This is a genomic window from Mesorhizobium sp. M0292 (assembly GCF_040321695.1).
In the GTDB taxonomy this organism is placed as follows: Bacteria; Pseudomonadota; Alphaproteobacteria; order Rhizobiales; family Rhizobiaceae; genus Mesorhizobium.
Genome location: NZ_JAMYSB010000027.1, coordinates 1 through 81,237, shown reverse-complemented (window position 1 = coordinate 81,237; position 81,237 = coordinate 1). Strand labels below are relative to the sequence as shown.

87 protein-coding genes and 3 pseudogenes are annotated in these 81,237 nt (G+C 62.3%); 35 read left to right on the top strand and 55 right to left on the bottom strand.

Annotated features, from left to right (window positions below; translation table 11 throughout):
• From NKI96_RS28260 to NKI96_RS28245, 4 genes are all read right to left on the bottom strand, one after another.
• Nucleotides 1–304, bottom strand: a 304-nt coding sequence (locus NKI96_RS28260) for a PAS-domain containing protein (RefSeq protein ID WP_502900311.1), incomplete at its 3' end; no start/stop codon positions are given.
• A 391-nt stretch (nucleotides 305–695) separates the two neighbouring features.
• A complete protein-coding gene (locus NKI96_RS28255) occupies nucleotides 696–2,231 on the bottom strand; it encodes a DHA2 family efflux MFS transporter permease subunit (protein ID WP_023694754.1) in 1,536 nt (511 codons plus the stop codon).
• 350 nt (nucleotides 2,232–2,581) lie between these two features.
• Nucleotides 2,582–3,775 (bottom strand): HlyD family secretion protein, encoded by a 1,194-nt coding sequence (locus NKI96_RS28250; protein WP_023694753.1) that lies wholly within the window; start codon nucleotides 3,773–3,775, stop codon nucleotides 2,582–2,584.
• Nucleotides 3,772–4,242 carry a MarR family winged helix-turn-helix transcriptional regulator gene (locus NKI96_RS28245; RefSeq protein ID WP_031203001.1) on the bottom strand — a complete coding sequence of 157 codons (471 nt, stop codon included), beginning with the start codon at nucleotides 4,240–4,242 and terminating at the stop codon, nucleotides 3,772–3,774. Before NKI96_RS28245 ends, NKI96_RS28250 begins: the two co-directional genes overlap by 4 nt.
• A 463-nt stretch (nucleotides 4,243–4,705) precedes the next feature.
• Between NKI96_RS28245 and NKI96_RS28240 the strand changes: the two genes are divergently transcribed.
• Nucleotides 4,706–5,536, top strand: a complete 831-nt coding sequence (locus NKI96_RS28240) for an AraC family transcriptional regulator (RefSeq protein WP_352807248.1) — start codon at nucleotides 4,706–4,708, stop codon at nucleotides 5,534–5,536.
• Between the two features lie 6 nt (nucleotides 5,537–5,542).
• On the opposite strand, the gene NKI96_RS28235 is transcribed toward NKI96_RS28240, so the two are convergent.
• Together NKI96_RS28235 and NKI96_RS28230 are read right to left on the bottom strand one after the other, a co-directional pair.
• Nucleotides 5,543–6,478, bottom strand: a complete 936-nt coding sequence (locus tag NKI96_RS28235) for a bifunctional helix-turn-helix transcriptional regulator/GNAT family N-acetyltransferase (RefSeq protein WP_352807246.1) — start codon at nucleotides 6,476–6,478, stop codon at nucleotides 5,543–5,545.
• 79 nt (nucleotides 6,479–6,557) lie between these two features.
• Entirely contained in the window at nucleotides 6,558–7,745 is a 1,188-nt protein-coding gene (locus NKI96_RS28230; protein ID WP_352807244.1) for an MFS transporter, read from the bottom strand.
• Between the two features lie 169 nt (nucleotides 7,746–7,914).
• Between NKI96_RS28230 and NKI96_RS28225 the strand changes: the two genes are divergently transcribed.
• The gene (locus tag NKI96_RS28225) at nucleotides 7,915–8,541 is read left to right on the top strand and encodes a TetR/AcrR family transcriptional regulator (protein WP_023682986.1); all 627 of its coding nucleotides are present in this window, start codon (nucleotides 7,915–7,917) and stop codon (nucleotides 8,539–8,541) included.
• Here the strand turns inward: NKI96_RS28225 and NKI96_RS28220 are convergent.
• On the bottom strand, nucleotides 8,538–9,407 hold the full coding sequence (locus NKI96_RS28220; protein WP_352535729.1) for a hypothetical protein: 870 nt from the start codon (nucleotides 9,405–9,407) through the stop codon (nucleotides 8,538–8,540). The genes NKI96_RS28225 and NKI96_RS28220 overlap by 4 nt on opposite strands.
• An 83-nt stretch (nucleotides 9,408–9,490) precedes the next feature.
• Here NKI96_RS28220 and NKI96_RS28215 point away from each other — a divergent pair, with 83 nt between their 5' ends.
• The 6 genes from NKI96_RS28215 (at nucleotide 9,491) to NKI96_RS28190 (ending at nucleotide 14,434) form a co-directional block, all read left to right on the top strand.
• Nucleotides 9,491–10,288 carry a class I SAM-dependent methyltransferase gene (locus NKI96_RS28215; RefSeq protein ID WP_023819996.1) on the top strand — a complete coding sequence of 266 codons (798 nt, stop codon included), beginning with the start codon at nucleotides 9,491–9,493 and terminating at the stop codon, nucleotides 10,286–10,288.
• A 184-nt stretch (nucleotides 10,289–10,472) separates the two neighbouring features.
• Nucleotides 10,473–10,769, top strand: a complete 297-nt coding sequence (gene groES, locus NKI96_RS28210; RefSeq protein WP_006203049.1) for a co-chaperone GroES — start codon at nucleotides 10,473–10,475, stop codon at nucleotides 10,767–10,769.
• Between the two features lie 63 nt (nucleotides 10,770–10,832).
• Nucleotides 10,833–12,488 (top strand): chaperonin GroEL, encoded by a 1,656-nt coding sequence (gene groL / locus NKI96_RS28205; protein WP_023709705.1) that lies wholly within the window; start codon nucleotides 10,833–10,835, stop codon nucleotides 12,486–12,488.
• Nucleotides 12,489–12,733: 245 nt separating this feature from the next.
• Nucleotides 12,734–13,750, top strand: a complete 1,017-nt coding sequence (locus NKI96_RS28200; RefSeq protein ID WP_352807241.1) for a hypothetical protein — start codon at nucleotides 12,734–12,736, stop codon at nucleotides 13,748–13,750.
• Entirely contained in the window at nucleotides 13,722–14,117 is a 396-nt protein-coding gene (locus tag NKI96_RS28195; protein WP_352807240.1) for a hypothetical protein, read from the top strand. Before NKI96_RS28200 ends, NKI96_RS28195 begins: the two co-directional genes overlap by 29 nt.
• Nucleotides 14,117–14,434 (top strand): hypothetical protein, encoded by a 318-nt coding sequence (locus NKI96_RS28190; RefSeq protein ID WP_352807238.1) that lies wholly within the window; start codon nucleotides 14,117–14,119, stop codon nucleotides 14,432–14,434. The genes NKI96_RS28195 and NKI96_RS28190 overlap by 1 nt, the downstream gene beginning before the upstream one ends.
• A gap of 30 nt (nucleotides 14,435–14,464) precedes the next feature.
• Here NKI96_RS28190 and NKI96_RS28185 read toward each other — a convergent pair whose 3' ends face one another.
• The 3 genes and pseudogenes from NKI96_RS28185 to NKI96_RS28175 all read right to left on the bottom strand — a co-directional run bounded on the left by NKI96_RS28185 (nucleotide 14,465) and on the right by NKI96_RS28175 (nucleotide 16,438).
• Nucleotides 14,465–15,550 carry a hypothetical protein gene (locus NKI96_RS28185; protein ID WP_352807236.1) on the bottom strand — a complete coding sequence of 362 codons (1,086 nt, stop codon included), beginning with the start codon at nucleotides 15,548–15,550 and terminating at the stop codon, nucleotides 14,465–14,467.
• 137 nt (nucleotides 15,551–15,687) lie between these two features.
• Nucleotides 15,688–15,801 (bottom strand): annotated as a pseudogene (locus NKI96_RS28180) (LysE family translocator); the annotation flags it as partial.
• 28 nt (nucleotides 15,802–15,829) lie between these two features.
• Nucleotides 15,830–16,438 (bottom strand): TetR/AcrR family transcriptional regulator, encoded by a 609-nt coding sequence (locus NKI96_RS28175; RefSeq protein ID WP_352807233.1) that lies wholly within the window; start codon nucleotides 16,436–16,438, stop codon nucleotides 15,830–15,832.
• A 150-nt stretch (nucleotides 16,439–16,588) separates the two neighbouring features.
• On the opposite strand from NKI96_RS28175, the gene NKI96_RS28170 reads away from it, so the two are divergent.
• The 3 genes from NKI96_RS28170 to NKI96_RS28160 are packed head-to-tail and all read left to right on the top strand — an operon-like array spanning nucleotide 16,589 to nucleotide 18,446.
• Nucleotides 16,589–17,551: a zinc-dependent alcohol dehydrogenase family protein gene (locus tag NKI96_RS28170; protein WP_352807231.1), complete on the top strand. Its 963-nt coding sequence runs from the start codon at nucleotides 16,589–16,591 to the stop codon at nucleotides 17,549–17,551.
• Between the two features lie 41 nt (nucleotides 17,552–17,592).
• Nucleotides 17,593–18,042: an OsmC family peroxiredoxin gene (locus NKI96_RS28165; RefSeq protein WP_023697708.1), complete on the top strand. Its 450-nt coding sequence runs from the start codon at nucleotides 17,593–17,595 to the stop codon at nucleotides 18,040–18,042.
• A gap of 17 nt (nucleotides 18,043–18,059) precedes the next feature.
• Nucleotides 18,060–18,446 (top strand): nuclear transport factor 2 family protein, encoded by a 387-nt coding sequence (locus tag NKI96_RS28160; protein ID WP_023697709.1) that lies wholly within the window; start codon nucleotides 18,060–18,062, stop codon nucleotides 18,444–18,446.
• A 71-nt stretch (nucleotides 18,447–18,517) separates the two neighbouring features.
• Here the strand turns inward: NKI96_RS28160 and NKI96_RS28155 are convergent, their stop codons facing one another.
• Together NKI96_RS28155 and NKI96_RS28150 are read right to left on the bottom strand one after the other, a co-directional pair.
• On the bottom strand, nucleotides 18,518–19,030 hold the full coding sequence (locus tag NKI96_RS28155) for an OsmC family protein (protein ID WP_352807228.1): 513 nt from the start codon (nucleotides 19,028–19,030) through the stop codon (nucleotides 18,518–18,520).
• Nucleotides 19,031–19,086: 56 nt separating this feature from the next.
• Nucleotides 19,087–19,512 (bottom strand): GFA family protein, encoded by a 426-nt coding sequence (locus tag NKI96_RS28150; protein WP_352807226.1) that lies wholly within the window; start codon nucleotides 19,510–19,512, stop codon nucleotides 19,087–19,089.
• Between the two features lie 181 nt (nucleotides 19,513–19,693).
• On the opposite strand from NKI96_RS28150, the gene NKI96_RS28145 reads away from it, so the two are divergent.
• Nucleotides 19,694–20,686, top strand: coding sequence for an AraC family transcriptional regulator (locus NKI96_RS28145; protein WP_352807224.1), 993 nt, complete (start codon nucleotides 19,694–19,696; stop codon nucleotides 20,684–20,686).
• 23 nt (nucleotides 20,687–20,709) lie between these two features.
• Here the strand turns inward: NKI96_RS28145 and NKI96_RS28140 are convergent, their stop codons facing one another.
• From NKI96_RS28140 to NKI96_RS28105, 8 genes are all read right to left on the bottom strand, one after another.
• Nucleotides 20,710–21,321, bottom strand: a complete 612-nt coding sequence (locus NKI96_RS28140) for a LysE family translocator (RefSeq protein WP_023689918.1) — start codon at nucleotides 21,319–21,321, stop codon at nucleotides 20,710–20,712.
• 69 nt (nucleotides 21,322–21,390) lie between these two features.
• Nucleotides 21,391–21,771 carry a YkgJ family cysteine cluster protein gene (locus tag NKI96_RS28135; RefSeq protein ID WP_023715196.1) on the bottom strand — a complete coding sequence of 127 codons (381 nt, stop codon included), beginning with the start codon at nucleotides 21,769–21,771 and terminating at the stop codon, nucleotides 21,391–21,393.
• Nucleotides 21,772–21,775: 4 nt separating this feature from the next.
• Entirely contained in the window at nucleotides 21,776–21,940 is a 165-nt protein-coding gene (locus tag NKI96_RS28130) for a hypothetical protein (protein WP_023671505.1), read from the bottom strand.
• Between the two features lies 1 nt (nucleotide 21,941).
• Entirely contained in the window at nucleotides 21,942–22,349 is a 408-nt protein-coding gene (locus tag NKI96_RS28125) for a hypothetical protein (protein WP_023671504.1), read from the bottom strand.
• Nucleotides 22,349–22,573 (bottom strand): hypothetical protein, encoded by a 225-nt coding sequence (locus NKI96_RS28120; RefSeq protein WP_023671503.1) that lies wholly within the window; start codon nucleotides 22,571–22,573, stop codon nucleotides 22,349–22,351. Before NKI96_RS28120 ends, NKI96_RS28125 begins: the two co-directional genes overlap by 1 nt.
• Before the next feature lie 276 nt (nucleotides 22,574–22,849).
• The gene (locus NKI96_RS28115) at nucleotides 22,850–23,059 is read right to left on the bottom strand and encodes a cold-shock protein (protein WP_023671502.1); all 210 of its coding nucleotides are present in this window, start codon (nucleotides 23,057–23,059) and stop codon (nucleotides 22,850–22,852) included.
• 465 nt (nucleotides 23,060–23,524) lie between these two features.
• The gene (locus NKI96_RS28110; RefSeq protein ID WP_352807221.1) at nucleotides 23,525–23,857 is read right to left on the bottom strand and encodes a YciI family protein; all 333 of its coding nucleotides are present in this window, start codon (nucleotides 23,855–23,857) and stop codon (nucleotides 23,525–23,527) included.
• A 30-nt stretch (nucleotides 23,858–23,887) separates the two neighbouring features.
• Entirely contained in the window at nucleotides 23,888–24,541 is a 654-nt protein-coding gene (locus NKI96_RS28105) for a glutathione S-transferase family protein (protein WP_023684314.1), read from the bottom strand.
• A 171-nt stretch (nucleotides 24,542–24,712) separates the two neighbouring features.
• Between NKI96_RS28105 and NKI96_RS28100 the strand changes: the two genes are divergently transcribed.
• Nucleotides 24,713–24,892 carry a CsbD family protein gene (locus NKI96_RS28100; protein WP_023671498.1) on the top strand — a complete coding sequence of 60 codons (180 nt, stop codon included), beginning with the start codon at nucleotides 24,713–24,715 and terminating at the stop codon, nucleotides 24,890–24,892.
• 50 nt (nucleotides 24,893–24,942) lie between these two features.
• Here the strand turns inward: NKI96_RS28100 and NKI96_RS28095 are convergent, their stop codons facing one another.
• Complete coding sequence (locus NKI96_RS28095; protein ID WP_023824495.1) at nucleotides 24,943–26,067, bottom strand: metallophosphoesterase; 1,125 nt, start codon at nucleotides 26,065–26,067, stop codon at nucleotides 24,943–24,945.
• A gap of 129 nt (nucleotides 26,068–26,196) precedes the next feature.
• Here NKI96_RS28095 and NKI96_RS28090 point away from each other — a divergent pair, with 129 nt between their 5' ends.
• A complete protein-coding gene (locus NKI96_RS28090; RefSeq protein ID WP_023671496.1) occupies nucleotides 26,197–26,790 on the top strand; it encodes a hypothetical protein in 594 nt (197 codons plus the stop codon).
• A gap of 18 nt (nucleotides 26,791–26,808) precedes the next feature.
• Here the strand turns inward: NKI96_RS28090 and NKI96_RS28085 are convergent, their stop codons facing one another.
• On the bottom strand, nucleotides 26,809–27,495 hold the full coding sequence (locus NKI96_RS28085) for a TetR/AcrR family transcriptional regulator (RefSeq protein WP_023824494.1): 687 nt from the start codon (nucleotides 27,493–27,495) through the stop codon (nucleotides 26,809–26,811).
• 85 nt (nucleotides 27,496–27,580) lie between these two features.
• Here NKI96_RS28085 and NKI96_RS28080 point away from each other — a divergent pair, with 85 nt between their 5' ends.
• From NKI96_RS28080 to NKI96_RS28055, 6 genes are all read left to right on the top strand, one after another.
• A complete protein-coding gene (locus NKI96_RS28080) occupies nucleotides 27,581–28,342 on the top strand; it encodes an NIPSNAP family protein (RefSeq protein WP_352790309.1) in 762 nt (253 codons plus the stop codon).
• Between the two features lie 128 nt (nucleotides 28,343–28,470).
• The gene (locus tag NKI96_RS28075; protein WP_031246519.1) at nucleotides 28,471–29,232 is read left to right on the top strand and encodes an SDR family oxidoreductase; all 762 of its coding nucleotides are present in this window, start codon (nucleotides 28,471–28,473) and stop codon (nucleotides 29,230–29,232) included.
• Nucleotides 29,233–29,236: 4 nt separating this feature from the next.
• Complete coding sequence (locus tag NKI96_RS28070; protein WP_245262757.1) at nucleotides 29,237–30,322, top strand: glycosyltransferase family 10 domain-containing protein; 1,086 nt, start codon at nucleotides 29,237–29,239, stop codon at nucleotides 30,320–30,322.
• A 587-nt stretch (nucleotides 30,323–30,909) separates the two neighbouring features.
• Nucleotides 30,910–32,307 (top strand): class II fumarate hydratase, encoded by a 1,398-nt coding sequence (gene fumC, locus NKI96_RS28065; RefSeq protein WP_352807216.1) that lies wholly within the window; start codon nucleotides 30,910–30,912, stop codon nucleotides 32,305–32,307.
• 256 nt (nucleotides 32,308–32,563) lie between these two features.
• Nucleotides 32,564–32,986, top strand: coding sequence for a DoxX family protein (locus NKI96_RS28060; protein WP_023671490.1), 423 nt, complete (start codon nucleotides 32,564–32,566; stop codon nucleotides 32,984–32,986).
• Nucleotides 32,987–33,124: 138 nt separating this feature from the next.
• Nucleotides 33,125–33,532, top strand: a complete 408-nt coding sequence (locus tag NKI96_RS28055; protein ID WP_352807213.1) for a DoxX family protein — start codon at nucleotides 33,125–33,127, stop codon at nucleotides 33,530–33,532.
• A 258-nt stretch (nucleotides 33,533–33,790) separates the two neighbouring features.
• On the opposite strand, the gene ppx is transcribed toward NKI96_RS28055, so the two are convergent.
• Entirely contained in the window at nucleotides 33,791–35,323 is a 1,533-nt protein-coding gene (ppx, locus tag NKI96_RS28050) for an exopolyphosphatase (protein ID WP_352807211.1), read from the bottom strand.
• Nucleotides 35,323–37,515, bottom strand: a complete 2,193-nt coding sequence (locus NKI96_RS28045; protein ID WP_023689905.1) for an RNA degradosome polyphosphate kinase — start codon at nucleotides 37,513–37,515, stop codon at nucleotides 35,323–35,325. The genes ppx and NKI96_RS28045 overlap by 1 nt, the downstream gene beginning before the upstream one ends.
• Nucleotides 37,516–37,748: 233 nt before the next feature.
• On the opposite strand from NKI96_RS28045, the gene NKI96_RS28040 reads away from it, so the two are divergent.
• Nucleotides 37,749–37,994 carry a zinc-finger domain-containing protein gene (locus NKI96_RS28040; RefSeq protein WP_023705697.1) on the top strand — a complete coding sequence of 82 codons (246 nt, stop codon included), beginning with the start codon at nucleotides 37,749–37,751 and terminating at the stop codon, nucleotides 37,992–37,994.
• 19 nt (nucleotides 37,995–38,013) lie between these two features.
• Nucleotides 38,014–39,252 (top strand): FAD-dependent monooxygenase, encoded by a 1,239-nt coding sequence (locus tag NKI96_RS28035; protein ID WP_352807208.1) that lies wholly within the window; start codon nucleotides 38,014–38,016, stop codon nucleotides 39,250–39,252.
• 221 nt (nucleotides 39,253–39,473) lie between these two features.
• Here the strand turns inward: NKI96_RS28035 and NKI96_RS28030 are convergent, their stop codons facing one another.
• The 5 genes from NKI96_RS28030 to NKI96_RS28010 form a co-directional block, all read right to left on the bottom strand.
• The gene (locus NKI96_RS28030) at nucleotides 39,474–40,139 is read right to left on the bottom strand and encodes a TIGR02117 family protein (RefSeq protein ID WP_023727880.1); all 666 of its coding nucleotides are present in this window, start codon (nucleotides 40,137–40,139) and stop codon (nucleotides 39,474–39,476) included.
• Between the two features lie 105 nt (nucleotides 40,140–40,244).
• Entirely contained in the window at nucleotides 40,245–41,048 is an 804-nt protein-coding gene (locus NKI96_RS28025) for an amino acid ABC transporter ATP-binding protein (RefSeq protein WP_023671483.1), read from the bottom strand.
• An 84-nt stretch (nucleotides 41,049–41,132) separates the two neighbouring features.
• Nucleotides 41,133–42,290 carry an amino acid ABC transporter permease gene (locus tag NKI96_RS28020; protein ID WP_023700666.1) on the bottom strand — a complete coding sequence of 386 codons (1,158 nt, stop codon included), beginning with the start codon at nucleotides 42,288–42,290 and terminating at the stop codon, nucleotides 41,133–41,135.
• Between the two features lie 4 nt (nucleotides 42,291–42,294).
• On the bottom strand, nucleotides 42,295–43,482 hold the full coding sequence (locus tag NKI96_RS28015; protein WP_023671481.1) for an amino acid ABC transporter permease: 1,188 nt from the start codon (nucleotides 43,480–43,482) through the stop codon (nucleotides 42,295–42,297).
• A 62-nt stretch (nucleotides 43,483–43,544) separates the two neighbouring features.
• Nucleotides 43,545–44,573: an amino acid ABC transporter substrate-binding protein gene (locus NKI96_RS28010; protein WP_023671480.1), complete on the bottom strand. Its 1,029-nt coding sequence runs from the start codon at nucleotides 44,571–44,573 to the stop codon at nucleotides 43,545–43,547.
• A gap of 458 nt (nucleotides 44,574–45,031) precedes the next feature.
• Between NKI96_RS28010 and NKI96_RS28005 the strand changes: the two genes are divergently transcribed.
• The 5 genes from NKI96_RS28005 (at nucleotide 45,032) to NKI96_RS27985 (ending at nucleotide 49,249) form a co-directional block, all read left to right on the top strand.
• Entirely contained in the window at nucleotides 45,032–46,201 is a 1,170-nt protein-coding gene (locus NKI96_RS28005) for a cystathionine beta-lyase (RefSeq protein ID WP_023694677.1), read from the top strand.
• Nucleotides 46,202–46,426: 225 nt separating this feature from the next.
• Nucleotides 46,427–47,515 carry an HPP family protein gene (locus tag NKI96_RS28000; RefSeq protein WP_023808295.1) on the top strand — a complete coding sequence of 363 codons (1,089 nt, stop codon included), beginning with the start codon at nucleotides 46,427–46,429 and terminating at the stop codon, nucleotides 47,513–47,515.
• A gap of 103 nt (nucleotides 47,516–47,618) precedes the next feature.
• Complete coding sequence (locus NKI96_RS27995; protein ID WP_023705692.1) at nucleotides 47,619–48,287, top strand: RNA polymerase sigma factor; 669 nt, start codon at nucleotides 47,619–47,621, stop codon at nucleotides 48,285–48,287.
• Nucleotides 48,288–48,402: 115 nt separating this feature from the next.
• On the top strand, nucleotides 48,403–48,927 hold the full coding sequence (locus NKI96_RS27990; protein WP_023821205.1) for a DUF4142 domain-containing protein: 525 nt from the start codon (nucleotides 48,403–48,405) through the stop codon (nucleotides 48,925–48,927).
• Nucleotides 48,928–48,937: 10 nt separating this feature from the next.
• Nucleotides 48,938–49,249: a cupredoxin domain-containing protein gene (locus NKI96_RS27985; RefSeq protein WP_023689894.1), complete on the top strand. Its 312-nt coding sequence runs from the start codon at nucleotides 48,938–48,940 to the stop codon at nucleotides 49,247–49,249.
• Between the two features lie 35 nt (nucleotides 49,250–49,284).
• Here the strand turns inward: NKI96_RS27985 and NKI96_RS27980 are convergent, their stop codons facing one another.
• Nucleotides 49,285–50,109 carry a crotonase/enoyl-CoA hydratase family protein gene (locus NKI96_RS27980; protein ID WP_023694673.1) on the bottom strand — a complete coding sequence of 275 codons (825 nt, stop codon included), beginning with the start codon at nucleotides 50,107–50,109 and terminating at the stop codon, nucleotides 49,285–49,287.
• Between the two features lie 81 nt (nucleotides 50,110–50,190).
• On the opposite strand from NKI96_RS27980, the gene NKI96_RS27975 reads away from it, so the two are divergent.
• Entirely contained in the window at nucleotides 50,191–50,781 is a 591-nt protein-coding gene (locus NKI96_RS27975) for a TetR/AcrR family transcriptional regulator (RefSeq protein ID WP_023694672.1), read from the top strand.
• Nucleotides 50,782–50,873: 92 nt separating this feature from the next.
• On the opposite strand, the gene NKI96_RS27970 is transcribed toward NKI96_RS27975, so the two are convergent.
• On the bottom strand, nucleotides 50,874–52,100 hold the full coding sequence (locus NKI96_RS27970) for an anion transporter (RefSeq protein WP_031209159.1): 1,227 nt from the start codon (nucleotides 52,098–52,100) through the stop codon (nucleotides 50,874–50,876).
• A gap of 766 nt (nucleotides 52,101–52,866) precedes the next feature.
• Entirely contained in the window at nucleotides 52,867–53,103 is a 237-nt protein-coding gene (locus tag NKI96_RS27965; RefSeq protein WP_023671471.1) for a hypothetical protein, read from the bottom strand.
• A 272-nt stretch (nucleotides 53,104–53,375) separates the two neighbouring features.
• Between NKI96_RS27965 and NKI96_RS27960 the strand changes: the two genes are divergently transcribed.
• On the top strand, nucleotides 53,376–53,702 hold the full coding sequence (locus NKI96_RS27960; protein WP_023712723.1) for a hypothetical protein: 327 nt from the start codon (nucleotides 53,376–53,378) through the stop codon (nucleotides 53,700–53,702).
• A 16-nt stretch (nucleotides 53,703–53,718) separates the two neighbouring features.
• Here the strand turns inward: NKI96_RS27960 and NKI96_RS27955 are convergent, their stop codons facing one another.
• Nucleotides 53,719–54,174, bottom strand: a complete 456-nt coding sequence (locus tag NKI96_RS27955; protein ID WP_245260556.1) for a sensor histidine kinase — start codon at nucleotides 54,172–54,174, stop codon at nucleotides 53,719–53,721.
• 698 nt (nucleotides 54,175–54,872) lie between these two features.
• Here NKI96_RS27955 and NKI96_RS27950 point away from each other — a divergent pair.
• The 4 genes from NKI96_RS27950 (at nucleotide 54,873) to NKI96_RS27935 (ending at nucleotide 56,746) form a co-directional block, all read left to right on the top strand.
• Nucleotides 54,873–55,040 (top strand): Thivi_2564 family membrane protein, encoded by a 168-nt coding sequence (locus NKI96_RS27950; protein WP_023694668.1) that lies wholly within the window; start codon nucleotides 54,873–54,875, stop codon nucleotides 55,038–55,040.
• Nucleotides 55,041–55,053: 13 nt separating this feature from the next.
• Nucleotides 55,054–55,347, top strand: a complete 294-nt coding sequence (locus tag NKI96_RS27945; RefSeq protein WP_023694667.1) for a hypothetical protein — start codon at nucleotides 55,054–55,056, stop codon at nucleotides 55,345–55,347.
• A 161-nt stretch (nucleotides 55,348–55,508) separates the two neighbouring features.
• Nucleotides 55,509–55,979: a GFA family protein gene (locus NKI96_RS27940; RefSeq protein WP_023715175.1), complete on the top strand. Its 471-nt coding sequence runs from the start codon at nucleotides 55,509–55,511 to the stop codon at nucleotides 55,977–55,979.
• A gap of 572 nt (nucleotides 55,980–56,551) precedes the next feature.
• Complete coding sequence (locus NKI96_RS27935) at nucleotides 56,552–56,746, top strand: hypothetical protein (RefSeq protein WP_023684343.1); 195 nt, start codon at nucleotides 56,552–56,554, stop codon at nucleotides 56,744–56,746.
• A 70-nt stretch (nucleotides 56,747–56,816) separates the two neighbouring features.
• Here NKI96_RS27935 and waaF read toward each other — a convergent pair whose 3' ends face one another.
• On the bottom strand, nucleotides 56,817–57,839 hold the full coding sequence (gene waaF, locus NKI96_RS27930; protein WP_023694666.1) for a lipopolysaccharide heptosyltransferase II: 1,023 nt from the start codon (nucleotides 57,837–57,839) through the stop codon (nucleotides 56,817–56,819).
• The gene (locus tag NKI96_RS27925; RefSeq protein ID WP_023808296.1) at nucleotides 57,836–58,777 is read right to left on the bottom strand and encodes a glycosyltransferase; all 942 of its coding nucleotides are present in this window, start codon (nucleotides 58,775–58,777) and stop codon (nucleotides 57,836–57,838) included. Before NKI96_RS27925 ends, waaF begins: the two co-directional genes overlap by 4 nt.
• A gap of 486 nt (nucleotides 58,778–59,263) precedes the next feature.
• On the opposite strand from NKI96_RS27925, the gene NKI96_RS27920 reads away from it, so the two are divergent.
• A complete protein-coding gene (locus tag NKI96_RS27920) occupies nucleotides 59,264–60,175 on the top strand; it encodes a glycosyltransferase family 25 protein (protein WP_023808297.1) in 912 nt (303 codons plus the stop codon).
• On the opposite strand, the gene msrA is transcribed toward NKI96_RS27920, so the two are convergent.
• The 14 genes and pseudogenes from msrA to NKI96_RS27850 form a co-directional block, all read right to left on the bottom strand.
• A complete protein-coding gene (msrA, locus tag NKI96_RS27915; protein WP_023694663.1) occupies nucleotides 60,129–60,647 on the bottom strand; it encodes a peptide-methionine (S)-S-oxide reductase MsrA in 519 nt (172 codons plus the stop codon). The genes NKI96_RS27920 and msrA overlap by 47 nt on opposite strands.
• A 68-nt stretch (nucleotides 60,648–60,715) precedes the next feature.
• Nucleotides 60,716–61,037, bottom strand: a pseudogene (locus NKI96_RS27910) (hypothetical protein).
• A 3-nt stretch (nucleotides 61,038–61,040) separates the two neighbouring features.
• Nucleotides 61,041–61,232, bottom strand: coding sequence for a hypothetical protein (locus tag NKI96_RS27905; protein ID WP_023671459.1), 192 nt, complete (start codon nucleotides 61,230–61,232; stop codon nucleotides 61,041–61,043).
• A gap of 84 nt (nucleotides 61,233–61,316) precedes the next feature.
• Complete coding sequence (locus tag NKI96_RS27900) at nucleotides 61,317–62,444, bottom strand: hypothetical protein (RefSeq protein WP_352807199.1); 1,128 nt, start codon at nucleotides 62,442–62,444, stop codon at nucleotides 61,317–61,319.
• A 510-nt stretch (nucleotides 62,445–62,954) separates the two neighbouring features.
• On the bottom strand, nucleotides 62,955–63,572 hold the full coding sequence (locus NKI96_RS27895; protein WP_352807196.1) for a T6SS immunity protein Tdi1 domain-containing protein: 618 nt from the start codon (nucleotides 63,570–63,572) through the stop codon (nucleotides 62,955–62,957).
• Complete coding sequence (locus tag NKI96_RS27890; RefSeq protein WP_352807193.1) at nucleotides 63,572–66,268, bottom strand: lytic transglycosylase domain-containing protein; 2,697 nt, start codon at nucleotides 66,266–66,268, stop codon at nucleotides 63,572–63,574. The genes NKI96_RS27895 and NKI96_RS27890 overlap by 1 nt, the downstream gene beginning before the upstream one ends.
• The gene (locus tag NKI96_RS27885; protein ID WP_352807190.1) at nucleotides 66,234–66,620 is read right to left on the bottom strand and encodes a hypothetical protein; all 387 of its coding nucleotides are present in this window, start codon (nucleotides 66,618–66,620) and stop codon (nucleotides 66,234–66,236) included. Before NKI96_RS27885 ends, NKI96_RS27890 begins: the two co-directional genes overlap by 35 nt.
• The gene (locus NKI96_RS27880) at nucleotides 66,621–67,151 is read right to left on the bottom strand and encodes a hypothetical protein (protein ID WP_023747773.1); all 531 of its coding nucleotides are present in this window, start codon (nucleotides 67,149–67,151) and stop codon (nucleotides 66,621–66,623) included.
• 2 nt (nucleotides 67,152–67,153) lie between these two features.
• Complete coding sequence (locus tag NKI96_RS27875; protein ID WP_023739173.1) at nucleotides 67,154–67,855, bottom strand: hypothetical protein; 702 nt, start codon at nucleotides 67,853–67,855, stop codon at nucleotides 67,154–67,156.
• Nucleotides 67,856–68,106: 251 nt separating this feature from the next.
• Nucleotides 68,107–70,587 carry a phage tail protein gene (locus NKI96_RS27870; RefSeq protein ID WP_352807187.1) on the bottom strand — a complete coding sequence of 827 codons (2,481 nt, stop codon included), beginning with the start codon at nucleotides 70,585–70,587 and terminating at the stop codon, nucleotides 68,107–68,109.
• A complete protein-coding gene (locus tag NKI96_RS27865; RefSeq protein WP_352807184.1) occupies nucleotides 70,584–71,186 on the bottom strand; it encodes a phage connector family protein in 603 nt (200 codons plus the stop codon). The genes NKI96_RS27870 and NKI96_RS27865 overlap by 4 nt, the downstream gene beginning before the upstream one ends.
• 265 nt (nucleotides 71,187–71,451) lie before the next feature.
• The gene (locus tag NKI96_RS27860; RefSeq protein ID WP_023751142.1) at nucleotides 71,452–72,441 is read right to left on the bottom strand and encodes a hypothetical protein; all 990 of its coding nucleotides are present in this window, start codon (nucleotides 72,439–72,441) and stop codon (nucleotides 71,452–71,454) included.
• 44 nt (nucleotides 72,442–72,485) lie between these two features.
• Nucleotides 72,486–73,397 (bottom strand): hypothetical protein, encoded by a 912-nt coding sequence (locus tag NKI96_RS27855; protein ID WP_027049704.1) that lies wholly within the window; start codon nucleotides 73,395–73,397, stop codon nucleotides 72,486–72,488.
• A gap of 247 nt (nucleotides 73,398–73,644) precedes the next feature.
• Nucleotides 73,645–74,217, bottom strand: a complete 573-nt coding sequence (locus NKI96_RS27850; RefSeq protein WP_023743949.1) for a hypothetical protein — start codon at nucleotides 74,215–74,217, stop codon at nucleotides 73,645–73,647.
• Between the two features lie 258 nt (nucleotides 74,218–74,475).
• Between NKI96_RS27850 and NKI96_RS27845 the strand changes: the two genes are divergently transcribed.
• Nucleotides 74,476–74,793, top strand: coding sequence for a YMGG-like glycine zipper-containing protein (locus NKI96_RS27845; protein WP_023695029.1), 318 nt, complete (start codon nucleotides 74,476–74,478; stop codon nucleotides 74,791–74,793).
• Between the two features lie 120 nt (nucleotides 74,794–74,913).
• Here the strand turns inward: NKI96_RS27845 and NKI96_RS27840 are convergent, their stop codons facing one another.
• The 6 genes and pseudogenes from NKI96_RS27840 to NKI96_RS32620 form a co-directional block, all read right to left on the bottom strand.
• A complete protein-coding gene (locus NKI96_RS27840; protein WP_032904592.1) occupies nucleotides 74,914–75,381 on the bottom strand; it encodes a hypothetical protein in 468 nt (155 codons plus the stop codon).
• A 366-nt stretch (nucleotides 75,382–75,747) separates the two neighbouring features.
• Nucleotides 75,748–76,182, bottom strand: a complete 435-nt coding sequence (locus tag NKI96_RS27835; protein ID WP_023695031.1) for a hypothetical protein — start codon at nucleotides 76,180–76,182, stop codon at nucleotides 75,748–75,750.
• A complete protein-coding gene (locus tag NKI96_RS27830) occupies nucleotides 76,182–78,653 on the bottom strand; it encodes a hypothetical protein (protein WP_023695032.1) in 2,472 nt (823 codons plus the stop codon). The genes NKI96_RS27835 and NKI96_RS27830 overlap by 1 nt, the downstream gene beginning before the upstream one ends.
• Nucleotides 78,654–78,899: 246 nt before the next feature.
• Nucleotides 78,900–79,220, bottom strand: coding sequence for a Bbp19 family protein (locus NKI96_RS27825; protein ID WP_027049706.1), 321 nt, complete (start codon nucleotides 79,218–79,220; stop codon nucleotides 78,900–78,902).
• Complete coding sequence (locus NKI96_RS27820; RefSeq protein WP_352580042.1) at nucleotides 79,217–81,010, bottom strand: portal protein; 1,794 nt, start codon at nucleotides 81,008–81,010, stop codon at nucleotides 79,217–79,219. The genes NKI96_RS27825 and NKI96_RS27820 overlap by 4 nt, the downstream gene beginning before the upstream one ends.
• A gap of 98 nt (nucleotides 81,011–81,108) precedes the next feature.
• Nucleotides 81,109–81,237: pseudogene (locus tag NKI96_RS32620) on the bottom strand (integrase); the annotation flags it as partial.

The window sequence follows — 81,237 nt, the reverse complement described above, 5'->3', positions numbered from 1 at the left end:
TTGTCGCCCCCCCTATTATTTGGTGGGGCCCCCCGCCGCCCTCCCGGCCCCCTTTTTGCGCTCGCGCGGGGTGGCTTTTTTGGGCGGCCCCCGCCGGCCGCGCCGCCGGGCGCCCCCCGCGGCGTTCGACGATTTCGCTCAGTGTCACGCCAGGCCGCAATTCCTCCGGCGCAATGCGGTAGATTTCCGCATAGCGCCGGTTGCTCAGGATCAGCCGTTCATCGGCATCGAAAAAGCAGATGCCTTGCGAAATATTCTCGATCGCAGTCTCGAAACGCAGGGTCTGCCCTTCGAGACCCGCAATGGTCGTGCGAAGTTCTCCCTCGAGCGTATCGTAGGAAACGTCAGCCAGTCTTGCCAATGCGGCTACGCCCACCGGCCCGCGCGCCCCGACGGATCTTCTGGATGACTTCGTGACCAAACAGACCTCCTCCGGTTTGGCACCTGAAACAAGAAAGGGCCTCTGTCGTGCCAGACGAAAGTCGACTGACAATGTTACAGATGTGCTAATTCAAGATGAACTGTAACGGAATTGGAGGCGTCAGCAACCAGATACCAAAGGTGCAAATGTTATTCCAAATCAACTTCCAACGGCTCATTATCGATATTTTTTTGCACACGCGGGTTTTGACGATCATCCGAGCAACAAATCATCAGGGGCAACCAGCTTGCTGCCAGCGCTACCGGCGCCCGCCTCAATCCATATGCGCGGCAGGAGCGGCCGCGCCGGCCGGAGCGGTCTTCGGCTTGCGCAGCAGGAAGACAAACGGAATGGCAACCAGCGTCATCACCATCAGCAGTTTGAAGTCGTTGACGTAGGAGATCATCATCGCCTGGATGTTGACCATGCGGTCCACCTGCGAAAGTGCCGTCGGATCGCCGCCTGCTGCCGCCGGCGAGGCCGCCCACAAATTGGGGTTGAACGGGTTGATGAAAGCCGACAGTTCGGTGTGATTGACCTGCGTGTTGCGCACCATGAGAACCGTCACCACCGACACGCCGATCGACGAACCGAGATTTCGAACCAGGCTGAACAGGGCCGTGGCGTCGGTGCGGAAGCGCACGTCGAGCGTGGCGAAGGCCACCGTGGACAGCGGCACGAACACCATGCCCATGCCCAGGCCCTGGATGACGCCGGAGCTGAGGATCAGCCAATTGTCCATCTGCGGCGTGAAGGAGGACATGGTGTAGAGCGACTGCGCGGTGAGCAGAAAGCCGATGACGACGAGGATGCGGGCGTCGATCCTGCTCATGAGCCGTCCAACGACAAGCATCGAAATCATCGTGCCGACACCGCGCGGCCCCAGGACGACGCCGATGGTCACGGTCGGATAGCCGAAGATGGTCGACAGCATCGGCGGCAGCAGCGACATCGAGGCCAGGATCAGCACGCCCATGACGAAGATGAAGGCCAGACCGGTGACGAAATTGCGGTCGAGGAAGATCTTGGGGTCGATGAAAGGACGTTCCGCCGTCAGTGTGTGGATGATGAACACCCAGAAGCCGGTGATCGAAAGAGCAAGCTCGATCCAGATTTCGACCGAGGAAAACCAGTCGACCTCGCCGCCGCGGTCGAGCAGCAGCTGCAGTGCGCCGACGCCGAGCGAAATCATGGCGAAACCGAAGAAATCGAAGCTGCGTATCCGCCGGGCAATGACCGGCAAATAGGCTGCCATGCCGAGGAAGGCGATGATGCCGACCGGCAAATTGATGAAGAACACCCAGCGCCAGTTGAAATTCTCGGTCAGCCAACCGCCCAGCGTCGGACCCAGGATCGGCCCCAGCATGATGCCGGCGCCCCAGATGGCCATCGCCTGGCCGTGGCGTTCCCTGGGGTTGATGTCGAGCAGGAAGGTCTGCGACAGCGGCACGATGGCTGCGCCGAACACGCCCTGCATCAGCCGGAAGAACACAATGCTCTCCAGGCTCCAGGCAATGCCGCACAGCATCGAGAACACGGTGAAGCCGACAACCGCCGCCAGGAACAGTTCCTTGCGGCCGAAGCGGTCGGCCAGCCAGCCGGTCACCGGCGTCATGATCGCGGCGGCAACGATGTAGGAGGTCAACACCCAGTTGATGTTGTCGGGCGACGCGCCGAGGTCGCCGGTCATGGTCGGCAGCGCGACATTGGCGATCGTGGTGTCGAGCGCCTGCATGACCGTCGCCAGCATCAGCGCCACAGTGATCAGGCCGCGATGCGGCACTTCCTTGAAAGGTTCTGGTGTGGTCATGATGCGGAACTTCCGACAGGTAACAAAAACGTGTACATTAGGTTTCCGGGCGGCGAGGCCTTCTCTGGTGAAGAGACCCTCATCGCGGTGGGACGCGATCTATCGATGTGGGGGGTTACATCGATCGAAGGTCTCGACACATCAGGCGCTTGCCGCCCGGAAATCCAAGGTCCGAAGGATGGGCGCCGAGATGGTCCAGGTTCTGGGCAGGCCGCGATGCGGCCCGGTCCAATCCACCCCTCGTTCAACCTGCCGTCGGACCGATCCTGGCATCTCAACTTCACCTCGCCTGCGGCGGGCGTTCTGCCGGGCCGTGATCCTGCTTTTCGAGATCACGGTCCATTCACAGTCTATTGTGCTTCGCCTGCGGTGGCGTGGCCAAAGATAGCGGGGAACCCGCGAGCAACGCCGGTATCCACCGTAACCGAGGCGCTCATACCGGTGCGCAGCGCCATTTTGGCGTCGGCATCGGTCAGCTCCAGGCGCACCGGAATGCGCTGCGTGACCTTGACCCAGTTACCGGTGGCGTTTTGAGCTGGCAGCAGCGAAAACTCCGCGCCGGTGCCGGCGCCGATCGCCTTGACGGTGGCTTCGAAAGTTCTGCCCGGATAGGTGTCGACGACGATCTCGGCCTTCTGGCCAGGCTTCATGTGGGTAAGCTGGGTTTCCTTGAAATTGGCATCGATCCAGGTGTCGCCGGTCTCGACCAACGCAAACAGCGGCGTGCCGGAACCGACATACTGGCCGACCTTGAACGAGGAGGCCTGGCTGATGACGCCGTCGGCCGGCGCCTTGACCGTGGTCTGCGCCAGATCGTAGGCGGCCTTGTCGCGCGCGGCGAGTGCGGCCATCACCGTCGGATGCTTGTCGGTCTCGATATCGGGATTGCCGGCGAGAGCCGCCTTGGCGCTGATGATGCCTTGCTCGGCAACGGCCAGTTGCTGCCTGGCCTTGTCGAGATCGTTCTTGGCCTCGTCCAGCGACGATTTGGCGTTGATGCCCTTCTGGGCAAGGTCGGCGGCGCGGTCGTACTGCGACTGCGCGTAGTCGACCTGGCTGGCATCGGACTTTTCCTGCGCCAGTGCCTGGCTGTAGGCGGCGCGCAGCTGTTCGATTCCGACGCGTGCGACTGCGACCGCCGCGTCGGCCTGCGCCAATGCGATCCGGTAGGGCTCGGGGTCGACGGCAAACAGCACATCGCCCTGCTTGACCTGCTGATTGTCCGAGATGCCGACCTGAACGATGCGGCCGGCCGTGTCCGAGGCGATCGACACCTTGGCCTGCTGCAAATTGGCGTTCTCGGTTTCCTGATAGCGGCCGCCGGTCACCCAGACATAACCGCCACCAATGGCCAGCGCGGCTGGCAGGGCGACCATCAGCAGCAAGCGGCCGATGCGGCGCTTCTTGACCGGAGCCGGACCGGGTTGAACCGGGGGAGCCATCGCGACAGGTGCTGCGGCCGGCTGTGCAGGCGCTTCGGCGGCAGGCTGTGCCGGCGTCTCGATCTTGGTTACATTCTCGTCTAGCTTGGCTGCCGCGTTCATGCTGCTGCCCCTTCCGTACTCTTCAAGGACGACGTCTCGCCGTCCGCCAGGTTTTGCACGATGGTGTCCAGCGCCCGGATCAGGACGCGGCGGTCGTCCGGCGAAACGCCGACCAGCGATTCCTCATAAACTTCGCCAGCAAGGCTTTTGACCTCGGCATAGGCCGCGTTCGCCTTGGCTGTCGGGAAGATCATGCGCACGCGCCGGTCAGTTGCGTCGGAGCGCCGCTCGATCCAGCCGCCCTCCTCCATCCGGTCGACGAGGCGTGAAACGCTGATCGGCTCGATTTCGAGGAGTTCGGCGAGGCGAGCCTGGGCGACGCCCGCCTCCTTGGCAACGCGAACCAGAAGCCGCCATTGTGCCGAGGAAAGGCCAAGTCCGCGGGCGCGCGCCTCGAAGCGCTTGCGCATAAGGCGCTGCACGTCGTGGATCAAAAAGCCCAATCTATCTATGCCGTCGGAAACCATGAGCGGTATATATTATAAGCGTGCTTACCATTCAAGGCGCCGCATTGCGCCAGAGCCGAAAAAGAGGGATGGCAGCCATGCAGATGCGGTCACGGCACAGGCAATGACGGTTGCGGATGACCTCCCGACCGAGACGTGAATTGCCGTCGAGAACGCCGTGAGAAGAAAGGTCGTCTTGCGCGTCCTCGCCACCGGCACACCTAGGCTTTCGGCGGCATTTCGCCGGCGGCGAAGGCATCGAGCCGGCGGTGGTTCCACAGGGCATAGGCAAGGATGGTGCCCGCACCCAGCGCGCCCGGATATTATCCCAGCGAGCCAGGCCGAGGCCGCCCAGCAGCGGCTTTCCACGATGGTGACCTGCCACAGTCGACCAGCGCCCTTCAATTTTACGACAGGCGCAATTTCGATCAAACTGGCCTCGCAAAAAGCCGGCAGCATGGTGTGGCCAAATGCGAGGAGACTCATGAACCCGACCGAGAAAGCGCTGTGGTTTGTCGAGAGCCATTTGCCGGAAGCGATCTCGCTTGAGGATGTCGCGCAAAGCAGCGGCGTCTCGCGCTTTCATGTGACGCGCGCCTTTGGCGCCGCCACCGGCCGTTCGGTGATGGGCTATATGCGCGCGCGCCGGCTGACCGAAGCGGCGCGCAAGCTGGCTTCCGGCGCGCCCGACATCCTCGCGGTCGCGCTCGATGCCGGCTACGCCTCGCACGAAGCCTTCACCCGCGCCTTCCGCGATCAGTTCGGCACGACGCCGGAACTGGTGCGCGCGCAGGGCAGCCTCTGCAATCTCGACCTGGTGGAGCCGATCCTGATGGACCAGTCCTTCCTCGCCTCACTGCCGCCGCCGCGCTTCGAGACCGGCCGTCCCTTCCTCATTGCCGGCCTCGGCGAGCGCTACAGCTGCGAAACCAGCGCGGCCATTCCGATGCAGTGGCAGCGCTTCGGTCCCTATATCGGCAACATTCCGGGCGAGACCGGCGACGTCGCCTATGGCGTCTGCGTCAACGGCGACGATGCCGGCAATTTCGACTATATCGCCGGCGTCGAAGTTTCGGATTTCTCGGACCTGCCGAAGGAGCTTTCGCGGGTGCGGGTGCCGGCGCAGAAATACGCCGTGTTCACCCATGCCGAGCACATCTCCACCATCCGCCGCACCGTCAACACGATCTGGAACAAATGGCTGCCGGCCTCGGGGCACGATATAGCCGACGGCCCCGAATTCGAGCGCTACGGCCCGGAGTTCGATCCGCGCAGCGGCAATGGCGGGCTGGAGATATGGGTCCCGGTGGCCTGAACGCCGCTACAGCTCCAGGTTCCAGTTCTGGCCGACCAGATCCTTGCCGAAGGCGTGATGGCGCTCTTCGTCCACCAGCCTGAAGCCGGCACTCTCGTAGATGTGGCGGGCGGCGGTCAAAATGTCGTTGGTCCATAGGGTCAGCGTCTTGTAGCCCTTAGCACGAGCAAAGCCGATGCACTCCTGAACCAGCCGCTTGCCGATGCCGAGGCCGCGCGCCGATGGTTCGACATAGAGCAGGCGCAGCTTCGCCACCGCGTCGGATTTGCGCACGACGAAGACCGAGCCGACCACCTCCCCTTGCCGTTCGGCAATCCAGCTGCGTTCCCATTCTGGATCGAAGGATTTTACGAAGGCGCCGAGGATTTCGGCGACCAGCGCCTCGTAGGTTTCGTCCCAGCCATAGTCCTGTGCGTAGATCTGTCCTTGGCGGCGCACCACCCAGCCGATGTCGCCGACCTGCAAGGGGCGCAGCATATACGGCACTTTGGTCTCCGGGCTGTCGCCCAGGAGTTGCTGCACCGTCTGCATGGCCTTGACCAGCCGGTCCTGTTCGGCAGCAGGAAGCCGCTCCAGCAAGGCCGCGACCTGGTCGTGCGAAGCCCGGTTCAGCGGCGCGAAGGCCTGCCGCCCCACCGGCGTCAGCGTGATCGACGACTGCCGCGCATCCGACGCCAGCGGCGCGCGCGCAATCAGCTGCAGGTGCTCGAACTTCTTCAGGAGCCGGCTGACATAACCGGCGTCGAGGCCGAGATCGCGGATGAGATCGCTGGCGGTCAGGCCATCGCGATGCGCCAGTTCGTAGAGCACCCGCGCCTCGGTCAGCGAGAAGGCGCTTTTCAGCAGGCCTTCGTCGAGCAGACCTATCTGGCGGGTGTAGAAGCGGTTGAAAGCCCGCACCGCGTCGATGCGTTCCTTGCCGGGTTGATGATGGATCGTCATGGGAAGCCTCCTGCCCATCAACGATCGGTCATTTATTTGACTTAGTCAAGTATCGAGGAGATGCTCCCCCGGTCGTGTCTCAGGCGATGGCGCGGCGGCGCCGTGCGATCAGGACGAACAGGCCGAGCAGCACGACGCTGGCCGCAGCACTGGCGGCGGCAAATTCCGGCACCGGCCGAAAATCCTTGCCGTCGATCAGCAGCGATGCCGCGACCGGGCCGATCGCCAGACCGAAAAGCTGGGCCGCCGGCACCAGAAGCACGGCCGTGCGCGTCTCGTCGGCGGTGATCGCCAGCCGGATCTGATAGGGCACGATGAACAGAAGGATGAAGCCCATGATCAAGGCCGCGACCCAGAAAACCGTCAGGCCGGGGCTGCCGGCGAGCACCACGGAACTGGCGACGGCGACCACGCCGATCGCCACGATGGCGAAGCGGTAGTCGATACGCGCCTCGAAGACGGTAGCCGTCATTGCGCCCAGCACCTGCAATGCCAGGCTGGCCGAGACGATCAGGCCGACGCTGCGGCCATCGATGCCGTATTGTGCGCCAAGCGGCTCGAGAAACGCCCAGACCGAGCCGAAGAACATAAAGTAGCAGAAGACGCACAGCAAAGCGGCAAGCGAAGGAACGGTCAGCACATTGCTGAACTGTTCCTCCTTGGGCAGGTCGGCATAGCTATGGGGGACGATGAAGGCGACCGCCACCGAAGCGATGCAGACGACGGCAAGGACGATGAAGCCGCCTGCTGATCCGGCGGCCGGGATGACGTAAAGCGCCAGCAGCAGGGCAAGGGCGCATTGCGCCAGGGTCTGAAGGGTGACGAAGAAGCCGCCGATGCGCTCGGCCCGGCGTGAACGGGCGATCAGTTCCGTGGCGACCGCCACCAGCCCACCCTCGGCGAGGCCTGCCACCGCGCGGGCGGCAATCAGCGAGGTCGAGGTCAGCGCATAGGCGGTCGCCCCGTTCGCCAGCGCCAGCAAGAGCAGAAGGACGGCACTTTTCAAGCGCATATTGTGGGCGGACAGCATCATGGCGATGGCCGCCGATCCGATGCCGATGGCGATCATCTCCGCCGTGGCGACCAGCGCGAGTTCGTCACCGCTGACATGCCCTTCGGTGTAGAGCGCGCCGAGAAGCACCGGCTGCAGCCCGAGAATGAGCAGCCCGACCGAGCCGATCCACAATGCCGAGGCGAGTTGCGCCCCAGTGGGGTTGCCGACCAGCCAGTCGCCGTTCCCGGCATCCGCGTTACCAGCAGAAGTCACGGTCGCCTCCCAACGTCCTTGCCTGACGGCAAAAAAACTGACAGTCTGTCAGCATTTAGAGCTGATACTCGATCATATTCGTTTGTCAATCAGTAGCGGGACTTGGCACCAATAAGGCTGGGGATGGTCTTGGCGATCGAATGGTCTGGGCGATCGAGAGGATGGCGGCATGAACGAAGCAGTGCAGATGACGACCGAACCGAGGCGCAGGCCCAAACAGGAGCGCAGCCGCGAGCGCATCGACGCCATCCTGTCGACGACCATGCGGCTGATCGGCGAGAAAGGCATCGACGCCGTCACCATGAAGGAAGTCGGCGCACAGGCCGGCGGGCCGATCGCCACCGTCTATCATTACTTCCCCAACAAGTCGGCGATCCTGGCGATGCTCTACGAGCGATTCTCCGAAGTGAGCCGCGCCCGGCTTGCCGCGATCGTTGCCGACGTCGGCGGGCTGAGCGACGTTATCGCTGCGGCCGACCGGCTGCTCGACGACTACTATGAGCGCGTCGCCGGCGACCCCGCCATTCAGGACCTGCAAAACGCCATCCAGGCTGACAAGGCGCTGAAGAATCTCGACATCGCCGAAACCCGGCGCCAGGCGACGATGTTCTGCGACCATGTCGGCCCCTTTCTCGCGCCAGAGCGACGCAATGAGTTCGGCCGTATGGTTTTCCTGATCTTCCAGCTGGCCGGCGGCGTCGTGCGCATGGCGCTGACCCAGAACCAGGAGGAAAGCCGCCACACCATCGAGGACTACCGGTCGATCATCCATACGCAGTTGGGACTGTTTCTCTAGCGCCCGATTCGACCCCGTCCGGTCTGGTGGATGAGGTTTTCGAAGCCGTCGGCCAGGTTGGCTGTGCCGGCGGCAACGATCTTCGATAGGTTTCTGGCGCGACCTGGGGTCTTGTTGGCATCGAGCAGCACGGCCCTGCCCTCATGCACGACAAAGTCGAATTTGCCGTAGTCGAAGCCCAGCTTCCGACGCAAGGCGCGCAGTTCGTCGGGAACCGCAACCGGCTCCCGGCGGACGGTGTCGTCGCCCTTGACCAGGCGCTGCGGCGAGACATAGCGGGTGCAGCGCTCCCGATCGCCGCAGAATATCCAGAACCGCGCCGCAAACCCGTCGGGCTCGATTTCGGGAATGAATTTTTCCACGATCAGGTCGGCACGCCTGAAAATCTCCGGCGCCACATCGGCCAGCGAGGCATGCACCTGATAACGATCGAAGGTCTGCGCGCCCGGGAAAGGCACTGCCTTGCCGGCGCGAACGGATTTTCGGTTGAGCTGCTCCTCGGGCGTCCCCCAATGATTGAGGTTGCTCTTGACGATGACCTGGCCGCTCCAGTTGGCACCCTCCTCGAGGATCGCACCGCTGATGCGGCGCTTGGAAATGTCGGTTGCACCAAGATTGAGACAAATCGGAAATCCGCGCGCGTAGTCGACATAGTCCGATGGCGTCACTGTCGCGTCGACATGCAGGACGGCAATATCGGCGTTATGACTTGCCGAAGGTCCACGCATGATCTGCACGGAGTGACCGCGCCGTTTCAGCTCCGCCAGGACGTCGAACAGCATGTAGGGGCTGTCCTGGCGCAGCAGGAGGCCCCACCGGCTCTGGAAGCGGTCAAATTCATGCGTTATGACGGCAATGCGGGCCATGGCCTTTCCATGCATGAGGTAACTCGCAAGGCAACCAACAGCCTGGAAGGAAATATGTCCAGCCTTTCCCCAAACCGTTCCGCATGACTGAGCATTGGGACGCAATTCGCCGTCATTGGCGGCTTCTCGGGTCGCCGCTGTGTCCGCCCCCGGAAGCTGTCGCCGCCTATGAGCGCGAACTTAGCCTGCAATCAGTCGATGTGGTGCTGCTCGGGGTCACGCCGGAGCTTGCCGGCCTCGGAAGGACCATGCTCGCGATCGACGAGTCCACTGCCATGATATCGGGCATCTGGCCGGGCGATACCGCCTCACGCAAGGCGGTGATCGGCAACTGGCTGGAGTTGCCGCTGGGCGACGAAAGCGCCGGGGCGGTGATCGGCGACGGCTGCCTGTCGGCGCTGGACTCCTCGGTTGCACGGCAGGCGCTGCTTGCCGAGATCGCGCGTGTGCTGAAGTCCGGTGGGCGGGCTGCATTGCGCGCCTATGCAAGCCCTCAGGTGCCGGACGATCTGCAGGAGGTCCGGGCGCTGACGCTGTCCGGTGGTGTCGCGACCTTCCACGAACTCAAATGGCGCATTGCCATGGCTTGTGCCGGCGGCGATCCCGACCGCGCCATTCCGGTGCGGGCGATCCTCGACGCCTTCGATGCGCTGTTTGCCGACCGGGAGGCCCTTGCCGCGACGACCGGATGGGAGATGCCGGTCATCGGCACCATCGATGTCTATGCGAATTCGCAGACTGTCTACAGTTTCGCCCCGGCGGCGACGCTGGTCGAAGAGGCGAGCCGGTTTTTTGACAGTGTCCGCCTCGCGCCGACAGGGGGTTATGGGCTGGCGGAACGATGCCCGCTTCTGGTGCTTAAATCGCCGCGGCGCCGGTAGGGTCTGCCGTCGGATCGCGGCACGGCTCCAATTGGCACAATTGTGCTCACCGGTCGCCTTGACTCTCGAAAGCCACGCGCTTATCTCAGCGCACGTTAGCACTCTCCCCAGGTGAGTGCTAACGCACATCCGGCACCGCCGGATCGAGGAACAGCTCTCACCGTTCTCATTCGAGGAAGAAAAAATGGCAAAGTCGAAGTTCCGCCCGCTTCATGACCGCGTGGTCGTACGCCGGGTCGAATCCGAATCCAAGACCGCCGGCGGGATCATCATCCCGGATACGGCAAAGGAAAAGCCGCAGGAAGGCGAGATCATCGCCGTCGGCTCCGGCGCTCGCGACGAAGCCGGCAAGCTGGTCCCGCTGGACGTCAAGGCCGGCGACCGCATCCTGTTCGGCAAGTGGTCGGGCACCGAAGTCAAGCTCAATGGCGAAGACCTTCTGATCATGAAGGAATCCGACATTATGGGCATCATCGGCTGATCATCGGCCTCACCGTCAACTAATTTCGGGCTTGATCGCAAGCCCCCTGCCAGGAGCTAAAAAATGGCTGCTAAAGACGTAAAATTCTCCCGCGACGCCCGCGAGCGCATGCTGCGCGGCGTCAACATCCTCGCCGACGCAGTGAAGGTCACGCTCGGCCCCAAGGGCCGCAACGTCGTCATCGACAAGTCGTTCGGAGCACCGCGCATCACCAAGGACGGCGTCACCGTCGCCAAGGAAATCGAGCTTGAAGACAAGTTCGAAAACATGGGCGCGCAGATGGTCCGCGAAGTTGCTTCGAAGACCAACGACATCGCCGGCGACGGCACCACGACCGCGACCGTTCTGGCGCAGTCGATCGTCCAGGAAGGCCACAAGGCCGTTGCCGCCGGCATGAACCCGATGGATCTGAAGCGCGGCATCGACCTGGCCGTGACCGAAGTCGTCGCGGCTCTCGGCAAGGCTGCCAAGAAGATCAAGACCTCCGAGGAAGTTGCCCAGGTCGGCACGATCTCGGCCAATGGCGACGAGTCGGTCGGCGCCATGATCGCCGAAGCGATGCAGAAGGTCGGCAATGAAGGCGTCATCACGGTTGAGGAAGCCAAGACCGCCGAGACCGAGTTGGAAGTCGTCGAAGGCATGCAGTTCGACCGCGGCTATCTCTCGCCCTACTTCGTCACCAACGCCGACAAGATGGTTGCCGAGCTCGAGGACGTCTACATCCTCCTGCACGAGAAGAAGCTGTCCAACCTCCAGGCCATGCTGCCGGTTCTCGAAGCCGTCGTGCAGACCTCCAAGCCGCTGCTCATCATCTCGGAAGACGTCGAAGGCGAGGCTCTGGCCACGCTGGTCGTCAACAAACTGCGTGGCGGCCTGAAGATCGCCGCCGTCAAGGCGCCGGGCTTCGGTGATCGCCGCAAGGCCATGCTGGAAGACATCGCCATCCTCACCGGTGGCCAGGTCATCTCGGAAGACCTCGGCATCAAGCTCGAGAATGTCGGCCTCAACATGCTCGGCCGCGCCAAGAAGGTGTCGATCTCCAAGGAGAACACCACCATCGTCGACGGCGCCGGCAAGAAGGCCGAGATCCAGGGCCGCGTTGCCCAGATCAAGCAGCAGATCGAAGAGACCACGTCGGACTACGACAAGGAGAAGCTGCAGGAACGTCTGGCGAAGCTCGCCGGCGGCGTTGCGGTGATCCGTGTCGGCGGCGCGACGGAAGTCGAAGTCAAGGAAAAGAAGGACCGCGTCGATGACGCCCTCAACGCGACCCGTGCGGCCGTGGAAGAAGGCATCGTTGCAGGCGGCGGCGTCGCTCTCCTGCGCGCTTCGGCCAACATCAAGGTCACCGGCGTCAATGCCGACCAGGCTGCCGGCATCAACATCGTTCGTCGTGCACTGCAGGCTCCGGCCCGTCAGATCGCTTCGAACGCAGGTGCTGAAGCTTCGATCGTCGCCGGCAAGATCCTCGACAACAAGGGCGCGACCTACGGCTACAACGCCCAGACCGGCGAGTATGGCGACATGATCGCCATGGGCATCGTCGACCCGGTCAAGGTCGTTCGCACCGCTCTCCAGGACGCGGCTTCGGTCGCCGGCCTGCTCGTCACCACCGAAGCCATGATCGCGGAGGCTCCCAAGAAGGAGTCTGCTGGCGGCGGCATGCCTGGCGGCATGGGCGGCGGCGGCATGGGCGGCATGGGCGGCATGGATTTCTAATCCAAGCTATCTGGCTTATGCATACGGAAAGGGCGCCGAGAGGCGCCCTTTTTATTTTGGACTGAGCCCGTCAGCCGCATCTGCATACTCGAACAACAGCGCTGCTGGTGAGGCGGCGCGGTTATCGCGCCTGTTGCTCGTGAAGGGACGACTATCTGCCAACGCTACTTCACCGGCTGGCAACGGTTTAACGGAACCATGATCGTCGTCGCCTAGAAGTTGCAGTGGACAATCGGACACCCGCGATGACGAATCTGCAAAAAACTATCGGGCAGTGCGTCGGTGGTATCATCTTGGTCGCCATGCTCGCCTCGGCAAGCACATATGCCGGCGCTGTCATTGCCGCATTCAGCATGGGTATTTTCGGCGGACTGGGCGTACTCATTGCGGCGATCGGGCTAATCGCAGGCGTCAGCGGCTGCCTGCTCTATAGCCGCAGTCGCGCCGATCGCAGTGGCTTCATGCTGGCCTCTTTCGTCTTCCTAGGGTTGTGGGCGGCAACGTCCATTGGAATGCGCCTTTGGCTGTCCGCAAGCACGGCGTCGCTTGCGCCGGCCGCCATCGATCCGGAGCTGTCGAAAATCCGAACCTTTGGCGTGCTCGGTCAATGGATACGTCCAACCTTCCTCGCCGAAGGCATCGTTGACCGGGTTGTCGTCGTCGACTTCGAGGATTCCCATCAGAAGACGATCAAGACCATTACCGAGGTGCGGCTTGCCAAGGGCAGTGACTGCACCGGCGCAGACCTGGCCGGTTCGGATGACCTTCGCAAGGTCGGCCGCATCGACGAATGCTACAAGAGCACCACTCTTGGCGAGATTCCCGACGGCCTCTATGTCGAGGCCTACCCGGAACGAAACTTCACCACGGCCCACTGCTGTCTCGAACTGTCGGCGGTGATGATGACCGCAGGCCAGAAGAAGACGGTGCTCACATGGCGGCAAGGCAGCGCAAGGGTGCCCTCCTATCTGCCGATGTTGGCGATGTACATGGGGACGTCCGTCGAGAAGCCGGCATCGATATGGGAGGACCGCAGCGGCCCTTCACGTTTGTCAGTTTTGGCGCACCCGACCTTAGGCCGGCAACGATGGCATCGGCAATCTATAGACTCGATCCGACCAAACCGCCGAGCCGTAGCACTGCATCCGGAACGTCAAGCTGTCCAAGGACGCGCTCGACCTTGCGGAAAAGTGGGAACGTTCGGATGTCCTCTCCGCACTCGGCATCGTCAGCATGCTGTATCAAGAGGGTTACGTCGATGACAACACCATCAGAGTCGCCACCCGCCGCGTCTACCTCAGCCAATATGAGATGCGGCCCGATCTGCCTTTCTCCAAACTTTTACCCAATCTTACTCCCGAACAAACCGCCGTCTTCAACGACGAACGTCTGCGCATCCTGACCACGGCACGGGTGTGCTCCTGGTGCGCAGGGGCATCCGTTCTACGGCAGAACGACATCAACAGCCAACGCGCGTCAGAGGCGTTCAAACAAAAGGTCGATCTGAAGTTGTGGCAGTACATCGGGCTGCTGCACTGGGCGGATATCTACCTCCATCGAGCCGAGACACCATCCTGCAACGGCGCAGATCGATGTTCGAATCGGTGCTCCGGTCCCCTGACGACGTGATGGACCTGAAGGTGCAGGCGTTTGTTTACGGCGTACATAGCGCCCTGCTCGACGATGAGATGCGCGCGCTCACGCCGCTGGTGGGCAAGTTTTCGGAAACGGCTTTTCTGCGCTTTACAAGGATTAGGCTTCAATCGCCGGCGTTGTGGGCCAAACTGGACAAGTTAAGCACAGAAAGGGGTGGCGGCTCCCTGTCGGCATTGTTCCCGCGCAACGAAAGCTGGACCGCATTCTGGAAAGCGATGCTCGTACGCGCCGACGGCCGATGTCAAGAAGCGCGACGAGGCAAGAAAGGCGATCGTCGAGCAGCTGGCTAGCCAGAACCTTCTCGACAGCGGGACCTAAATTTAGCGATTGGAATGCAGTTCATCCAGAAGCGTCATAGCCTTCGAATAGACGGCGCGCGACCTTGCCTCGCGGCCCTCGATCGGTGCCTGGAAACTGTAGCCAGCGAAAACGGTGCCATCGATCGAAAACGCCACGCGACATCGGTCCAACGAACAATCCATCAAATAGATCGCGTTGTCCGGCAGCCGCCAGCTTGGGTCGGTGCTGACCCAGTATTCAGCATTCGAAGGCATTTTATAGCGGACAAAACCGACTGCCGGCAGCCCAACGATCGGGTTGCCGCTGCCTGCCGATTTGGCAAGTCCTGCAGCAAGTTCTTCTCGCGGCGGCCCGTTGAGGAGAAAGGGATGCCTCAGCGAAAAATCCGACGATAGACCCACGACAAGCGTTTCGGGCCAGTCTGCCAATGCTTCGGGTGCATTGAATCTGTCGCACCACAGAGCGACCCAACCACCGGGTTTAGCCATGGTACAAAATGTTCGCTCGACGAGATTCGGCTTGCGGTGGTTCTTCAGATCGCCAAAGCGCAGGGAGAGTGAACTGGCGATCAGGGGAATCAAACCATTGTCAGTTGCGCTGCACACCAGGCGCGTGCCTTTGGCACTGCTCAAACCGTAGTCGGCTATATAGCCGTTGCTGATCTGCACCACGGGCGCAGGCGGGGTCGAGAGCAAACGGCCGCCGATCTTGATGTGGATGATCGATGTCAGACAGGCTTGCGATGCCGGCCGTGCGTCAAGTTTCGGTTTGACGACAAACAGCCATGAAAATCCGAGCGCCAAGACCAGAAACGCGACGAGCACAGGCGACTGTACGATGGCCCTCTTCGCGCCGAACGAACGCAATCCCAACCCTATGCCTCGCGCGATGACGCCCGCCGCCGCACCTATTGCCATTGCTGCCCACAGCACGGCAGCCAACAAGCCTCCCGGTCCGTCGAAAGAGCCATCGCCACGCAGGTAAGCGATGCCGGCAGCCAGGACGACAGCGCAGACGGCGAGACACACGCGGTTCGGCATTGCCACCGCGATGAAGAAGGGCACAAACAGAAACGGAAGCGGAATCAGGATCAAAGGCGTCAGCAAGACAAGCACTCCTCGGCGTTGGCCGATTGCCATTTGCTTGCCTATGAGCGCGGAACGATGGCGAGCCGGACCAGGCGCCGTGCAGATGCCGCGTAGATTTTCAGCACACGCATAGATCGGATCGGCCGTCCCTGCCCGTCGGCCATTGCCAGTTTGGCGCCGAGCATGACGAAGGCGCCGGCGAAGGTGCGGCGCATCCAGCTCAGCACCATCGGCCGCGACACGACATGGCTGCGGATCGAGGCGGCGAAGCTGGAGCGCCGATTTGCGGGACCGACCTCAGATAGCGGCGTCGGCGTGCCGCGCAACCTTGCCCGCAAGCACCGCCTGCTCGACCAATGCAGCCACCTCATCGGCCACCGCCAGCACCGGTGCACGGTCGCGGGTGGCCCGCGCAATCACCATCAGCCCTTCCAGCGAGGATTCGATCAGCAGCGCCAAAGCGTGCGCGCGGCGTTCGGGCACCCCTGCCCTGACGAAGGCCTGTCGCAGCAAGCCGATCCATTGCTCGAAAGCCGATCGGCAGAGTTCCGCCAGTTCCGGCACATCGGTGGGTGAATCCAGCACCACCGGCGCGATGGGGCAACCCAGCGAAAAATCATTGTCCTCCAGCATGCGCCCGACCGACTGGTAGATGTGATGGACGGCCACTGCAGGATCGCTTTCGGCTGCCAGTGCTTCGCCCAGCCTTTTCGTGACGTCGGCAACGCTGTTGCGCGTCACCTCGATGACCAGTTGGTCCTTGCCGCCCGGGAAATGAAAATAGAGCGAGCCGCGCGGCGCCCCGCTGGCGCCCAGAATGTCGTTGAGCGAGGTGCCGTGATAGCCGCGCTGCCTGAGCAACAGGCCTGTGGTCTCGAGTATGCGGGTGCGGGTGTCGTTGGCCATGTCAACCTCTGTCAGCAGTGACACATTATAGGCCTTGCCAAAAATATGACAATCGGTCTATATAATATGTAGATCAGTCTATATATTATTAAGGAGAGTGACCTGCGCAGCTACCGTCTTGAAGGGTTTGGTGGAACCGAATCCCTGGCGATGCGCGAGGAGGCGCGGACGGAACCGAAACCGCATGAGATCGTGGTGCGAGTCCGCGCCGCCTCGCTCAATCGGCGCGACACGATGATCCTTGGCGGCACCTATCCGTTGCCGCCGCGGCAAGGCATCGTGCCGCTGAGCGACGGCGCCGGTGACGTCGTCGCAATCGGCGATGCCGTTACCCGTTTTGCCGTCGGCGACCGCGTCACCGGCAGCTACTTCGCCCGCTGGATCGATGGCCGCATCAATGCCGGTCTGATCGACCAGCTCGGCTGTACGCTGGACGGCATGCTGACTGAGTTTGCCGTGCTCGACGAACAATGGGCGGCGCGACTGCCCGATCATCTGAGCTGGCACGAAGCGGCGACGCTGACCTGCGCCGGCGTGACGGCCTGGAACGCGGTGACCCGGACCCGGATTCCGAAGCCCGGTCAATGGGTTCTCACCATCGGTTCGGGTGGCGTTTCGCTGTTTGCTCTGCAGTTCGCCAAGTTGCTCGGCTGCCGGGTTGTCGCCATCACATCGCGCGGGGAGAAGGCCGACAGGCTGCGGGCGCTGGGCGCCGACCTCGTTGTCTCCAGCACCGACATACCGGAATGGGGCGGCTGGGCGCGCGAGCAGACAGGCGGCATCGACCTCGTCGTCGAAACCGGCGGCCCGGCCACCTTCGCGCAGTCGCTGATTGCCAGCACGCTTTATGGACACATCGTGCTGCTGACGCTGCAGGACGCCAATGGCAGATCGATCGAGATGCCGGCAGCGCTTTATCAGCGCAGCCTCGCCACCATCAGCCGCCTGTTCGTCGGCAGCCGCAGCAATCTTGAGGCCATGCTGCGCGCCGTGTCGCAGCATCGCCTCAAGCCCGTTATCGACAGGGTCTTCCCCTTTGCCGAAGCCCCCGAAGCGTACCGCCACTTCCAGCAGGGCGACGTGTTCGGGAAGGTTGTCATCGACTGCGCCTGACCCAATTGCCCGCTTTTCAACCCCGAATCAGGAGAACGACCATGACCATCCGTGAAGCTTCCGCAGAATGGCAAGGCACGCTGAAGGAAGGCGGCGGCCGTCTGCGGCTTGGCAGCGGCGTCTTCGAAGGCGCCTATTCCTTTCCGTCGCGGTTCGAGGACGGTCCGGGCACCAATCCCGAAGAGCTGATCGGGGCAGCACATGCCGGCTGCTTCTCGATGGCGCTGACCTTCATCCTCGGCCAGGAAGGCCACGTCGCCCGCACCATCCGCACCGTCGCCAAGGTGCATCTCGGCGCGACCGCCGCCGGGCCGACGATCACCCGCATCGAGCTCGAAACGGAAGCAGAGATTCCCGGCCTTCAGCCTGCCGAATTCCAGCGTATGGCGGAGACGGCGAAGACGACCTGCCTTGTCTCTCGCGCTTTGGCCGGCGTTACAACCATCACCCTCAAGGCCGAGCTGGCCGCCACCACTGCCACGGAACAATGAAAACCAGGAGGTATGAGATGAGCCAGGACAGCATCACGAGCATTCATCCGGGCGACCACTCTAGCCAGACGGCCGAGATCATGCGTCGCTTCAACGATGTGTTCCAGTTGCACGATCCGTCCGCGCTTGCCGAGTTGGTGGCGCAGGATTGCGTTATCGAAAACACCGTGCCGGCGCCGGACGGCGCCCGCCATGCCGGCAAAGAGGCATGCATTGACCTATGGTCGGCGATCGCCACCCAGCCCGGCACGCGCTTCGACCTCGAGGAAACCTTCGTCGCCGGTGAACGGGCGACGATCCGCTGGCGCTACTTCATGGCCGACGGCAACTCCATCCGCGGCGTCAACCTGATGCGTGTCGCGGACGAGCTGATCGTCGAGGCGATGGGTTACGTCAAAGGATAGAAGCGTTGCCCGGCACTCCCGTTCCCAGCCCGGAATCTCGCTCAAGTCGAGTTTCCGGGCCGGTTTTCTGGTCACTGGATGACGCGGTGCAGCTTCACCGTGGTGCTGGGACTGTTCTGGATGGTCTGGAAGATCACGCAATAGCGATCCGTGAGTTCGAGCAGTTGGTCGAGCTGACTTTGGGGAGCGTCGGTGTCGATGTCGAACCGCAAGCGGATTTCCTTGAAGCCGACTGGAACACCCGCAGTCACGCCGAGCGTGCCGCGAAGATCGACGTCACCTTCCGCGGAAACTTCGGCGGACCTGATCGGAATTTCGAGCACGGCCGCCGCGCGCATCGAGACACCGGCGCATGCGATCAGCGCCTCCAGCAGCATGTCGCCGGAGCACAGTTCCTGGCCGCTGCCCCCGGCCATCGGATGAATGCCGGCAAGCGCCAGCCCGCGTCCGGTCTCGACCTTGCAGGTCACGGTGGACGCGTCGGCGACGCCTTTGGCCTTCAAGGTGAGGAACGCGGCCTTCGCATCCCTGCGATAGAGATCCTTGATCGGCTCCTGCGTGGCGCGAAATGTTGCGATTTCCATGAACAATCTCCTGTCTTGAATTGTCGTTGTCAAAAATGGCGAGCAGTGGCCGGGCCTTATTCCGGCACCGCGATGCCGGAGCCGCCGAGCTCAGCCGGAAAGTCCCTGAGCTTGGGCAGCCCATCCTTCATCGGCAGCACGGTCTCAGCGTAGTTGACGTGAACCCCAGGCGTGAATTTCACGCCCGGTATCGTTGCCGCATAGACATCGACCAGGCCGAGCGGCGGATGATCGGTCATCAGATGACCACCGCATTTCGTGCAGAACTGGCGATCGCTCATTTCGGTCTTCTCGAATCCGGACAGGAACTCCGCGCCCTTGGTGACCTTGACGTTCTGAGGCTTCCACAGCGTGAAGGCGTTCACGGGAGACGCCGACCACGATCGACACGAACCGCAATGGCAATAGCCCATTGCCTCGGCGGCTCCGTGCACTTCGATTTCCACGGCGCCGCAAAAACACCCGCCCTTATGTACCGTCATGACTTTTGTCCCTGGTTTGGTTTCGACAGCACTCAGCGCCCACTCTCGGCAGCTTGAGCACCGGTGCAGGTTTAGGAGTTCTGGCCGCGAACTGAATGATACGGCGTCCGCCTCGCTTGACAGCGCGTCCGGAACTCGAAAGGGATGGCTCACCGGCTAGCCGGGTGCGGGACGAAACGGAATGGCCGGGGATGCTCTGTCTAACCTGTTGAGGACGGTACGCCTTACCGGCGCGACGTTTTTTGACATTGAGGGCCACGAGCCGTGGGCCGTCTGCTCGCCGGCGCCATCGTCCATCCTGCCGAAGATCCTGCCCGGTGCGGACCATCTGATCTCCTACCATGTGGTAACGGCCGGTCGCTGCTTCGCGCGCATCGTCGGCCAGGAAGCGATCGCGCTGGAGGCAGGCGAAGTCGTCGTCTTCACCAGGAGCGACCCGCATATTATGTCCAGCAATCCGGCGCTGCGCGCCGATCCGCCGACAGCCGACGTTCTCGACATCGCAACATCCAGCCGGATGCCGTTTTACATCAACTGCGCCGGCGACGGCGCGACCTCGGCTAGGCTGGTTTGCGGCTATCTCGCCTGTGATGCACAGCCATTCAATCCCCTGCTCGAGGCTTTGCCGCCGGTGATCAAGGCCGGAGATGCCAAAGGCGATGGCGGCTGGCTCAGCCAGTTCATCAACCTGGCTGTCACGGAGGTGGCGCAAAAGCGCGCAGGCAGTGAAACGGTGCTCACCAAACTGAGCGAACTGATGTTTGTCGACGTGTTGCGCCGTTACTTGGAATCGCTGCCGCCACAAACCACGGGATGGCTGGCTGGCCTGCGCGATCCGCACCTGGCGAGGGCACTGGCGCTGATCCACGACCGGCCGGCGCATAACTGGACGGTGGAGGCGCTGGCGAAGGACTCCGCGCTGTCGCGCAGCGTGCTCGCCGAACGCTTCACCAGGCTGGTCGGCACGCCGCCAATGCATTATCTCGCCAAATGGCGCATGCAGATCGCCTCGGAGTTGCTCAGCGCCGGCACCAGCAACATGGCCAGCATCGCCGCTGAAATCGGATACGAATCCGAGGCAGCGTTCAGCCGCGCCTTCAAGAAGATGATCGGCCTTCCGCCCTCCGCCTGGCGTCTAGGCATCCGGACCGGATCCGGAACCGACGAAGAGTAGACCGATGCCTGCCAGATCCTGTTCTATCGATCAGCCAGCGCCAGCTTGGCCCCAAGCATGACAAAGGCGCCGGCGAAGGTGCGGCGCATCCAGGTCAGCACCATCGGCCGCGACACGACATGGCTGCGGATCGAGGCGGCAAAGATGCCGTAAGCGACGAAGACGACGAAGGTCAGCAGCATAAAGACGCTCGAGAGTTCGAGCATCTTGGCAAATGCGTTCGGTTCGGTCGTGCTGACGAATTGCGGCAGGAAGGCAAAGAAGAAGATCGACAGCTTCGGGTTCAGGATGTTGATCAGGATACCGGAGGTGATGACCTTGGCTGCCGAGCGGGGTGCCGCGTTTTCATCGACGCTCAGGCCGCCCTTCTCCTTCAGCGTGTTCCAGGCCATGTAGAGGAGATAGGCGACGCCGAGATATTTCAGCGTCTCGAAGGCGACAGCACTTGTGTGCAGCAGCGCCGCCAGGCCGGTGATGGCGGCGGCCATATGCGGGATGATGCCAAGCGTGCAGCCGAATGCAGCAGTGATCGAGGCGCGCGCGCCTCGCGAAAGCCCGGCGCTCAGCGTGTAGAGAACGCCGGTGCCGGGCGAAGCCACGACGATCAGCGACGTCAACAGGAATTCGATGCTCATGGTTCCTCCAACGCCCTGCCCGTAGTGGAAGCTATCGAGGGATGTGGGATGAGGCAAGGTGGGCGTCGGCTAGATCGTTGGCATCCCGTGCGCCTTGCGCGCCATCAGGCAATCGTCGCCGCCAGGCATGCAGGCGTGGCAGACGTCCGGGCGGATCTCGTAGATGCCGCAGGCCGTGTGCTTGCCGATCTCGCCCGTAAGCGCCGAACAGCGCACGCCCTCGCAGCGCATGCCGGACAGGTCGGCGGACACGAACTTTTCCGGAATCCGGTCAAGTTGCGCATCGTCCTCGGTCGAGAAGCGCGGCCATTCGGCCGAGTAGGAGCAGCAGGCGCCGCAGCTCTGGCAATCGAAAACCGGCTGGTCGTCCTGTTTTGACGACCGGATATCCCTGGCGGCCAACGCGACCAGCCCAGGTGCTGCGAGATTGCGATCGGCTTGGTGCGGCAAGGCGCTATTTCTTCTTGCCTGCCTTGCCCTTGGGCGTGGCGGCCGGCGCCTCGAACAGATCGGTCGCCGACGGTTCGGCGGCCTTCGGCGCGGCAGCGGGCTTGGCCTGCTTTGCAGTGGCAGCAGCCGGCGCTGCCGGCTGATCCTTGGTGGAAAACTTTATGGCCATGTCAGTCCTCGTCGGAAAAGCGCGATGATGGTGCGCGCGGATTGCGCAAGCGGCCGATCAGCGCCGAGACCGCTGTGATGTTCATTTCCTCGGGCGACCAGTTCCTCGCCTCGGCAATGTGGTGCGCCGCCAGTTCGCGATGCGTGCTGCCGCTATAGGCGGCATCCTGGTAGGTCACGCGCTCCTGGGTCTTTTTGTCCTCGCGGACATATTCGACCAGATAGTTCGGGGCTTCGGCACGGCCGCGCACGCCGACGCGCACCTGGGCATCGCCATGCGCGCGCTTGCAGCGCTCGAGCTTTTCCAGCACACGGCGGACATATTCGACCGGCTTGTCCAGGCCCGGGACCATGGACGCTATGGTCGCATCGGCATCGATCGGCGTCGGCGGTACGCGCTTGGTGGCCATCAGCGTTTGCCTGCCCGCTTCGGCAGCGCCGCAAGGGCTGCGGCCGCTGCCATGTCGTCGGCTTCCTTTTCCTTGCGCAGTTCGCGCAAGCGCGCGGTCTTGGCTTCGCGAGCCTCGCTGACGGCATCACGCTCGGACAGGATGCGGTTGAGTGACATCGACTGGGTTTGCGTCTTGCTGAACAGCGAGCCGGCCTGGTCGGCGGTCTTGGATTGAGTGGTCAAAACTTTCTCCTGTCGGGAGCCTGGTGCCGATAGAGCGAGAGCGGTCTTCGATTACGACCAAAGCAATACGGCAGCGGGGCAGTATGGGCGGTTCAGATTGCTGGAGCGTCCCTTAGCACGTTCCGGCCGGCGTGCGGCGCACTTTTAGCGGCACGACGCACAAAATGAAAAAGGCCAGGCACCGCCTGACCTTCCATGAAAGCGCCGCGCATCCAGTTGGATGCGCAAGGCGCTCCTTTCAGCCTATCCGTGGTCACCGGAAGGCCGAATTCCTTATCAGGCCGCCTTCAACTGGTCGGCGGACATCTTGCCCGACTTGTTGTCGCGGGTCATCTCGTAGCCGAGCTTCTGACCCTCGACGATGTCACGCATGCCGGCGCGCTCTACGGCCGAGATGTGGACAAAAACGTCGGCGGAGCCGTCGTCAGGCTGAATAAAACCAAAACCTTTGGTGGCGTTGAACCATTTCACTGTGCCGGTGGCCATGAAGAACCCTTTCCCTGGCAAATATTCGTTCACCATCGTGCGACTGCACAACAGCGTTTTGTCTCGATTTTTGATGGGGAAGTTCGTCAAAGGCGCGCATCGTGCGCGGATAACAAAAGTCGGTCAAACAAATATCGACATGTTTCTTATAGACTTCTTTTAGCGCCCAGTCAATTTCTGGTTTGGCCGGAGCCCAAATTCAACCTGAGGGTGCCTGAGGCATAAGCCTCAACTGACGAGGTGGCGGAGCGCAAGGCGTTCCCAAACAATATTCCACGCCCCGGAACCAATCGCAAGCCGGCGCATTTCCGTGGTGTCAGCAATTCAGAGAGCAATCTCGGTAATGCTGGCAAAAGGACGCCTCCCGCACATTAAACGGTGCGAGAGGCGTTCTTGTATGTGCCGTTGTCTGACACAATTCCCAAGGGAAAACCGTTTCACACTTTTCCTTAAACTTACGCTCGCCTACAGGATCGCGCTGATCAGCGGCAGGATATCGTAGTGGAAACCGCGGCCGAAGCTCGACACCGGATCGCCGTCGGTGACCGCTCTTGCCTCGGCTTCGCTGCCGACACGCAGGATCAGCAGACCCCAAGGGCCGGCGGCCGGGTCGGCGACCGGCCCGGCCAGGATCATGGTGCCCTCGGCAAGCTTGCCGCGCAGATAGTCGGCATGCCGGCCCATCAACTCCCTCTCCTCCTCCGTCAGGGTGAAGGCGAAGTCCGGCCGAGGCGGGATCAGCCGGCAGTGGAAGATTGTTGGCGCGGTAGTCTCACGCGGTCCATCATTGCTGGCCATCGGTCACTCACCGTGATGTCATTAGTGGTCCTATTCGTCCGGGCCGGGTTCCGGCCAAGTCTCCTTCGCTGCTTCCGCATACCAGTGCCGCATCGCCGGCGTTGCCAACACGGCGTCGACGTAGGCGCGCGTGTCGGGCGCGAGCTTGCCGCCATAGGTGTCGAAGCGGGTGACGACAGGTGCATACATGGCATCGGCCGCGGTGAAATGACCGAACAGGAAGGGGCCGCCTTTGCCGTATTGTTCCCGGCACTGGCGCCAGATCGTTTCGATGCGCGCGCGCTGCATTTCGCCTTCGGCGTCGAGCGGCTTGTGGCCCTTCGGCCGGCGCAAATTCATCGGCCAGCCATAGCGCACCTCGCGAAAGCCGGAATGCATCTCGGTCGCCACCGAGCGAGCCAAGGCGCGGGCGCCGATATCCTGCGGCCAAAGTTTTTTCTCCGGAAACAGGTCGGCCAGATATTCAAGGATGGCAAGGGTTTCCCAGACAATCCTGCCATTGTGATTCAACACTGGCACAAGGCCGGTGGGCGAGACTTTCGCCAGAGCGGCAAAAGTCTCGGGCGTGCGCAGGCGCACGAAACCTTCCTCGAACGGGATCTCCAGATGCTTCATCGCCACCCATGGCCTCAGCGACCAGGACGAAAAGCACTTGTTGGCGATGATGAGCGTAAATTCAGCCAAGGCGGTCTCCCCAAAATTTCGTCACACTAGTCACACGATACGACGCGGCAAAGCGTTTCGGCGACCATATAAGCGACCAGATGCGACGATGATCGCCGCCCAGGGAACCTAAGCCAAGCCGGCCCGTTTGCCTCCTGCGAATGAATCCCCGGAATCCCAGGAGATGCAAAGATGGTGAACAAGGATCAGGTTGCCGGCGTGGCCAAGCAGGTCAAGGGCTCGGTCAAGGAGGCCGGCGGCAAGGCGACCGGCAACAGGCAGACCCAGGCCGAAGGCACTGCAGACAAGACCGCCGGCAAGGTGCAGAAGGTCTATGGCGACGTGAAGGACAAGATCAAAAAGGCGCTCTGACCCGATCTCGCAGGCAATGAGGAAGGCGGCTCAAGGCCGCCTTTTTCTTGTCAGAGGCTGAGACTCTTGCTGAAGGCGCTGGTGAACTTGACCTCGCCGTGGTCGCCGGCCGCCTCGCCCAGCACTACGTCCATGCTGTCCCCGGTTACCCTCACCAGCGCGAAGCCGCCCATATAGGCGGCCTTCGGCTTGAACAGGTCGAGGCCATCGCTCTTGTAGATCATCGGCACTTCGTGCTGATGGCCATGGAAGATGGCGATGACATTGTAGCCCTTCAGCGCCGCCAGCAGCGCCTGGCGGTCGGCCTCGCTCCACCAATGCGGCGCGCCTGCGCCGTCATCGTCATAGGTGCGCTTGGCCGGGTCCCAGCGCTCGACCGAGAAAGTGTCCCAGCCATAGTGCTGGAACAGGATGACGGGACGGCCATCCGCCGCGTAGGTCGCCAGATCCTGCTTCAGCCACGGCAGGCTGCTCACCGCGCCATGGCCGGTGTCGCCGGCAAAGCGGTGGGTCTGGACGAGATGCAGGCCGCCCCAGTCCCAGGAATAGCAGTCGGTGTCGACATCGTATTCGGTGGCCGGCACCGGCGGCTTGAAGAACACGCCGGGGCGGTGGTTGATCTCGACATAGTCGCGCAATTCACGCCGGTACCAGTCGACATGGGGCGGCGAGCCGTTCTGGTCGAGATCGTGATTGCCGAGGCCGACATAGACCGGCATGTGCACGCGATCGGGACCGACGCCCTGTTGATAGCGCTGGCTGAACTGCAACAGTTGCGTGCCTTCGCTGGGCTCGGTGATCTGGCCGCCGCCATCGTCGGTGATGTCGCCGCCGACAACGAGGCCGAGCGGCGCATCGATGCGGCCGCCGGCCGAACGCAGGCGGGTTGCAACGCCATCGATCTCGACTGGCCATTGCCGGCCGGCCAAGCCATTGAGGACAGCGACATTGCGCAACAGCGCGGCATCGGTCTTGCCTTCCTCCAGGCAGTTGGGGCTGAGGCCGCTCGACATGCGGCAGGCATGGACATCGGCGATGAACAGAAAGGTGGCGTCGATGGGCTGGATGCGCTTGCCGGTCTGGCCAAGCGCGGCGCGCGGCAGCATGCCAGCCATGGCAAGGCCGGCTGCCTGTGCGAGGAAATTGCGACGGGAGAGGACGAGCTTGCGATTCATGACCTGAAATTCAGCACAGCCGGCGCCCCACCGTCCAGTTGCCAGGAATGGCAGGTCGACACGGTACACTGGCTCTGGCATTTCTTGGGTCATGCTGGCGCGCGGCAAATACAAGCACAGGGGGATTTCATGAGAGCCGTTTCGATAGGCGTGGTGCTGGCTGGGTTGCTGCCGGCGGCTGCGGTGCATGCCGCCGATTGTGTCGACGCAAAATCGGCAAAGGCCGGCTTCGTTCTGGAAATGCCTGGCGTCCGCAGCGAGTTTCGGCCGGTGGCCGGCGGCATGGTGTCCGTCGCCAACACCTACGAATCGCAATCGCCGCAGACACAGTTCCTGTTTGCCGGCCTGGTCGAAGTGTTTCGCGACAGCGATACCGGACGGGTGGCGACGATCCCGTTTTCCGATCTGCGAAAACTGTTTCCGCTGAAGACTGGAGCCAAGAGCACGATCGAATTCGTCGAGCTGTCGCCGAACAAGCAGCCGAAGAGCACCAAGACGCTGAGCCTGGTCGTCAAGGGCAAGGAGACGTTCAGTGTCGGCGGCTGCAAATACAACGTGCTGGCCGTCACGGAGACCTTCAAGAACGGCGCCGGCGAAACGCTGGACACATTTACCGCGCTTTATGCGCCCGATCTGCAAGCGTCCCTCGCCCGGCGCTACGACGAAGGGACCAGCGCGGAATCGGTGAACGGTTACGAGACGATCAAGCCGCTTTCCAACTAGAACAGCGCAGTTCCGGCCTCAAGGTGTTCCCGGCCGCAGCAGGATCCTGCTACGCCGCTTCGCTCTGCTCGGGAATGGCGACGTTGAGCTGCCCTGAAGTTCGGCCAGGCAATCGCGCAGCACGCTGGCATCCTGTGCCGTCTTGGCCATCGACATGGCGCCGGAATAGGCGGCGATGGCGAGTGCCGCAAAGCGCTCGGGGTCGGTGCCCTGCTCCCTCCCCGACTGCTGGTCGGCTCGCACCTTGTCGGCAACCGCCTGACGCCATCCGGCAAAGATGCCGGCCAAAGCGGCGCGGAAATCCGGGTCAGCGAGCGACAGTTCATGCGCCAGATTGTTGAGCGGACAGCCGCGCACGAAGCCTTGCTGCTCAAGCTCGGTCGCCACCGCCTCGAATACCGCGCGCACGCCTTCGCGCGCCGAGCCTGCCGCCCGTACAGGGTTGATCCAGGTTTCATCGAGGGCCGCTGCCACGCGCTCCTCGATCACCGCCAGAGCGAGCGCCTTCTTCGTCGGGAAATGATGATGCAGCGCGCCGCCGCTGACGCCTGCGGTCGTCATCAACTCGCCAAGAGCGGATGCATGATAGCCACGCGCCTGGAACGACGCTTCGGCGACATCGAGCACCTTGTTGCGCAGCCCTTCGGGATCGTTGGTGCGTTTTCGCGGCGGCCCTTTCGGAGCCCGAGCAATCTCTGCTGACATTTGCCAACGATAGCAGATTGACAAAACAGGACAACCGATCTGTTTTATAAACCGGATGATCATCCTGTTTTTTGGAGACGACACAATGACCGTACCCCTGAATGCGCCTGCAACGGCAAAACCGCTCGCTTCGCCTGTCGTCGAGTTGCGGCAGTACACGCTGAAGCCGGGCCGGCGCGAGACGCTGATCGACATCTTCGACAGTCGGTTCATCGAAGGCCAGGAACACGCCGGCATGACCATCATCGGACAGTTCCGCGACCTCGACCGCCCCGACATATTCGTCTGGCTGCGCGGCTTCGAGGGCATGGAAGCGCGGAAGCAGGCGCTCACCGCCTTCTATGACGGGCCGGTGTGGACGGCGCACCGCGACGCCGCCAATGAGACGATGATCGATTCCGACGATGTGCTGCTCTTGAAGCCGGCATGGCCAGGCGCCGGCTTCGATCTGTCAGGCGCGCAGCGAGGCGCCATGCCGCCGGATGGAAAGCTGAGCGCAGACAATCGCTTGACCGCTATCGTTGCCATCCAGATTCATCATCTGCGGTCTGGCTCCGAAGCCGATTTCGCCGGCAATTTCGAAACGGATGCCGTTCCGGTCCTTATCGGCGTCGGCGGACGGTTGCTTGGCGCCTTCATCACCGAGCACGCCGAAAACAGCTTTCCCCGCCTGCCGGTGCGCTTGAGCGAAAACGTCTTTATTGCGGTGACGGGTTTCAACAGTCCCGAGGCGCATGCCAGTTACGAAGCCGCAGTTGCCGCTTCGCCCCAATGGCAAGCGGCCGATGTGACCTGGCGGACCGAAACCTTGCGCCTGACGCCGACGTCGCAGTCGCTGCTGCGGTAACCGGATCGGCACGCGGCCAACCGAAGTTCATACTGAGCGATAGGCCGGCGGCTTGACCGCCCTCGCCGATCGGCATTGCCTTCGTGACGCGGGCAACAGCGAGAGCATTCGATGCGACTTGGCCTTCAATGAGACTTTCTGGCAAACGAGCATTGGTGACCGGCGGCTCGGACGGCATCGGCCTGGCGATATCGGAAGCTTTCTTGCGCGAGGGCGCCGACGTGCTGATCGTCGGTCGCGACACCAGCAAGCTCGAGACCGCCCGCGAGACCCTTGCGGCGGAGGGCAACGTCGGCACCCAGTCGGCCGATCTCTCGACCTCTTCCGGCATCGATGCCGTGGTCGATCGCGCGAAAGCAACCGGCCCACTCGACATCCTCGTCAACAATGCCGGCGTCGCCTATCTGGTGCCGTTCGAGACCGTCACCGAGCACCTCTTCCAGCAATCCTTCGCGCTCAATGTGACGGCGGCGTTCTTCCTTACCCAGCGGCTGCTGCCGCATCTCGGCGCCAACGCCTCCGTCATCAACATCTCGTCCTACTTCGCCGACAAGATGATCCCGAAGCGGCCGTCGAGCCTGTATTCCTTGTCCAAGGGCGCGCTGAATTCGCTGACCAAGTCGCTGGCCTTCGAGCTTGGTCCGCGCGGCATCAGGGTCAATGCGATTGCGCCCGGCACGGTCGACACCGCCATGCGGCGCAAGTCGATCGACAACCTGCCGGCGGCAGCGCAAGCCGAGCTGAAAACCTATGTCGAGCGCAGCTACCCGCTCGGCCGCATCGGCCAGACCAGCGATCTTGCCGGCATCGCCGTCTATCTCGCCAGCGATGAGGCGGCGTGGACCAGCGGCGGCATTTTCGCGATCGATGGCGGGTATACGGCGGGGTGACCGTTTGGACGGCCCTCGGCCTCGAACAAGCGGAGCACTTGACCAAACTTCCGATACCGCGTCTGTCTGCAGATTGAGCAATGCTTCAGACATTCGTGGTGCCATGCCGTCTATCGATCCACTGATCCTCTTCTACACAACGTTCTTCAGCAAACCCGTCGATATCGCGTCGATACAGTGCGAAATGCCCGGGCGGTGGACACTGGACAAACGACGGATTTCCGAGGCCGCGGCAGTCGTCTTCCATATTCCGAACTTTCGCGAAGTTGGCGATGCCTACAAATACCCTGGTCAATATTGGGTCGCCTGGTCGATGGAATGCGGCCAAAACTACAAGCGACTTGCCGACCCCAAAATCATGCGGCACTTCGATATCATCATGACGCATGAATCCCGGTCCGATGTCTGGGTACCCTACCTTCCGCGTGCGGTGTGGTGGAAAGATGCGCTGGCCAGACCAATCGTGCCGAAAACGGAAGAAGCGCCGGTCGCACTCTTCCAGTCGGCCGGCCTGAATTATAGCGGCCGTGTCGATCTGGCGAACGAACTGGCGCGCCACATGAAGATCGATTCTTATGGCCGATATCGCAACAACCGATCGGTCTCTGGCCCCGATCTGGGCTCGAAGACCAAGATCGAAACCATTGCGCGGCACAAATTCTGCCTGGCCATGGAGAACTCGATCGAGGCCGACTATGTCACCGAGAAAATCTATGACGCGTTCATGGCCGGCACGGTGCCGATCTACCTTGGCGCTCCCAATGTGGACGAGTTCGTTCCGGAGCACTCCTTTATTGACGCCAGTGCCTTCGCCAGCGCCAGCGATCTTGCAGCCTATCTCCAGCGCCTGATAGCAACGCCGCAAGACTACGAGGCTTATTTCGACTGGCGCTCAAAGCCATTGCCCGACAATCTCGTCAAACGGGTGCAATCATTGGAAACACCCGCGTTCTGCAGACTGATGAGCGTCGTGCGCCAGCGTCTGGAGGCGCGGACAAGCAAGCCTTCCGGACGGCGAACACTTCCGTTCGGCTATAGATCCTATCTCAGGACAAAGCTGCGCCGTTGGAGGAAAAAGGTTCCGAGCTGACGGTCCGCGATCAGGCGCGCTTTCAGCAAAATACGGAGAACAAAGAGCGTCTCTTGCGACGTCGAGACGGCTTCGACCTTGCCGCCATGCATCTTGGAGATCTCCGAGGCTATGTGGAGGCGCTCCCAGGGTGGACTTGAAATTCTCGGTTTCGCGATCCGAAGCTCGATCCGGATGCGATGCCGGATTTTGGTCGGGAAACTGAACAGAAGGACAAGTGCATAAGCTACCTCATCGCTGCTGTTGCCAGTGAGACGCCGGCACGGATGGTAGTTTGTGTGGCAGCGTCGCTCGTAGGTAGAGTAGGTAGACATGAATTGCGCATTGCTGATCCTGGGGGAAGTTTGCGTAGAGCAATCCGCCAGCTCGACATGATCTTATCGAGCTAAATCCGCAAGTTTCCGTCCACTTCATGGGATCAAGCCGCACTGAGGAGCAATTTCCTTCACACGAAAGTGGAGGGTGCAGGATCCCGAAGGGCGGCGCTACCGCTTCAACCGATTTACTGCCTGCCGGCCGCAATCTCTGCTTGAAGGCCATTGTGCAACGCGATACGCCGTTGCCGAATTCGATCGTCGGAGAGACAAGTGACCGCTGCCAGGACCAGAACCGAAACCGACACGTTCGGCCCCATCGAGGTTGCCGCTGACCGTTACTGGGGCGCGCAGGCGCAGCGTTCCCTCGGCAATTTCAGGATAGGCTGGGAAAAGCAGCCGGCCTCGATCGTGCGTGCGCTCGGCATCGTCAAGCGAGCGGCGGCGGAAGCCAATATGGAGTTGAAGCGGCTCGATCCGGCAGTCGGCAAGGCGATCATCGAGGCGGCGCAAGAGGTGATCGACGGCAAGCTGAACGATCATTTCCCGCTGGTCGTCTGGCAGACCGGCTCGGGCACGCAGTCCAACATGAACGCCAACGAGGTGATCTCCAACCGGGCGATCGAACTTCTGGGCGGCGTCATGGGCTCGAAGAAGCCGGTGCACCCTAACGACCACGTCAATATGAGCCAGTCGTCGAACGACACCTACCCGACAGCCATGCACATCGCGTGCGCCGAGCGCATCGTGCACGATCTGCTGCCGGCGCTGAAGCATCTGCACGCTGCGCTCGAGGTCAAGACGAAGGCCTTCGCCCACATCATCAAGATCGGCCGCACCCATACGCAGGACGCGACACCCCTCACGCTGGGTCAGGAATTTTCCGGCTACGCCGCGCAGGTGGCCTCTTCGATCAAGCGCATCGAGATGACGCTGCCCGGCCTGCAGGAACTGGCGCAGGGCGGCACCGCCGTCGGCACCGGCCTCAACGCGCCGGTCGGCTTTGCGGAAAAGGTGGCGGCGCGCATCGCCGAAATCACCGGCATTGCCTTCGTCACCGCGCCGAACAAGTTCGAGGCGCTCGCCGCGCACGATTCCATGGTGTTCTCGCATGGCGCCATCAACGCGGCGGCCGCCGCCATCTTCAAGATCGCCAACGACATCCGCTTCCTCGGCTCCGGCCCGCGCTCGGGCCTCGGCGAACTGTCGCTGCCGGAAAACGAGCCGGGTTCCTCGATCATGCCGGGCAAGGTCAACCCGACCCAATGCGAGGCTCTGACGCAGGTCTGCGTGCAGGTGTTCGGCAACAACGCCTCGCTGACCTTCGCCGGTAGCCAGGGCCATTTCGAGCTCAACGTCTACAACCCGCTGATGGCCTACAACTTCCTGCAGTCGGTGCAGTTGTTGGCCGACGCCTCGATCTCCTTCACCGACAATTGCGTCGTCGGCATCGAGGCTCGCGAAGACAACATCAAAGCCGCGCTCGACCGCTCGCTGATGCTGGTGACCGCGCTGGCGCCGACGATCGGGTACGACAATGCCGCCAAGATCGCCAAGACCGCGCACAAGAAGGGCACCACCTTGCGCGAGGAAGCGCTGGCCACTGGGCTGGTCAGCGAGGCAGACTACGACCGGCTGGTGCGGCCGGAGGACATGACGCATCCGGGTTAAGCGATTCCAGGGAAAGTGCCTTGCGTTTCCTCGGGAAGCGCGCAGCCCTCTTCTTGGGGGATTGCGTCAACTAGAAATCCGAATTTTGTGGCGGGACAATTTGCTCCCGCCGCTGCTGGCCGCGACAAGAATTTTGCGTCGGTCGAACGATCCCGAAATGTACGTCCTGTGAACAATGTGTCGCCGGACTGGCGGCTTTGGTGAACAGTCGGCTTGGTCTATCTGACGGGACATCAACCCTTTTCGGAGAGCCACCATGTCCATCAACACTTCCGCTGCCGGCGCCGGCATCGCGTCCAACAGCTCCACCACCATCCTTCTCGGCCGCATCCTGCTCGCCGCCATCTTCCTGCTTTCCGGCTTCGGCAAGCTCACCGCCATTTCGGGCACCGCCGGCTATTTCGGCGCCATGGGCCTGCCGGTGCCGACCATAACGGCCATTGTCGTCGGCCTGATCGAATTGCTCGGCGGCCTTGCCGTGCTCGTTGGCTTTCAGACCCGCATCGCCGCCTGGGTGCTCGCGGTCTTCACCATCGCCTCGGCCTTTGTCGCCCATACCGGCTGGGCCGACCAGAACCAGATGATCCATTTCCTGAAGAACGTCGCCATCACTGGCGGTTTCCTGCTGCTGGCTTCCTCGGGCCCTGGCGCCTACTCGATCGACGCCAAGCGCGGCTGAGCTTTCCCTTCCCAAGCCTGAAAAAAGCGGCGTGGAATTTTCCACGCCGCTTTTTCGTTGTCTGCCCAAGCGCGCGCCCGTCCCATCCCTGCTAGGATCGGTCTCGAAACAGCCGGCGGACAGACAACGGAGATGACCATGCCCCGCGATGCTTTGCTTCTGATTTCCCGGCTGCTGCTCGCCGCCCTGCTCGTTCCCTCCGGCTACAACGCGCTCGCCGACATTGCCGGGACGACCGGCTATTTCGCAGGCCTCGGCATGCCATTGCCGACGCTTGCCGCCTGGGGCACCGGGCTGTTCGAGTTGATTGCCGGTCTCTTGATACTGGTCGGCTTTCAGACGCCGGTCGTTGCGATACTTCTTGCCGCTTTCTGCATCGTTGCAGGCTCCATCGGCCACTACGGCCAGGGCGGCGATGACCCGATGCTCACCTTCCTGCACCAGCAGATGCTGATGAAGGACATTGCCATCGCCGGTGGATTCCTGGCGCTAGCCATGGCCGGCGCCGGGGCCTGGTCGATCGACGGGCGCCGCGCCGCGGTCTGATATCGTCAAATATCGTCCCGGTTGAACCATCGACGCCCGTGCCAGGTCGCCCCCCCACTCCGTCTCGGCTTCGCCGAGCCACCCCCCATCGACGGGGTATAGGAAGGGCGCGAGCCTATTGCCGCCAACGCTTTCCAACGAGGCTCCCTTCCTTTCCCTCCGGAGGGGGAAGGTGGCGGTGCGAAGCAGCGACGGATTGAGGAAGCCGGTCCTCGAACGCGAGGCCGACGACGACATGGTTTTGCTGTCAGGCCGCGCCTACTTCACCGACACGCTCTGCCCACCCTCGACCGCCAGCACCAGCCGGCGGTTGGTGATCCGCGCCAGTTGCGCCAGCCGTCCGGCCGGGCGTTCGCCGTAAAGATCGGAAAGTGAGGCCGGTAGCACCAGCGCCAACGTGCCATTGCCGCGGTTTTCCCATTTCAGCCGCGGCATGACGCCGGGCATGGCCGCAGTCAGCAGATAGACGACGCGCAGCACCGCCGCCAGGATGCGGGCTCGCTCGAGATAGCGCGGCGTCGCCAGGCCGCGGATTTCCGGCGCCGCATCGTTGAACACGCCTTCGTGGCGGAACAGGCCGACCAGCGCCAGGAAGGCACGGCCGGGGTGATCGACGCCAATGAAGGAGGCGTGGGCAATGATGTTGAGCGACTGCTTGCCGCGATATTCCGGGTGTGCGCGCCAGCCTATATCGGCCAGCAGACAGGCAGCGTGGCGATAGCGCGCCTCATCCTCCGTCTCGTCGATGCCGAAGGCGGCAAAGGTCTTGTCCGTCCATTCGACAAGCTCATGCGCATGGGTGACCGAGCGCGACCGCAGCCGCGCTAGTTCCTCCGAAGCGGAGACCAGCGGATCGGCCTTCTGCTCGGCAGGGTCGAGCAGCGAATAGAGAAAGCCTTCGCGCACTCCCAATGCCGAGACGATGATCTTCGACGGCTGCATCGCCGCCATGATCTCCTGCAGCACGACCGCGCCATAGGGCAGCAGCGAACGGCGGTTCTTCGACACGCCTTCGATGCCCTTGACCTTCTCGATCTCGCCTTTCGCCACCTGCTTCAGGAAATTGGCGGCGCTGTCGACACCGATCTCATAGTGGTGCATGACGCCAAGCGGGTAGTTGGTCATTTCCATGTGCAGCCGGGCAAGGTTTCGCCAGGTGCCGCCAACGGCGTAGAAGGGCCGTCCCTGCCCGCCCTTCAACATTTTGGCGCGCGCCAGTTCGTCGCGGGTGATCTTTGCCGCCTGGGCGAGCGAATTCCTGGCCATGTCCTGCAGCCGCAGGCCACCCAGCGGCAGCGTGATGCCGTCGCCGATCGCCTCGCCATTGATGTCAATAAGCTCCAGGCTGCCGCCGCCAAGATCGCCGGCAATGCCATTGGCGGGGTGGAAGCCCGAAATGACGCCAAGCGCCGAATAATGCGCCTCCTGCCGGCCAGTGAGCACGCGGATCTCGGTCTTGAGCACATCCTGGGCGCGGTGGATGAAATCGGGGCCGTTGATCGCTTCGCGGGCCGCGGCCGTTGCCAGCACAAACATGTGCTCCGCACCCGCCTGGTCGGAGAGCGCGCGGAAACGGCGGAACTCCTCCATCGAGCGCGTCACCGCCTCCGGGTCGAGCTTGCCGGTCGAAACGATGCCGCGGCCGAGGCCGGCCAGCATCTTTTCGTTGAACAGCAAGGTCGGCGAGCGCGCCAACCCTTCATAGACGACAAGGCGGATCGAGTTCGAGCCGATGTCGATAATGGACAGCGGCCGGCGATCCTGCAGCCGGCCTTGGGACGTTGAAATCATCAGCCGGTGTTCTTCTTGCGACGCTTGAACTGCGCGATGCGCTTGGGCGCATGCGACTTCAGCGCGTCACCCCGTCCCGACAGGCTCGGATTGGTCATGAAATATTCCTGCGCGTTGAACGGTTCCTCACCCTCCTCCAGCACGACGCGCCGGGAGGTTCCGTCAGCCAATACGTCGAAACTTTGCTGGTTGTCCATGATGTTGCCCAGCATGATCTGGCCAAGGATCTGTTCATGCACCGTCGGATTGGTGATCGGCACCATGGTCTCGACACGGCGGTCGAGATTGCGTGGCATCAAGTCGGCCGAGGCGATGTAGACGATCGCCTCGTCCGACGGCAGGCCATGGCCGTTGCCGAAGCAATAGATGCGGCTGTGTTCGAGGAAGCGGCCGACGATCGACTTGACCCTGATGTTTTCCGACAGGCCGGGCACCTGCGGCCGCAGGCAGCAGATGCCGCGCACGACGAGATCGATCTCGACGCCGGCACGGCTGGCGTCATAGAGCGCGTCGATGATGTTGGGATCGACGAGCGCGTTCATCTTCATCCAGATGCGCGCCGGACGGCCAGCCAGCGCGTGGGCGACCTCGTCGGCAATGTGCTTGAGGATACGGCTGCGCAGCGTAAACGGCGAGATGGCGATCCGCATCTCATCGGTCGGCTCGGCATAGCCGGTGATGAAGTTGAACAGCTGGGCGACATCGCGCGCGATCGTCGGATCGGTGGTGAAGAAGGACAGGTCGGTGTAAATGCGCGCTGTCACCGGATGGTAGTTGCCGGTGCCGAGATGCACATAGTTACGCAGCTTGCCGTCCTCGCGCCGCACCACCAGCGACATTTTCGCATGGGTTTTGAGTTCAAGGAAGCCGAACACGACCTGGACGCCGGCGCGTTCGAGGTCGCGCGCCCAGCGGATGTTGGCTTCCTCGTCGAAGCGCGCCTTGAGCTCGACCAGGGCGGTTACCGACTTGCCGGCCTCGGCCGCGTCGACCAAGGCGCGCACGATCGGGCTGTCGTTGGAGGTGCGGTAGAGCGTCTGCTTGATCGCCACCACCTCCGGGTCGGCCATCGCCTGGCGCAGGAATTGGACCACCACGTCAAAGGATTCATAGGGGTGGTGGACGACGATGTCCTTCTCGCGAATGGCCGCGAAACAGTCGCCGCCATGCTCGCGGATGCGCTCGGGAAAGCGTGGATTGTAGGGGGTGAACTTCAGGTCGTCGCGTGGCACGGCGACGATCTCGGAAATCTGGCTGAGCGCCAGCGGGCCGGTCAGAACGCTGATGCGGCTCGAAGAGACGCCAAGCTCGCCGGCGACGAACTCGCGCAATTCGCCGGGCATCGACTTGTCGAATTCGATGCGGATGACCGAACCGCGGCGGCGCCGCTTCAGCGCCGTCTCGAACAGGCGCACGAGATCTTCCGACTCTTCCTCGACCTCGATATCGCTGTCCCGGATGATGCGGAAGGTGCCGGAACCCTTGACCTCATAGCCGGGGAACAGCTTGCCGATATAGAGGCCGACAGCCTCCTCCAACGGAATGAAGCGAACGTGCTGCTTGCGGTCGGGCAGGCGGATGAAGCGCTTCAGCGCCACCGGCAGGCGCAGAAGCGCGCTCATCTCCTCGCCATTCTTGCGGTGGCGCAATTGCAGCGCCATCGAGAAGCCGAGATTGGGAATGAACGGAAACGGATGCGCCGGGTCGATCGACAGTGGAGTCAGGACCGGGAAGACCTGGTCCTGGAAATGGTCTTCCAGCCAGACTTTCTCATCCTTGGTCAGTGCATCGCGGGTGATGCTCTCAATGCCTTCCTTGTTGAGCAGCAGCATCAGCGCCGAAAGGCTGTTCTGCTGGTCCTCCTGCAGCCGCTCGACCTCGCGCAGCAATTGTTCCAGCTGCTGCTCCGGCGTGCGGCCGTCGGGGCTCTTGAGCGCAATGCCTTCGCGCACCTGGCCGGCAAGGCCGGCGACGCGGACCATGAAGAATTCGTCGAGATTGGCGGCTGAAATCGACAGGAAACGGACGCGTTCGAGCAGCGGATGGTGCTGGTTCTGGGATTCCTCGAGCACACGCCGGTTGAACTGCAGCCAGGAGAACTCACGGTTGACGAACCGATCGGGGTTGCCGCCCTCGGGGCTCGCCACCTCGACATTGATGAATTCGCTCTGCACCGGCTTCAGTTCGTTCATGGTTCCTGCTCTTCCCCGCCAACCGTCCCTTGGAGCGCCGCTGGACGTGCCATGCCTCTAACACGCTTTTGTGACGCATGGCCCTTCGGCGAAAACCATTCCGATTTCAGGGACATGCACTTAACCGGCTCACCGTATCCTCTGACAGGCTTTTGCGACAGTTTCATTTCATCGATCTTGCAAACAGGCCTGTTATGTTCCAGATGCTTTTCGACGAGATCAAGGAGACGACGATGGCAGGCGGTTCCATTCCCCACTTCCAGAACGATGCGGGCCATCCGGCAATCGACATCGGCGTCAAGGAATTCATGTGCACCGGCGCCAACCCGCCCTTCGACCATCCACACGTGTTCCTCGACATGGGCGACGACAATGAAAAGGTCTGCCCCTATTGCTCGACGCTCTACCGCTATTCGGCGAAGCTGAGGGCGACGGAAACGCTGCCGGCCGGTTGCCTTTATATCGACCAGGCCGCCTGATCCTTCCGCGACAAGCCCGATGGAAGACATCAGGTCCCGGCAGGTCATAATCGCCGGGGCCGGCATCGCCGGGCTGACCGCTGCCCTTGCCTTCGCCGGACGGGGTTATCCGGTAAAGCTGATCGAACAGGCACAGCACCTAGAAGCGGCCGGCGCCGGCATCCAGCTTTCGCCCAACGCAACACGCATTCTTGGAAAACTCGGCGTGCTCGACCGACTGCTGCCCGCAGCGTTGCGGCCGGAAGCGGTCGTGCTCAAGGACGCCGGGACGCTGCGCGAACTGGCGCGGGTACCGCTTGGGCAAGCCGCCGAAGCGCGCTGGCAGGCGCCTTATCTCGTCGCTCACCGCGCCGATCTGCAGGCAGCGCTGCTGGCGCAAATGGCCGAACGGCCGGAGATTGAGCTCATCACCGGCGCCCGCGTGACCGGCACCGTCAAAGACGCGCAATATGTCGCCGTGACCGCCGAAGTGGACGGCCGCGAGATCGAGGCACGCGGCAAACTGCTGGTCGGCGCCGACGGCGTCTGGTCGGCAGTCAGGGCGCAACTCGCAGGCGAGGACTTCGTCAAAAGCCGTTTTTCGGGCGAACTCGCCTGGCGAGTCACGATCGCGGCCGACGGTGCGGCCGGAGAAGCCTTTGTCGCGATCGGCGCCGCCGACTGCGTCACCACGTTCCTGCATCCTGGCTTCCACATGGTCGCCTACCCCGTCAGCAAAGGCCGGGCCTTCAATCTCGCCGCCTTCACCAAGGGTGAGCGCATAGCCGAAGGTTGGTCGGGCCATGCCGATCCCGCGATCCTCACGGCTGCCCTGCGCGGCACCGCGCCGGGCCTGACGAAGCTTGTGGCACTGGCCGGCCCATGGACGGCCTTTCCGATCCACACCGTCGAACAGAAGCGGTGGACGAGCCCGCAGGGCATCGCGCTGATCGGCGACGCCGCGCACGCGATGACGCCGTTTGCCGCGCAGGGCGCGGCAATGGCGATCGAGGATGCCATCACGCTTGCCGACGCTATCGCCGATTTCCCTGGCGATCTGCCCAGAAGTTTTCAAATCTGGGAAAATCTTCGGCGGCCGCGTGTCGCCAAGGCCGCGCGTCGTGGGGCCGTAAACCGCCTCGCCTGGCATGCTGCCGGCCCGGTGGCGATCGCCCGCAATCTGTTCCTGGCCATGCGCTCGCCCGACAAGCTCGCCGCCGACCTCGACTGGCTCTATGGATGGCGAGCGGACGCTCGGCAGTCTAGATCGTCGACTTAGCGATCCTTCCCACCCCCTCTGTCCTGCCGGACATCTCCCCCGCAAGGGGGGAGATTGGATGTCGCCGTCGCCTTCGCCAAAATCGCCGGCGTTGCAGCAGGAGCGCCGCGGGCAAACGGCTGCTCTCCCCCCTTGCGGGGGCGATGGCCGGCAGGCCAGAGGGGGGTGCTGTCCCGCTGACTTCAAAAGATCCAACACTGTCGCGGTGCGATGAAGGACTGCTAGTTATAAAACCGCATCGACAAGCCCAGCGAGGCCGGCAGCGGGTTCCACCAGCCGGTGCGCAGGCCGGCGGTGCGCAGGCCGGCGGCTGTCCAGGTGTTACAGCCGACAAGCGCGTTGAAATGGCCGTTCGCCTCGAAGAAGCGGTCGAAGCTGGAATAGGCGGCGTTCTCGATGACGACCGGACCATGCGGCCCTTGCTGGAAACTCGCGTCGATATAGTCGAGCAGCGCTGCAAAACGTTCCTCATCGATGTCGAAACCGGTGACAGCAGGGTGCGGCTCGGCGATGGCCCCGGCGATATCGACATGCATGACCGAGGCGTCCAGTGTCAGCGCCTTGAGGACGGGCACTGCTTTCAGCTGCGACCAGCTCGGCGTCTCCAGATAGAAGGCCCGGCCGCCCCAGCCAAAGACGATGTAGCGCACTTCCGGGGCGTCGACAGGGATGCCGGCAGCGACCAGGAAATGGAAGCGCCGGCGCACTTCGTCATCGACGGGAATGGCGATGTCGGTGTGGATCGGATTCTCCAGCACCAGAATATGGCGCGTGCCCTCACCCGCCGCTGACGCGGGCCACAGCGGACGCGGCACCAGCGTGCCGAGCGTGGCAGCGAGCGCGACCACGATAATCAGCATGGCCACGAAACGCAGGGCTTTTCTCATGCGGCGGCGGCTTTGTGTTTCAATGGAGAAGATCAACCCCGACCCCAGATAGCAAAAGAGCCCGGCCGCATTACGGCCGGGCTCTTTTGGTTCGCATGAAAATGCTCAGTGCAGGATCTGCGACAGAAACAGCTTCGTGCGCTCGTGGCGCGGATGGTCGAAGAACTCGGCCGGCGTGTTCTGTTCGACGATCTGGCCCTGATCCATGAAGATCACCCGGTTGGCGACTTTGCGGGCAAAGCCCATTTCGTGAGTGACGCACAGCATGGTCATGCCTTCCTCGGCCAGGCCCACCATCGTCTCCAGCACTTCCTTGATCATTTCGGGATCGAGCGCCGAGGTCGGCTCATCGAACAGCATGATGCGCGGGTTCATGCACAGCGAACGCGCTATCGCCACGCGCTGCTGCTGGCCGCCCGACAGCTGGCCCGGATATTTGTTGGCCTGTTCGGGGATCTTGACGCGCTTGAGGAAGTGCATGGCGATTTCCTCGGCCTGCTTCTTCGGCGTCTTGCGCACCCAGATCGGTGCCAATGTGCAGTTCTCCAGGATGGTCAGATGCGGAAACAGGTTGAAGTGCTGGAACACCATGCCGACCTCGCGGCGCACCTCGTCGATCTTCTTGAGATCGTTGGTGAGTTCCTTGCCGTCGACGATGATCTTGCCCTTCTGGTGCTCTTCCAGCCGGTTGATGCAGCGGATCATGGTCGACTTGCCCGAGCCCGAAGGACCGCAGATGACGATGCGCTCGCCGCGCATCACCTTGAGGTTGATGTCCTTCAGCACATGGAACTCGCCATACCATTTGTGCATGCCGATGATGTCGATTGCGACATCGGTGGTCGAAATGTGCATCTTCTTGGCATCGACCTTGATCTCTTCGGCGCTGACGGCGTTTTCTATGACCATGGCAGGTTCCCCTTTTTGTTCTGTCTTTTAGCTATGATGCATGTCGTTGTCCCAAAACCGCTAAACACTTTTGGGCGACATGCATCAACGTTTGTGACCGGTGTCGAGCCGGCGTTCCGTGTACATCGAATAGCGCGACATGCCGAAGCAGAACAGCCAGAAGACGAAGGCTGCAAAGATGAGACCGGATCTCGCGGTCTGTGGCGTCGCCCAATTGGCGTCCGAGAAGTTCTGCTTGACGACGCCAAGCAGGTCAAACATCGAGATGATGATGACGAGGCTTGTGTCCTTGAACATACCGATGAAGGTATTGACGATGCCGGGGATGACCAGCTTCAGTGCCTGCGGCAGCACGATCAGCACCATCTTCTGCCAGTAGCCCAGGCCAAGCGAATCCGCACCCTCATACTGGCCCTTGGGGATCGCCTGCAGGCCGCCGCGCACCACTTCGGCCATATAGGCGGCGGCAAACAGCGAGACGCCGATCAGCGCCCTGAGATATTTGTCGAACGAAACCCCGGCGGGCAGAAACAGCGGCAGCATGACGCTGGCAAAGAACAGAACGGTGATCAGCGGGATGCCGCGAACGAACTCGATGAAGACCACGCACAGTGTCTTGACGATCGGCATCTTGGAGCGCCGGCCGAGCGCCAGCACGATGCCCATCGGCAGCGACACGGCAATGCCGACAAAGGACAGGCTCAGCGTCACCAGCAGCCCGCCCCATAGCTGGGTCTCCACATGCGGCAGGCCGAAGATGCCGCCGACCAGGAGCACGAACGCGATGATCGGCAGTGCCAGGAATAGAAGAATGGCGTTCAACCCCTTCCGCGGCACGCGTGGCATCAGCAACGGCACCAGCAGCGCCACGAACAGGACGGCGACCAGGATCGGCCGCCAGCGCTCTTCCAGGGGATAGCGGCCAAGCATCAACTGGCCGAACTTCGCGTTGACGAAGGCCCAGCAGGCGCCTGACCAGCCGTCCGGCTGGATGCCGCCTTGCGCCACCGTGGCGCATACAGTCCGGTCCGGCCCCGTCCACTGGGCGTTGATGAAGGCCCAGTTGACGACGGGCGGCACGATCATCACCACCAGCGCAATAGCCACTACAGTCAGGATGACGTCGCCCACCGAACCGATCAGGTTCTTGCGAACCCAGGCCAAAGGCCCCCGCACGCCGGCCGGGGCTTGTTGAGCGAGTGCCATTTCGGTCCGCACCCAGGAGGTATCATGTTCCTGCATGGTCTTACCTCTCCACCAGCGCCATCCTGGCGTTGACCACATTCATCACCGCCGACGTCACCAGGCTGATGATGAGATAGACGACCATCATGATCAGCACACCCTCGACCGCTTGACCGGTCTGATTCAGCACTGTGCCGGCGATCGCCGTCAGGTCGGGGTAACCGATGGCAATGGCCAGCGACGAGTTCTTTGTCAGGTTGAGATACTGGCTGGTCAGCGGCGGGATGACGATCCGCATGGCTTGGGGAACGACGACAAGCCGCAGGATAGATCCCGGCCGCAGCCCCAAGGCGCCAGCCGCTTCGGTCTGACCCTTGCTGACGCCGAGAATGCCGGCGCGCACGATCTCGGCGATGAAGGAGGCCGTGTAACAGGACAGCGCCAAATAGAGAGACAGGAACTCCGGCCCGATCTGAAAGCCTCCGGTCAGGTTGAAGGTCGATTGTTTTGGAAAGTCGAAGCTCAAGGGAAAGCCGCTCAGCGCATAGGCCAGGAGCGGAAGGCCGACGATCAGCGCCGCCGAAGTCCAGAATACGGGAAACTGCTGGCCGGTTGCCATTTGCCGCTGGCGTGCCGTGCGCGCGACAAAAAAAGCCATGGCGATGCCGACAAGCAAGGCGACAAACATCAGCCAGGAGCCGTCGCCCCAGATAGCGCGCGGAAAATAGAAACCGCGTTGGTTGAGGAAAGAGCCGAACGGCAAATTGAAACTGTCGCGAGGCGCCGGCAGTACCGCGAGCACGCCTGAATACCAGAAGAAGATCACCAGCAGCGGCGGGATGTTGCGGAACACCTCGACATAGACCGTGCAAATCTTGCGAACCAGCCAGTTGCGCGATAACCGGCCGACGCCGACAATGAAGCCAATGATGGTCGCGGTGATAATGCCGGCAACGGCGACGATAATGGTGTTGATAAGCCCGACGACAATGGCCTGGCCATAGGTCGAATCGGAATCATAAGCGATGGGCCTGACTGGAATGTCAAAGCCTGCTCGGTTGTTCAGGAAGCCAAAACCGGAAGTAATATGCAGGCGCTGCAGGTTGACGATGACGTTGTGGACGATCCACCAGACGCCCGCCACCAGCAAGATGACAACCACCGCCTGGAAGAAAAACCCGCGGACTTTCGGATCGTTGATGAAGGAACCGCGGCTCGGCTCCTCGCGAAGAACTTCCTGCGACGCCATTGCTCATCCCCTGGAAAGAGAAACCGGAAGGCAGATGATCTGCCTTCCGGATCACATTTCGATCAGCGGATCGGCGGTGCGTATTGCAGGCCGCCCTTGGTCCACAGCGCATTGATGCCTCGCGCGATCTTCAGCGGGCTGCCGGTGCCGACATTGCGCTCGAACATCTCACCGTAATTGCCGACTGCCTTGACGATGTTGACGACCCAGTCATTGCTCACGCCAAGGTCGGTTCCGATCTTGGTTTCGGCTTCCTGACCGAGCACGCGCTTGATCTCCGGATTATCCGAGGTCTTCATCTCTTCGACATTGGCCTGGGTGATGCCCAGTTCCTCTGCCTGCAACAGGGCGAAGTAGGTCCACTTGACGATGTGGTACCACTGGTCGTCCCCCTGGCGTACGGCGGGGCCGAGCGGCTCTTTGGAGATGATCTCGGGCAGCACAACATGGTCGGCCGGCGCACTCAGCGTCAGGCGGATGCCATAGAGGCCGGATTGGTCGGTGGTGTAGACGTCGCAGCGGCCGGCGTCATAGGCAGCGTTGACCTCTTCCAGCTTTTCGAAGACGACCGGGTTGTACTCCATCTTGTTCGCCTTGAAGTAATCGGCGAGGTTGAGCTCGGTGGTGGTGCCGCTCTGCACGCAGACTGCCGCACCTGAAAGCTGCAGCGCCGAATTGACGCCAGGCAGTTTCTTGGCGTTGATCATGAAACCCTGGCCGTCATAATAGGTGACGCCGATGAAGTTCAGGCCAAGCGCGGTATCGCGATTGATGGTCCATGTGGTGTTGCGCGACAGGAGATCGATCTCGCCCGACTGCAACGCGGTGAAGCGCTCCTTGGCGCTGAGCGGCGTGAACTTGACCTTGGAGGCATCGCCGAAGACTGCACCAGCGACAGCGCGGCAGAAATCCGCGTCGATGCCTTTCCAATCGCCTTTGTCGTCAGGCGCCGAGAAGCCGGCCAGGCCCGTCGAGACACCGCACTGGATGAAGCCCTTCGCCTTGACGGTATCGAGCGTTGTCGCCGACGCGGCCGAAGCCATCCATCCAAGCGCAGCGGCACCGAGAATGCCAATTGCAATATGTTTCATAACCCACAGACCCTTTTCTGTTTTCAGGTAAACCCTGATCCTCAGGCAAATCCTGATCTTTTCCCGCGTGAACCCGGCTCCCATCCGGCTCATTCCGGAACCTCGCGTCGTAACCGACGCCCGGCCCCTCCCATTCACGAACTGCATCGAAGGCGATTATCTCTGTGAGGTCAAGGGAAATGACCGTTTCACGACAGCTTTGAAAACCAATTGCCGCAAATGCCTGAATTGCGGACAACACCCTCAGGAAAGCAGCAAGCCCCGCAAACAAAAACGGCAAAGTCCGTCGACGCTAATCCACATCCACTCATGAAATCCGCGGCTCTGGATTGCCACGCGTTCCAGACTATTCATAGGGGAATTGGCCTATGCAAAGGGCACCGCGTGGCGGGCGCCCGCTGTTGCACGACCAATGCCGCCGCTCTATGGCTAGCGCTTTCACCACAAGGCGAAGAGCAATGGCGACTGACGGCAACGAAATGGGTATCAACACGCGGCTTGCCCATTCGGGCAACAATCCGCACGACTATTTCGGCTTCGTCAATCCGCCGATCGTGCATGCCTCGACCGTGCTCTATCCCAATGCGTCGGTGATGGCGGCGCGCAGCCAGAAATACACCTATGGCACACGCGGCACGCCGACCACCGATGCGTTGGCGCATGCGATCGACGCGCTGGAAGGCTCCGCCGGCACAATAATCGTGCCGTCGGGCCTGGCGGCGGTGACCGTCCCGTTGCTGGCGTTTCTCTCGGCAGGCGATCACATCCTGATTGTCGATTCCGTCTACCATCCGACCCGCAATTTCGCCGACACGATGCTGAAGCGGCTGGGTGTCGAGGTCGAGTATTACGATCCGCATGCCGGCGCCGGCATCGCCAGCTTGATCAAGCCGAACACCAAAGTCGTGTTTACGGAATCACCGGCCTCCAACACCTTCGAGGTGCAGGACGTTCCGGCGATCGCCAAGGCGGCGCATGAAACGGGCGCCATCGTCATGATGGACAACACCTGGGCAACGCCGCTCTATTTCCGTCCGCTCGACCACGGCGTCGATATCTCGATCCATGCGGCGACGAAATATCCGGCCGGGCATTCGGACGTGCTGCTGGGCACAGTGTCTGCCAATGCCAACTGCTGGAAGCAGCTTTGCGAGACGTTCTACACGATGGGCTGCTGCGCCGGCCCCGACGACGTCTACCAAGTCCTGCGCGGCCTGCGCACGATGGGCGTTCGGCTGGATCACCATCAAAAGAGCGCGCTTTCGATTGCCGCCTGGCTTGAAGGCCAGCCCGGCGTGGCCCGCGTGCTGCACCCGGCGCTCCCCAGCCACCCCGACCACGCGGTGTGGAAGCGTGATTTTTCCGGCTCGAGCGGCATCTTTTCCATCGTGCTCAAAGGCGGCGGCCAGAGACAGCAGCATGCCTTCCTCGATGCGTTGAAAATCTTCGGTCTCGGCTATTCCTGGGGCGGCTATGAGAGCCTTGCCGTGCCGGTCTTCCTCGGCGACCGTACCGTCGCCAAGGGCCCCTATGACGGCCCGCTGATCCGGCTGCAGATCGGGCTCGAGGATGTCGAGGACCTCAAGGCCGATATCCTGCGCGGGCTGGAAGCGGCCGCTGCGGCATGACACCAGCAAACTTGCCAAGCTGATTCCGCTAGCCGGCTAACCCGTTTAAAGGATTGGCGAGCGACTTTCGTAGGACGATCGACCTCGCAAAGCCGCTCATGGGTCGACCAAGCGCAATGTTATTTCCCCAACGCGCGCTTTTTCGGATCGGTTTGACTTTCAAAATCGTCGGGCCAACGCCATTGCAGGCGCTGCGCGCACAATTCCAGCCGGACTGAGCTTGCCATGGCCTTTCGTCTCTTTGTCCCCATTCTCGCCGGCGCGACGCTGCGCGAGCGCCTCATCGCCTGCATCGGGGCGATGATCGGCATTGCGCTGACCGGCGCGATCGGCGCGCTGGTGCTTGGCAATGGCCCGCATGTGCCGCTGCTGGTGGCGCCGATGGGGGCGTCGGCGGTGCTGCTGTTCGCGGTGCCTGCAAGCCCGCTGGCGCAGCCATGGTCGATCATCGGCGGCAATACAATATCGGCGCTGGTCGGCGTGATCGTGGCCCATTTCGTCCATCAGCCCGTTCTCGCCACGGGCATTGCCGTGGCGATGGCGATCGCCGCCATGTCGTTCTCGCGCTGCCTGCATCCGCCGGGCGGAGCCGCCGCACTGACCGCCGTGCTCGGCGGGCCGGCCGTGATCGGTGCCGGCTTCCTGTTTCCGTTCGTGCCGGTGGCGCTGAACTCCATGATGCTGGTCGCGCTCGGCTATGCTTTCCACAGGCTGTCGCGACGCAGCTACCCGCATGTGCCGGCCCCTGCCCCGAAAAGCACGCACGGAACCAGCGATCCGCCGGCTCAGGAGCGCATCGGCTTCCGGGCCGAGGACATCGATGCCGCGCTGGCTGCGCTCGACGAGACCTTCGACATCGACCGCAACGATCTCGAACAACTGCTGCGACAGGTCGAACTGCAAGCGACGATGCGCGCACACCGAACCATGTTGTGCGAGGACATCATGTCGTGCGACGTGATTTCGGTCGATGAACACGCGTCCGCCGATCGGGCGCGTCATCTGCTGCTCGACCACAATATCCGCACGCTGCCGGTTGTAGACAAGGACGCCAGGCTGGTCGGCACCGTTGGATTGAGGGAATTGGCGCGAGCCGACGAAGCCGTCGGAAGCGTTACGTCGACAGCGTCGACCGCCGCCGCCGGTACGCCCGCCATGGCCCTGCTACCGGTGCTCACCGACGGCCGCACCCATGCAGTCATCATCGTGGACGGGGACAGCCGCATCCTTGGCCTGATCACGCAGACCGATCTGCTTGCGGCAACGGCACGAGCGCAGGCTGCTGACAAGCCGCTGGCGGAAGCAGTATTCTAGGCGCCGTCGGACCCGGGCGAAAATGGCCGGGAACCTTTTGCCGGCGATGTCATCCAATGTCTTGATCGAGGTTTCGAACGGGGATTGGATCGAGGAACTGGCCATGCCTGCTATGTCTCTACCAATGCCCACTGCTGCCTCAAGCGAGATGCTTCTCGTGCGCCGCGCGCTGGCACGCGAAGGCAACGCCTTCCGCATCATCATGAAGACCCATAATCAGCGGCTCTATCGCATCGCTCGCGGGGTGGTGCGCAACGATGCCGAAGCCGAGGACATCGTCCAGGAGGCCTATGTCAGAGCCTTTGCCCATCTCGATGCCTTTCGCGGGGAGTCCTCATTGGCCACCTGGCTGTCGCGCATCGTCATCAACGAGGCGCTCGGCCGTCTGCGCAAAAGGCGGCGGACGGTGGCGAAAAACCCGCAAGCCGAAATCATCCAGTTCCCCCTCAATCCCAGCGACGATCCGGAGCGGACGATGGCGCAGCGGCAGATCCTCGAGTTGGTGGAACGGGCGACCGACAGCCTACCCGATGTTTATCGGACGGTGTTCGTGGCGCGGGTTATCGAGGGGCTCAGTATCGAGGAGACCGCCGAGCTGCTTGGCGTGCGGCCGGAAACCGTCAAGACAAGGCTACACCGCGCCCGCGCCCTGGTACGCAAGGCACTCGACGACCAGATCGGGCCGGTGCTGCTCGACGCCTTCCCGTTTGCCGGCCGGCGCTGCGACAGGCTGACCAGCGCCGTCATGCAGCGGCTCGGCCTGGAGAGCTGATCATCGGCTGATTTGGCCGATTTCCCCGGGAACGTTTGCCGCCGCTGCGCATCCAATGACCGTCAACTCAAAAACATGGCCCGGCGCGATCCCGCGTCCGGGCGAAGGAGATGCCATGCTTACCCGACACACCGCCGCCCTCGCTGCCTTGCTGCTGCTTGGCGCTGCCCCGCTCGCGCAAGCCGCCGACAAGCCGACGGACCCGCAGATCGCCCACATCGCCTACACGGCAGGCGTCATCGATGTGGAAGCCGCCAAGCAGGCGATCAAGAAATCGAAGACCAAGGAGGTCGTGGATTTCGCCAACGACATGGTGCGCGACCACGAAGCGGTCAACGCGCAGGCACTGGAACTGGTAAAGAAGCTGAAGGTGACGCCGGAAGACAACGCAACCAGCCAGGCGCTGACCAAGGCTGCGGCCGAGGAGCGGGCGAAGCTCGCCAAACTCGACGGCGCAGCCTTTGACAAAGCCTATGTCGACAACGAGATCGCCTACCACAAACAGGTCGACGGCGCGCTTGAAACCCTTTTGATCCCATCGGCCAGCAATGCCGAGTTGAAGAGCCTGCTGGAGACCGGCCTGAAGATTTTCCAGGGCCATGAACAGCACGCCGAGCATGTTGCAGGTATGCTGAAGTAAGGACCAGGCCATGTCGAAACGGCAGCTGTGGATTGCACTGGCGCTGGTCTTCGGGACCTCACCCGTGCAGGCCGAAACCATCCAGGTCACCATCGACAAACTTGTCTTTTCGCCGGCCACCGTCGACGCGAAGGTCGGCGACACGATCAAGTGGGTGAACAAGGACGTGTTCGCACATACGGCTACCGTCAAGGGTGGCTGGGAAGTGATGATCCCGCCGAAGACAACAGCGAGCCTGACCCTGCGGAAGGCGGAAGCGGTCGAATATTTCTGCCGCTTCCACCCCAACATGAAAGGTCATGTGGCCGTGACGGCGCCTTGATCCAGGTCCGCAAGCCCGTCCTGCTGCGTTGAGGCTCACCTGGCTTCATCCGGCCGGGTGATGTGCGTCCACGAGCCGTCACAGCCCGGCTGGCGCCGTGCGATCCAGGCATCCAGCCCTTCGCGCAGATCAGCGGTCGGAGCCATGCGGGCGAACTGCTCGGCCTCGACAGCCAAGCCTTCCGCGATGCTCTGGTTCAGGCCCCGCGCCACTGCTGTGAGGATCGAGGCAATTGCTGCAGGAGAATGCCTGGTCATGCGCCGGGCGAGATCAATTGCGGCGGGCATCAGCTCCTCATGCGGCACCACCTGATTGACGAGGCCGAGTTCGAGGGCGCGCGGCGGCGGGAACCAATCGCCGGTCAACAGCAGCTCGAGCGCCCTCTTGCGCCCTGCCAGTCTCGGAAGCCGCTGCGTGCCGCCGAAAGCAGGCGGCATTGCAAGGTTGATCTCAGGCTTGGCGAACAAGGCGCGGTCGCTGGCGATAGCGAGCGGCACGGCTTCGGTGATCTCGCAGCCGCCGCCGAAGGCGATGCCGTTGACGGCGGCGATGACGGGCTTGCGGAATGCCTCCAGCCTTGCCGTCAGCCGCTGTCCGCGCATGACGAAGTCGCGCAGGGCAACGTCGACGCCGATGGCCACGCTGCCTGAGAATTCATGGATGTCGCCGCCGGCGGAGAAGGCGCGCTCTCCTGCTCCAGTGAGGATGACGGCGCGGATGGCATCGTCGGTCTCGGCGGCATCGAGGAGCGCAAGCAGGCGATCAATCAGCGCATAGTTCAAGGCGTTGAGCTTCTCCGGCCGATTAAGTGTGAGGATGGCGATCCCGTTGCGGGCCCCGGTGAGCACAAGCTCGGTCATGTCTTTTCCTTCCCTGTGTTTGTCGACGGAGAGGATCAGGCTTTCGGTTGTATGTATATTCACTAGTCGGTATACTTGCGTATGAGCGAAGCACCAAGCCCTACCCGCAAACGCATTGTCGATGCCGCAACGAAGCTGTTCTATGCCGAGGGGATCGGCCGCGTCAGCGTCGATGCAGTGGCGGAAAAAGCCGGGCTGACCAAGCGCACGCTCTACTATCATTTCAAGAGCAAGGACGATTTGATCGCGGCCTATCTCGACGGTCGCGACCAGCCGAACCTCAAGCAGATGGCCGGCTGGTTCGAGATGGCCGAAGGCGATGTCGAGCGCAAGGTCGAGGCGATTTTCACCAATCTGGCGCGCGTGGCGAAGCACCCGAAATGGAGAGGCTGCGGCTTTCTGCGCACGGCAGCCGAACTCGCTTCCATGCCCGGACACCCGGCCGTTAAAGCGGGGGCGCGGCATAAGCAGAATTTCGAGACCTGGCTGGCCGGCGAACTCACAGGCCACGGCGTCGACGAGCCGCAGACCCTGGCGCGCGAAATCGTGCTTTTGATGGACGGAGCGTTCTCGATCATGCTGATCCACCGCAACCCCGACTATGTCGAGGCGGCCGGACATGCCGCTGCAACGCTGGTTCGAGCAAGGTCAGGATCGGCGACTATCCGCTAGAGCGTTCACCGTTTAATGGAGACGGCGAAACACGCTATCTCTTTGACGCAATTCCGGACGGAGAACCACTTCACACTTTTCGTGGAGTTGCTCTAGAATCCAGCCGCCAGCCATGCCGTGCCGACGGCAAGGGTGAGCAGCGTCAGTGGCAGGCCGACCTTGAAGAAGGCTGAGAAGGACAGCTGCGTGCCGGCCGCCCGCGCCTGTTCGGCGACGATCAGGTTGGCGACCGAGCCAAGCAAGGTGAAGTTGCCGGCCAGCGTCGAGCTCATCGCCACCACCAGCCAGGCACGCCCGGGGTTCTCAAGGCCGGGTATGAATGGCCGCAGCGCCAGCACGGCCGGAACATTGCTCATGATGTTGGAGAGCACCGCGGTGAAGCCCGATAGACGCCAGACGTCGTCGAGCCCGAGGTTCTTGCCCGAGGCGATGATGTCGGGCGTCAGCAGCGTCTTTTCGGCGCCGGCGACAACGATGAACAGGCCGGCGAACATGAACAGCAGCGGGCCGTCGATCTCGCGGTAGATGCGTGCCGGCTTGATGGCGCGGGTGAGCAGCAGGATGGCGCCGCCGATGAGCGCTGCCTTGGCAACCGGAACGCCGGCGAAGAAGGCGATGGCCAGGCCGATGCAGACAACCACCGCCTTCAGCACCTGTCCCGGCAGCATGCGGCCGCGATAGACTTCCGGGTTGAGATCGGCGGTGCGGGCGAATTCGGCGCGGTAGACGATGCGCACGATGACGACGACCGCGACGAGGCCGAAGAGGGCAACCGGCGCCAGGGCGGCCGAAAAAGCTGGGTAGGAAATTCCCGACAGCGCGCCGATGACCATGTTCTGCGGGTTGCCGGTGATGGTGGCGACGCTGCCGCAGTTGGACGCGGTGGCGGTGGCGATCAGATAGGGAATGGGATTGCGGTTGATGACACGGGTGACGTGGACGACGATCGGCGCCATGACCAGGCAGATGGCGTCGTTGACCAGGAACGCCGACAGCACGCCGGTCAACAGCGTCACCATCACCAGCAGCACGAAAGGCGCGTGCGCATGCTCGATAGCGTAGGCGCCAAGCGCCCGGAAGGCGCCGGACACCTTCAGATGCGCCACCACGATCATCATGCCGAGCAGCAGCGTAATGGTGTCGAAATTGATGGCGCGATAGGCATCTTCCATACTGAGTGCGCCGATGGCGATCATCGCCGCACCCCCCAGCAAGGCGATCCCTGCCCGGTCGAGACGGAGGCCTGGAATACGCCCGATTGCGACGCCGGCATAAGTCAGGACAAGGATCAAAAGTGCCGCTGCGCCCATCAATGTCATTGGCAGACATCCTTGTCCAAACGAACCGACGCAGGAACGGACTGTTCCCGCTCAGGCATTTGCCGGGCAGCTTTAACGCCGCTCCAGCAAAGCGAAAGCCTATAACGATCCGAATGCGAAAATCGGTGGGCAAAATCGCGGGTTGACCGATGCCGGGAGCAACCGGAGCTTGATCTTGAGACGGCCGAGATTGGGAATGAGACACGCGCGGCGGACTGCCGGTGGCCTGAGATTGCCATCCGCGAACTTCCCCTCGGAAGGCTCTCGTGGCGTATGTAATTAAATTCTAATTTAGGCTTTCCGGGTATGGATAGCTTAGCCATGTTTCGGCCTTGGGGTTTCAGATGGTCCAGGCTCTTGAGAGGGAATGCCGTGTCTCGGAAAACGAGGCTTTGCTGGCCCGCCCGATGGAATGTCCACAATGCCACGGAACCCGCAAGGTGTTTGTCTGTGCCCGGTGGGCGAGCTCGAACGGCCATTGCTGCCCCGGAGGAACACACCGGCTCAGTTGCCCCGGTCACAGCGTCGCGTGCATGGAGTGCGAAGAGAACCTTGAGCGTGTCTGAAGCGATCGCGACTATTTCCTGTTGGGAAAACGCAAAAAGCCCGCTCCGGCGAACCGGAGCGGGCTTTGCAACCATACGCCAAGAGTACCCTGCTGAGACCAGTACCCTGCCGAGAGCCGACCCGCTTTGCGTTTCCGCCACCGCAATAAATTGGTAGCGGCACTTCCAGAAAAAGCGATTGTTGGCTAACCGCCGTCGGATTACTCGCCCGACTGGCCGTCGCCAGTCACACTGCTGCCCAGAATTCCAAAGTCCTGAGACTTTGTTCCTTGTCCCGCAGTCAGGAATCCATCCGCATCCAGGCCGCGCCGCAGCAGTTCCCGCACTGCCGCGGACCGGCTTGGCATGCGCTTTTCGAAGCGCCAGTTTTCCAAGGCAGCCAATTCCTCGGCTGTCAGCATGATCTGCAGTCGCTCGGGTCGTTCCAGCTCGGCCATTCGCGCCTCCAACCGTCAAGACCAAAAATATGGTGAGTTAGTATGTGTCTCATTGCAGTATAGCTAGGGGTCCGCGTGCAACGCGTCAAGAGAGGCTGATGGGTGACTCACATACAAGACCAACGATGAGGAAGACACGCCGATAGCACAACCCGCGCAGTCTGCTAACTAGTTGATTTACTTGGGAATATTTTATATTCTTCTTGCCATCTGAAGGTCGTTGGCGCATCTTGATCACGACGCGACAACCGGCTCCTGAAAGGAAGGTTTCCATGCGCTACGGATATTCGGCTCGGCTACGGGAGGATCTCAATTCACGGGTCCTGGGCGCGCTGCGCTCGCGCGGAATGGTCAATATTGCGGTGGTTGCCGAGGACATACGATTGCGTAACCTGGACGAGAACGTCGCCCTTGAAGATGTCGAGCGGCTTGTGATGCAGACGGCCCAACTCTACGGCGCGGTGATGGAGTTGGACGGACTGACCTCCGTCGAGGCGGGGAGATTGACTTCGCTTGCCGACGATAAGCACGAACTGCCTGGCATCGGCAATTCCGACACCACAGGCGGCCAAACCGCTCCCCTGCTGGGATTGTCCTAAGGCGCGACCCGCTCTTTCAATCGACAAAATCCGCGAGAGAGATTTGGACCGAGCGCAGCGGCGCTTTGAGCGTCCAGACGACGCCTTGTTCCCCAAATTCCAGTTGTCCGGTGCCGCTAAGCGCTTGTGGCGCAACCCGCTGGAGGACGACGGAGCCAAAACCGCGGCGCGTCGTCCCACTCAGGTTCGGCCCACCCAATTCACGCCAGATCAAGCTAAGGGTATCGGTGCCGTCGGTTGCCGGCGCCGTACCCCATTCGATTTCGACTCGTCCGCCGTGACCTGACAGTGCTCCATGCTTTGGCGAATTGGTGGCCAGTTCGTGGAAAGCGATGCCGAGATACTGCACGGCATTCGGGCGAAGTGTGATCACAGGCCCAGCCAGCGACAAACGGTCCTGCGCCGCGAAAGCTTTGAGTTGCGCCTTGATCAGGTCGCCGATGCTGGCGCCGCGCCATTCGGCGTCGACCAAGAGATCGTGCGATTGCGAAAGCGCCGAGATGCGCTCTCGCACCCTGCTCGAGGAATGTCGTCGGATTGCCCGCCGATTTGCTCGTCTCGCGGATCATTGGAATGATGGCCGGATGCGGGCTTCGTCGGCTTGCGTTTGCGTGCGCAGATCAAGCAGCTGTTGATGGCGCCGACAATTTCGCCCGATCCGTCGCGGAGCAGGCGTGGGTGGGCTTTAAACGGAATAAGTTCGCCGTCCGGCCGCTCTGCCTGCAATGGCCTGGTCCCACGTGATATCGTGTCCTTCAACCATGGAAACGGCCATCGGGCACTCAGCATGCGCCATCGGCCGACCATCGAGGTGACGGAGTTTCCACGAGCCGCACCACAGGTCTCGGCCAAGACCGGACGATGCCCCCAAATGTCGGCAGCGGCCTCGTTGTAGAACGTGATGCGGCCGTTTTTGTCGGAACCTCGTCAGCCCGGGGCGGTTCGCCCAGCCTGACCCAGCAACAAGTCGCCTGGAAACCGTGTCGCCGATGGCAAACGACAACCATTACGGCAAACAGACCTGATCGGCATCCAGCTTCAAAGGCCGCGGAACGTGGTTTCGCGGCCTTTACGCTGCGCCGATGGCTTCGCATCGACAGGAACCAATCGAGGGCCAGAGCGTTTGCCGCTGCGTACTATTCTCAGACGTAGCCAGACGGAGTGAGGGACATGGCTTCATCGGTACTTATCGGCATTCTGATCACTTTCCTGGTGATCATCCTGGTGCTCTATCTCGTCCAGCGTCTGCCGCTCGATGGCCGCACGAGGCAGATCGCGCAGATCGTTGTCATCATTATCGGCATTATTTCGCTGTTGAAATACCTGGCCGTATTTTAGGATAAGGGTCGCCATGACATCCCAAACAATCGCATGGATCATCGGAACGGCGTTGTTTGCCGCAACAAGCACGGCCTACGCCCGACCCGACACGCGTTCGATGACCTGCGAGGCGACGCAGCGCCTCATCCAGAGCCATCACTCGGCGGTGTTGACGACCGGCCGGAATACTTATGATCGCTATGTCCGCCAATACGGCAACGAGTGCGACTGGCCGGAGGTGCCGGTCGCTGCCTCCGTTCCGACACGTGATGGCCAGTGCCGTGTCTATTGGTGCCGGGAACCGGTATTCGATTTCCCGAACTGACATATCCAGCAGCCTTGCGGCGGTCGTCGCCATGGCGCTGCCGGGTCCAGACAATGCATTGCGCGAGGCGACATGGAACCGTTGCGCCGCGCGTGAATTGATTGTGCGCATGGCGCTGCAAGATGTAGCGGTGTGATGCCCAACCAGATGGAGGAGCGGTCATGCCCAATGATACAAGGCGGAGCGGCAGCTGCCTGTGCGGCGGCATCCAGTTTTCGGTGACGGGAGATCCCTTTCGGATTGGCCTTTGCCATTGCAAGGACTGCCGCAAGGCTAGCGGGTCGGCTTTTTCGGCGTTTGCAGTGTGGCCGCTCGAGGCGTTCGAAACGACGGGTATCGTCAATAGCTACGGCGACAGAAGTTTTTGTCCCACCTGCGGCGGCCGGGTCCCTTTGGTTCGTGAGAATGAGGTGGAAGTGACGATTGGCAGCCTCGATGAGGTGCCCACCGAAGGGCTGGAGCCCAGCTATGAACTCTGGGTCAATCGCCGTGAGCACTGGTTGCAACCCTTGCCTGCCGCCCGGCAATTCGAGCACGACCGGGTCGATGACGAGCCGACAAACCGGACAGCCGAACCGATTTCTGACGGTGTCGAGACGCCGTCTAGCTTGCCGCAACGCAAGTCGGCCTAGCGCGAGCGGCGCAGAAAGCAGGCAGGCAGGAAATTCATTCTCGAAACCGCCCGATGCCGACAGGACCGGGTCCGACAACATTTCACCCGGTAGAAGCCAAACGCAAAAAGCCCGCCTTGGCGTCAAGCCAAGGCGGGCGGTAGATCATCCGGCCTGCGCTGCCGTGGAACGATGGGTTGGCCAAAGCCCTGGGCTGAGACCCGGTGCCGTTTGTAACCGGCGATTGACTACGGAGCGGCCCCGGTCAGCTGGAATTCGTCTTGTGGTTGCAACGATGCTACGTTTTGTTTCGAAACGAGAGCCTAAGGCCACGCAATATCGTTACGTCAACTATGCTGTCCAAGTATCTCGTGGTGTGAACTGAAGGAATCTTCCTGTCTTGTACAAAAGAACGCTTTGTTTATTTTCTTTCCGTCAAATAGTGTAGCGAATCTTGAAGCCGGATGGGGCGGCTTTCATGCAGCCAGCGCCTTCGCAGGATCGCGGTCCGCACTTGCAATATCCACTTCACGGCAATCTTCATGCAAGCATAGCCAGCGCAAAGTTCATACGCAGACGTTGGGGGAGCACCGATGGACCAGCCGAGCAAAATGGAGAACCTGCAGTTCGCGCAAGGGATACTGCGGGAGCTTAGGCAGAAAGCCGAAGCCGACGGCGAGAAGCTTCTGACTTATCTCATCGACATGGCCTACCTTGAAGCCAGCGACCGCATCCGTGCACATTGGGTCGGCAATCACGAGCCCGAAAGCCGCAGGGCCATGGGGTAACCGAAACGCGGCGACGGTTGCCCCCACGGGGCGTTTTTAACCAGACGCCTGGGGCCGGCGAGACCATTGGTCAGTTGGCGATACCGGCTGAGATGTCAGCCAGAGCCTCCCTCACCCGAGTTTCGCTGATGCCCCGCGTGTCCTTGACCCAGCTGGGCGTCGAAAGCGGTGGTTCGATAAAGCGAACATGGTTGTTTACGGGCCCATGCACATAGGGGCGATTCAGCCCGTAGATGAGCGCGCATGGGACGTTCAGGGCAGCGGCGGCGTGGGAAATCCCGCCATCAACCCCGAGGAACATGGTCGACGCAGCGATCTGGCACATCGCGTCAGCAATCGACGGGGTCGAGGTGAAGTCGATTGCCTCAGGAATGGCGGCCCGGATTTTTGCGGCACCGGCGTGCTCGCGCGGTCCGCCTACAATCCAGATTGCCCAGCCGCGATCATGATGGTCTCTGGCGATCGAAATGAAGCGCTCGACGGGCCATGAGCGGAAGTTCTCAATGTCGGCAGTATAGAGCGCCAGGGCCGGTCGGCCGGCATCGATCTTCTTGTACTGGCGCCAATCGTCCAACTCGGCCGGATCGACCACAAGCCGGGGCGCCGGCCACTCTGCGCCCGCAGCCGGCTTTTCGCCAAGCGAGGCAATCGAGCAGACCTCCTCGAAGAGCCGCGTCTTGCGGGGTCCGAAGGCCCATAGATGCGCCAACCAGCCGGCGGGGAAGCGATTGAGGAGGCCGAATTGCAACTCCTGCGGATAGCCGATGCGCTCCTCTATTCCGGCCATGAACGCCATCAGCGCCGCCTTGGTGCTGCTGGTCATCAGATAGGCCGTACGGTAATTTTCCTTGCGCAACTCGCCAACCAGGCGGCTGCGCTCGCCAAAACCGGGGCGCTGATGACGCTTGGCAAGCGCCCAGCCCTTCCTGACATGCGGCATCAGGCGCGCCAGCGGCGCTGCAACGGGCGAGGTGACGACATCTATGGGGCGATCAGGAAATCGCGCGGCAATGATCTGGATGGCGGAATGGCAACGGACGAAGTCGCCGACCGCGGGGAAGCCGACGAAGAGGATTGGATCGCCGGTCGTCAAGGAAGCGCTTCGCCGTCAAGGATGCGGGCATAGAGATCCAGATAGCCGCGCGCCGCTTTTTGGATGGGAAATCTCGTCGCGGCCGATTCGCGGCATTGCTGAGGCGTAAGGTCGGCGACGGCCTCGAAAGCGGCCGCAAATTCTTCATCGGTCTCAAAGAAGCGCCCGCTGTCGGCATCGACCGTCTCGGGCAATGCGCCTCGCGTCGTCGTCAGGACCGGAGTGCCGCACAACATGGCTTCGACCGGTGCGTTGCCGAACGGCTCCTCCCAGGCGATGGGGTTGAGGAAGGCTCGCGCTTCGCCGAGAAGGCGAAGCTTCGGCTCGCCGTCAACGATTCCGTGGAAACGGTATCGCCTGCCAAGGCTCTTGAAAAACAACCCTTCGCGGCGGGTCTGACTTCGGCCCAGCAGTTTCCAACGCGAGCCACCGGCGATATCTAGACCGAAATCGAATTTTTTGGCGAGATCGACGGCGCGGTTGAGGCCTTTGCTTGATCGTGCAATGCCGGCGAGAAATAGCAGGCGGTCGCCCTTTGCAGCCGACAAACGATAGGCGTCCACCGGAAAGCCATTGTAGACGAATGTCTCGCGCCCATGCTGGCGGGCATGATTGGCGCTGATAAAGCTCCAGTTCGCAACTGGCATGGGCTGGTCCGGCATAAAGCCGCGCTGCGTATTCAGCGTTGGAAATGGCACCTCGACGGGCCAACTATGGGTGTGGACGATTTGCGTGTCGCGCGGAATGGCTGCCCGGCATTCGGCATCGGTCGAAGCGTGCCGGACTTCGAAGAGCGGGTGGCTGGAGCCAGGGCCAGCGATCACCACGACTTCGTGTCCGAGACGAACCATCTCCGTGGCCAGCCATTCGACCTGACGCTGAATCCCACCGTAACCTCGGCAGGGTATTACGCCCTTCAAAACGAGCGTCACCCGCATTGACCTTGCCTCACAATGCTCTCAAGACGGCCCAGTTGCGTCACGGGCTGGGCATTGTCAAGGTCGCGCCAGAAACGCAAAAAGCCGCGGCGGCCTCGACTGGGTTACGGAATCGTTAATCAGCGCTTGCTACTATGCCGGATGACCAAGAATCTCGGCAATGCGCCCACGACCATCTCCAGGCAACAGCGAAAGACCTCCGCTCTTGGTCGGCTGGCGCCCGCCCTGTTTCCCCTTTTGGTCGTCGCGCTTGGATACATGATCGGCCGGCAATTCTTCGGCTTCTAGGGCGACTCGACTCGTCTACCCGCGCACGGTTAAGCCTCGCGCCTCGCCGGGGATGCAGTCAATGTCCACCCAACCTCCAAAATCACCGGCGGCACGTACGCCGCTACCTACTGCCCCGCACGTAAGCAAATTTTGTGCAATCACGGGAACGTGATATTCACTGATCGCCGGACAAAGGGGGCGCTGATGAGGTGTCTGGTGATCAATCTTGATCGTTCTCGCGATCGGCTGGCGCATGTCGCGTCCGAGTTCGGCCGGATCGGAGTACCATTTGAGCGTGTCTCCGCCATTGATTGCCCCGATTGCTGCTCTGTCGCCAAAAGCCCGCTGAGCGCTGCTGAGGTTTGCTGTTTTCTGAGCCACCGCTCGTGTTGGGAGATCGTTGCGAACGGCGCGGATCAATATGGCGCGGTTTTCGAAGACGACGTCGTTTTCGGCGCTGGCGCCGGCTCGCTGCTTGCTTCCGATCGATGGGTGCCACGCGATGCCGATGTGATCAAGCTGGAAACGCATTTTGCCAACGTGAGGGTCGGACGCAAGGAAGTCGCTCTCGATGATGGGTTTTCGCTTGCCAGACTTTATGGCCTGCACGCGGGCGCCGCAGGCTATGTCCTCTCCAAATCGGCAGCGCAAAGATTGCTGCGCAGGACCATGCATCTGAGAGGAGAGGTCGACTTCGTTCTTTTTCACCCAGGATTCATGACCTGCTCGCTCAACCGAATCTATCAGATCATGCCGGCGCTTTGCGCACAACACCATTTTGTTTCGGGACGAGAGCGCTTTCTAAGCCTCGTGCGACGGCCCGGGAGGCGGCCAAAACCGTTTCTCGATCGAATTGTTGGAGAAGCGGTGCGAACCTTCGCCTATCTTCGAAACCAGAGCCTGACCGGAACAAAGAAGATCGAGGCCGTCGCGTTCTCAGGCTCTGAGGTCGACGGCAAACCCGTCCACGGCGCGTTCGTCTATGGGCAGCCCGAGCACGGCCACCTCTACGAGGCGGCCGGCATAGCGATCGCGCGGAAGAATAGTTCGGCCGCCAGACAAGCAGACGATAGCGGCTGCGTTACGAAACAGCCTTTTCGCGGACCGGAAGCTTCCAGCCCGGCCTGACAAAGTGGCAGGTATAGCCGTTGGGGTATTTCTCGAGATAGTCCTGATGCTCTGGCTCCGCCTCCCAGAAATCGCCCGCCGGCGCAAGCTCGGTGACGACCTTGCCCGGCCACAGTCCAGAGGCATCGACATCGGCGATGGTGTCTTCGGCGACGCGCTTCTGCTCGTCGCTGGTGTAGAAGATCGCAGAGCGATAGCTCATTCCGACATCGTTGCCCTGGCGGTTCCTGGTGGTCGGATCGTGGATCTGGAAAAAGGATTCGAGCAATGTGCGAAAGCTGATCCTGGCCGGATCGAAAACGATCTCGATGGCTTCGGCATGGCTGCCGTGGTTGCGATACGTGGCGTTGGGCACATCGCCACCGCTATAGCCGACGCGGGTAGAGATCACGCCGGGATAGCGCCGGATCAAATCCTGCATGCCCCAGAAACAGCCGCCGGCAAGGACTGCACGTTCGGTGGACGTCGCCATATCATACCTCCATTGGATTGCTCCTTAGGTAGGCATTGTCGCTGGCTTCTTCCAGCATCTCAAGTGCATCACTCGTTGCCGGCCGAGCCGAACCGCCGCACGATGACCTCGAAGACGATGTCGGAAATCCACATGGCCGAGACGCCGATCAAAAAGGCGGCGGCGAGCGTCGTGGTATCGTCGGCCGGATCGGGGAGGCATGCCGGTTGCCCTGAACCAGGCGACGGCAGGCAGCGTCAGATACGCAGCCGCCAGCGCCCCGCAGATCGGCGAGGCAATCATCTCGCGCAGCTTGTAGCGATGGCGCGACAGTGCTCGCAGCACGCCGCCGGCTAGCCCGGCGGCGACGACCGGCCCCTTGATGCCGAGCATGTCGAAGAGGTCGTGCATCGGCTAAGGCCTCCATCCGCAGAGCTTTTGTCCCTTGCGGTTGTGCGCCAGGAGCGCTCTCGCCTCGGCGTCCGACAGGACGTCGACGGCTTCGGCCGAAAGGCGCAGCGGGCTCGAAATCGCGCAGAAGCCGCCCGAAGCAGTCGTGCACCCGGCAAGCGCCACAAGCAGCGCAAGCATCAGTCCCTTGCCCATGATTTCAGCTCCTTTCGAACAGCGTCCGCCGGCAGTGCGCCGACGTCGTTCTGCACCTGCTCAGCGACCGCGCGCGCCGCGGCCTCAGCGGCCGCCAGTTTGCCGCGCTCGGCCCTGGCGCCGGCCAGCCGCTGGTGAACGCCCCAGCAAAGGGCGGCGATGACCGATGCCAGGAAGCCCAGCAGCGCTTTGTTGCCAAGCAGGACGGCGAGGAGCGCGCTCACAGCAGCCACCCGGCGACAAGCCCGGCGGCAAAGCCGATAGCATAGGGTTTCGCGGCTTCGAGATAGGCGATGAGCAGTTGTTGAAACCCTTCCATGTCAGTGCTCCCGTGGAGCCGCCGGCATCGAGATTGTCGATATAGGCCGCGGTCACCAAGGCAGCGCTCGCATTGTTCAGCCGCAAGGTGCCGTTGCCCGGATCGGCGTCGGCTGTGGTCGTGGAAAAGGTGTAGCCGAGCGCCGCCACCGAGGTTGATGCCGCCGCAGCACTGGCCGCCGCATTGGAAGCGGAGGTCGCAGCATTGGTGGCTGAGGTGGAAGCCGCGGTTGCCGAGCCCGAGGCAGCGCTCGCCGAACCGGCTGCAGCTGTAGCCGAGTTGCCTGCGTTGGTGGCGCTGGTCGCCGCGCCCGATGCCGAGCCGGAAGCCGCCGTTGCCGAATTGCCGGCATTGGTGGCGCTGGTCGCGGCTGTTGTGGCGGAGCCGGCGGCGGCCGTGGCCGAACCCGCGGCGGCGCCGGCCGAGGTGCCGGCATTGGTGGCGCTGGTGGCGGCAGCGTTCTTCGAGGTGAGCGCCGCAGCGGCACTGGCGGCAGCAGCGCTGGCCGCGCCCACCGCATCGCCCAGCGTGTCCTCCGACAGGTAAAAGGCGATCGTGACCGCGTCGGTGCCGATCACCGGATCGAACGTTTCGAAAACATAGACGAAGTCGGCCGAGACCGCGCCCTGCTGAACATGCACCGTCGTGCCCTTCTGCATGGTGCGGCTGGTGCGGGCATCGGCGGCACGGAACCATTGGTCTTCGCTGGCGGTATAAATGCCGTTGTCGCGGGCATCGGTCTGGTTCTTGACCAGCACGCGGTCGCCGACCTCGGCCGGCACGCCGTCGATGGTCTGCAGGCCGTAAAGGGTGATGTTGCCCGTCGTCGCCAGGCGCACGGGTTCGCGTTCGCCGGTCAACAGGCGAACGGCGGCAGTTGCAGGTCGGGCCATAAGGCTTGCTCCATGAAAAAAGCCCCGCGATAGCGAGGCTTGAGGAATCATCGAAGAATGCGATGCCACCGTCACTGCATGACGGCAACTCGGGGCGGAATTGACTGAACGTCGCGCGTTGCCGTGACGCAACGCGGGAGGGTCAACACAAGCGCACCGTCAATTCGCAGGCTGGCTCCGCTGGCGACGAGCGCGAACAAAATCCACAATGAGCCAGATCAATTGGGCACAGATGTAGAGTGAGCTATAGGACCAATTCGGTGCCCCAGTATCCGCGTGGCCGTAAGCGGCGGCGGTACAGCTGAGCCCTGCGGAAATGACGTGCGCCAGCAAGAGGCGCCAAAGACCGTCGTCCCAAAGCTTTGTGATCCACAGCAGCAAGCGGCTCAAAAGAAAAGTCGGAACCAGTGCACCGAAAACAGCCGCAGCATAACCTGCACCCATGTAACCCCCAAGCAGCACCCTGCGTTAACTAGTGACTTCCATCGTAAGCAGATTCCCCGGCGCTTCTCAGCCGCCCCTGAGATTTACCGGCGTCCCCGGCGGAAGCCCTTTCACCTTGGCTATGACCTGGCCCATAATGTGCCAGTAGACTTCCAGATCTGTCAGTTCCTGGTTTGAGATGTCATCCTCTCCCCCAAGGAACAGCGGTTTCTTGTAGCCGATGCACTCATCAAAGGCAGGCTGCGCGCCCCCAGCCGAAAGCCAGTCCTCCACGTATATATTGGCCGTCAGCGCCGCATCGGGATTTTCAATGAGGAGCGCATCGTGGAACGATTCGATATTCGCCGGGACCTCAAGTATCTCAGCTGTTCCGGGCTCAAACATGAGGACACCGGGTTGCCCTTCCTCCAGCCGCTGCGTGTCGAGCGCAAACGCAGTGCCCTGCCAGTCGTAACCAAAGCAGGTGATTCGCCCGGCAGCCTCGGGAAAACCGAGGTTGACCCTCGCGTTCCAGGCTGGGAGATCCTGTGCCCTGATGATGCGATACAAACCTTGCTTGAATGAAGCACCGCCCAAGCTGGTGAGCAATTCATTCAGCCCCGATATCCCCGAGTCCCGAAGAGGATTCCCGTCCGTCGGCACCCTACTTTCGACGGGGTAATTTTGTCGGAATGTCTCGAACATCAGCGCGCTCCTATCGTGACCTTATTTATGGCAGTGCCAATAGGTAAGTCTTTTATTTGCTTCCATATCTGCGCACCCAGACTTCGATTGACGCTCGAATCCAATATGGCGAAATTGGATAAGACATGAGCACCTCCCAATTGCAGATCAATGACATGGTCAATGTCGTTGCCGAATGGAATTAATGAACCTGCCTTCTTAAAGATTTTTCTGGCGGACTTCCCTATGCGAACCGCACGGCTAACCACAGTGGCAGCTTCCGTCAACATCTTGACTTTCAGATCTGCCGCTGCCCGCTGTGCCGCGTTCCAATGAGGCATATAGGTAAGATGCAGGTCGTGGCCAGCGGAGGCCTCGCTGGCTATAGCAGGGTCCGGCGCCGGACCAGTTGGGGTCCCTGCTGGTGAACTTGAACCAGCCTCTAGGTCTGGCTGATCTGTAGTAAGCTCTGCCGCTGCCGGCTCAGCAATTGGTTGGCGAGAGGATGAACGTCGCTTTAGCCACTCGGCGGCTTGGCGATAGACAACACCAAGGCCTTCTCCGACAATATTGCTACCAGCGCCACCAAAGAAGCCGGACGCGGCTCCGCCGTCGATGGATTCGTCGCGGCCGGTGGCTTCCACGGCCCCGTAGCCAGCGCCTTCAGCTCCCATGAGGCCCGTGCGAGCAAGGAGACCGGACAACCCCTCCATTGCGGCTGTGCCGAATCTACCGCTGAGTGTGATCCCCGCCTCTCCGAGGCCTCGGCCGGTCAAATAGGCGCCAAGCAACTCAGCCACGGTACCCGCCGACCCAGCTCGATCTCGCGCATCTTGTGTCGCGACACGCCCAGCCGCGAGTTGTTCCTCGTAGCTGCCGCCCGAGATCAGCGAATTCATGGTAGCGGCAAATTTGTCCGCGTATCCAAACGTCATCCCGTCCGCCGTAAGGCGAACGATGTCATCAAGCGCTACCAGTGCTTTGAGAGGCACCGGCAGGGCATCAAAAGCCGCCAGATTTCGGCTCACGCGCTCCTCTGCCGATACCGGAATTGCACTGTTCGCGATGCTTCGCCCTATTCGCGACTGGTTCTCGCCGGTCAGTTGCAGCGCCATGGCTGCCTGAACACCCGGATCCGAGGTACCCGCGAACAGATCGCGCAAGACCACGTCTCGCTCACGTTGTGGCACCCTTTCATCGCTCAAGGTGTCGACAAGGTCTTTGACGACAGACGCCGGCAGGGGCTGAATCTTTTTGATCCCAAGCTGCAACTGCACCGCGACAGAGCGGGCCACCGCTTTCTGATAAGCGGCCGGATCGTAACTGTCCTTGCTCGATACCGCGGGCCAGTACGCATCTGCTGTCTGGTCGATCTTGCGAACAAAATCGGCGGGATCGGCGGCGCGAGCCTGCAAAACCTGCCTCGCTGCGGACGTGGTTATGTCGAACTGTGCCTGGTCCTGCTCAAGGGTCGCACTGCCTGGTTTGGGCCTGGCCGCGAGCACCTTCGCCTCGATCGCATCCTTCGGCATCCTGACCATGTCGAATGCCTGGCCGCCGACCTTGAACGTGCGATCGAGTCCAAGAGACTGCTTTCCACCCTCCTCGACGCCATAGACCGCAGTGAGGTCTTCATCGTCCGGCTTATTTCCTGAATAGGTGCCGGTGTACATGAGGACGGTCGGCGCATTCTGGTAAGCAAGTTGGACATTGGTGCGCGCCTCGAAGAGCTGCTCCGTCATCGCGACGTTGGCCTTCTGGCCAAGTTGCTGCAGATCATACGGTGGCAGGTCAGCAATCCATGGAGCCGCCGCCCAGACGAGCTCGCCGCTGGCCTGCCTGGGGGCCGGCGTCGTTTTTACGTCCGACGTCGGTTTGCCGACGGTGTCACCCTGTGCCAGGGTACCCATCTTGCCGTCGGACCATGCGCGGGTGTCGGCGACGGACTTGCCGGCGAGGAACGGATTGGCGCGCACTACGTCCTGGCCGACGACGCTGGCGATCGGGGCGTTCGGATCGGCCTTCAGCACATTTACGGCGCTGGCCGAGCCGAGGAAATGCGCGAGATAGAGGTTGCCCGGTGTGGTCGGCACGCCACGATTGGTCAGGTATTCGGCATTGTCGCGGGTCAGCGCTGCCGTCATCTGCCTGCCGAGTGCGGCATCGCCTTTGAGCGCGATGATCTCGGACGCACTTTTGCCAGCAGCCAGGTCGGGGCGGTGCGACCGGACAGTCTGAACCCATGTTGAGTCGAGGAACTGCCCGACGCCTGAAGCGGATGAATTGGGATTCTTTGCCGCGGCATTGCCACCGCTTTCAACGCCGATGATTTTGCCCACGACCGCGTCGACCGGAGATCTCGCGACCGGCACCGCACCCAACATTTCAGCAGCGCGCTTCGGGTCCGTGGCGATCATCGCCTGAACCAGCGCCTTGGCCGAGTTGGTGCGCCAGGCGGCTTCCGCCGCTTGCCTGGCAAGCGGGTTGCCGATCTTGGCGATCAGGTCGAGCCCGCTCTGCCGGATCGCCTCGAAGTTCGCGGTGTCGTTCGGGTCGCCTTTTGCTATGGCGATGGCATTGGTCGTCAGCGTCGTGTCGACGGTGGCCTTCTCGTAGTCGTCGCGTTTGGTCTTTTGCCGCAGCGCCATGCGGTATGCGCCAACGACGCGCTTGTTTTCCTTCTCACCTGCGAAAGCGGCGCGCTGGCTTTCGGGCATCGTCCGTTTCGCATCGTCGAACAGCGTATCGTAGGCCTGGTTTCACCACCCGGCCGGCGCGCAGGTCGACCTCGCCATACATGGCTTCATGCATGCCTGCGCCATCCGCCGGCGCGTTCGCCGCCACTTCATCTTCGGCCTGCGCGATCCGCGCGTCGAAGCCGCGACGCGCCAGCTCGGCGTCGAACGCGTCCTGCTGGTCCTTCATCTGCTGGTAGCGTTCGGCAAGAGCGGAAAGGTGGTCGCCGAAACCTTGCATGGCGCCGCCGATCGGCGACCCCTGGGGATATTGCACGGCGTTGCCGGTATCGAGCCGGCGCTGGCCGACGGAAAGGGGGATGATGTGTACCATCTAGGTGTTCCCCGCCCACGGAGCCCTGAGGGCCGCACTGCCGAAGATCACGGAGCGGCCCGGCACAGCGGCGGCCGCAGCGCTTGACGCTGCCGCTTTCGTCGGGTCGTAGATTTTGGAGAGGCCGCCAACGAGCGCGCTGCCGGCGTTGAAGATTGACGCCGTCACCGCCTGCTTGCCCTGGAAGCGCGAGATGGCGGCTTGGCTGTTGAGATTGTTCTGGCGCAGCTTCGAGCCGTACAGCAGCGCGCCGAGATCCGCCTGGCCCTGCCTGGCATTCGCCGCCAGCACCTCGGTCGGCGAGCCGGCTATGCCGACGCCGGACGCGCCGGCCTGGGCGCGCGCCTGCGCCTGCAGCAGGTCCTGCTTGTGGCGCTCCTGGCCTTGCTCGAAGGCGGCGGCTTGAGCATCCGCCTGCGCCTGCTGCTCATAGGCCTTGGCCTGATAGTCGGCCATCTGCTTCGACTGCTGGCCCTCGGCCAGCGCGCCGCCGACGGAAAGAACGGTGCCGAGAAGGGCAAGTGTGCACATGGTCAGCCTCGTTCGCCCAGGGGTTTGATTGCAGGAATGGGTTTTCTCGCGGGAATGGGTTTGATTGCGGGAATGAACTTGCTTTTGACGCCGGCGACCGGCGCGCCAAGCTGCGGGCGCGGGTCGAGTGGACCGCCGGCAGCGAGCAGGGACAAAAGCAGCCGGTCGACCTGCAGCCCGGCGCGGCTGAGGCGAGCGGGTGCGGCTGCCCGTGCGCCGGCCATGGCGGCGCGGCGGGCAGCGGTGAGGTTTATCTTCAGCTCGGCGACGCTGGCGGCGTCGAACAGGCCATTGGCGGTGGCGATGGCACGGACGAGCGCATCGGCCTCGAACAGTTCCTGGCGCAGCAGCTCGACCAGCCGGGCAGCGTTGCGCCAGCGCTCGGTCAGGGTGGCGGCTTTGGCCGCAATCTCGTCGCCAAGAGCGGCAATGTCGGCGCGGGCTTCGCTCTCGGCGGCGTCGATGCGGCGCGTGTCGGCGACGCAGATGGTTTTTTCCAGCAAGGTGATGACGTCGTTGCAGGCATCGAGCGCGGCGCGCGCCGCGGCCAGGTCGCCGTCGCCAAAGACGGCCCGGTCCTCGGCCTGCTCCAGCGCGCGCCTGCGGACGACGGCGTCGTTAATGTCGGTGTCGAGCAAGGCGATGACGGCCGCGAAATCGGCAGCCGTCCGCGCCTTGCCGAGGGTCTCGGCATGGGGGGTCATTGGGGTGGGTTCCTTGGTGGGAATGGTGCGAGAATGGTGACGTCGGCGGGACAGCACCCCCCTCTGTCCTGCCGGACATCTCCCCCGCATGGGGGGAGATTGGCAGCTCGAGCAGGCTCGCCAGTCTTGCTACGTCAGCGATTAGCGAAGGCAAAGATGCCGTTGATCTCCCCCCTTGCGGGGGAGATGGCCGGCAGGCCAGAGGGGGGTGGGCGGGAGCTCGGCGTTGACTATTGCCGCATCAAATTTTTCTACGGCTCGGCGTCGAATACCGACGTAAACGCCCGGATCGTGCAGGGCGTCGGGTTGAGGTGGCGGATGCGGACCCTGCCCTGCCCTTCCCAGCTGTCGTCGACCGGTACATCGACATTGCCGGTGTAGAGTTTCGCATTGCCGTCGGGTGCGACGATGCTCGGCATGCGCACGCTCTCCCAGCGGCCGCGGAGGAAGGACTGCACCTGCAGCCCGGTGGTGTCGGTCTCGAGCAGCGACAGGATGACTTTCGCCACCTTCTTGCGGCGGCCGATGACGGAACCGTCCTGGCCGCCGACGTCGAGTTCCAGCGTGTTGGCCTCGGACTGGAAGGGCAGCCCGACCTGCCACTTCCCAGCTGTGGCGCCGGCGGGCAGCGCCACCTGGCCGGAGGCAACCGGCAGGCCGCGATAGACCTTGCCGCCGGCCAGCACGTCGACCAGTTGGCCGTTGAGATGGCCGAGCCCGGAGACGACGTTGACGGGTGCACCCGAATAGGTCAGTCCGCAATCGACCTGAAAGGCATCCTCCAGCATGCCGTATTCGAATGGCGTGGTCATGATTTCGATGTAGCGCCTGGTCACCCCGCCAATGGTGCGCTTGACGATCAGCCAGATGTCGTCGACGCCGTTCTGGCCAGGCGTCACCACGGCGCTTTCAACGACCGCCCAAGTGGGTTGACCGGGGGCGGATCCAGCGAAGCTGCCGCCGAAGCGATGGCGGTGCATGCCGCGCACCTCCTGGCTCGGCTGGTGGGTGTAGCCGCCAAGTTCGCCATTTTCGAGCGGAAACCACAGCATCGGGTCGGGGTCGGTCTGGAAGGCGAGTTCGACCACGCCTTGCTTGGGGATATGTTCCGAGATCTGGCCGATGTCATCGGAGGTGAATCTGGCTGTAGAACTCTGCGTCAGCTCGGCGATCGATTTGCGCGAGCGGGTGACATAGAGGAAGGACTGCCCGGCATCGACCGGGCGGATGCGGGCGCAGCCAAAGGTGCGCGAACGGCGGTTCTTGAACGAGGACGGGGTGAGTGCCTCGTCGATGCCGGAGCCGGACAGTGCCCTGATACCGCCCGACGTGCCGATCAGCAGCGCACCATCGGAATCGGCGATCCAGACGATGTCGTTGGCCTGGCCGCCGCCGGCCTGGACGAATTCCAGCGCGTCGTCATCTTCCTCGCCGAGCGCGAAATTATCGAAGTCGCCGGTCGCCGATGCATAGACCGAGAATTTTCGACTGAAGGCCAACCGCTCCTCATAGAGCGAGCCCGCCTCGACATATTTTCCGGGCACGAAGGTGCCAAGCCGCCAGCGACTGATCGGACTGAGATCCGGCAAGGCATGGCCATACAGACGAACGGTAACGACTGTCGCGCTCGTGCGCGCTGCAATCTTGGCCCAGCGCCACCGCCCATCCGAACCGAGCAGCCGGATGGCGCGGCCAATATCCGATGTCTGGAACCCGGTATCATCGTTGATGCCGATGACCGATGACGCCGTCAGATTGAACGGCGTCATCAGGTCGCCGTCCTCGTTCGGCGCCCATTCGGCGAGGTCGGTTCTGGTACTGTCAGAGCCGCCGCCACCGTCCATGTCCATGCGCAGATATTCAAAGGCGGCCTTGTTGAAGAATTCGAAGAACCGACGCTCGGAGTTACCCCAGCCTATCTGGCCAATCCGCGAGTGGATGGTTGTCCATGTCGATCCGTCGTTCGAGCCCTGGATTTCCCATTGCGTCGGCATGTTTTCTGCTTCCGACGCGCTGTTCATGGCTTGCACCCAGTAGGCGTTGCAAACCTTCTGCGCTCCGCTCGCCTGCCGATATTGGACCCAGCCATTGGTGCCGGCACCGATCTCCGCACCTGTTCTGCTGTCCTTGTCGAAAATCGCCCACGCTGACGCGGAACCGTTGCTGGCCAAAGCCGTTCCGGCCGGAGCCGTCAAGCCTGTCATCTTCGGCACGTACGAGCCGTAACTGGCCGGCGTCATCGTGGTGCCGGTCGTGTTGATTGGGTCGTAAGGGCCGTCGAGGAACTCGTAACCTGCCAGCGTCCATGTCGTGTGGGCGGTGCGGGTCAGCACTTTGGGCGCATAGTTCTTGTGGGTGATCCACATCTGGTCGGCTGACTGGACATAGGCGAGGTCGAACAAATCGGCCTCCAGATAGGGCGAGGCCACCTCGACCGTGCCGACGCGGGCGCCATAGGCATAGACGCGGATATAGAGGTCGCCGAACTCCAGGCAGTAGGCCTGCTCGGAGGAGAAGATGAAGGGGATGGCGCGCGTCTTACTGGCCGAATTCTTCACCTCGTTGACGAAATAGCTGCCGCCGCGGGCGCGGATACCGCCATGCGGCAACGTGACGAAGTTCTCACATTTGGACAGCGCCGCACGATAGAGATCGAGTGAGGCGCGTGCGTGCAGGCGCGGGCTGATTTCGCCACGGGTGAAAACGTCCTGGATAGGGTAGAGCGCGGTCATCGGGCAGACACCCTGAAGTCGCCGCGCTGCTGCGCCCAGGATGAGGTGTAGAGCCGGCCGCCGCGCTGGATGGCGTTGGCGGCAAAGGCCGCATCCAGCGCCCGGTCATAGGCGGAGCGGGCGATGTCGATCATGCCCGCCTTGTGCGTCAAGGGATGCGCGATCTTTATGGCAAGGGCGGAGACCAGCACTTCGGTGAACAGCGCATCCCAGTCGTTCGGGTCGGTGAGGTTGGCGATGTAACGGCTGATCAATGGACCGGACCGGTCGCAGTAGATCAGCCCGGCTTCCTGGCGCCAGGAGATCGGTACGCCGTCCGGCTCGCCATTTGCGGTCAGCGGCAGCGGCCGCAGGCAATCGGCGGGCAGTTCATAGGCGAAGTTCAAGGTGCAATTGCCGCTGCCGGTGTCGGCGCCGGCGACGCTGGCGGCAAGGATGGCGAACACCCAGGCGTGCCTGGCGAGTTCGGCTTCCCGCGTCAGGTCGAAATGCAGGTTGAGCAGGCGCGCCGCCTTGACGTCCTGGTCGAGACTGTCGATCGGCGCCTCGTCGAGGACGGCGAGCGCCATATTGGCGATGTCGAGCGGGGTGATGGCCATGGATCAGCGCCTCGTGGATGGTGGTTGATTGGGCAAGGGTATATGGCGGAGCGCCAATCTCCCCCCTTGCGGGGGAGATGGCCGGCAGGCCAGAGGGGGGTGCTGTCCGCCGACCTGACCTAATTTGGAGAAGCGGTTGTGGGTTGAAGGGGGTTGAAGGGACCGGAAGTTGGCGATCCTTCACACCCCCTCTGTCCTGCCGGACATCTCCCCCGCAAGGGGGGAGATCAGCAGTTTCGGCGACCCGCTGGCAGGACGAAAGGTACTATGCCTCGGTCGTTTTCAGCGCGATGAACGTCATGCTCTTGACGCTGGAGGCCGTACGGTCCCAGTTTGCCGCCAGCGCGAGCTCGGCGTCGGTGGCGAACTCGCCGGCCGAAGACGCGTCGAGGAAGCGGGTGCCGGGCACATGCGGCACGAAGTGCCTTCGGCCGACCATTTCGGTGACGCCGCCGCCATGGCCCTGGCGCGGCTTGCGATCGAACTCGAGCGGCCCGCCCTCCGTGTTGACCGGAAGCTCGTTCCACAGGATCGCCTTGTCCTTGAACATGAAGGCGGTGTAGACGCCGGCCGCCACCGGAATGTCGTCATCGACCACGCAGCGCAGCCCCATATAATAGGGGATGAGCGGGCCGCCCTGCTCGGAGGACGGCACATAGTCGATGAGGTCGGCGAGCTTCAGCGCCTTCATCTGCTTGGAGTGCATCCAGATCGTCTTGAACTTGTCCGCGCGGTCGCCCATTAGATAGGCGGCCTCGATGATGTCGGTGTCGACGATGGAGGCGCCGGTGACACGCACCAGGTCGCCGCCGTCATTGGCGATGTTGTCGGCGACGACCCCTTTCAGGATGCCGAGCAGGGTCAGCTTGTTGGCGCGCTGCCAGTACTCGGTCTGACGCTTGACGATCAGCTTCTGCGGATCGTCGCCGGCCAGGATCGAGGTCAGGTCCGGAACGCCCCAGGCCTGGGCGCGAACATTGCGGGCGGCGACCTCGCGGCGGGCGCCGATCTTCTTCATCTCGATGGAATCGGCCGGATCGTCATTGACCGGTTCGGACGGATCATTGCCGAGATCCTTCCAGCCGGGCATGTCGACCGAGCGGCCGCCCATGGACAGCTTGGCGGTGATGGCCGGGTCGTTGAACAGGATGCCGGCCTGGAAGATTTCCAGCGACTGGACATGCTCCTCGAACGAGTACTGGGCATAAACGGACGGAACGATCGCGTCCGCGATACGGGTATAGGCGTCTGCCATTTTTCACTTCCTTTGAGGTTGATGTGGCGGCAAGCTTTGGAGGACTAAAGGGGATTGTTGGGCATCCAGAGGTTCGGGTTTTCACCGGCCTCGCGTGCCAGCCGCCGGGCGCGGGCGGGGTCGCTTTTGACAAGGGCTGAAATGGCCGAAATGTTGCGGTCACCGGCGGCGTTGCGCTTGAACGGATTGCCGCCGCTCAAAGCCGCGCCGCCGTCGATCGTGTCTTCCCTGAACATCGCCTCGCCGACGGCATGGAACGCCTTGGCGATCTGCGGATCGGTCAATGCGCCGTCCGGGAGAAGGATGCCCTTGGCCTTATAGGCGTCGACCAGTCCGAGCTTCTTCATCGCCCGGTTGGCGACCTCGAGCTTCTGGCGAAAGCCGTCGCTGTCGGTCGGTCCCCAGTCGCGCACGAGATCGTCATGCGTGGCTTCGACCGAGCGGGCGAGCGCGACGTCCTGGCGCGCGGCCTGCTCGGCCATGTAGCCGACGAAGCGGTCGTGATAGGCCTGCGCCACCTTCGGCGTGGCGCCGGCCTCGACCGCCCAGGCCTTGGACGCCTGGGCAAGCTCGTCCGAATAGGCGAAGTTTTCCGGCAGGCCGTCGGGCCGCCTGTACTCGACCTTGTCGGGCGATGTCAGCGGGCGCATGGTCTCGGGCAGCCGGGCATGAAATTTCTGCCAGTCTTCCGGGGATGCGTCGGGTGCTGGAACGCGCAGGCTCTCACCCTGCTGTCGCTCCAGTTCCGCATAGGAATTGAAAACCCGATCGAGGTTTTCGGCCTTGGTCCAGCCCTTGGCTTCAGCGAGCTTGCGGTTGCCTTCGGAAAGACCGTCAAACCAACTTTTGGCGCCAGGCGCGGCGGACCCGTTATCCGCACCTGCCGGTGGCCGTACTGGGTTGCCCGCAGGCTGCGCACGCGCCGCCACGGACCCGGAATCTGCCAGATCTGTCATGAGTGGATTCCTTTGATTGTTGTTAGAAGGAGCCGGCGGCGAAGCTGCCAATCTCCCCACCTGTGGGGGAGATGTCCGGCAGGACAGAGGGGGGCGCGAAGGAACGCCAGCGTTCGGGCACTTCGTCAGCCGAAGCCTCTCCGAATAACGCAAGTGTAAAATCGACAGGACAGGCCGGCGGGACAGCGCCCCCCTCTGCCCTGCCGGGCATCTCCCCCACAGGTGGGGAGATTGGCTGTATCACCGCCTACGCGTTATCGCCCCAGTTCTCCCACAGCAGCGTGATCGTGCCCGTCACCGCCAGCGTGCCATCGGCGTCGATATCCGTGCCGGTCGCAAACGCCAGGTTGAGATAGAGGTCGACCGGCGTCACCGTGCCGTCCAGCGTGGCGGCTGCCGCGACATCCGCGGTCGAGGCCGTCGACAGCGCGGCGCCCAGGCCATCCAGTGTGCGGGCCGTCGAAGCCAGCACATTGACCATGGCGCCGGCCAGCGTCGCACTCGATGCCGCCACAGAGCCCAGCGACCAGGTCAGCGCCGCATTGTCGTTGATGGTCGCCGCGCGGGTGGTCAGTACCGCAAATTGCAGTCTGGCCGTGCCGCCCTTGATGCGCACCTTGCCGTCGGCGAAATCGAGCAGTTTCTGGCTGGCATAGGCCAGCGCGTCGGCGACCGGCACCTGCATGCCGGCAAGGGTGAAGACGGTGCGGTACGAGCCGCCCTGCCCCGTGGTGACGGCCTTGAGGCCGAATTTGGGCGGGGCAGATCCGGCCTCGCGGGCGGCGGCGCGCGACAGCGTCCGGGGAAGACCTCGGGTCATTGGTATCTCCATTTCTGTTCGGAATTCTGGAAAGGACGTTATTCAGAAAGCGCCGGATCAGCGCTGGCGTATCGATTCAAACCGAGGCGCTATCGCCCTGTTCGCGCAAGGCGTTTCCGCTTTGGCGACCATTGTCTTCAAGGCCCGAGAAACCACGTCTCATTTCGTGAGCGGGCGCGCCGCCGTTTGGCCGCAATGCGACAGCTACTGGCAACCATTCGCTCCAATCCGCGTTTGGGGCTTCAAAGGAGTTCCAGGATGATCATCAGACAAGCCATTGCCGCCGTGCTCATGACTGCCGCTCTGGCAGGCTGCGCGACCCAGACCGAACAGCAGCAGAGGGCAACCAACGGCGCGCTTATCGGCGGCGGCGTCGGCGCGCTCGCCGGCCAGGCGCTGGGCGGCAACACCAAGAGCACCGTGATCGGCGCCGCCGGCGGCGCCCTGCTCGGCGCCGTCATCGGCCAGGCCACCACGCCGCAGCGCCGCGGCGAACAGCTGTGCCGCTACCAAGATCGCTACGGCCGCATCTACACGGCGCCTTGCGACGACCGGTATTACAACGGCGATTATTGAGGACGGGCTTCCCCTTCTCCTCGTTCAACGGGGAGAAGGTGCCCGAAGGGCGGTTGAGGGCAGCGCGATCCTCTGAGAGGCTGGCCCCTCACCTGCTACCGGCATCCTCAATCGTCAGAATTACCTTTTAAGCTCCGGCAAGATTTTCTCGTCGAGAAATTTGAGGCGGCCAGCCAGCATTTCGGCGTTGGCGGGATTTGCGTCTACATTGACTGGTATCAATTTCGCCACCGACTTTCCTTGTCGCGCTGCCTCGACCCAGTCCTCAAGGGCACCGATATAGCCATCAAGAGCCTCGAAAGGCGTCCTCGCGTCGTCGGCAGGGATATATGTCGGCGGCACATCGCCAACGATCACCCAGATCCATTGGTTCACATCCGGTCGCGGCTCTATCTCGAACAGGAAAATGTAGATTATTCCTTCCGCGCCATATCCGAAATATTCGCCTTTGATGGATAAGACCCAGGTGTAAAATTCGAGATACTGCCGTGCCTCGATTCGGGCGGCATCAAGATCGTCATCGGCGGTGCTGATGTCGGCCGGAGGCAGACGCATAACGCTGCTTAAGTCTGGTTTGGCGGTCTCCATGGCTAACTCCCTTGCCACCTTCGTCCAGCCCAGCGCACCGAGGCGGTCACCTCAACATCTGCAAAAGCCACGCCCGAAACACCTATCTCCAAAGGTTCCCGCTTGGCTTCCTCGGTGACAAGATAGCAGGGGAAGCTTGTTATGAGGACGTCACCTATCCAAACGTCAATCTCGTAGTGGAATTTGTGGACAATGGCGGGTGAACGCGATTGTCGAGGAGAGTATTTTTGCCAAAATCACCAGCGGCAAAAGGCTCTACATAATAGTAATCCATTTCTCACCTATATATTCCGAGAAGTGGAATGAGTGACCCAGAACTGGCAACTCTGGTGGATTAGGGTGACTTATTCATTGCATCGGCCCTCGTCATGAGTCTCTTTCGCCAAAAGGCTCAATCACCGCAGAGGGAATTCCTAGTCTTTCAAACAAATCAAGGACTCGCTCTGATATGACGAGATCGTAATTCGAAGCGATGCCAAAATCGTCGCGACCTGCTTGCCCGTCCACTTTTAACCAGACGAAATGTGGCAGTTCCTGCCCAGGCTGCAACTCATGAAATTCCTCCGACTCTGTCACCTCAGCATCGGAAAAATCAGCACCAGATATCCCCATCTTCAGCAACGCCTCCTTTGCTTCATCCGTTACAAGAAAGCATGGAAAGGTTGTGACAAGCGCGTCGCCGAACCATCCTTCTACCTCATAGTGCAGCTTGTGGACGACTGGTGGGTGAACGTCGGTGTCTAAAACCGTATGGTTACCCAGCCCACCAGCCACATCCGGCCTGATATCAAAATATCGCATTATTCACCTATCGGCGGGTCGAACAAATGGCCATATTTCTTGTCGATTTCTGTAATTTTATCAAGCCATTGCTCGCGCGTGAAATTGGGGTTGCGTTTATAGAATTCATCCCATTCAAACCTGATTACCTTTTTGTGTAGGTTTCTATCTCGTTTTTTTGGGATTCCTCGAAGATTTTCGTATGAATTTATTTCTTCTATATTTGTAATTCTTGGATCTCTCTCGACAACCTGCCTCTCGCCAGCATGATGAACAACGTTATCACTGCTCTTTAATTTCGGATTTCTGGCGTAAAAAATCTTGCGGTAATCCTCTGACTCGGCAACGCCTAGTTTTGCGCCGGAGTATCTGACCTTGTCTGGATCCCGGGCGAGCATTGCGCCTAGCATTGCATTGTCAAATGCGCGGTCGGATTTGGGGACCGATTGGAAAGCGAAGCTGGCCAGCCCCTGCTGGTATCGGAGCGTTTCGGCGTCCACGCCACCAACAAGCGCCTCGCCTTCGTCAGCTAACTCGCCCGGCCGCTTGGCGACGAGGCCTTCGGCTCGCTCGGCCGCGATAGCGCTCATAGACTCAACTGCTCGCGGTATGCCTTTCTCGGCGGCTCGGCCAAATCCGGGCACCGGTATCGCCCAGCCGAATGCGTCACCTCCCTGACGCATCATCACTTTCTCGGTGGGATTTGCAGGCTCGTAGTAGCCTTGGCTGAAATCGGGAGGGTCGATTGATCCGAAGGAAAGCCCGTAGCCAACTCCCTTCGTCAATTTGCCCGAGAATATCCCGGCATTTGCACCCGCCTTGCCAAGCGCCTTGGCGTCAGCTCGAAACACCTCGCCCGCTGAAAGGCCAGGCTTGCCGCCGGGGAGTATGCCGCCCAGGCCGGCTTCATCCAATTCCCGGACCAAAGCTGCCCGCGCGACAGGATCTTTGGTGCGCGCAAACAACTCGCTCGCCTTGGCGTAGCGGTCCATCAAGTACGCGCTTCCGCTGTCGCGCTGTTCGGCAAGCTCGAGCAGGTAGGAAAACGTTATTGGCTGAAGATTTTCATCTTCGATGCCCAATACTTTTTGCAGAGCGACAGACAAGGCTATCGTCTGATCGTAAAGGTTCGGATCATAGTTCCCCGGATTCGAAGCCCCGCTGCCAAACACGGCTTCCCAGCCCTCGAAGGTCTTTTGAGACAATCCGCTGACGTAGCCACCGGCACCGACCCGCCGCCTCTCCCGCACCAGCTTTGCCGCGGCGTCGGTGATCTCATAGCGCTCCTGGTCCTCAGGTGAAGCGTTCGGCCCCGGCTCAGCGCTGACAACAGCGGCATCGATCGCCTGGTTCGACATGGTACCCATGTCAAAGATTTTCTTTCCGACCCCGGCTCGCCATTCGAGAACCCGCCGGCGCCTGTCGCCCTCATCGAGGCCATAGATGATCCGGTAGGCATCCTTGCCCGGTATTCCGCCGGAGTAGGCGCCCGTGCGTGCGAACTGGTCCGGCGCTTCCGCCTCGGCGCGACCGATGGCAATGCGCGTCTGGATGTCCTGCGAGAACTTGGCGACCTTTGCCTTTAAGGCCAGGACATCCTGTTCCTCCTGGGGAAGATCGTCCCTGAATGCCTGCGCTATGCGTTCGTCCGGAGTCTGCGTGCCGACGCGGCCTTCTTTCCCGGGCGCCATCCTTGGGCCTTCCACAAAGGAGTTGCCCGCAGCCTGCGCGCTGTCGCCCATAGCCCCACTGCCGGCGGCCGGCGTGCCAACGCCAAATATCGCCAGCGCGCGCTTCGGGTCCCTGGAAATCAGCGCCTCGAACCGCGCCTTGGCGGCGGTGCTGTGCCAGTCCTTGGCCAGTTGCTGCCTGATACCAGGATCGACCCCCATCTTGTCGATGAGATCGAGCCCGTCCTGCCTGGCCGCCTCGAAGGTCACGTGGTCGTCGGGGTGCGCCTTGCCGATGGCGATGGCGTTGGTTCGCAGCGCCGTGTCGACTTGGGCCCGCTCATAGTCTTTGCGGCGTTGCAGCTGCTGCGCCGCCATCCGCCAAGCACCCTCGGTGCGCAGCGTCTCCTTGCGAGCGCTGAGGCCGGGGTGCAGCTCGGGCGGCATCTGGCTCAGGAAGCCCTTGAACAGGGTGTCGAACCGACCCGTTTGCAGCACACGCCCCGTGTGCGGATCGACCTGGCCATACATGCCTTCGGGCAGGCCGGCGCCATCTGCCGGCGCATTGACAACCGCCTCGGTCTCGGCCTGCGCGATCTCGCCGTTCAACTTGCGTGCGGCGACCTCGGTATCGAAGGCCTGCTGCTGCGATATGAGCTGCTCATAGCGCTCGGCAACCTCCTGCCAGTAGCTGTCGGGCTGCTGGCTTGGCCCGCCTGCCGGCGAGGAGCCAGTATCTTGCGCCGTATTGCCGGGCCGGCGCCGGGCAACAGAGAGAGGAATGATGTGGACCTGTGTCTGGTTCCTGCCGATGGAGCGCATTGCCGGAGGTCGCGGCAAGCCGCAACGCATGCCGATCGCGTCGTTTGCGGACTTTCGGATTGATGTTTTTTTGGAGAAGCCGAGGACGACGAAGTCCCTTCTCCCCGTTCACGGGGAGAAGGTGCCCGAAGGGCGGATGAGGGGCAGCGCGAACCTTTGAGATGCCGGAGCCGCCCCTCACCTGCCTGCCGGCATCCTCTCCCCGTATAGTGACGGGGCGAGGAAGGCAGCTTCAGCGCTGGCGCTCTACCCCTCCATCCTCGCCGCCTTCTCCAGCGCAGCCAGCTGCGTCTCGTCCAACGTCAGAAATCCCATAATGTGCTGCACCACTTCAGCCCGCGCATTGCTGAGCGCGCTGTGCAGCTCGAAACCGTTCGGCGTTCTCGTCCTGGCCATCCATTCGCCATAGGACGGGCGGCGGTAGTAGCCGACGGTTGCCGCGAGGTCGGCCAGCACCATTTCGCCGTCTTCGCCGGAAAACACCCGGAGATAGGCCTTGGCCAGCGCGTCGCGCGCCTTGGCGGGGCCGCCGGCCTGGCCGGCACGGGCGAAGCGTTTGCCGCTCATGCGCGCTGCTCCGGCGCGGCCGGCACGGCCGTCGCCTGCCTGTTGGCGGCTGGCGCGGCCGGCACGGCCGTCGCTTGCCCGCCGGCGCCCGCCTGCAGCATCAATGCATCGAGTAACCCGCTGTCGCGCGCCTGCACCGCTGCCGGCACCGCGTCCTTGGCGACCTTGCCGGCGGAGGCGATCGCCGCCATGCCGGCCTGGGCTTGTTGGGCCTGTGCTCTTGCTCCACGCAGACCTTCCACCTCCTCCTTGCGGCGAAAGATGCGCTGCGGGCTGCGGCCGGCGCTCTGCACGATCTTCAGCGCTTCGTCGCCGTCGATATTGTCCATGATGCCGGGATCGAACTGCGCCATCTGCATGGCCGTCGTCACCACCTGGATGGTGTCGCGCGCCTCGGCCGAGCGGCGCAGCACATCGAGCGGGCCGGTGAAGGTCGGCCGCACCGCCTTGCCGGCGAGGCTGTCCGGCGGCGCGAAGCGGCTGTCCTCGTCATAAAGCCCCTTGTCCTCGAGAATTCCGAGCTCGCGGTCGAGATTCGAGGCAAAGCCGGCCTGGATGATCGAGCCCGAGGGGCCGAGCAGCGCGCCCTTCTCCTCCTGGCGGATTAGCGCCTCCGTCGCCGTCATCTGCGGGTTCTGCACCAGCGTCTGGAACAAATTGACGAACATCATGTCGCGGATTTCTTCTGCCCGGCTCGCCGCGTAGTTGAAGGCATAGGTCGGGTTCTGCCCGGTCGCGATCGGCTGGATCACCGGCCTTCCATTGTCGTCGATGAGGCCGGGATAATTCTCACCGGGGTTGAGCACCGGGACATAATCGAGCCTGGCCTTGGACGCCGTGGCCGGATCGGTGATCTGCTGCAGGGCGCGAAGGCCCGAGCGGCGCACCGCGTTCTCCTCGCGAACCGTCGTCAGCGCCTCGATAGCAGGCGAAATGCCATAGGGGTCGCCCTCGTAGCGGCGCCAGTTGAAGGTCGACACCGGGAAGGACCGAAAACCGCTCTCCCTGACGATCTCCTCCTCGTCCTCGATGACGTGATAGGAGGCAAAGGCCGTGTCGAGATACTGATAGTCGCCGGAAAGCCGGTACATCTTGCGCTCGTCGCGCGGCTGGATGCACTGGATCAGCGAGATCCTCGTCTCGCATTTGGCGGGATCGTCGACCAGCATCTTGATCCGCGCCGGCAGCTTTTCGTAGCCGAGCAGCTGCGAGGCCTGCCTTGCCGTGCGCTCGTAGCGGCGATGGAAAATGTCGACCTGGCCCCAGCGGTTGCGGGCGAGATAGCCCTCGACCACGGGGATCGAGGCATAGCGGATCAGCGTGCCGCCAAAGCCTTCCTCGGCATAGAGATAGGCCGGACCGTAGCGCACGACATTGCGCAGGCAAGCCTGCGTTGCCGGAACGAAATTGGAGTTGGCGGAATAGCGCAACGCAAACAGGAAATCGCGCAAGCCTTCCGCCCATTCCTTCTCCTCGTCGGTCTCCTCGTCGTTCATTTCTGCGGTGGTCAGCCCGTGCCATTTTTCCGACTGCGGGATGATCAGGCTTTCGAGCCCGGCGGCGAGGCGATTGGCGGCCGAGTTGATGGTGTTGGCATAGACGCGGGCACCGCGCCGCTCCTGCCGCTCGGCCTGCGAATCCGGTCCGCCGCTCCTGCGCCCGCTCCAGACATCGGGCGCATCGGGATCGCAGAATTCCGCCACCTGCTCCCACACCGCCTCGTACTGAGAGCGCTCGGTCTCGAGCTCGGATTGGCGGGACAGGATATCGCGGGCACGGGAATCGGTCATGAGGGGCTCGCTGGGTAGGATGTGAATGGACGGCGAAGTGTCCAGCCGATAGATGGGTAACACTTTGAACCGGATACATAGGTGACACTTCTCTCCCCCTATGCGTCCGCCGCATCGCCAAGCGGATTGGTTGGCGCGGCGCTGCGGCGGACAAGCTTCATGTGCCGTGTGTCGATGATGCCGAGCGGGTGGGCATGGAATGAGAGTGTCCATTGTCCGTCTTCGGT

Bases quoted from the DNA above. Each gene is read 5' to 3' on its own strand.
- NKI96_RS28255 (WP_023694754.1), bottom strand. From the start codon at position 2,231: ATGACCACACCAGAACCTTTCAAGGAAGTGCCGCATCGCGGCCTGATC.
- NKI96_RS28250 (WP_023694753.1), bottom strand. From the start codon at position 3,775: ATGAACGCGGCAGCCAAGCTAGACGAGAATGTAACCAAGATCGAGACG.
- NKI96_RS28245 (WP_031203001.1), bottom strand. From the start codon at position 4,242: ATGGTTTCCGACGGCATAGATAGATTGGGCTTTTTGATCCACGACGTG.
- NKI96_RS28240 (WP_352807248.1), top strand. From the start codon at position 4,706: ATGAACCCGACCGAGAAAGCGCTGTGGTTTGTCGAGAGCCATTTGCCG.
- NKI96_RS28235 (WP_352807246.1), bottom strand. From the start codon at position 6,478: ATGACGATCCATCATCAACCCGGCAAGGAACGCATCGACGCGGTGCGG.
- NKI96_RS28225 (WP_023682986.1), top strand. From the start codon at position 7,915: ATGAACGAAGCAGTGCAGATGACGACCGAACCGAGGCGCAGGCCCAAA.
- NKI96_RS28220 (WP_352535729.1), bottom strand. From the start codon at position 9,407: ATGGCCCGCATTGCCGTCATAACGCATGAATTTGACCGCTTCCAGAGC.
- NKI96_RS28215 (WP_023819996.1), top strand. From the start codon at position 9,491: ATGACTGAGCATTGGGACGCAATTCGCCGTCATTGGCGGCTTCTCGGG.
- groES (WP_006203049.1), top strand. From the start codon at position 10,473: ATGGCAAAGTCGAAGTTCCGCCCGCTTCATGACCGCGTGGTCGTACGC.
- groL (WP_023709705.1), top strand. From the start codon at position 10,833: ATGGCTGCTAAAGACGTAAAATTCTCCCGCGACGCCCGCGAGCGCATG.
- NKI96_RS28200 (WP_352807241.1), top strand. From the start codon at position 12,734: ATGACGAATCTGCAAAAAACTATCGGGCAGTGCGTCGGTGGTATCATC.
- NKI96_RS28195 (WP_352807240.1), top strand. From the start codon at position 13,722: ATGCTGTATCAAGAGGGTTACGTCGATGACAACACCATCAGAGTCGCC.
- NKI96_RS28190 (WP_352807238.1), top strand. From the start codon at position 14,117: ATGGACCTGAAGGTGCAGGCGTTTGTTTACGGCGTACATAGCGCCCTG.
- NKI96_RS28175 (WP_352807233.1), bottom strand. From the start codon at position 16,438: ATGGCCAACGACACCCGCACCCGCATACTCGAGACCACAGGCCTGTTG.
- NKI96_RS28170 (WP_352807231.1), top strand. From the start codon at position 16,589: ATGCGCGAGGAGGCGCGGACGGAACCGAAACCGCATGAGATCGTGGTG.
- NKI96_RS28165 (WP_023697708.1), top strand. From the start codon at position 17,593: ATGACCATCCGTGAAGCTTCCGCAGAATGGCAAGGCACGCTGAAGGAA.
- NKI96_RS28160 (WP_023697709.1), top strand. From the start codon at position 18,060: ATGAGCCAGGACAGCATCACGAGCATTCATCCGGGCGACCACTCTAGC.
- NKI96_RS28155 (WP_352807228.1), bottom strand. From the start codon at position 19,030: ATGGAAATCGCAACATTTCGCGCCACGCAGGAGCCGATCAAGGATCTC.
- NKI96_RS28150 (WP_352807226.1), bottom strand. From the start codon at position 19,512: ATGACGGTACATAAGGGCGGGTGTTTTTGCGGCGCCGTGGAAATCGAA.
- NKI96_RS28145 (WP_352807224.1), top strand. From the start codon at position 19,694: ATGGCCGGGGATGCTCTGTCTAACCTGTTGAGGACGGTACGCCTTACC.
- NKI96_RS28140 (WP_023689918.1), bottom strand. From the start codon at position 21,321: ATGAGCATCGAATTCCTGTTGACGTCGCTGATCGTCGTGGCTTCGCCC.
- NKI96_RS28130 (WP_023671505.1), bottom strand. From the start codon at position 21,940: ATGGCCATAAAGTTTTCCACCAAGGATCAGCCGGCAGCGCCGGCTGCT.
- NKI96_RS28125 (WP_023671504.1), bottom strand. From the start codon at position 22,349: ATGGCCACCAAGCGCGTACCGCCGACGCCGATCGATGCCGATGCGACC.
- NKI96_RS28115 (WP_023671502.1), bottom strand. From the start codon at position 23,059: ATGGCCACCGGCACAGTGAAATGGTTCAACGCCACCAAAGGTTTTGGT.
- NKI96_RS28110 (WP_352807221.1), bottom strand. From the start codon at position 23,857: ATGGCCAGCAATGATGGACCGCGTGAGACTACCGCGCCAACAATCTTC.
- NKI96_RS28100 (WP_023671498.1), top strand. From the start codon at position 24,713: ATGGTGAACAAGGATCAGGTTGCCGGCGTGGCCAAGCAGGTCAAGGGC.
- NKI96_RS28095 (WP_023824495.1), bottom strand. From the start codon at position 26,067: ATGAATCGCAAGCTCGTCCTCTCCCGTCGCAATTTCCTCGCACAGGCA.
- NKI96_RS28090 (WP_023671496.1), top strand. From the start codon at position 26,197: ATGAGAGCCGTTTCGATAGGCGTGGTGCTGGCTGGGTTGCTGCCGGCG.
- NKI96_RS28085 (WP_023824494.1), bottom strand. From the start codon at position 27,495: ATGTCAGCAGAGATTGCTCGGGCTCCGAAAGGGCCGCCGCGAAAACGC.
- NKI96_RS28080 (WP_352790309.1), top strand. From the start codon at position 27,581: ATGACCGTACCCCTGAATGCGCCTGCAACGGCAAAACCGCTCGCTTCG.
- NKI96_RS28075 (WP_031246519.1), top strand. From the start codon at position 28,471: ATGAGACTTTCTGGCAAACGAGCATTGGTGACCGGCGGCTCGGACGGC.
- NKI96_RS28060 (WP_023671490.1), top strand. From the start codon at position 32,564: ATGTCCATCAACACTTCCGCTGCCGGCGCCGGCATCGCGTCCAACAGC.
- NKI96_RS28055 (WP_352807213.1), top strand. From the start codon at position 33,125: ATGCCCCGCGATGCTTTGCTTCTGATTTCCCGGCTGCTGCTCGCCGCC.
- ppx (WP_352807211.1), bottom strand. From the start codon at position 35,323: ATGATTTCAACGTCCCAAGGCCGGCTGCAGGATCGCCGGCCGCTGTCC.
- NKI96_RS28045 (WP_023689905.1), bottom strand. From the start codon at position 37,515: ATGAACGAACTGAAGCCGGTGCAGAGCGAATTCATCAATGTCGAGGTG.
- NKI96_RS28040 (WP_023705697.1), top strand. From the start codon at position 37,749: ATGGCAGGCGGTTCCATTCCCCACTTCCAGAACGATGCGGGCCATCCG.
- NKI96_RS28035 (WP_352807208.1), top strand. From the start codon at position 38,014: ATGGAAGACATCAGGTCCCGGCAGGTCATAATCGCCGGGGCCGGCATC.
- NKI96_RS28030 (WP_023727880.1), bottom strand. From the start codon at position 40,139: ATGAGAAAAGCCCTGCGTTTCGTGGCCATGCTGATTATCGTGGTCGCG.
- NKI96_RS28025 (WP_023671483.1), bottom strand. From the start codon at position 41,048: ATGGTCATAGAAAACGCCGTCAGCGCCGAAGAGATCAAGGTCGATGCC.
- NKI96_RS28020 (WP_023700666.1), bottom strand. From the start codon at position 42,290: ATGCAGGAACATGATACCTCCTGGGTGCGGACCGAAATGGCACTCGCT.
- NKI96_RS28015 (WP_023671481.1), bottom strand. From the start codon at position 43,482: ATGGCGTCGCAGGAAGTTCTTCGCGAGGAGCCGAGCCGCGGTTCCTTC.
- NKI96_RS28010 (WP_023671480.1), bottom strand. From the start codon at position 44,573: ATGAAACATATTGCAATTGGCATTCTCGGTGCCGCTGCGCTTGGATGG.
- NKI96_RS28005 (WP_023694677.1), top strand. From the start codon at position 45,032: ATGGCGACTGACGGCAACGAAATGGGTATCAACACGCGGCTTGCCCAT.
- NKI96_RS28000 (WP_023808295.1), top strand. From the start codon at position 46,427: ATGGCCTTTCGTCTCTTTGTCCCCATTCTCGCCGGCGCGACGCTGCGC.
- NKI96_RS27995 (WP_023705692.1), top strand. From the start codon at position 47,619: ATGCCTGCTATGTCTCTACCAATGCCCACTGCTGCCTCAAGCGAGATG.
- NKI96_RS27990 (WP_023821205.1), top strand. From the start codon at position 48,403: ATGCTTACCCGACACACCGCCGCCCTCGCTGCCTTGCTGCTGCTTGGC.
- NKI96_RS27985 (WP_023689894.1), top strand. From the start codon at position 48,938: ATGTCGAAACGGCAGCTGTGGATTGCACTGGCGCTGGTCTTCGGGACC.
- NKI96_RS27980 (WP_023694673.1), bottom strand. From the start codon at position 50,109: ATGACCGAGCTTGTGCTCACCGGGGCCCGCAACGGGATCGCCATCCTC.
- NKI96_RS27975 (WP_023694672.1), top strand. From the start codon at position 50,191: ATGAGCGAAGCACCAAGCCCTACCCGCAAACGCATTGTCGATGCCGCA.
- NKI96_RS27970 (WP_031209159.1), bottom strand. From the start codon at position 52,100: ATGACATTGATGGGCGCAGCGGCACTTTTGATCCTTGTCCTGACTTAT.
- NKI96_RS27965 (WP_023671471.1), bottom strand. From the start codon at position 53,103: ATGGCCGAGCTGGAACGACCCGAGCGACTGCAGATCATGCTGACAGCC.
- NKI96_RS27960 (WP_023712723.1), top strand. From the start codon at position 53,376: ATGCGCTACGGATATTCGGCTCGGCTACGGGAGGATCTCAATTCACGG.
- NKI96_RS27950 (WP_023694668.1), top strand. From the start codon at position 54,873: ATGGCTTCATCGGTACTTATCGGCATTCTGATCACTTTCCTGGTGATC.
- NKI96_RS27945 (WP_023694667.1), top strand. From the start codon at position 55,054: ATGACATCCCAAACAATCGCATGGATCATCGGAACGGCGTTGTTTGCC.
- NKI96_RS27940 (WP_023715175.1), top strand. From the start codon at position 55,509: ATGCCCAATGATACAAGGCGGAGCGGCAGCTGCCTGTGCGGCGGCATC.
- NKI96_RS27935 (WP_023684343.1), top strand. From the start codon at position 56,552: ATGGACCAGCCGAGCAAAATGGAGAACCTGCAGTTCGCGCAAGGGATA.
- NKI96_RS27925 (WP_023808296.1), bottom strand. From the start codon at position 58,777: ATGCGGGTGACGCTCGTTTTGAAGGGCGTAATACCCTGCCGAGGTTAC.
- msrA (WP_023694663.1), bottom strand. From the start codon at position 60,647: ATGGCGACGTCCACCGAACGTGCAGTCCTTGCCGGCGGCTGTTTCTGG.
- NKI96_RS27905 (WP_023671459.1), bottom strand. From the start codon at position 61,232: ATGGGCAAGGGACTGATGCTTGCGCTGCTTGTGGCGCTTGCCGGGTGC.
- NKI96_RS27900 (WP_352807199.1), bottom strand. From the start codon at position 62,444: ATGGCCCGACCTGCAACTGCCGCCGTTCGCCTGTTGACCGGCGAACGC.
- NKI96_RS27895 (WP_352807196.1), bottom strand. From the start codon at position 63,572: ATGTTCGAGACATTCCGACAAAATTACCCCGTCGAAAGTAGGGTGCCG.
- NKI96_RS27890 (WP_352807193.1), bottom strand. From the start codon at position 66,268: ATGCCCGAAAGCCAGCGCGCCGCTTTCGCAGGTGAGAAGGAAAACAAG.
- NKI96_RS27885 (WP_352807190.1), bottom strand. From the start codon at position 66,620: ATGGTACACATCATCCCCCTTTCCGTCGGCCAGCGCCGGCTCGATACC.
- NKI96_RS27880 (WP_023747773.1), bottom strand. From the start codon at position 67,151: ATGTGCACACTTGCCCTTCTCGGCACCGTTCTTTCCGTCGGCGGCGCG.
- NKI96_RS27875 (WP_023739173.1), bottom strand. From the start codon at position 67,855: ATGACCCCCCATGCCGAGACCCTCGGCAAGGCGCGGACGGCTGCCGAT.
- NKI96_RS27870 (WP_352807187.1), bottom strand. From the start codon at position 70,587: ATGACCGCGCTCTACCCTATCCAGGACGTTTTCACCCGTGGCGAAATC.
- NKI96_RS27865 (WP_352807184.1), bottom strand. From the start codon at position 71,186: ATGGCCATCACCCCGCTCGACATCGCCAATATGGCGCTCGCCGTCCTC.
- NKI96_RS27860 (WP_023751142.1), bottom strand. From the start codon at position 72,441: ATGGCAGACGCCTATACCCGTATCGCGGACGCGATCGTTCCGTCCGTT.
- NKI96_RS27855 (WP_027049704.1), bottom strand. From the start codon at position 73,397: ATGACAGATCTGGCAGATTCCGGGTCCGTGGCGGCGCGTGCGCAGCCT.
- NKI96_RS27850 (WP_023743949.1), bottom strand. From the start codon at position 74,217: ATGACCCGAGGTCTTCCCCGGACGCTGTCGCGCGCCGCCGCCCGCGAG.
- NKI96_RS27845 (WP_023695029.1), top strand. From the start codon at position 74,476: ATGATCATCAGACAAGCCATTGCCGCCGTGCTCATGACTGCCGCTCTG.
- NKI96_RS27840 (WP_032904592.1), bottom strand. From the start codon at position 75,381: ATGGAGACCGCCAAACCAGACTTAAGCAGCGTTATGCGTCTGCCTCCG.
- NKI96_RS27835 (WP_023695031.1), bottom strand. From the start codon at position 76,182: ATGCGATATTTTGATATCAGGCCGGATGTGGCTGGTGGGCTGGGTAAC.
- NKI96_RS27830 (WP_023695032.1), bottom strand. From the start codon at position 78,653: ATGCGCTCCATCGGCAGGAACCAGACACAGGTCCACATCATTCCTCTC.
- NKI96_RS27825 (WP_027049706.1), bottom strand. From the start codon at position 79,220: ATGAGCGGCAAACGCTTCGCCCGTGCCGGCCAGGCCGGCGGCCCCGCC.
- NKI96_RS27820 (WP_352580042.1), bottom strand. From the start codon at position 81,010: ATGACCGATTCCCGTGCCCGCGATATCCTGTCCCGCCAATCCGAGCTC.